At 69.7% G+C, this 110,130-nt stretch carries 116 protein-coding genes (2 of these 116 running past the window's edge); 69 read left to right on the top strand and 47 right to left on the bottom strand.

The window, feature by feature from the left end; all coding sequences use genetic code 11:
• Positions 1–752 carry the 5' portion of a DNA polymerase III subunit beta gene (gene dnaN, locus ACV7NO_RS06850; protein ID WP_463405261.1) on the bottom strand. The gene continues 364 nt to the left of window position 1, outside the view, so 752 of the gene's 1,116 nt are visible here — the first part of the coding sequence; the start codon lies at positions 750–752; its stop codon lies beyond the left edge, outside the window.
• 145 nt (positions 753–897) lie between these two features.
• The gene (locus ACV7NO_RS06845) at positions 898–1,503 is read right to left on the bottom strand and encodes an outer membrane protein (RefSeq protein WP_463405260.1); all 606 of its coding nucleotides are present in this window, start codon (positions 1,501–1,503) and stop codon (positions 898–900) included.
• A 137-nt stretch (positions 1,504–1,640) separates the two neighbouring features.
• Here ACV7NO_RS06845 and ACV7NO_RS06840 point away from each other — a divergent pair, with 137 nt between their 5' ends.
• From ACV7NO_RS06840 to rlmN, 4 genes are all read left to right on the top strand, one after another.
• The gene (locus tag ACV7NO_RS06840) at positions 1,641–2,288 is read left to right on the top strand and encodes a histidine phosphatase family protein (RefSeq protein ID WP_463405259.1); all 648 of its coding nucleotides are present in this window, start codon (positions 1,641–1,643) and stop codon (positions 2,286–2,288) included.
• Positions 2,289–2,313: 25 nt separating this feature from the next.
• Complete coding sequence (locus ACV7NO_RS06835) at positions 2,314–2,775, top strand: invasion associated locus B family protein (RefSeq protein WP_463405258.1); 462 nt, start codon at positions 2,314–2,316, stop codon at positions 2,773–2,775.
• A gap of 128 nt (positions 2,776–2,903) precedes the next feature.
• On the top strand, positions 2,904–3,626 hold the full coding sequence (locus tag ACV7NO_RS06830) for an NYN domain-containing protein (protein WP_463405257.1): 723 nt from the start codon (positions 2,904–2,906) through the stop codon (positions 3,624–3,626).
• Between the two features lie 8 nt (positions 3,627–3,634).
• Positions 3,635–4,819 (top strand): dual-specificity RNA methyltransferase RlmN, encoded by a 1,185-nt coding sequence (gene rlmN, locus ACV7NO_RS06825; RefSeq protein ID WP_463405256.1) that lies wholly within the window; start codon positions 3,635–3,637, stop codon positions 4,817–4,819.
• A gap of 14 nt (positions 4,820–4,833) precedes the next feature.
• Here rlmN and ACV7NO_RS06820 read toward each other — a convergent pair whose 3' ends face one another.
• The gene (locus tag ACV7NO_RS06820) at positions 4,834–5,181 is read right to left on the bottom strand and encodes a GIY-YIG nuclease family protein (protein WP_463407296.1); all 348 of its coding nucleotides are present in this window, start codon (positions 5,179–5,181) and stop codon (positions 4,834–4,836) included.
• Between the two features lie 216 nt (positions 5,182–5,397).
• On the opposite strand from ACV7NO_RS06820, the gene ACV7NO_RS06815 reads away from it, so the two are divergent.
• Positions 5,398–6,153 (top strand): sulfite exporter TauE/SafE family protein, encoded by a 756-nt coding sequence (locus ACV7NO_RS06815; protein ID WP_463405255.1) that lies wholly within the window; start codon positions 5,398–5,400, stop codon positions 6,151–6,153.
• 141 nt (positions 6,154–6,294) lie between these two features.
• On the opposite strand, the gene ACV7NO_RS06810 is transcribed toward ACV7NO_RS06815, so the two are convergent.
• Positions 6,295–6,912 carry a flavin reductase family protein gene (locus ACV7NO_RS06810; RefSeq protein ID WP_463405254.1) on the bottom strand — a complete coding sequence of 206 codons (618 nt, stop codon included), beginning with the start codon at positions 6,910–6,912 and terminating at the stop codon, positions 6,295–6,297.
• An 80-nt stretch (positions 6,913–6,992) separates the two neighbouring features.
• Here ACV7NO_RS06810 and ACV7NO_RS06805 point away from each other — a divergent pair, with 80 nt between their 5' ends.
• Entirely contained in the window at positions 6,993–8,222 is a 1,230-nt protein-coding gene (locus ACV7NO_RS06805) for a class I SAM-dependent methyltransferase (protein ID WP_463405253.1), read from the top strand.
• Positions 8,223–8,225: 3 nt separating this feature from the next.
• On the opposite strand, the gene ACV7NO_RS06800 is transcribed toward ACV7NO_RS06805, so the two are convergent.
• Positions 8,226–8,654 (bottom strand): EF-hand domain-containing protein, encoded by a 429-nt coding sequence (locus ACV7NO_RS06800; protein WP_463405252.1) that lies wholly within the window; start codon positions 8,652–8,654, stop codon positions 8,226–8,228.
• A 35-nt stretch (positions 8,655–8,689) separates the two neighbouring features.
• Positions 8,690–10,732, bottom strand: a complete 2,043-nt coding sequence (locus ACV7NO_RS06795) for a S46 family peptidase (RefSeq protein ID WP_463405251.1) — start codon at positions 10,730–10,732, stop codon at positions 8,690–8,692.
• Between the two features lie 125 nt (positions 10,733–10,857).
• Here ACV7NO_RS06795 and ACV7NO_RS06790 point away from each other — a divergent pair, with 125 nt between their 5' ends.
• Positions 10,858–12,075 (top strand): argininosuccinate synthase, encoded by a 1,218-nt coding sequence (locus ACV7NO_RS06790; RefSeq protein WP_463405250.1) that lies wholly within the window; start codon positions 10,858–10,860, stop codon positions 12,073–12,075.
• A 107-nt stretch (positions 12,076–12,182) separates the two neighbouring features.
• Here the strand turns inward: ACV7NO_RS06790 and ACV7NO_RS06785 are convergent, their stop codons facing one another.
• The gene (locus tag ACV7NO_RS06785; RefSeq protein WP_463405249.1) at positions 12,183–13,376 is read right to left on the bottom strand and encodes a glycosyltransferase family 2 protein; all 1,194 of its coding nucleotides are present in this window, start codon (positions 13,374–13,376) and stop codon (positions 12,183–12,185) included.
• Between the two features lie 176 nt (positions 13,377–13,552).
• On the opposite strand from ACV7NO_RS06785, the gene ACV7NO_RS06780 reads away from it, so the two are divergent.
• Together ACV7NO_RS06780 and ACV7NO_RS06775 are read left to right on the top strand one after the other, a co-directional pair.
• Positions 13,553–15,295, top strand: a complete 1,743-nt coding sequence (locus ACV7NO_RS06780; RefSeq protein ID WP_463405248.1) for a hypothetical protein — start codon at positions 13,553–13,555, stop codon at positions 15,293–15,295.
• 38 nt (positions 15,296–15,333) lie between these two features.
• Positions 15,334–16,941, top strand: coding sequence for a hypothetical protein (locus ACV7NO_RS06775; protein WP_463405247.1), 1,608 nt, complete (start codon positions 15,334–15,336; stop codon positions 16,939–16,941).
• Between the two features lie 98 nt (positions 16,942–17,039).
• Here ACV7NO_RS06775 and ACV7NO_RS06770 read toward each other — a convergent pair whose 3' ends face one another.
• From ACV7NO_RS06770 to ACV7NO_RS06740, 7 genes are read right to left on the bottom strand one after another with little or no spacing between them, the layout of a single operon-like run.
• A complete protein-coding gene (locus ACV7NO_RS06770) occupies positions 17,040–18,071 on the bottom strand; it encodes a sensor histidine kinase (protein WP_463405246.1) in 1,032 nt (343 codons plus the stop codon).
• Positions 18,071–18,514, bottom strand: coding sequence for a response regulator (locus ACV7NO_RS06765; protein ID WP_463405245.1), 444 nt, complete (start codon positions 18,512–18,514; stop codon positions 18,071–18,073). The genes ACV7NO_RS06770 and ACV7NO_RS06765 overlap by 1 nt, the downstream gene beginning before the upstream one ends.
• Entirely contained in the window at positions 18,511–20,022 is a 1,512-nt protein-coding gene (locus ACV7NO_RS06760; RefSeq protein ID WP_463405244.1) for a sensor histidine kinase, read from the bottom strand. The genes ACV7NO_RS06765 and ACV7NO_RS06760 overlap by 4 nt, the downstream gene beginning before the upstream one ends.
• A gap of 10 nt (positions 20,023–20,032) precedes the next feature.
• The gene (locus ACV7NO_RS06755) at positions 20,033–20,791 is read right to left on the bottom strand and encodes a 3'-5' exonuclease (protein ID WP_463405243.1); all 759 of its coding nucleotides are present in this window, start codon (positions 20,789–20,791) and stop codon (positions 20,033–20,035) included.
• Between the two features lie 5 nt (positions 20,792–20,796).
• On the bottom strand, positions 20,797–22,200 hold the full coding sequence (gene pgmG / locus ACV7NO_RS06750) for a phosphoglucomutase/phosphomannomutase PgmG (protein ID WP_463405242.1): 1,404 nt from the start codon (positions 22,198–22,200) through the stop codon (positions 20,797–20,799).
• A 5-nt stretch (positions 22,201–22,205) separates the two neighbouring features.
• Positions 22,206–22,460, bottom strand: a complete 255-nt coding sequence (locus ACV7NO_RS06745) for a J domain-containing protein (RefSeq protein WP_463405241.1) — start codon at positions 22,458–22,460, stop codon at positions 22,206–22,208.
• On the bottom strand, positions 22,457–23,251 hold the full coding sequence (locus tag ACV7NO_RS06740) for a division plane positioning ATPase MipZ (protein WP_463405240.1): 795 nt from the start codon (positions 23,249–23,251) through the stop codon (positions 22,457–22,459). Before ACV7NO_RS06740 ends, ACV7NO_RS06745 begins: the two co-directional genes overlap by 4 nt.
• A gap of 77 nt (positions 23,252–23,328) precedes the next feature.
• On the opposite strand from ACV7NO_RS06740, the gene panC reads away from it, so the two are divergent.
• Together panC and ACV7NO_RS06730 are read left to right on the top strand one after the other, a co-directional pair.
• Positions 23,329–24,165 (top strand): pantoate--beta-alanine ligase, encoded by an 837-nt coding sequence (gene panC, locus ACV7NO_RS06735; protein ID WP_463407295.1) that lies wholly within the window; start codon positions 23,329–23,331, stop codon positions 24,163–24,165.
• Positions 24,166–24,394: 229 nt separating this feature from the next.
• Positions 24,395–24,685 (top strand): hypothetical protein, encoded by a 291-nt coding sequence (locus ACV7NO_RS06730; RefSeq protein WP_463405239.1) that lies wholly within the window; start codon positions 24,395–24,397, stop codon positions 24,683–24,685.
• Positions 24,686–24,828: 143 nt separating this feature from the next.
• On the opposite strand, the gene topA is transcribed toward ACV7NO_RS06730, so the two are convergent.
• Positions 24,829–27,435 (bottom strand): type I DNA topoisomerase, encoded by a 2,607-nt coding sequence (gene topA, locus ACV7NO_RS06725; protein WP_463405238.1) that lies wholly within the window; start codon positions 27,433–27,435, stop codon positions 24,829–24,831.
• Between the two features lie 61 nt (positions 27,436–27,496).
• Entirely contained in the window at positions 27,497–27,859 is a 363-nt protein-coding gene (locus ACV7NO_RS06720; protein WP_463405237.1) for a hypothetical protein, read from the bottom strand.
• A gap of 40 nt (positions 27,860–27,899) precedes the next feature.
• Here ACV7NO_RS06720 and ACV7NO_RS06715 point away from each other — a divergent pair, with 40 nt between their 5' ends.
• On the top strand, positions 27,900–28,535 hold the full coding sequence (locus tag ACV7NO_RS06715) for a TMEM175 family protein (protein ID WP_463405236.1): 636 nt from the start codon (positions 27,900–27,902) through the stop codon (positions 28,533–28,535).
• On the opposite strand, the gene dprA is transcribed toward ACV7NO_RS06715, so the two are convergent.
• Both dprA and plsY read right to left on the bottom strand, forming a co-directional pair.
• Positions 28,519–29,619, bottom strand: coding sequence for a DNA-processing protein DprA (gene dprA / locus ACV7NO_RS06710; RefSeq protein ID WP_463405235.1), 1,101 nt, complete (start codon positions 29,617–29,619; stop codon positions 28,519–28,521). The two genes, ACV7NO_RS06715 and dprA, sit on opposite strands and share 17 nt — an antisense overlap.
• Positions 29,620–30,216 carry a glycerol-3-phosphate 1-O-acyltransferase PlsY gene (plsY, locus tag ACV7NO_RS06705; RefSeq protein WP_463407294.1) on the bottom strand — a complete coding sequence of 199 codons (597 nt, stop codon included), beginning with the start codon at positions 30,214–30,216 and terminating at the stop codon, positions 29,620–29,622. It abuts the gene before it with no gap.
• Between the two features lie 114 nt (positions 30,217–30,330).
• Between plsY and murI the strand changes: the two genes are divergently transcribed.
• Both murI and hemA read left to right on the top strand, forming a co-directional pair.
• Positions 30,331–31,125: a glutamate racemase gene (gene murI, locus ACV7NO_RS06700; protein ID WP_463405234.1), complete on the top strand. Its 795-nt coding sequence runs from the start codon at positions 30,331–30,333 to the stop codon at positions 31,123–31,125.
• Between the two features lie 139 nt (positions 31,126–31,264).
• Positions 31,265–32,479 carry a 5-aminolevulinate synthase gene (hemA, locus tag ACV7NO_RS06695; protein ID WP_463407293.1) on the top strand — a complete coding sequence of 405 codons (1,215 nt, stop codon included), beginning with the start codon at positions 31,265–31,267 and terminating at the stop codon, positions 32,477–32,479.
• A 16-nt stretch (positions 32,480–32,495) separates the two neighbouring features.
• Here the strand turns inward: hemA and ACV7NO_RS06690 are convergent, their stop codons facing one another.
• Both ACV7NO_RS06690 and ACV7NO_RS06685 read right to left on the bottom strand, forming a co-directional pair.
• Positions 32,496–32,972 (bottom strand): DUF3429 domain-containing protein, encoded by a 477-nt coding sequence (locus tag ACV7NO_RS06690; protein WP_463405233.1) that lies wholly within the window; start codon positions 32,970–32,972, stop codon positions 32,496–32,498.
• A 7-nt stretch (positions 32,973–32,979) separates the two neighbouring features.
• Positions 32,980–33,357, bottom strand: a complete 378-nt coding sequence (locus ACV7NO_RS06685) for a hypothetical protein (protein ID WP_463405232.1) — start codon at positions 33,355–33,357, stop codon at positions 32,980–32,982.
• Between the two features lie 151 nt (positions 33,358–33,508).
• On the opposite strand from ACV7NO_RS06685, the gene rpiB reads away from it, so the two are divergent.
• From rpiB to ACV7NO_RS06660, 5 genes are all read left to right on the top strand, one after another.
• Positions 33,509–33,949, top strand: coding sequence for a ribose 5-phosphate isomerase B (gene rpiB / locus ACV7NO_RS06680; protein ID WP_463405231.1), 441 nt, complete (start codon positions 33,509–33,511; stop codon positions 33,947–33,949).
• Positions 33,946–35,253: a serine hydroxymethyltransferase gene (gene glyA, locus ACV7NO_RS06675; protein ID WP_463405230.1), complete on the top strand. Its 1,308-nt coding sequence runs from the start codon at positions 33,946–33,948 to the stop codon at positions 35,251–35,253. Before rpiB ends, glyA begins: the two co-directional genes overlap by 4 nt.
• Positions 35,254–35,262: 9 nt before the next feature.
• Complete coding sequence (locus ACV7NO_RS06670) at positions 35,263–35,451, top strand: hypothetical protein (protein ID WP_463405229.1); 189 nt, start codon at positions 35,263–35,265, stop codon at positions 35,449–35,451.
• 1 nt (position 35,452) lies between these two features.
• Positions 35,453–35,914 (top strand): transcriptional regulator NrdR, encoded by a 462-nt coding sequence (gene nrdR, locus ACV7NO_RS06665; RefSeq protein WP_463405228.1) that lies wholly within the window; start codon positions 35,453–35,455, stop codon positions 35,912–35,914.
• Positions 35,915–35,999: 85 nt separating this feature from the next.
• Positions 36,000–37,067: a TrmH family RNA methyltransferase gene (locus tag ACV7NO_RS06660; protein ID WP_463405227.1), complete on the top strand. Its 1,068-nt coding sequence runs from the start codon at positions 36,000–36,002 to the stop codon at positions 37,065–37,067.
• 102 nt (positions 37,068–37,169) lie between these two features.
• Here ACV7NO_RS06660 and ACV7NO_RS06655 read toward each other — a convergent pair whose 3' ends face one another.
• From ACV7NO_RS06655 to argH, 5 genes are read right to left on the bottom strand one after another with little or no spacing between them, the layout of a single operon-like run.
• Positions 37,170–38,126: a CorA family divalent cation transporter gene (locus ACV7NO_RS06655; protein ID WP_463405226.1), complete on the bottom strand. Its 957-nt coding sequence runs from the start codon at positions 38,124–38,126 to the stop codon at positions 37,170–37,172.
• On the bottom strand, positions 38,123–38,986 hold the full coding sequence (locus tag ACV7NO_RS06650) for a precorrin-2 dehydrogenase/sirohydrochlorin ferrochelatase family protein (protein WP_463405225.1): 864 nt from the start codon (positions 38,984–38,986) through the stop codon (positions 38,123–38,125). Before ACV7NO_RS06650 ends, ACV7NO_RS06655 begins: the two co-directional genes overlap by 4 nt.
• Entirely contained in the window at positions 38,983–40,248 is a 1,266-nt protein-coding gene (gene lysA, locus ACV7NO_RS06645) for a diaminopimelate decarboxylase (RefSeq protein WP_463405224.1), read from the bottom strand. The genes ACV7NO_RS06650 and lysA overlap by 4 nt, the downstream gene beginning before the upstream one ends.
• 8 nt (positions 40,249–40,256) lie before the next feature.
• Entirely contained in the window at positions 40,257–40,493 is a 237-nt protein-coding gene (locus ACV7NO_RS06640; RefSeq protein ID WP_463405223.1) for a hypothetical protein, read from the bottom strand.
• Entirely contained in the window at positions 40,490–41,857 is a 1,368-nt protein-coding gene (gene argH, locus ACV7NO_RS06635) for an argininosuccinate lyase (RefSeq protein ID WP_463405222.1), read from the bottom strand. Before argH ends, ACV7NO_RS06640 begins: the two co-directional genes overlap by 4 nt.
• Positions 41,858–41,954: 97 nt before the next feature.
• Here argH and ACV7NO_RS06630 point away from each other — a divergent pair, with 97 nt between their 5' ends.
• Positions 41,955–42,479 (top strand): TlpA family protein disulfide reductase, encoded by a 525-nt coding sequence (locus tag ACV7NO_RS06630; protein WP_463405221.1) that lies wholly within the window; start codon positions 41,955–41,957, stop codon positions 42,477–42,479.
• 94 nt (positions 42,480–42,573) lie between these two features.
• On the opposite strand, the gene ACV7NO_RS06625 is transcribed toward ACV7NO_RS06630, so the two are convergent.
• The 6 genes from ACV7NO_RS06625 to ACV7NO_RS06600 form a co-directional block, all read right to left on the bottom strand.
• Positions 42,574–43,161, bottom strand: a complete 588-nt coding sequence (locus ACV7NO_RS06625; protein ID WP_463405220.1) for an NADPH-dependent FMN reductase — start codon at positions 43,159–43,161, stop codon at positions 42,574–42,576.
• 145 nt (positions 43,162–43,306) lie between these two features.
• Complete coding sequence (locus tag ACV7NO_RS06620) at positions 43,307–44,182, bottom strand: flagellin (protein ID WP_463405219.1); 876 nt, start codon at positions 44,180–44,182, stop codon at positions 43,307–43,309.
• A gap of 163 nt (positions 44,183–44,345) precedes the next feature.
• Entirely contained in the window at positions 44,346–45,146 is an 801-nt protein-coding gene (gene flgH, locus ACV7NO_RS06615) for a flagellar basal body L-ring protein FlgH (protein ID WP_463407292.1), read from the bottom strand.
• 41 nt (positions 45,147–45,187) lie between these two features.
• A complete protein-coding gene (gene flgA, locus ACV7NO_RS06610) occupies positions 45,188–45,631 on the bottom strand; it encodes a flagellar basal body P-ring formation chaperone FlgA (RefSeq protein ID WP_463405218.1) in 444 nt (147 codons plus the stop codon).
• On the bottom strand, positions 45,628–46,416 hold the full coding sequence (flgG, locus tag ACV7NO_RS06605; protein WP_463405217.1) for a flagellar basal-body rod protein FlgG: 789 nt from the start codon (positions 46,414–46,416) through the stop codon (positions 45,628–45,630). Before flgG ends, flgA begins: the two co-directional genes overlap by 4 nt.
• A 31-nt stretch (positions 46,417–46,447) precedes the next feature.
• A complete protein-coding gene (locus ACV7NO_RS06600; RefSeq protein WP_463405216.1) occupies positions 46,448–47,191 on the bottom strand; it encodes a flagellar hook-basal body complex protein in 744 nt (247 codons plus the stop codon).
• A gap of 133 nt (positions 47,192–47,324) precedes the next feature.
• Between ACV7NO_RS06600 and ACV7NO_RS06595 the strand changes: the two genes are divergently transcribed.
• From ACV7NO_RS06595 to ACV7NO_RS06575, 5 genes are read left to right on the top strand one after another with little or no spacing between them, the layout of a single operon-like run.
• A complete protein-coding gene (locus tag ACV7NO_RS06595; protein ID WP_463405215.1) occupies positions 47,325–47,897 on the top strand; it encodes a flagellar basal body-associated FliL family protein in 573 nt (190 codons plus the stop codon).
• The gene (fliM, locus tag ACV7NO_RS06590; RefSeq protein ID WP_463405214.1) at positions 47,894–48,907 is read left to right on the top strand and encodes a flagellar motor switch protein FliM; all 1,014 of its coding nucleotides are present in this window, start codon (positions 47,894–47,896) and stop codon (positions 48,905–48,907) included. The genes ACV7NO_RS06595 and fliM overlap by 4 nt, the downstream gene beginning before the upstream one ends.
• Positions 48,904–49,245, top strand: a complete 342-nt coding sequence (locus ACV7NO_RS06585) for a hypothetical protein (protein WP_463405213.1) — start codon at positions 48,904–48,906, stop codon at positions 49,243–49,245. The genes fliM and ACV7NO_RS06585 overlap by 4 nt, the downstream gene beginning before the upstream one ends.
• The gene (locus tag ACV7NO_RS06580) at positions 49,246–49,806 is read left to right on the top strand and encodes a MotE family protein (protein ID WP_463405212.1); all 561 of its coding nucleotides are present in this window, start codon (positions 49,246–49,248) and stop codon (positions 49,804–49,806) included.
• Between the two features lie 15 nt (positions 49,807–49,821).
• Positions 49,822–50,706, top strand: coding sequence for a class I SAM-dependent methyltransferase (locus tag ACV7NO_RS06575; RefSeq protein WP_463405211.1), 885 nt, complete (start codon positions 49,822–49,824; stop codon positions 50,704–50,706).
• 192 nt (positions 50,707–50,898) lie between these two features.
• Here the strand turns inward: ACV7NO_RS06575 and ACV7NO_RS06570 are convergent, their stop codons facing one another.
• Both ACV7NO_RS06570 and ACV7NO_RS06565 read right to left on the bottom strand, forming a co-directional pair.
• Positions 50,899–51,327 carry a flagellar biosynthesis protein FlgB gene (locus ACV7NO_RS06570; protein ID WP_463405210.1) on the bottom strand — a complete coding sequence of 143 codons (429 nt, stop codon included), beginning with the start codon at positions 51,325–51,327 and terminating at the stop codon, positions 50,899–50,901.
• Between the two features lie 3 nt (positions 51,328–51,330).
• Complete coding sequence (locus ACV7NO_RS06565; protein WP_463405209.1) at positions 51,331–54,051, bottom strand: hypothetical protein; 2,721 nt, start codon at positions 54,049–54,051, stop codon at positions 51,331–51,333.
• Between the two features lie 93 nt (positions 54,052–54,144).
• On the opposite strand from ACV7NO_RS06565, the gene ACV7NO_RS06560 reads away from it, so the two are divergent.
• The 8 genes from ACV7NO_RS06560 (at position 54,145) to ACV7NO_RS06525 (ending at position 64,759) form a co-directional block, all read left to right on the top strand.
• Positions 54,145–55,173, top strand: a complete 1,029-nt coding sequence (locus ACV7NO_RS06560; RefSeq protein ID WP_463405208.1) for a flagellar motor switch protein FliG — start codon at positions 54,145–54,147, stop codon at positions 55,171–55,173.
• Positions 55,174–55,321: 148 nt separating this feature from the next.
• A complete protein-coding gene (locus tag ACV7NO_RS06555) occupies positions 55,322–55,978 on the top strand; it encodes a FliH/SctL family protein (RefSeq protein ID WP_463405207.1) in 657 nt (218 codons plus the stop codon).
• A gap of 222 nt (positions 55,979–56,200) precedes the next feature.
• Positions 56,201–57,766: a flagellar basal-body MS-ring/collar protein FliF gene (fliF, locus tag ACV7NO_RS06550; RefSeq protein WP_463405206.1), complete on the top strand. Its 1,566-nt coding sequence runs from the start codon at positions 56,201–56,203 to the stop codon at positions 57,764–57,766.
• Positions 57,767–57,780: 14 nt separating this feature from the next.
• On the top strand, positions 57,781–58,140 hold the full coding sequence (fliN, locus tag ACV7NO_RS06545; protein ID WP_463405205.1) for a flagellar motor switch protein FliN: 360 nt from the start codon (positions 57,781–57,783) through the stop codon (positions 58,138–58,140).
• A gap of 2 nt (positions 58,141–58,142) precedes the next feature.
• The gene (locus ACV7NO_RS06540; protein WP_463405204.1) at positions 58,143–59,420 is read left to right on the top strand and encodes a sigma-54-dependent transcriptional regulator; all 1,278 of its coding nucleotides are present in this window, start codon (positions 58,143–58,145) and stop codon (positions 59,418–59,420) included.
• 16 nt (positions 59,421–59,436) lie between these two features.
• Entirely contained in the window at positions 59,437–61,503 is a 2,067-nt protein-coding gene (gene flhA / locus ACV7NO_RS06535; RefSeq protein ID WP_463405203.1) for a flagellar biosynthesis protein FlhA, read from the top strand.
• 64 nt (positions 61,504–61,567) lie between these two features.
• The gene (locus tag ACV7NO_RS06530) at positions 61,568–64,078 is read left to right on the top strand and encodes a flagellar hook-length control protein FliK (protein WP_463405202.1); all 2,511 of its coding nucleotides are present in this window, start codon (positions 61,568–61,570) and stop codon (positions 64,076–64,078) included.
• 12 nt (positions 64,079–64,090) lie between these two features.
• The gene (locus ACV7NO_RS06525) at positions 64,091–64,759 is read left to right on the top strand and encodes a flagellar hook assembly protein FlgD (RefSeq protein ID WP_463405201.1); all 669 of its coding nucleotides are present in this window, start codon (positions 64,091–64,093) and stop codon (positions 64,757–64,759) included.
• 106 nt (positions 64,760–64,865) lie between these two features.
• Here the strand turns inward: ACV7NO_RS06525 and fliP are convergent, their stop codons facing one another.
• The 3 genes from fliP to ACV7NO_RS06510 form a co-directional block, all read right to left on the bottom strand.
• Positions 64,866–65,621 (bottom strand): flagellar type III secretion system pore protein FliP, encoded by a 756-nt coding sequence (gene fliP / locus ACV7NO_RS06520; protein WP_463407291.1) that lies wholly within the window; start codon positions 65,619–65,621, stop codon positions 64,866–64,868.
• Between the two features lie 154 nt (positions 65,622–65,775).
• Entirely contained in the window at positions 65,776–66,138 is a 363-nt protein-coding gene (locus ACV7NO_RS06515; protein WP_463405200.1) for a FliO/MopB family protein, read from the bottom strand.
• The gene (locus ACV7NO_RS06510; RefSeq protein WP_463407290.1) at positions 66,138–66,374 is read right to left on the bottom strand and encodes a FliM/FliN family flagellar motor switch protein; all 237 of its coding nucleotides are present in this window, start codon (positions 66,372–66,374) and stop codon (positions 66,138–66,140) included. Before ACV7NO_RS06510 ends, ACV7NO_RS06515 begins: the two co-directional genes overlap by 1 nt.
• Positions 66,375–66,495: 121 nt before the next feature.
• Between ACV7NO_RS06510 and flgC the strand changes: the two genes are divergently transcribed.
• Genes flgC through flhB form a run of 5 tightly spaced genes read left to right on the top strand, consistent with a single transcriptional unit; the run spans position 66,496 to position 69,347 of the window.
• Positions 66,496–66,903, top strand: coding sequence for a flagellar basal body rod protein FlgC (flgC, locus tag ACV7NO_RS06505; protein ID WP_463405199.1), 408 nt, complete (start codon positions 66,496–66,498; stop codon positions 66,901–66,903).
• 13 nt (positions 66,904–66,916) lie between these two features.
• Positions 66,917–67,240 (top strand): flagellar hook-basal body complex protein FliE, encoded by a 324-nt coding sequence (locus ACV7NO_RS06500; protein ID WP_463405198.1) that lies wholly within the window; start codon positions 66,917–66,919, stop codon positions 67,238–67,240.
• Positions 67,240–67,509 carry a flagellar biosynthesis protein FliQ gene (gene fliQ / locus ACV7NO_RS06495; RefSeq protein WP_463405197.1) on the top strand — a complete coding sequence of 90 codons (270 nt, stop codon included), beginning with the start codon at positions 67,240–67,242 and terminating at the stop codon, positions 67,507–67,509. The genes ACV7NO_RS06500 and fliQ overlap by 1 nt, the downstream gene beginning before the upstream one ends.
• A 4-nt stretch (positions 67,510–67,513) precedes the next feature.
• Complete coding sequence (locus tag ACV7NO_RS06490) at positions 67,514–68,266, top strand: flagellar biosynthetic protein FliR (protein ID WP_463405196.1); 753 nt, start codon at positions 67,514–67,516, stop codon at positions 68,264–68,266.
• 19 nt (positions 68,267–68,285) lie between these two features.
• Positions 68,286–69,347, top strand: a complete 1,062-nt coding sequence (gene flhB / locus ACV7NO_RS06485) for a flagellar biosynthesis protein FlhB (protein WP_463405195.1) — start codon at positions 68,286–68,288, stop codon at positions 69,345–69,347.
• 137 nt (positions 69,348–69,484) lie between these two features.
• Here the strand turns inward: flhB and ACV7NO_RS06480 are convergent, their stop codons facing one another.
• A complete protein-coding gene (locus ACV7NO_RS06480) occupies positions 69,485–69,907 on the bottom strand; it encodes a flagellar assembly protein FliX (RefSeq protein ID WP_463405194.1) in 423 nt (140 codons plus the stop codon).
• Positions 69,908–69,988: 81 nt separating this feature from the next.
• Here ACV7NO_RS06480 and ACV7NO_RS06475 point away from each other — a divergent pair, with 81 nt between their 5' ends.
• The 5 genes from ACV7NO_RS06475 to ACV7NO_RS06455 all read left to right on the top strand — a co-directional run bounded on the left by ACV7NO_RS06475 (position 69,989) and on the right by ACV7NO_RS06455 (position 75,417).
• Positions 69,989–71,095 (top strand): flagellar basal body P-ring protein FlgI, encoded by a 1,107-nt coding sequence (locus ACV7NO_RS06475; RefSeq protein ID WP_463405193.1) that lies wholly within the window; start codon positions 69,989–69,991, stop codon positions 71,093–71,095.
• On the top strand, positions 71,095–71,382 hold the full coding sequence (locus ACV7NO_RS06470; RefSeq protein ID WP_463405192.1) for a rod-binding protein: 288 nt from the start codon (positions 71,095–71,097) through the stop codon (positions 71,380–71,382). The genes ACV7NO_RS06475 and ACV7NO_RS06470 overlap by 1 nt, the downstream gene beginning before the upstream one ends.
• Positions 71,372–71,794, top strand: coding sequence for a flagellar biosynthesis protein FlgN (locus ACV7NO_RS06465; protein ID WP_463405191.1), 423 nt, complete (start codon positions 71,372–71,374; stop codon positions 71,792–71,794). The genes ACV7NO_RS06470 and ACV7NO_RS06465 overlap by 11 nt, the downstream gene beginning before the upstream one ends.
• A gap of 158 nt (positions 71,795–71,952) precedes the next feature.
• Complete coding sequence (locus tag ACV7NO_RS06460; protein WP_463405190.1) at positions 71,953–73,842, top strand: methyl-accepting chemotaxis protein; 1,890 nt, start codon at positions 71,953–71,955, stop codon at positions 73,840–73,842.
• Positions 73,843–74,013: 171 nt separating this feature from the next.
• Entirely contained in the window at positions 74,014–75,417 is a 1,404-nt protein-coding gene (locus ACV7NO_RS06455) for a methyl-accepting chemotaxis protein (RefSeq protein ID WP_463405189.1), read from the top strand.
• A gap of 286 nt (positions 75,418–75,703) precedes the next feature.
• Here the strand turns inward: ACV7NO_RS06455 and ACV7NO_RS06450 are convergent, their stop codons facing one another.
• A complete protein-coding gene (locus ACV7NO_RS06450; RefSeq protein ID WP_463405188.1) occupies positions 75,704–76,054 on the bottom strand; it encodes a flagellar biosynthesis regulator FlaF in 351 nt (116 codons plus the stop codon).
• Positions 76,055–76,177: 123 nt separating this feature from the next.
• Here ACV7NO_RS06450 and ACV7NO_RS06445 point away from each other — a divergent pair, with 123 nt between their 5' ends.
• From ACV7NO_RS06445 to ACV7NO_RS06370, 16 genes are all read left to right on the top strand, one after another.
• A complete protein-coding gene (locus tag ACV7NO_RS06445; protein ID WP_463405187.1) occupies positions 76,178–78,595 on the top strand; it encodes an HAD family hydrolase in 2,418 nt (805 codons plus the stop codon).
• Entirely contained in the window at positions 78,592–79,419 is an 828-nt protein-coding gene (locus ACV7NO_RS06440) for a class I SAM-dependent methyltransferase (protein WP_463405186.1), read from the top strand. The genes ACV7NO_RS06445 and ACV7NO_RS06440 overlap by 4 nt, the downstream gene beginning before the upstream one ends.
• Before the next feature lie 85 nt (positions 79,420–79,504).
• Entirely contained in the window at positions 79,505–80,389 is an 885-nt protein-coding gene (motA, locus tag ACV7NO_RS06435; protein ID WP_463405185.1) for a flagellar motor stator protein MotA, read from the top strand.
• A complete protein-coding gene (locus ACV7NO_RS06430; RefSeq protein WP_463405184.1) occupies positions 80,364–80,681 on the top strand; it encodes an STAS domain-containing protein in 318 nt (105 codons plus the stop codon). Before motA ends, ACV7NO_RS06430 begins: the two co-directional genes overlap by 26 nt.
• Before the next feature lie 7 nt (positions 80,682–80,688).
• Positions 80,689–81,054 carry a response regulator gene (locus ACV7NO_RS06425; protein WP_463405183.1) on the top strand — a complete coding sequence of 122 codons (366 nt, stop codon included), beginning with the start codon at positions 80,689–80,691 and terminating at the stop codon, positions 81,052–81,054.
• On the top strand, positions 81,051–83,216 hold the full coding sequence (locus tag ACV7NO_RS06420; RefSeq protein ID WP_463405182.1) for a chemotaxis protein CheA: 2,166 nt from the start codon (positions 81,051–81,053) through the stop codon (positions 83,214–83,216). Before ACV7NO_RS06425 ends, ACV7NO_RS06420 begins: the two co-directional genes overlap by 4 nt.
• Positions 83,213–83,710, top strand: a complete 498-nt coding sequence (locus ACV7NO_RS06415; protein WP_463405181.1) for a chemotaxis protein CheW — start codon at positions 83,213–83,215, stop codon at positions 83,708–83,710. The genes ACV7NO_RS06420 and ACV7NO_RS06415 overlap by 4 nt, the downstream gene beginning before the upstream one ends.
• Entirely contained in the window at positions 83,707–84,591 is an 885-nt protein-coding gene (locus ACV7NO_RS06410; RefSeq protein ID WP_463405180.1) for a CheR family methyltransferase, read from the top strand. Before ACV7NO_RS06415 ends, ACV7NO_RS06410 begins: the two co-directional genes overlap by 4 nt.
• The gene (locus tag ACV7NO_RS06405; protein WP_463405179.1) at positions 84,588–85,652 is read left to right on the top strand and encodes a protein-glutamate methylesterase/protein-glutamine glutaminase; all 1,065 of its coding nucleotides are present in this window, start codon (positions 84,588–84,590) and stop codon (positions 85,650–85,652) included. Before ACV7NO_RS06410 ends, ACV7NO_RS06405 begins: the two co-directional genes overlap by 4 nt.
• A 4-nt stretch (positions 85,653–85,656) precedes the next feature.
• Positions 85,657–86,046, top strand: coding sequence for a response regulator (locus tag ACV7NO_RS06400; protein ID WP_463405178.1), 390 nt, complete (start codon positions 85,657–85,659; stop codon positions 86,044–86,046).
• Entirely contained in the window at positions 86,046–86,582 is a 537-nt protein-coding gene (locus tag ACV7NO_RS06395; RefSeq protein ID WP_463405177.1) for a chemotaxis protein CheD, read from the top strand. Before ACV7NO_RS06400 ends, ACV7NO_RS06395 begins: the two co-directional genes overlap by 1 nt.
• Positions 86,583–86,605: 23 nt before the next feature.
• A complete protein-coding gene (locus tag ACV7NO_RS06390; protein ID WP_463405176.1) occupies positions 86,606–86,905 on the top strand; it encodes a hypothetical protein in 300 nt (99 codons plus the stop codon).
• 5 nt (positions 86,906–86,910) lie between these two features.
• Positions 86,911–87,792, top strand: coding sequence for a flagellar motor protein MotB (locus ACV7NO_RS06385; RefSeq protein ID WP_463405175.1), 882 nt, complete (start codon positions 86,911–86,913; stop codon positions 87,790–87,792).
• A complete protein-coding gene (locus tag ACV7NO_RS06380; protein ID WP_463405174.1) occupies positions 87,792–88,241 on the top strand; it encodes a hypothetical protein in 450 nt (149 codons plus the stop codon). Before ACV7NO_RS06385 ends, ACV7NO_RS06380 begins: the two co-directional genes overlap by 1 nt.
• 19 nt (positions 88,242–88,260) lie before the next feature.
• Positions 88,261–88,908 carry a PilZ domain-containing protein gene (locus ACV7NO_RS06375; protein WP_463405173.1) on the top strand — a complete coding sequence of 216 codons (648 nt, stop codon included), beginning with the start codon at positions 88,261–88,263 and terminating at the stop codon, positions 88,906–88,908.
• Between the two features lie 138 nt (positions 88,909–89,046).
• Positions 89,047–89,406, top strand: a complete 360-nt coding sequence (locus ACV7NO_RS06370) for a hypothetical protein (RefSeq protein ID WP_463405172.1) — start codon at positions 89,047–89,049, stop codon at positions 89,404–89,406.
• Positions 89,407–89,415: 9 nt separating this feature from the next.
• On the opposite strand, the gene ACV7NO_RS06365 is transcribed toward ACV7NO_RS06370, so the two are convergent.
• Together ACV7NO_RS06365 and ACV7NO_RS06360 are read right to left on the bottom strand one after the other, a co-directional pair.
• The gene (locus ACV7NO_RS06365; protein ID WP_463405171.1) at positions 89,416–91,410 is read right to left on the bottom strand and encodes a putative bifunctional diguanylate cyclase/phosphodiesterase; all 1,995 of its coding nucleotides are present in this window, start codon (positions 91,408–91,410) and stop codon (positions 89,416–89,418) included.
• Positions 91,411–91,478: 68 nt separating this feature from the next.
• A complete protein-coding gene (locus ACV7NO_RS06360) occupies positions 91,479–91,901 on the bottom strand; it encodes a hypothetical protein (protein ID WP_463405170.1) in 423 nt (140 codons plus the stop codon).
• Between the two features lie 113 nt (positions 91,902–92,014).
• Here ACV7NO_RS06360 and ACV7NO_RS06355 point away from each other — a divergent pair, with 113 nt between their 5' ends.
• Both ACV7NO_RS06355 and ACV7NO_RS06350 read left to right on the top strand, forming a co-directional pair.
• Positions 92,015–92,233, top strand: coding sequence for a hypothetical protein (locus tag ACV7NO_RS06355; RefSeq protein ID WP_463405169.1), 219 nt, complete (start codon positions 92,015–92,017; stop codon positions 92,231–92,233).
• A complete protein-coding gene (locus ACV7NO_RS06350) occupies positions 92,230–94,041 on the top strand; it encodes a hypothetical protein (protein ID WP_463405168.1) in 1,812 nt (603 codons plus the stop codon). Before ACV7NO_RS06355 ends, ACV7NO_RS06350 begins: the two co-directional genes overlap by 4 nt.
• A gap of 138 nt (positions 94,042–94,179) precedes the next feature.
• On the opposite strand, the gene ACV7NO_RS06345 is transcribed toward ACV7NO_RS06350, so the two are convergent.
• The 3 genes from ACV7NO_RS06345 to ACV7NO_RS06335 are packed head-to-tail and all read right to left on the bottom strand — an operon-like array spanning position 94,180 to position 98,523.
• Entirely contained in the window at positions 94,180–95,085 is a 906-nt protein-coding gene (locus tag ACV7NO_RS06345; protein ID WP_463405167.1) for a flagellin, read from the bottom strand.
• Positions 95,086–95,100: 15 nt separating this feature from the next.
• Entirely contained in the window at positions 95,101–97,197 is a 2,097-nt protein-coding gene (gene flgK / locus ACV7NO_RS06340; protein WP_463405166.1) for a flagellar hook-associated protein FlgK, read from the bottom strand.
• A gap of 27 nt (positions 97,198–97,224) precedes the next feature.
• Positions 97,225–98,523: a flagellar hook protein FlgE gene (locus tag ACV7NO_RS06335; protein WP_463405165.1), complete on the bottom strand. Its 1,299-nt coding sequence runs from the start codon at positions 98,521–98,523 to the stop codon at positions 97,225–97,227.
• Positions 98,524–98,729: 206 nt separating this feature from the next.
• Here ACV7NO_RS06335 and ACV7NO_RS06330 point away from each other — a divergent pair, with 206 nt between their 5' ends.
• The 7 genes from ACV7NO_RS06330 (at position 98,730) to ACV7NO_RS06300 (ending at position 104,701) form a co-directional block, all read left to right on the top strand.
• Positions 98,730–99,134 (top strand): flagellar biosynthesis repressor FlbT, encoded by a 405-nt coding sequence (locus tag ACV7NO_RS06330; RefSeq protein ID WP_463405164.1) that lies wholly within the window; start codon positions 98,730–98,732, stop codon positions 99,132–99,134.
• A complete protein-coding gene (gene fliI, locus ACV7NO_RS06325; RefSeq protein WP_463407289.1) occupies positions 99,134–100,486 on the top strand; it encodes a flagellar protein export ATPase FliI in 1,353 nt (450 codons plus the stop codon). The genes ACV7NO_RS06330 and fliI overlap by 1 nt, the downstream gene beginning before the upstream one ends.
• Positions 100,483–100,947, top strand: a complete 465-nt coding sequence (locus ACV7NO_RS06320; RefSeq protein WP_463405163.1) for a flagellar export protein FliJ — start codon at positions 100,483–100,485, stop codon at positions 100,945–100,947. The genes fliI and ACV7NO_RS06320 overlap by 4 nt, the downstream gene beginning before the upstream one ends.
• A complete protein-coding gene (locus tag ACV7NO_RS06315) occupies positions 100,944–101,894 on the top strand; it encodes a peptidoglycan-binding protein (protein ID WP_463405162.1) in 951 nt (316 codons plus the stop codon). The genes ACV7NO_RS06320 and ACV7NO_RS06315 overlap by 4 nt, the downstream gene beginning before the upstream one ends.
• Positions 101,895–101,997: 103 nt before the next feature.
• Complete coding sequence (locus ACV7NO_RS06310; RefSeq protein WP_463405161.1) at positions 101,998–102,888, top strand: sigma-70 family RNA polymerase sigma factor; 891 nt, start codon at positions 101,998–102,000, stop codon at positions 102,886–102,888.
• Between the two features lie 90 nt (positions 102,889–102,978).
• Complete coding sequence (locus tag ACV7NO_RS06305; RefSeq protein ID WP_463405160.1) at positions 102,979–103,476, top strand: hypothetical protein; 498 nt, start codon at positions 102,979–102,981, stop codon at positions 103,474–103,476.
• Between the two features lie 37 nt (positions 103,477–103,513).
• Positions 103,514–104,701, top strand: a complete 1,188-nt coding sequence (locus tag ACV7NO_RS06300) for a helix-turn-helix domain-containing protein (protein WP_463405159.1) — start codon at positions 103,514–103,516, stop codon at positions 104,699–104,701.
• On the opposite strand, the gene ACV7NO_RS06295 is transcribed toward ACV7NO_RS06300, so the two are convergent.
• The 3 genes from ACV7NO_RS06295 to ACV7NO_RS06285 form a co-directional block, all read right to left on the bottom strand.
• Positions 104,690–105,337, bottom strand: coding sequence for a response regulator transcription factor (locus ACV7NO_RS06295; protein WP_463405158.1), 648 nt, complete (start codon positions 105,335–105,337; stop codon positions 104,690–104,692). The genes ACV7NO_RS06300 and ACV7NO_RS06295 overlap by 12 nt on opposite strands.
• The gene (locus ACV7NO_RS06290) at positions 105,324–106,817 is read right to left on the bottom strand and encodes a PAS domain-containing sensor histidine kinase (RefSeq protein WP_463405157.1); all 1,494 of its coding nucleotides are present in this window, start codon (positions 106,815–106,817) and stop codon (positions 105,324–105,326) included. The genes ACV7NO_RS06295 and ACV7NO_RS06290 overlap by 14 nt, the downstream gene beginning before the upstream one ends.
• A 284-nt stretch (positions 106,818–107,101) precedes the next feature.
• A complete protein-coding gene (locus ACV7NO_RS06285; RefSeq protein ID WP_463405156.1) occupies positions 107,102–108,223 on the bottom strand; it encodes an extracellular catalytic domain type 1 short-chain-length polyhydroxyalkanoate depolymerase in 1,122 nt (373 codons plus the stop codon).
• Between the two features lie 259 nt (positions 108,224–108,482).
• Between ACV7NO_RS06285 and ACV7NO_RS06280 the strand changes: the two genes are divergently transcribed.
• Positions 108,483–109,238 carry a Crp/Fnr family transcriptional regulator gene (locus ACV7NO_RS06280; protein WP_463405155.1) on the top strand — a complete coding sequence of 252 codons (756 nt, stop codon included), beginning with the start codon at positions 108,483–108,485 and terminating at the stop codon, positions 109,236–109,238.
• Here the strand turns inward: ACV7NO_RS06280 and ACV7NO_RS06275 are convergent.
• Positions 109,235–110,130, bottom strand: the 3' portion of a protein-coding gene (locus ACV7NO_RS06275) for an NAD(P)/FAD-dependent oxidoreductase (RefSeq protein ID WP_463405154.1). The gene runs 745 nt beyond the window's last position; the window shows 896 of its 1,641 coding nt (coding positions 746–1,641); its start codon lies beyond the right edge, outside the window — the gene reads right to left on this strand; it ends in the stop codon at positions 109,235–109,237. The two genes, ACV7NO_RS06280 and ACV7NO_RS06275, sit on opposite strands and share 4 nt — an antisense overlap.

Here is a 110,130-nt window from a genome sequence, read left to right as displayed (position 1 = left end):
CGCGAATAATCGGGGAAGGTGCCGTCGATCAGCTTCGACGTCAGGATCGCCTGCCCCAGGTCGAACCGGATCTTGGTCGGCGACAGCGACACGCCGACGGAGCCGTCGACCTCGTCGAGCAGCTTGCGCAGTTCCGCGATGCACTTCCGCGGCACGATCACGTCGGGCATCGCCTCCGCGCCATCGGGGCGAGGGACCGTCACGCGCGCCAGCCGGTGGCCGTCGGTCGCCGCCGCCTTCAAGACGGGTGTTCCATTGTCGTCGGCGACGTGGAGGAAGATGCCGTTGAGATAGTACCGCGTCTCCTCGGTCGAGATCGCGAACCGCGTCTTGTCGATGATCTGCTTCAAGGTTTCCGCGGGCAGCTCGAACTGAGTCGGCAGCTCGCCCTCCGCGATCACGGGGAAGTCGTCACGCGGCAGCGTGCCCAGCGAGAACTTCGCGCGCCCCGCCGCGATCGCCATCCGCCCTTCCGCTGCGGCCAGCGACACCTGCGCGCCCTCGGGAAGTTTCCGCGCGATGTCGAACAGCGTGTGCGCACTCACCGTCGTCGCTCCCGCCTGGTCGACCGCGGCGGCGACCGATTCGTTGATCTGGAGGTCGAGATCGGTCGCCATCAGCCGCAGCGCGCCGTCCGCGGTGGCCTCGATCAGCACGTTGGAAAGGATCGGAATCGTGTTCCGCCGCTCCACCACCGACTGGACATGGCTCAGCCCCTTGAGGAGCGTCGCGCGTTCGATCGTCGCCTTCATCTGGTCATCCCCCGGGCCCACCGGACTCGACCAGGGGCAACTCGTCCAAACCCTAGCCAAAAGGAAAGGGCGGGAGCAAGCGCCCCCGCCCTTCCGTTGCGGCGAAAATGGTTAAGCGGACCCTAACGGTCGCGGAGATTGGCGATCAGAACCGCACCCCGACGCCGCCCATGATCTGGTGGCGGCTCGCATCGATGTCGAACCGGTCCGAATTTCCGTAGTTCGAATAGCGATATTCGCCCTTCAGATACGTCCGCGGCCCCATGGCGTACTCGAGGCCCGCGCCGACGCGGTAGCCGTCGAGATTCTCGTGATCGGTCACGGTCGTCGTGCCGGTGCGATACTCCGCCTCGACACGCGCATTGGTGTAGCCCGCCTTGGCATAGACCATCGCGACCGGCGAGATCGCGTATCCGACCCGCGCGCCCGCATACAGGTCGCGCCCGGCGCCCACGCGCAGCCGGTCGCCCGGGACGAGCAGGTTGCGCGTGCGCGCCGCGGTGGTCGCACCCGTCGCCTCCGCCTCGACCCCGACGATCGCGCGGCCCGCCTGCACGTCGTAGCCGACTGCGCCGCCATAGGCGAAGCCGTCGCGGCCCTCGGTATCGCCGTTGCCGCCGTCGCGCAGATTGTCATACCCCGCCAGCGCCTCGACGCGCGGGCCGGTGAAGGGCGCGCGATCCTGCGCGAAAGCGGGGACGGCGGCGAGGCCCGAGGCCAGCACGGCGGCGGTGAGGACGAGATTACGCATGGGAAACTCCACTGGTTGGCCCACCCGAACGCGGATGGGATGGCGCCAATGGCCGAACGCGACGGACGTTGCATGAACCCTGGATAAACGCGGAAACCCGTTGCTTTTGCGCCACACGGGGTTGAAACGACGGCGCCATGACAACACCGGACCCCCGCGCCCGAAAGGGTCGCGATTTCATCGCGCGCCACGGCGAGACCGTCTTCAACGCCGCCCGACGGATGCAGGGCGATGCGCCGCACACGCCCTTGACCCGCGCCGGCTTCGCACAGGCCGACGAGATGGGCGCGGCGCTGCGCCGCACGCTCGGCGCGCAGCCCGATATCGCGCTCTGGTCCTCCTCCGCAGGCCGTGCGCTCCAGACGCTGGCGATCCTCACCGACCATCTGGGTCTCGACTGGCACACCGCCCGCACCGACGACCGCCTCGTCGAGATCGACATGGGAAGCTGGGGCGGCCGCTACTATGCCGATCTCGATGCGGAGGCGGGGCCGATCGTCGGCCCCGGTGGCCTCCTCAGGCCCGCTCCTGACGGGGAAACCTATGCGCAAATCGCGACGCGCGTCTCCGCCTGGCTCGCCGACACCGCGGATCACGACGGCGACCGCCTCGTCATCATGCACGGCATCTCCAGCCGGGTGCTGCGCGGCGTGATGACGGGCGCGCCGACCGACCCATCCATGGGCGCCGCCATCCTTCCCGGCCACCCGCAGGGCACCGTCACGATGATCGAACACGGCCGCGAGACGATCGTCCATCTCGGCACCGGGTTCGCGCCCGCGTGATCCTTCCCCCAATGATTCTCCCCCGGTGATTATCGCTTTGGCGCTGCTGCTCGCCGATCCGGCGCGCACCCCGCTCGGCGTCTACCAGGGCTGGGGCGCGTTCCGCGACGGTTCGCGCTGCTACGCGCTCGCCGCCCCCGTCCGCGCCGGCGCCACCGCGCGGTGGCGCGCCTTCGCCAGCGTCGCGTCGCGCTTCGGCCGAGACCGGCGCAACGCGGTGTTCGTCCGCCTCAGCACCGCGCGCGGCCTCGCCGCCCCCGTCACCCTCACGATCGGCGAGCGCCGCTTCGCGCTTTCCGCCAACGACAGCGCCGCCTGGGCTCCCGACGCCGCGACCGATCGCGCGATCGTCGCCGCGATGCGCGGCGGCCGCAGCCTCAGCGTCGAGAGCGTCACCCCCGCCGGCCGCCCCTTCGTCGACGTCTACGCCCTCCCCGGCGCCGCCACCGCGATCGACGCCGCCGCGCTGGGATGTGCGGGACGGTAATCTTGACTTTTCGGGATGATTGGACTAGTTGGCGACCATCCGTCCCCGGCAGTACGCTCTGAGGCGCCGAAAGGCAGAAATCAGCTCAGGGCCTACCCCGGGGACAAATCTTTTCTGGCGGACAAGTCATGGCCATCGCGGTTGTTATCGATGGTGCGTATTTCCTTCGCCGCTTTAAAAGCCGATATCCTTCGCTCGACTCCATGAAGCCTAAGGACGTCGCTTTCGGCACTCTATGGCTAGCCGCTGCGCATCTTGAAATATCCGAAGGCGGCGTTCTACCGGCACTCACCATCGAATCTGGTCAGGTAACGAGCATAGACATGCATTGGGCCGAACACCCAGGCCTGTACCGGATCTTCTTTTACGACTGCCCACCCCTTACAAAGCGCGTACACCTCCCGATCTCCAAGCGATCACTTGATCTTGGCCGGACGGAAACCGCCCGGTCACGTCTTGCTATACACGAGGAGTTGTTGTCCGTTCGCAAGGTCGCTCTGCGGCTTGGGCGCCTTAACGAAAAGATCGGATGGCGTGCGAAGCCTGACGCGGTCGAACGCTGGGTCGCCGATCCGATGGGTTTCGGTCCACAGGACGAGGATTTCGAAATCGACACGGTTCAAAAAGGGGTCGATATGCGGCTTGGGCTGGATGTCGCATCGATGGCGTTCAAACGTCAGGTGCGGCAACTGATTCTCGTCACATCAGACGCGGATTTCGTTCCTGCAGTCAAACTGGCTAGGCGCGAAGGTATCGACGTCGTCTTGGATCCGATGGGCGGCACACCTGCAAAAGACCTGATCGCGAATGTCGACGGGGTCCGCAATATCGCTAGAGGCACACCGCAATGACAGCCCCCATGTCCATCCCCGGGCACATCGATCCCGTGCCCGTCCCGCGCACCTTCGCGGCGCGTCCGGACGGCCGGATCGACCTGCTCGGCCTGTCGAAGCTCGACCTGCGCATGGCGCTCGAGACGTCGCAGCTGGAGCCCAAACAGGCCAAGCTGCGCGCCAAGCAACTCTTCCACTGGATCTACAACCGCGGCGTCACCGATTTCTCGCTGATGACCGACATTGCGAAGACGATGCAGCCGTGGCTCGCCAACCGCTTCGTCATCAGCCGGCCGGAGGTGATCGAGCAGCAGGTGTCGTCCGACGGCACGCGCAAATGGCTCCTGCGCAGCCCCGACGCGCAGGATTACGAGATGGTGTTCATCCCCGACGCGGATCGCGGCACCTTGTGCGTGTCGAGCCAGGTCGGCTGCACGCTCAACTGCCGCTTCTGCCACACCGGCACGATGCGCCTGGTGCGCAACCTGACGCCCGCGGAGATCGTCGGCCAGGTGATGCTCGCGCGCGATTCGCTCGGGGAATGGCCCAGCCAGCCCGAGGGACGCATGCTCACCAACATCGTGATGATGGGCATGGGCGAGCCGCTCTACAATTTCGACAATGTCCGCGACGCGCTGAAGCTGGTGATGGACGGCGACGGCCTTGCGCTGTCGAAGCGCCGCATCACGCTCTCCACCTCGGGCGTCGTCCCGATGATGGCGCGCGCGGGCGAGGAGATCGGCGTCAACCTCGCGGTGTCGCTCCACGCGGTGACCAAGGAAGTCCGCGACGAGATCGTGCCGCTCAACCGCAAATACGGGATCGAGGAACTGCTCCAGGCGTGCGCCGACTATCCCGGCGCCAACAACGCGCGCCGCATCACGTTCGAATATGTGATGCTCCGCGACAAGAACGATTCGGATGCCGAGGCGCACGAACTGGTCCGCCTCCTGAAGCACTACAACCTGCCCGCCAAGGTGAACCTGATCCCGTTCAACCCCTGGCCCGGCGCCGCCTACGACACCTCCACCCCCGAACGCGTCCGCGCCTTCTCGGAGATCGTGTTCGCCGCGGGCATCTCCGCCCCCGTCCGCACGCCGAGAGGCCGTGACATCGACGCCGCCTGCGGCCAGCTCAAGACCGCCAGCGAGAAGAAGTCGCGCGCCGAGATGGACCGCGAGGCGGAGGAGAAGATGCTGGCGCTGGGGTGAAGTGCAGACCTTCGTCACCCCGGGCTTGACCCGGGGTCCACCGCTGTTCCAGGCGCCTCTCCAAGCCGATCAAACCCCAGCCCGATCGCAAGGTCGTTCCATTCGGGGTTCTGTCCCTTGATCAGGTTCCGCTTCCACGCCCGTCGCCACCGCTTGACCTGTTTCTCCCTTGCGATCGCGACGTCCATCGTGTCCGCGACCTCGAACCAGACAAGCCGAATCACCCCATACCGGCGGGTGAAACCCCCGAAGACGCCCGACCGATGCTGATAAATCCGGGCGATCAGGTTCGACGTCACGCCGACATACAACGTCCCGTTATACCCGCTGGCGAGGATATAGACGCAAGGCTGCCGCTCGATCACCAAAGCAGCCTGCCTCGCGAAACATGCCCGAACAATCCCCTCAACGTCACCCCGGACTTGGTCCGGGGCCCACCGGTCCACAGACACACCGGTGGTTGGCATGGCGGAACGGTGGATGCCGGACCAAGTCCGGCATGACGAAAGGACATGGATGACGGCCCACCGATCCTCTCCTAGGACACCATCTCCGTTCCCACCTGCAAAGGCCCTGACTTGGACCCCACCCACATCGCGCTCGCCGCGGCGGCCGGCCTTCTCGGCGGGGCGATGAACGCGCTGGCGGGCGGCGGCACCTTCGCGACGCTGCCGGCGCTCATCGCGCTCGGGCTGCCTGCCAACATCGCCAACGCCACCTCGAACGTCGCGCTGCTGCCAGGAGCGGCGGCGAGCGCATTCTCGTTCCGCAAGGAGCTCGTGCCGCTCGGCGGCATCTCGCTGCGCGTCCTCGCCGCGATCACCTTCGTCGGCGCGCTGGCGGGCAGCGCGCTGCTCGTCGTGACGCCCACGCGCGCGTTCGATCTCATCATCCCGTGGCTGCTGCTGTTCGCGTTCGTCGTCCTCGCCTTCGGGATGCGCGCGGCGGACTGGCTCCACGCGCGCGTCACGATCGGCGCGCGCACGCTGGTCGTGGGGCAGGCGCTGCTCGGCATCTATGGCGGCTATTTCGGCGGCGGCGTCGGCTTGATGATGACCGCGACCTACGGCCTGCTCGCGCACGTCACCCCGCGCCAGATGTTCGCGCCGCGCACGTTGATGCTCGCCACTGCCAACGCCGCCGCCGCGATCGTCTTCGTCGCGTTCGCGATGGTCCGGTGGGAGGCCGCGGTGCCGATGCTGCTCGGTGGCATCGCGGGCGGCTGGCTCGGCGCGAAGGTCGGCAAGCGCCTCCCCGCCCTCGCGGTACGCGCATGGACGCTGCTCGTCACCGCCGGCACCACCGCGGTGTTCTTCGCGCGCGCCTATGGCTGACATGCTGTCCTACGTCGCGCCGCTCCGGTAGAAGGGCGCGATGGAGATCCGGCGTCCTCTCCCCATGCCCCGCACCGCCTGTCGCCCCGCCCCCGCTCGCGATGCGATTTCCACCCCGACGTGGCGGCAACTTCCGCGCGCTCAGTCGGGCCGCCGCATTAGGAACTTCGCATCCTCGGTGATCGCGAAATAATCCGCCGGCCCGCCGCCGCGCACGATCGGGACGGCCCGCGCGGTCTGGTACACCCCGTTCTCCAGCATCGCGCGATCGATATGGATCGCCACCGCCTCGCCGATCACCAGCCACTGGTCGAGTGCGCGCTTCTCCTTCGTCTCCAGCCGGACGATCTGCGTCACCTTGCATTCGAACGCGACCGGGCTCGTCGCGACCCGCGGCGGCGCGACCAAGGCGCATGGCAGCGTCTCCAGCCCCGCCAGCGCGAACTCGTCGACCTCCGCGCCGACCATCGCCGACGACGCGTTCATCGCCTCCGCCAGGTCCCGCGTCGAGAGGTTCCACACGAACTCCCCCGTCGCCTCGGCGTTGATAAGGCTGTCCTTGCGCCCCATCGACGAGAACGCGATCAGCGGGGGCGTATAGTTCAACGCGTTGAAGAAGCTGTACGGCGCCAGGTTGCGCACGCCATCGGTCGACAGCGTCGAGATCCATCCGATCGGCCGCGGCGCGACGATTGCGTTGAAGGGGTCGTGCCGCAGGCCGTGGCCGTTTGCGGGTTCGTAGAAATGCCAGTCGGTCATGCCACCCTTTCGAATTTGGTCCAACGATCCGGTGCAAAGCGGGTTGCAGTGCACAACGCTTCTTGGATACCAGCACCCACATGGCGCTGATCGATCTCTTCCTCTCCCGCGCAGTCAGGCGCGGCCGCCTGACCCTCCATCGCCCCGGCGCCCCGACGCGGACCTTCGGCACCGCGGACCCCGATTTCGCCGACGTGACGCTGCGCTTCATGGATCGCCGCGTCGCCTTCTCGATCGCGCGCAACCCCGCGCTGGGCGCCGCGGAATGCTATATGGACGGCCGGCTCGTGATCGAACAGGGCAGCGTGCGCGACATGGTCGAGCTGCTGACCGGCAACGATCCGTGGGAAGCGGCGCAGGGCAATCTGGAGCCTAGCTGGCTCGCGCGTACCGCCAACGCGCTCAAGCACCGCGTCGACCGCGTCAACATGGAGCGCCGCTCGAAGCGCAACGTCGCGCATCACTACGACCTCTCGGCACGGCTCTACGAGCTCTTCCTCGACGCCGACAAGCAATATAGCTGCGCCTATTTCACCGACCCCGCCAATCCGCTCGAACAGGCGCAGGACGACAAGCTGGCGCACATCGCCGCCAAGCTGAACCTGCGCCCCGGCATGCGCGTGCTCGACATCGGCTGCGGCTGGGGCGGGCTCGCGCTCTACCTCGAGCGGCATTTCGGCGTGGAGGTCCACGGCGTCACGCTGTCCGAGGAGCAGATCAAGATCGCGCAGGCCCGCGCCGCCGACGCCGGCGTCGCGGACCGGGTGACGTTCGAGCTGATCGACTATCGCCGCGTCACCGGGCAATACGACCGGATCGTCTCGGTCGGCATGTTCGAGCATGTCGGCACGCCGCAATACCGCACCTTCTTCCGCAAGTGCCGCGATCTGCTCGCCGACGACGGCGTGATGCTGATCCACACGATCGGGCGGATGGGGGCGCCCGGCGTCACCGACGATTTCACCGCGAAATACATCTTCCCCGGCGGCTACAACCCCGCGCTGTCGGAGATCGTCCAGGCCTATGAAGGGTTGCGCCTGTTCCCCACCGACATCGAGGTCCTGCGCCTCCACTACGCCTGGACGCTCGACGCGTGGTACACCCGCACCGTCGCCGCGAAGGACGCGATCGTCGCGCTCTACGACGAGCGATTCTACCGGATGTGGACCTATTACCTTGCCGGCGCCGCCGCCGCCTTCCGCAACGGCGGGCTCTGCAACTACCAGATCCAGCTGACCAAGGGCCGCCAGTCCGTCCCCGTCACCCGCGACTACATGCTGGAAGGCGAACGCGCGCTGCGGGGGCGCTGACGCCTACCGCCCGCCCGGCCCCGCCGGCTTCGGCCCGGCGCGCATCGCCGCACTCGCCGCCGCACGCTCTTTCGCATCGACCACGCCGTCGCGGTTCAGGTCGTACCTGTCGAAGATCGCCGCCATCGCACCCTGCGATTCGGCCATCGTCACCTTGCCGTCCTTGTTCGCGTCGGTCTGCGCGAACCACAGCCCCGCCAAGCGCCTGGCATGGACCGGATCGAGCGCCCGCGGCCCCGCCTTCATCTTCGCCATACGCGCGGTCACCTCGGGCAGCGTCAACACCTTGTCCTTGTTGGTGTCCGACGCGACGAACTCGGCGTTCAGCTTGGCGAGCGCGGACGCCCGCGTCTCCTGCGCCGACACGGCACTGGCGAGGAGCGACGCGGCGAGCGCGGCCGCGGCGAACACGGGCAGGTAGAGCATCTTCATGCACGCTCCCTGCCCGCGTCCGCCTGCACGCCAGATTAACGCGTCGCCAGTTCGCGGACCAGCGCGGCGTTCGGATACACCGTCGTCAGCGCCGCCTGCACCGCCGCGGTCGACACCACCACCGTGCGGTTGAGCACGGGATCGTACCCGAAATTGCCGCCCAGCGAGTGGATGTTGCCGTCGAACGCTGCGCCGATCACCGAACCGTCCTTCGCGATCACCGGCGATCCCGAATTGCCGCCGATGATGTCGTTGGTCGTCACGAAGTCGTACGTCGTCGCCATGTCGAGCTTGGGCTTGGCCGCCGCGAACGCCTTCGCCAGCACGAACGGCTCCTGCCCCGTCGCCCGCTCGTACAGACCTGCGAAGGTGGTCGCATAGGGCACCGGCTTGCCGCGCTCCATCCAGCCCTGGACCTTGCCATAGCTGATCCGCAGCGTGAACGTCGCATCCGGATAATTCGCCGCGCCATAGGCCGCGAACCGCGCCTGGGCGAGCTTCGCCTGCGCCGCCGTCACCGGCGCGTCGACCTGCTCGCTATACGCCGTCCGCAGTGCCCGCCCCGCCGGATCGGCCTTCAGCGCGAACCGGATCAGCGGATCGTCCGACGCCTTGATCGCCGCCATCCCGCCCTTGAACAGCGCCTCGCGCACGGCAGGATCGGCCAGCTTCGTGCCGCCTACCAGCCGCGCCGCCAGAGTCTCGGGCGAATCCTTGCCCAGTAGCGTCTTCACCTGCGGGCTGTCCGCGGTCAGATACTCACGCGTCTTCGACAGCCAGAACCCCAGCGCCTCCTGTTCCAGCCACGGATAGACCGGGGTCGCGTCGGTCAGCTGCTTCTCGACCAGCGGCAGCGCCGAGTCGGTATAGCCCGGCAGCCGCTCGCCATTGGGCTTCTCGCGCTCCGCCGCCGCACGCACCAGCGTCCGCGCATAGCTGTACAGCGACGAGAACATGCCCGCGCGCTGCTCGAGGAAATAATAGTCGAGATACAGGTTGCGCAGCGACACATCCGCCTTGGCGATGTCACTCCACGGATCACCGACCTTGCCACCCGCTTTGGCCTTCAGATCGGCTTCGCCCTGCGCCAGCGTCGCCGCGAACGAATCGTCGTCCAGTGCGCGCGCCTGGCCCCAATACACCTTGTAGCTGTTCTCCAGCCCGAACAGCGTGTCCGCCGCCTCGCGCTTGCGGTCCGCGCTCTCCTCGCTCGCGCGCGTCAGCCGCCCGCGCATCTCGGAGAACAGGGTGGTCGTCAGCGGGATCGCCACCTCGCGCTGGAACTCGATCTGGTCCTGCGTCAGCAGCCGCTGCGTCCGCCCCGGATTCCCGACGACGAACGTCGCCTCCTCCGCCTTGGGCGCGCGCGGGTTCCACGTCAGGTGCTTGGGTGTCGCGACCGGCTTGCCGTTCTCGTACGCGCGCAGGAACGACGCATCGAGCGCATAGCGCGGGAAATTGAAATTGTCCGGGTCGCCGCCGAAGAACGCCGCCGCGAACTCGGGCGCCCATACCAGCCGCACGTCGCTGTACTTGCGATACTGGTACAGCTTGTACTGCCCGCCGCCGAACAGCGTCACCACCTGGCACCGCGTCGTCGCGCGATCGGTGCAGCTCTCGCTCTCGATCGCGGCGATCGCGGCGTCGCGCGCCTTGACCAGCGCCTGTCCCGTCGCGCCGCCGATCGCTTGGCGGACCCGCGGCGTCATGTCGGTGATCGACGTCACCACCTCGGCCTGCTGGCCCGGGCATTTCAGTTCCTTAGCGCGGTCCGCCGCGTTGAAGCCGCCCGCCAGATAGTCGTTGCCCGCACTCGACAGGTCCTGCGCGCACGCCGCGACGCAGTGATGGTTCGTCAGGATCAGCCCCTCGCCCGACACGAACGAGGCCGAGCATCCGCCCGTCAGCCGCACCGCCGCCGCCTGGACGGTATCGAGCCACGCCTTGTCCGGCGCCCAGCCATAATCGCTCTTCATCTTCGCGGCGGGAAACGCATCGAACGTCCACATGCCTTCGTCGGCGAAGGCTGGGGTCGCGACCAGCATGGTCGAGGTGGCGAGTGCGGCAAGCATCTTCATATGACGGAAATCCCCTGATCTCGTTATGCGGCGGGTTCTGCTGCGATCCGCTACGCCAGGCAACCCCGCTTGCGATTCGCGAGCGCACCGACTAGCGCGCGACCCCGAAAGGATACCCCCTCCCCATGTCCGAGAAGATCGAACGCGTCGTCCTCGCTTACTCCGGCGGCCTCGACACCAGCGTGATCCTGAAGTGGCTCCAGCAGACCTACCAGTGCGAGGTCGTCACCTTCACCGCGGACCTGGGCCAGGGCGAGGAGCTCGAGCCCGCGCGCCGCAAGGCCGAGATGGCCGGCGTGAAGCCCGAGCACATCTTCATCGACGACCTGCGCGAGGAGTTCGTCCGCGACTATGTCTTCCCGATGATGCGTTCGAACGCGCTGTACGAGGGGCTGTACCTGCTCGGCACGTCGATCGCGCGCCCGCTGATCGCCAAGCGCCAGATCGAGATCGCACGTCAGGTGAATGCCGACGCGGTCAGCCACGGCGCGACCGGCAAGGGCAACGACCAGGTCCGCTTCGAACTCGGCTATTACGCGCTCGCGCCCGACATCAAGGTCATCGCGCCGTGGCGCGAGTGGGACCTGAACAGCCGCACCAAGCTCATCGAGTTCGCCGAGCAGCACCAGATCCCCATCTCGAAGGACAAGCGCGGCGAGGCCCCCTTCTCGACCGACGCGAACATGCTCCATACCTCGTCCGAGGGCCGCGTGCTCGAGGATCCGTGGGAGGAAGTGCCCGATTACGTCTACTCGCGCACCGTCAATCCCGAGGATGCGCCCGACGCGCCGCAATACATCACGATCGATTTCGAGCGCGGCGATGGCGTCGCGATCGACGGCGTCGGCATGTCGCCCGCGACGCTGCTGGAGGCGCTCAACGAGCTCGGCCGCGCGCATGGCATCGGCCGCCTCGATCTCGTCGAGAACCGCTTCGTCGGCATGAAGTCGCGCGGGATGTACGAGACGCCGGGCGGCACCATCTACCACCTCGCGCACCGCGGGATCGAGCAGATCACGCTCGATCGCGGCGCCGCGCACCTGAAGGACGAACTCGCCCCGCGCTACGCCGAGCTGCTCTACAACGGCTTCTGGTTTTCGCCCGAGCGCGAGATGCTCCAGGCCGCGATCGACCACAGCCAGGAAAAGGTGTCGGGCACCGTCCGCCTGAAACTTTACAAGGGCAATGTCTCGGTCGTCGGTCGCCGCTCGCCCAATTCGCTCTACAGCGAGAAGGTCGTGACGTTCGAGGACGATCAGGGCGCGTACGACCAGCGTGACGCGGCGGGCTTCATCAAGCTCAACGCCCTGCGCCTGCGCCTGCTCGGGCGGCGCGATCGCTGACCTGATCTCCCTCTCCCCCTCGGGGGAGAGGAGTGCCGGGTCAGCAGCACCCCGTGCTGTTCACCCGGCACTGGGCCCGCCGCGTTAGCGGTGGGAAGGGTGAGGGCCTACCGCCCCGGCTGGTCCAGCAGGCCGATGAAGAACGCCGTCACCACCGTCTGCAACCCCAGGCATCCCAGCAGCATCGCGGGAATCGTCAGGCGCATCGTCGCTGCCGGATCGAGATCCCCGAACCCCCGCGCCGCCCAGATCCCGGTCGCCGCGATCGCCCCCGCGACGCCAGCGAGCAGCATCGCGCCGCCGACGACGCACGCGCGCTCGACGGTGAACGCGTCCCTCACCCGCCGCATCGCGCCGCTCTCCGGCCACATCCCCGCGATCACCCCGTACCGCCGCGCCATGACCGCCAGCCCGACGAGCTGCGCGCCCATCAGCACCGCCATCGCGGCGAAGATCATGGTGTGCACCCCGAACTCGACCGCACCGACCCGCACGTCGCCCGGCAACAGCCCCAGCACCCCCGCCAGCCCCGCCGCCATCAGCGCGAGCCCCGGATACAGGAACAGGAACCGCGGCGCATAGATCAGCAGGAAGCGCAGGTGCCGCCACCCGTCGCGCCACGTCCGCAGGTGCGGCGGGCGCGAGCGGCCATCGGGTTGCAGCGTCGTCGGCACCTCGCGGATGTCGAGCTTCGCGATCGAGGCCTTGACGACCATCTCGCTCGCGAACTCCATCCCCGGCGCACTCAGTCCCAGCGCCAGCACCGCATCGCGCCGGAACCCGCGCAGTCCGCAGTGAAAATCCCTCACCGGCGTCGCGAAGAACGCGCGCCCCAGCGCGCTCAGCACCGGATTGCCCAGATAGCGGTGCAACACCGGCATAGCCCCGCGCGCGATCCCGCCGCGAAACCGGTTGCCCATCACGAGGTCCGCGCCGTCCCTCAGCGCCGCGACGAACACCCCCAGCGCCTCGAAGTCATAGCTGTCGTCGGCGTCCCCCATCACGACATAGCGCCCCCGCGCCGCCGCGATCCCCCCGATCAGCGCGGCGCCATAGCCACGCGCGGGCACATCGACGATCCGCGCGCCCATCGCATTGGCGATCTGCTGCGATCCGTCGGTCGATCCGTTGTCCGCGACGATCACCTCGCCCGCGACGTCCGACGCGGCGAGAAACGCGTTCGCCTTCTTGAGACACACCGCCAGCGTCTCCGCCTCGTTCAGGCACGGCATGACGATCGTCAGCTCGATCGCCGGGGCGACGGCGTGGGGGCCCGGACGATCGAGGCGAATGGGGTTCATCGGACGGTCCCTGTCTCTGCGACCCGTTCGGGCTGAGCCTGTCGAAGCCTTGCCCTTCTTCTCGACGCGAGAAAGGAAAGGCAGCCCTTCGACAAGCTCGGCGCGAACGGTGACGAGGAGTTACCTCGCCCGATCCTAAAGGAGGGTTAACCATTGCCCACTATTCCCGCGTCACGATGCGCTCTCCATCCCACGCCCGCCGCGACGCGCTGATCGCCATCGCGCTCGCCGCGCTGCTGTCGCTGTGCTGGGCGATCAACGACTGGCCGCAGCTGCGCTGGTTCACGCTGCCCGACAGCGACGACATGATGCGGCTCGCGCAGATCCGCGACTGGATCGCGGGGCAGCGCTTCGACGACTGGACGCAGTACCGCCTCGCTCCCCCCGGCGGCGCGCTGATGCACTGGTCGCGCGTCAACGATCTCGGCCCCGCCGCGATCATCCTCGCGACGCGCCCGCTGCTCGGCGAGCGCAGCGCCGAACTCGCCGCGATCCTCGCCTACCCCGCCGCGCTGTTCGCCGCATATCTCTTCCTCGCCGCCCGCCTCGCCCGCCGCATCGCCGGCCCCGCCGCCGCGCCGATCGCGCTGGTATTGGCCGCGATCGCCTACCCTGCCGACAGCCTCTTCCTTCCCGGCCGGATCGATCACCACGCGATCGAGATCGTCCTCGTCCTCGCCGCCACGCTCGCGCTCACCGCGCGTGCCTCATGGCGCAGCGGCGCGGCGGCGGGCGCCGCGATCGGCGTCGCGATGGGCGTCGGGCTCGAAGTCGCGCCCCAGGCCGCCGCGCTGATCGCCGCGGCGTTCATCCTGTGGGCCATCCGCGGCGATGCCGAGCGCATTCGACTCGCCGCGCTCGCTACCGCCCTGCTCGCGACGACGCTCGCCCTCCTCGCCCTCTTCCGCCCCGGCTACTGGAGCGCCGGCTGGTGCGACGCCTTCACGCCCGCCTCCTCCACCGCGACGCTGGCAGGAGCCGCCGTCCTAGCCGCGCTCGCGCTGGCGACGCCGCGCTTGCCGACCATCACACTCCGCGCAGCCGTCGGCGCACTGGCAGGCGGCCTCACGCTCGCTGCGATCCTTTGCGCCTACCCCGCCTGCCTCACCGGCCCCTACGGCCCGATGGACCCGTTCGTCCGCCGCGCCTTCATGGACAACGTGATCGAGGCGCGCGGGCTGTTCGCACAGGGCTCGCTCGCCCTTGCGCTCCCCGTCGCCGGGATGATGGTGGTGGCTAGCGTCGCTGCGGTCGTCCTTGCTCGCCGCGGCGCGTGGGGCCGCTGGCTCCCGATCCTCGCCACGCTCGCGATGTGCGACGCGGTGATGCTCGTCCAGGTCCGCGGCGCCTATTTCGGCAGCGCGCTCGCCGTTCCCGTCCTCGCCGCGTTGATCGTCGCCGCGCGCCGCCGCGGTACGCTCTCCACGCTCGCCGCGTGGCTCGCCAGCGCCGGCATGGTGTGGCTGATGGTGCCAATGAAGCTCGAGGCGCTGCTCGCCCCCCGCACCGCGACGATGGGCGGCATCGCGGGCGAGGCGAAGAAGGCGTGCAAGGCCGGCGACGTCTGGCACCAGCTCGATGCGTGGCCCGCCGGCCCCGTCATGGCCTCGATGGACATGGGCGCGTACGTCATCGGCGGATCGCACCACGCGTCGGTCGCGGCGGGATACCACCGCAACAACCGCGGCAACCGCGCGATGTACGATTTCTTCCTGTCCCCGCCCGATCGCGCCCGCACCATCGCGCGCGACTGGCGGGTCGCCTATGTCGCCAGCTGCCCTACCGATTTCACCGAGATCGAGGTCGCGAAACGCTACCCCGCCAGCCTCGCCGCCGCGCTTGCACAGGGCCGCCACCCGGCATGGCTCGAACCTCTCCCCTTGCGCGATACCGGCCTCGCCTTCTATCGAGTGCGGTGACGGGGGACGGGCAGCCCCGTGGCGGGGCGATTGACGACATGCAGACCGAGCGTCCGGACGCGACGGACCCACTTCACTGGTGGCAGACGCGCTGGTTCGTGATCGCCGCGATGCTGGTCGCGACGATCCCGCTGCTGTGGCCCGACATCCCCCCGCTGGTCGACCTGCCCGGGCATATGGGCCGCTGGCGCGTCCAGTTGTCGGGCGCTGAGGCGCCGTGGCTGCGCGACTGGTACGTGTTCCAGTGGGCGCTGATCGGAAATCTCGGCATCGACCTGCTGCTGGAGCCGATGGCGCCGCTGCTCGGGCTCGAACTGTCGGTGAAGCTGATCGTGATCGCGATCCCCGCGCTCACCGTCGGCGGGCTGCTGTGGATATCCCGCGAGGTGCAGGGGCGCATCCCCGCGACCGCGCTGTTCGCGCTCCCCCTCGCCTACAGCTATCCCTTCCAGTTCGGCTTCGTAAATTTCGCGCTGTCGATGGCGCTGGCGTTGCCGATGTTCGCGCTGTGGCTGCGGATGGCGCGGCTGGGGCATCTGAAACTGCGCGCGATCGTCTTCGTCCCGCTGTCGTGCGCGCTTTGGGTCTGCCACACCTTCGGCTGGGGCGTGCTCGGCGTGCTCGCCTTCTCCTCGGAGATGATCCGCCAGCACGATCTGCGCAAGGATCGCGAGGGCGGCCACTGGATCGAAAGCTGGATCCGCGCCGGGCTCGGCTGCGTCCCGCTCGCGCTGCCGATGGTGCTGATGATCGCGTGGCGCTCGGGCGACCACGTGACGGGGCAGACCGCGGACTGGTTCAACTGGCGCGCCAAGATCAACTGGCTGACGATGATCCTGCGCGACCGGTGGGAGGCGTTCGACATCGCCTCGGTCGCGGTCCTGCTGCTCGTCCTGTTCCGCGGCATCCGCGATCCCGCGATCGGCTATTCGCGGCATCTGGGGCTGTCCGCGCTGTTCCTCGTCGCGATGTACGTCGTGCTGCCGCGGATCGTGTTCGGCTCCGCCTATGCCGACATGCGGCTCGCGCCGTTCATGGTCGCGATCGCGGTGATCGCACTGCGCCCGCGAGACGGCCTGACGATGCGCGGCGCGACGACGATCGCGGTGCTCGGGCTCGCCTTCTTCCTCGTCCGCATCGGCGCCGCCACCGTCAGCTACGCGATGTTCGACCGCAGCTACGATCGCCAGCTCGCCGCGCTCGACCACGTCCCCCGCGGCGCGCGGCTGGTCACCTTCGTCGGCACCAACTGCCACAACGACTGGCTGATGTCGCGGCTGGAGCACATGCCCGCGCTCGCGCTCGAACGGCGGCTGGCCTATACCAACGACCAGTGGTCGATGGCGGGCGCGCAGCTGTTAACCACGAAATATCCCGCGCGCGGCTTCTCGCACGATCCCTCGCAGCTGGTGACGCCGTACCAGTGCGCACGCGAATGGTGGCGCCCCGTCGCGCGCAGCCTCGCGCTCTTCCCGCGCGGCGCGTTCGATTATGTCTGGCTGATCGATCCCCCGGCCTATGATCCCAAGCTGGAGGCGGGCCTGATCCCGCTCTGGCGCGACGGTCGCAGCGCGGTGTTCCGGATCGACCACGCACATCCCGGAACCCGGCTGTCGCTCAAGGACTTCCCCCCGCCGAGGTATTAGAGCGGCTTCCGTTCGTTTCGAGCGAAGGCGAGAAACGTAGCGCCCGGCCAACGTTTCTCGACTTCGCTCGAAACGAACGGATCATGGGTGCACGGGGATCATCGCACCGCCGCGCTCAACGTCGCCCGCGTCCCCGCATGCGTCGCGTCATATTCCACCGCCGATTGCAGGCTGAGCGCCATCGCGCGGATCAGCTTGGTGCCGACCCCCGTTCCCTTCGGCGCGATCTCGCCCGTCATCCCGACGCCGTCGTCCTCCACCGCGAGCAGGAAGCGTTCGTCGCCCTCGCGCACCAGCGCGACGCGCACCTCCCCGCTGCCGCCGGGATAGGCATATTTGCACGCGTTGCTCACCAGCTCGGTCACGATCACCCCCAGCGACACCGCGCGGTCGGTCGGCAACCGGATCGGATCGGCGGCGAGGCTCAGCGCGCGCGGAGACGCCTCGGTCGACCAGGTCTCGCCCAGTTCCTCGACCAGCGCGGACAGATATTCCTGCATGTCGACCGTCTCGACGTCGCCCTGCGAGTACAGCCGCCGGTGGACCTGCGCGATCGCCGCGATGCGTCGCTGCGTATCCTCCAGCGCCGCGCGTGCGGCGTCGTCGCTCAGCGCCGCAGACTGCATCCGCACCATCGCCGACACGATCTGGAGCGAGTTGGCCACGCGGTGGTTCACCTCCGCCAGCAACGCCTCCAGCCGCGCGTTCGACGCGCGCAGCCCCGCCTCCGCCTCGACGGTGGAGGCGTGCAGTTCCACCCGCCGCAGCACCCGACGGAGCGCCGCGTCGAGCAGGTCGAAGAAGTCGTCGCCGATCGCCTTGACGACATAGTCGTCCGCCCCGGCACGCAGCGCCGCGATCGCGACGCGGGCCTCCTCGCTGCCGGTGACGTAGACGACCCCCGGCGGCTCCGGCAGCACGCGCAGCCCCTCCAGCGTCGCCAGCCCGTCCATTCCCGGCATATAGTGATCGACCGCGACCAGATCGAAATGCTCCGCCACCGCCAGCGCCAGCCCCTCCGCACCGCCCGCCGCGGTCGCGACCGACCAGCCACGCCGCGTCAACGCCCGCTCGACCAGCCGTCGCAACCCGTCGTCGTCGTCGATGTAGAGGAGCCGCGCGGTGGCCATCAATCGGTCGCGTCGGGAACCTGGATCACCGACAGGAACAGCCCCAGCTGCCGGATCGCCTGCGCGAAATTCTCGTAGTTCACCGGCTTCGTGATATAAACGTTGCAGCCCAGATCGTAGCAGCGCTGGATCTCGCGCGCGTCGTCGGTGGTGGTCAGCACGACGACGGGCGTGCGCTTGACCGGGCCGTCGTCGCCCTTGATCTTCGCCAGGATGTCGGTCCCGCTCATGTCGGGCAGGTTCAGGTCGAGCAGCACCATCGCGGGTCCGTTCTTCGACGGGCCGTCGGTGGCGTCGAACAGATAGGCGAGCGCGCTCGTCCCGTCGACGAAGTGCTTGATGTCGTTCATGATCCCGGCGCGGCGGATATTCTTCTCGATCAGGCGCGCATGCCCCTCATCGTCCTCGATCATCACGATATTGACGGACTGGTGCGCATTCATCGCGGATCTTGCTCCGGTTTCAGGTCTGCGGGCAGCGTTACGCGAAATACCGCGCCGTTCCCAAGCGTCGATGTCAGCGAAATGGTCCCACCCAGTCGATAGACCAGCGCGCGCACATGTGCGAGCCCGATCCCCTCGCCGGGCTGGTCCTGCACGCCCGATCGACGAAACAGATCGAACACGCGCTCATGGTCCTTCGGGTCGATCCCGCGCCCGTTGTCGGTCACCGACAGGATCACGCGCGGACCCGTCCGCTCGCCCGACACCGCGATCCGCGCAGGTCGCCCGGGTGCGGCGTACTTCACCGCATTTTCGACGAGGTTCGACAGCACCTGCTCGATCGCCAGCCGGTCGCTGGAGAGCGCCGGCAGCGTGCCCGCGACCGCCACCTCCGCACCCTCCGCCTCCAGCCGGTGCTGGAGCGCGCCGCGGATCCCGCCGACGATCTCCGCGAGGTCCAGCGGCTCGGGCGCCAGCGTCCGCCGCCCCTGCCGCGACAGCGTCAGGATCGCGTTGATGAGCCGATCCATCTTCTGCGTCGAGGTGCGGATGAACCCGATCGCCTCGGGCAGGTCCTCGCGCGCCGCCAGCTTCGCCTCGTCGTCGAGCAGCGCGGGCGCCTCAGCCTCCGCACGATCGACCAGCGTGCGCAGCGCGCCCGTCGCCGCCTCCAGCTCCGCGGTGAATCCCATCACGTTGACCAGCGGCGAGCGCAGGTCGTGGCTGACGATATAGGCGAAGCGCTGGATCTCCTCGTTCGCGCGACTCAGGTCCGCGGTTCGCTCGCGCACCTGGTCCTCGAGCGACTCGGCAAGGTCGCGCACCGCGTCGCGCGACGCCGCGATCGCCCGCGTGCTGCGGATGCCGATCGCCAGCGCCAGCGTCGCGACGATCGCCAGCAGCACCCCCGCCCCCGTCAGCATCGCGTAGAACAGTTGCGTCGCGGTTTCCTGCCGCGCGCTGCGCAGCGCCAGCAGTGCCATCTCGTCCGCCGCCATCGCACGCAGCCGCTCGCGGATCGCGCGCGTCACGGTCACGCTCGGATCGTTGCGGAACCGCTCCAGCGCCTCGCTCCCGCGCCCGCGATCGACCAGCGCGATCGTCGCCTGCCGGAGCGGCCCCAGCCGGTCGAGCTGCGTCGCGATTCGCGCCACCCGCGCCTGCTGCCGGGCATTGTCCGCGGTCATCGTCGCGATCCGCGTCAGCCCCGGGCGAAGCTCGGCAGTGGTCCGCGCATAGGCCCCGCGAAACACCGGCTGCCCGGTCAGCAACAGCCCGCGCCGCGCGGTTTCCGATTGCTCCAGCGCGATCTGCAGGTCGCCGATCGCGGTGCGGACGTTCTGCGTGTGGATCACGCTCTGGCTGAAGGTCTGCTCCCGCTCGGTGATCCATCCGATCGCGATCGCAGCGGCCAGCAGCGCGCCGAACCCCAATGCGGTGAACGCGACCAGCACGCGCCCGACCCGCGCCTCGGGCACGACGAGACGCCGCGCGAGTCTCGCCCTCATCGCACGCGCATCACAGCAGCAGGTCCTGCGCGGTCGCGCGGCCGACATGCCCGCCGCCACGCCGCCGCGCCATCTCGGTCTCCGCGGTGAAGCGGATGTCCGGATCGCGATCGGTGATGAACTTCACGAGGCTCTCTTCCTCGATTTCGCGCCATTCCTTCCCGCGATCGGGGCCGTAGCGCACGCGCGGCAACAGCCCGGGTTCGGACGACCACTGGATCAGCTGCTCGACGCTTGCCTCGTTCAGCTGGTCGCGCAGGTGGAACGCGGTGACATACGCGTCGGGAAACGCCCGGTGCGCGGGCAGACCGCGTTCGTGGACCATCCCCTCGGGCTTGCGCCAGTAGCGCAGCACCTGGTTCGAATAGCTGGGCGAGTTCGGCCACAGCCGCAGCGCGCATTTCCACGTGCAGATCCATTTCGCACCATGTGTCAGCGCGGGCGTGCAGAACTGCTCCTCGAACGTCGCGCGGTGCGCCGCCAGCGCGATGCGGCGCGGCCACGGATCGAGGATCGGCCGCGCGACGTCGACCCACCACGGCGCGTCGGCGACGTCGACGTCGCGGATATGGTGCACCGCCTCGGTGATCGGCGGCATCGGCCGCCCCGGATTGACGAGCCGGCTACCGCCCTCGCCCTCCAGCTCCCAGCGCCCGTCCTTCTGGAGCGCGACGTCCTGCCAGCCGATCTCGCACACGCCGTGCGCGGGGGGCGGGCTGCCGGTGGTTTCCAGGTCGATGACGCGAATGATGCTGGGGGTGGGACGCATCGCACTCATGTGGGCGAGGCGACGCGCGATGTCACCCCGTACGCCGCAAGATGCGCATCGACCTCGGCGAGCAACCGCGCCAGCCCCGCCGAGTCGCGCGATTCGGCGCGCACCGTCAGCGCCGCCTCGGTGTTCGACGCGCGCAGCAGCCACCAGCCGTCCTCGGTCGTCACGCGCACACCATCGGTCCGGTCGACGTCCGCGCCGTCCAGCCGCCCTTTCACCGTTTGGGCGACCGCCTCGACCACCGCCACCTTGCGCACATCGTCCACCGCGATCCGCGTATCGGGGATCGACACGCTCGGCGGCATCGCGTCGATCAGATCGGTCAGCGAGCGGCCCGACAGGTGCACCGCGCGGATCAGCCGCACCGCCGCGTACAGCGCATCGTCGAACCCGTAATACTCATGCCCGAAGAAGATGTGCCCGCTCATCTCGCCCGCCAGCGGCGCGCCGACTTCCTTCATCCGCGCCTTCATCAGGCTGTGCCCGGTCCGCCCCATCACCGGTCGTCCGCCCAGCGCGCGAATGCGCGCGAACAGCGCGTCGCCCGCCTTCACGTCGGCGACGATCGCCGCGCCCGGCAGTTCCTTCAGCAGAGGTTCGGCCAATATGGACAGGATCTGGTCGCCCCAGATCGTCCGTCCCTTCGCGTCGACCGCGCCGATCCGGTCGCCATCGCCGTCGAAGGCCAGTCCGAAATCGAGCGTCTTCTCCGCGACGAGACGCTTCAGGTCGCGCAGGTTCGCCTCGACCGTCGGATCGGGATGATGATGGGGGAATTCGCCGTCCACCTGGGTGAAGAGCGTGTGGTGCTCACCCGGCAACAACTCGACCAGCGCCTCGACGATCGGGCCAGCCGCACCGCTGCCCGCGTCCCATCCGATGCGGTACGCGCCACCGGCATAGCCCGCCATCAGCCGCCCGACATAGGCGTCGCGGATCGCGAAGTCCTCGACCGTGCCGGTGCCGCTCTCCCAGTCGCCAGCTTCGGCCAGCACCGCCAGCGCCTGGATCGCCTCGCCATGGACCGAAATGTGCTGCGCGACCATCTTGAAGCCATTGTCGTCGCGGGGATTATGGCTGCCGGTTACCTGGATGCCGCCATCCACTTCTAGCCCATCTACTTTGAGAGTAGCCTCGGCATAATACAGCATCGGCGACGGCCCGACACCGATGCGCACGACGTCCACCCCCGATTCGACGAGCCCCGCCACCAGCGCCGCCTCGAGCATCGGCGACGCGATGCGCCCGTCACGCCCGACGACGACACGCGTGCCGCCAGCGCGCCGGATCATCGTCGCGAACGACCGTCCCAGCGCCCAGGCATCGCGCTCGAACAGCGTCCGCCCCACCGTGCCGCGAACGTCGTACTCGCGCAGGATTTCGGGTGCGAACCGGTGCCCCACGCCGCTCACGCCTTTTTCAGGAGCACATCCCGCGCGGCGTTGATCCGGCGCGTCAGGTCCGCCGAACCCCCGCGATCGGGATGGACGCCCGCGATCAGCCGCCGGTGCGCGGCGCGGATCGCATCGGCGTCCGCTCCAGCATCGACCCCCAGCACCGCGCGAGCCTCAACCTCACCGGGCAGTGATTTCGGCTTCGCCTTGGGTTTGCGCAGCAGCATCCACGCCGCCCAGACGATGATCGCGGCGACGATCCACTTCATGCGACCAGCGGCACCGCGGGCTCGGGCAGCGCCAGCCCCGCCATCATCTCGCGCAGCTCCTGCCGCGCCGCGACATGTGCCAGCCCCATCCCGCCGAAGCTCTTGGTATCGAGCATCGTCAGCCCGGCCGGGAACAGCTCGCGATAGATCACGCGCTCGCCCAGCCCCGGGATGATCCGGAACCCCACGCGCTTTGCCAGCTGGTCGAGCGCGTCGGACACGCGGCGCATGTTGCGCGCCTCGATATGCTGGAGCCGGTTGCGCAGGACGACCCAGTCGATCGTCGTTCCGTCCGCCTTCGCGCGCGCCTTGCGCGCCTCCCAGATCAGCTCCGAATAGAAGCTGGGGCGCGTCACCTTGAACGTCTCCGGGTGCACCTGCCCGATCAGATCGAAATCGACGAAGCTGTCGTTCATCGGCGTGACGAGCGTATCCGCCCGGCTCGCCGCCGCGCGGGCGATCGGGTCGTCGCGGCCCGGCGTGTCGATCACCAGATAGTCCGCGCCGCTCGCGAGCTCTGCGAACTTCGAATCGAAATCGTCCTGCGTCGATCCGTCGCCGGTCATGTGGCGCGGCACCGCCAGCGGGTCGCCGGTGCGCTTCACGGTCTCCGCGCGATTGTCGAGATAGCGGCCCATCGTCCGCTGCCGATGGTCGAGGTCGAGGCACGCCACCTCCGCGCCCTTCGCCGCGAGCGCGATCGCGACGTGGACCGCGGTGGTCGATTTGCCGGTTCCGCCCTTTTCGTTGGCGAAGACGATGACATGGGTGTTCCGGGGCCCGCTAGGCAATTTCGTCGCATCCTGTGTTGATCCGCTGCGCCCCCATCCATAGAAGCCCCGCGCTCGGAGTACGAGGGGGTATGAGCTTGCAGATCGTCCGGGACTTGAACGCCTTGCGCGAAAGCGTCGCCGCTTTTCGTGCCGAGGGGCAGCGCGTGGCGCTCGTCCCGACGATGGGCGCGCTCCACGCCGGGCACATGGCGCTGGTCGAGGCCGCACGTCGCCCGGGCACGAAGGTGGTCGCCTCCATCTTCGTCAACCCCAGGCAGTTCGGCGCGGACGAGGACCTCGCCCGCTACCCCCGCCGCGAGGCCTCCGACGCGCGGATGCTGAACGAAGCGGGCTGCGACCTGCTGTGGATGCCCCCGGTCGCGGTGATGTACCCGGCGGGCTTCGCGACCAATGTGTCGGTCTCGGGCGTCAGCGAAGGCCTCGACGGCGCCGCCCGCCCCGGCCATTTCGACGGCGTCGCGACCGTCGTCGCCAAGCTCTTCAACCAGGTCGGCGCCGACACCGCCTGCTTCGGCGAGAAGGATTTCCAGCAGCTCGCGGTCATCCGTCGCATGGTCGAAGACCTGGATATTCCGATCGAGATCGTCGGCGTCCCGACGCAGCGCGAGGACGACGGCCTCGCCCGCTCGTCGCGCAACGTCTATCTCGACGACGAGGAACGCGCGAAAGCCGTGGCGCTCCCCCGCGCGCTGGGCGTCGCGGCGCGTGCGATCGAACGCGGCGACGATGCCGGGCGTGCACTGGCGGACGCGCACGCCGCGCTCGTCGCAGCCGGGTTCGTCGTCGACTATGTCAGCCTGGTCGACGCGGAGACGCTCGCCCCCACGACCGACCCGGCCCGCCCCCGCCGCCTGCTCGCCGCCGCGAAGCTGCGCGCCACCCGCCTGATCGACAACATCGCGATCGGTTGAGCCACGCGCCCGGACGTAGCCCGCTCGTTTCGAGCGAAGTCGAGAAACGTACCGCGACGTCCGAGGCGCGCTTCTCGACTGCGCTCGAAACGACCGGGCCGGGAGGCCGGCTGGATACCCCGAGACGCGGAAAAATTCGCGCTCTCCGCGCCGTTAACCATTTCTAGACACGATCGCGCCAGAACCGCAGTCACGGGAGAAGGGTTCCCGTGACGAATGGGGGCGACATATGGGCAACAGCCTGAAGAGCGCGCGGTTCCTGGTCGAAAGCCGGTTGCGCGATGCGGCACGTGGAGACACGTTCGCCGCCTATGACCTGGGGGTCTTCTACTCGACCGACGGCGACGCCTACGACCTGATCGAGGCGCACAAATGGTTCAACCTCTCCGCGGTCGGCGGCAACGTCGCCGCGCAGGAAGCGCGCGCCGAAATCTCCGAGGACATGACCGCACGCGAGATCGCGACCGCACAGGCCGCCGCCCGCGCCTTCCTCTCCGCGACCCGCCTCCGCGCCGCCTGATTCGAGCGGCCCGGTCCGCCACCCCTACCCGTCACCCCGGCAAAAGGCCGGGGTTCACGTCGCCACCGACGCAGAGGCGCGAAAGGCAAGCGACGCACCCGCGGCACGGTGGATCCCGGCCTGCGCCGGGATGACGGAGTGGGTCAGTCGGCCGTTTTCGCCGGCGCCTTTTTCGCAGCGGTCTTTTTCGCAGGCGCCTTCTTGGCCGCCGGCTTCTTCACCGCCACCGCCTTCTCCCCCGCCGCGGCCTTCGGCGCCGCCTTCTTCTTCGCGGGCGCCTTCTTCTTCCCCTTAGCCGGTGCCATCGCCGCACGCGCATCGATCAGCTGCGCGGCCTCTTCCAGCGTCAGTGCATCCTTCTCGATCGTCTTGGGCAACGTCGCATTCGTCGTCCCGTCGGTGACGTACGCGCCGTAGCGCCCCTCCATCAGCCTGATCTCCAGCTCGGTCCGCGGATGCGCGCCCAGCACCTTGAGCGGCGCCTGGCTGCCGCGCGCCGGACGCCCGCCGCCCGCCGCCGCCTCGGCCAGCTTCACCACCGCGGCGTTCATCCCCGTCTCGAACACGTCCGCGGTCGATTGAAGGCGCGCATATTTCCCCGCATGCTGGAGATAGGGACCATAGCGCCCGATCGACGCCTTGATCTCCTCATTCGTCTCGGGATGCGTCCCGATCGTCCGTGGCAGGCTCAGCAGCTTGAGCGCCCACGCAAGGTCCAGCTCGCCCGGCAAGTCCTTGGGGATCGACGCGCGCTTCGCCTCCTTGCCGTCGCCCAGCTGGATATACGGCCCGAACCGCCCCGACTTGCGCTCCACCGGCAAACCGGTCTCGGGATCGGTGCCCAACGTCTCCGGCCCGGTATCCTCCGCCGCCTCGCCACCCGCCTGCGCGAACCGCCGCGTGTACTTGCACTCGGGATAGTTCGAGCACGCGATGAACGCGCCGAACTTGCCGCCGCGCAGCGCCAGCTTGCCCTCCCCGCAATTGGGGCACAGCCGCGGATCGGTGCCGTCACCCTTGTCGGGGAACAGATAGGGCGCGAGGAACACGTCCAGCTCCGCGGTGATCGCGGAGGGCTGCTGTTCCATCACCTCGCTGGTGCGCGGCTTGAAGTCGCGCCAGAACGCCTCGAGCACCGCCTGCCACTCGGCACGCCCGCCCGACACGTCGTCCAGCTCTTCCTCCAGCTCGGCGGTATAGTCGAACCCGACATATTTCTCGAAGAACCGCTCGAGGAACGCGGTCACCAGGCGCCCGCTCTCCTCGGCGAAGAACCGGTTCTTCTCGACGCGGACATAGGCGCGGTCCTTCAGCGTCTTGATGATCGACGCATAGGTCGACGGACGCCCGATCCCCAGCTCCTCCATCCGCTTGACCAGCGACGCCTCGGAGAAGCGCGGCGGCGGCTGGGTGAAGTGCTGTTCGGCATCGACGCTCTTCTTCGCAGGCGCATCGCCCTCGCGCATCCGCGGCAGGCGCCTGGCGTCCTCATCGGCCGAATCGTCCTGACCCTCCTCGTACAGCGCGAGGTAACCGGGGAAGAGTACCACCTGCCCGGTCGCGCGCAGCACCTGCTGCCCGGTGCCGTCCGCCAGCTCCACCGTCGTGCGCTCCATGCGCGCCGACGCCATCTGGCTCGCCAGCGCGCGCTTCCAGACGAGATCGTACAGCCGCGCGTGATCGCCCGAGCCGACCTTGTCGCGCCCGAAATCGGTCGGCCGGATCGCCTCGTGCGCTTCCTGCGCGTTCTTCGCCTTCGACGTGTACATCCGCGGCTTGTCCGGGACATAGCTCGCGTCGTAGCGGTTCGCGACCGCGAGGCGCGCCGCCGAGATCGCGCTGTGATCCATCTGGACGCCGTCGGTCCGCATATAGGTGATCGCGCCATCCTCGTAGAGCTGCTGCGCGATCCGCATCGTGTGGTCCGCGGAAAACCCCAGCTTGCGCGCGGCCTCCTGCTGCAGGGTCGAGGTCGTGAACGGCGGCGGCGGGTTGCGCGTCGCGGGCTTCGTCTCGACCGACTGGACCGAGAAGCGCCCCTCCTCGACCGCGGTCTTCGCGGCCAGCGCATCGCCCTCGTTGCCGATCGACAGGCGGTCGAGCTTCCTGCCCTGCCACTGGACCAGCCGCGCGACGAACGGAGTCCCGTCCTGCTCCAGCGCCGCGGTCACGGACCAGTATTCCTGCGGCCGGAAGACGTCGATCTCGCGCTCGCGCTGGACGATCAGCCGCAGCGCGACCGACTGGACGCGCCCCGCGGACTTGGCGCCGGGCAGCTTGCGCCACAGCACCGGCGACAGCGTGAATCCCACCAGATAGTCGAGCGCACGCCGCGCCCGGTACGCATCGATCAGGTCGTCGTCGAGCGCGCGGGGCGCCTTCATCGCGTCGGTCACCGCCTGCTTGGTGATCGCGTTGAAGGTCACCCGCTGGACGTCCTTGGGCAGCGCCTTGCGCTTGCGCAACACCTCCTGGACATGCCAGCTGATCGCCTCGCCCTCGCGATCGGGATCGGTCGCCAGGATCAGGCGGTCGGCGGTCTTCGACAGGTCGGTGATCGCCTTGAGCTGCTTGGCCTTGTCCGCGTAATTCTCCCACTCCATCGCGAAACCGTCATCGGGGTTCACCGATCCGTCCTTGGGCGGCAGGTCGCGGACATGGCCATAGCTCGCGAGGACGCGATAATCGGAGCCGAGATACTTCTCGATGGTTTTCGCCTTGGCGGGCGATTCGACGATGACGAGTTGCATAAGGGGCTAAATGGTCTCTCTTACGTGTACGCGCGAGGGTGGAGAGGTCGGCGGGGTGGCGTCAAGCTCTCGGCGTTACCCGCCATGCGACAAGGAACCCCGCACCCAGCGCCAGGTCGATCAGTCCGGCCGCCAGCGTCACGCCATCCGCCCGCCCGCCGAACCACAGCAGCAGCACCGGAACACCGAACGCCAGCTTCTCCAGCGCCGCCACCGGCATCAACATGCGATAGCGCGCCGGCGCACCACCGACGATCCAGAACGCGACCTGAAACGCCAGCGCGGTGCCGACGAATCCGTAATGGACCAGTTCGCCCGCCCCCGGCGGCGCCCGGAAATACATTGGCACCAGCGCCAGCACGCCATATGCTGCGGCGCCGCGAAACCACCAGGAAACCCATTTCGGTGTGGACAGCAACGTCATCGCACGGAATGGATGCCGCAGCGACGCCGGGGGGACAAGCGTGACGACGAAGACTGACGACATCGCGGCGCGCCAGTTGGAGCGCATGACGTTCTTTTCGGATGCGGTCTTTGCGATCGCGATGACGCTGCTGGTGATCGAGGTCCGCCTGCCGCACCTGCCGACGGTGAGCGACGGTGCGCTCGGACAGGCGCTGGCGGGGCTCCTTCCCAACTATATCGGGTTCCTCGTCAGCTTCCTCGTCCTCGGCCGGTTCTGGATGGCACACCACAATGTGATGGGCGCGCTCAAGGCCACGAGCCCCCGGCTGGTGCGCACCAACCTGATCCTCCTGCTCGCGGTGGCGTTCATGCCGTTCCCCACCGCGATCATCAGCGAATATGTCGAGCTGCGCGTTGGCATCGGCTTTTACACCGGCTGGCTCGTGGTTCTGGGCTTCGTCAACCACCGGCTGATCGTCGCCGCGTCCGATCCGGTGCTGGCGGAGGACGGCGTCGATCCGGCGCTGTTCGCACGCTATCGCCGCGCCAGCCTCATCCCGCTGCTGATCGGCGGAATCGCGTTCGTGGCCGGAATGGTCGCCCCCGCCTTCGCGCTCGTCGCGCTGGTCGTCGGCGCGCCGCTGATCTCGTGGCTGGTCTGGCGGCGGATCGAACGCGTCACCCCGACAGGCTGACCCGCCCGCCCGCGTGCCGCTCGACCCGGCCGCCCAGTTCGAGCTCGAGCAGCACCATCTGAACGATCGCGGGCGCGACGCCCGACTGGCGGATCACCTCGTCCACCGACACCGGCACCGCGCCCAGCAGCGCGGTCACCACCCGCCGCGCGGCATCGTCCGCCTCTTCCCCCGGCGGCGCGCGCCATCGATCGACCGGGCTGCGCACCGCCCGCGCGTCGATCGGGCGCACCTGTTCGAGGATATCCGCGGCGGACTGAACCAGCATCGCGCCGTCGCGGATCAGCAGGTTGCACCCCTGCGCGCGCGGATCGAGCGGGCTGCCAGGCACCGCCATCACCTCGCGCCCCGCCTCGCCCGCCAGCCTTGCGGTGATGAGCGAGCCCGACTTCGGCACCGCCTCCACCACCACCGTCCCCAGCGACACGCCTGCGATGACGCGGTTGCGATACGGGAAGTGCCGCGCGATCGGCTCGGTCCCCGGCGGATGCTCCGCGATCAGCAGGCCGCGCATCGCGATATCCTCCTGAAGCTCGGCATTCTCGCGCAAATACACCACGTCGATCCCGCCCGCGATCACCGCGACCGTCCCGCCTTCCAGCGCCCCGGCATGCGCCGCGGTATCGATCCCGCGCGCCAGCCCGGAGACGACGCTCGCCCCGCCCTGCGCCAGGTCATAGGCCAGCGTCCGCGCGAACCGGCACGCCGCCGCCGACGCGTTGCGCGCACCCACCATCGCGATGCACGGCCGCCGCAGCAATGCGAGGTCGCCACGATACGTCACCACCACCGGCGCATTCTCCAGCTCCGCCAGCAGCGGAGGATAGGCCGCATCGTCGAGGAACAGATACTGCGCGCCCGCCTTCGCGACCGCCGCCTGCTCGCGCCGGATCGTCGCCACCTCGGGGATCCGCGGCGCTGCGCCGCCCCCGCGCGACGCCAGCATCGGCAACGCCGCGAGCGCCGCCTCCGCCGAACCGAACCGCGCGATCAGCTGTCGATAGGTCACCGGGCCGACCTTGGGCGTACGGATCAACCGCAGCCGCGCGGTCGCCGGATCGCCCCCGGACTCGACACCGTCCACTCAGGCGGTCCCGGTCGTCTTGCCGCGCCCCACCCTGGGCTCGGTGCCGTCGACCAGCCGCGCGATGTTGGCGCGGTGGTTCCACAGCACGATCACCGCCAGCGCGATCAGCAGCGGCACGATATCGAACCGCCCGATCGCCGCCGCCGCGACCGGCGCCGCGACCGCCGCCGCCATCCCGGACAGCGAGGAAATCCGCATCGCCGCCAGCAGCCCCAGCCACACGACCGCATAGACCAGCCCCACCACCGGCGCGAGCGCCAGCGCGATCCCCATCAGCGTCGCGACGCCCTTGCCGCCGCGGAACTTGAGCCACACCGGGAAGCAATGCCCGACGAACGCGCCCGCCGCCGCCAGCTGCGCGTCACCCGGGAACAGCCACGCGACCAGCCACACCGCCGCCGCACCCTTGAGCAGGTCGAGCAGCAGAGTCGCCGCCGCCAGCCCCTTGCGCCCGGTGCGCAGCACGTTCGTCGCGCCGATATTGCCCGATCCGATCGTCCGCAGGTCCCCCGCACCGAACGCCCGCGTCAGGATCACCCCGAACGGGATCGAACCGAGCAGATAGCCCAGCAGCAGCGCCGCGACGGGTGGCATCCAGATGACTTCGGTCGGCACGATAGAACCCCTTATGTTCCTGTGTTAGCCGATCGCCCGGCGCGATGCCACCGACCTGTATCAAGTCGCACGCACCCGCTATGCGCCCCGACGATGACCGATACGCGACCGATCCTGTTTTTCGATTCGGGCGTCGGCGGGCTCTCGATCGCCGGACCCGCGCGCGCCGCGCTGCCGGATGCGCGGTTCGTCTACGCCGCCGATTCGGCCGGCTTCCCCTATGGCACGCGCAGCGAGGCGGAGATCGCCGCGCGCGTTCCCGCGCTGCTCGGTCGCCTCGCCGAACGCTATCGCCCGCGGCTCATCGTGATCGCGTGCAACACCGCCTCGACGATCGCACTCGGTGCGGTCCGCGCTGCGCTAGACCTGCCCGTCGTCGGCACCGTCCCCGCGATCAGGCCCGCCGCCGCGCTCAGCATCACGCGCACGATCGGCGTGCTCGGCACCGACGCGACGGTGCGGCAGGCCTATGTCACCGATCTCGCGACCCGCTTCGCCGCCGACTGCCGCGTGATCCGCCACGGCTCCGCCGCGCTTGTCGAGCTCGCCGAGGCGAAGCTGCGCGGCGAGGCGCCTCCGCCGTCCGCGTTCCGGGAAGCGATCGCGGGGCTCTTCGCGCAGCCCGGCGGCGACGCGATCGACGTCGTCGTCAACGCCTGCACCCATTTCCCGCTCGTCGCCGAAGAACTGGCGCAGGCCGCTCCCCATCCGTTGCGCTTCGTCGATGGCGGCCCCGGCATCGCCCGCCGGATCGCCCACCTGACCGAAGGGCAGGACTTCGCCCGCGGCGGCGACGACCTCGCGGTCTTCACCCGCCGCGACTCGCGCACCGATGCGCTCGCCCCCGCACTCGCCGCGCGCGGCTTCGCCCGGATCGAGGCCCTTTGAACGACCGCGTCGATCACACTGTCCCCGCAAATCCACTGGAAAAGCGCTTTCCGAGCGCGTAAGCGCATCCCCCATGAGCATCGAGGGCATCGAGGGCGCAGCCGCCCGCGGCGTGGTCACCTCTCCGGGCGTACCCGGCGTGGATTACTCCCGTGTCTTCACGCAGGCGATCGATCGCCTCCATGCCGAGGGGCGCTACCGCGTCTTCATCGACATCCTGCGCAACAAGGGTGCCTTTCCCAGCGCGCGCTGCTTCGCGGGGCACAACGGGCCGAAGCCCGTCACCGTCTGGTGTTCGAACGACTATCTCGCGATGGGCCAGCACCCCAAGGTGATCGCGGCGATGGAGGAAGCGCTGCACGACGTCGGCGCCGGCTCGGGCGGCACGCGCAACATCGGTGGCAACACGCATTACCATGTCGATCTGGAGGCCGAACTCGCCGATCTCCACGGCAAGGACGCCGCGCTGATCTTCACCTCGGGCTATGTCTCGAACGACGCCACGCTGTCGACGATCGCGAAGATCCTGCCCGGATGCGTCATCTTCTCGGACGAACTCAATCACGCGTCGATGATCGCCGGCATTCGCCATTCGGGCTGCGAGAAGCGCGTCTTCCGCCACAACGATCTTGCGCATCTCGAGGAACTGCTCGCCGCGGAGGACCCGATGGTCCCCAAGCTGATCGCGTTCGAGAGCGTCTATTCGATGGAGGGCGACGTCGCCCCGATCGCGGCGATCTGCGACCTCGCCGACACGTACAACGCGCTGACCTATCTCGACGAGGTCCACGCGGTCGGCATGTACGGCGCGCGCGGCGGCGGCATCTCGGAGGCGCACGGCGTCGCGGACCGGGTGACGATCATCGAGGGCACGCTCGGCAAGGCGTTCGGCGTGATGGGCGGCTATATCGCCACCGACCGGATGATCGTCGACGTGATCCGCAGCTATGCGCCCGGCTTCATCTTCACCACCTCGCTCTCCCCCGTCCTCGTCGCGGGCGTGCTGGCGAGCGTGCGCCACCTCAAGGGCTCCACTGCCGAGCGTGACGGGCAGCAGGCCGCCGCCGCGATGCTCAAGGCGATGATGCGCGACGCCGGCCTGCCGGTGATGATCGGCGAGACGCATATCGTGCCGCTGATGGTCGGCGATCCGGTCAAGGCCAAGAAGATCAGCGACATCCTGCTCGCCGAATACGGCGTCTACGTCCAGCCGATCAACTACCCGACCGTGCCGCGCGGCACCGAACGCCTGCGCTTCACCCCCGGCCCGGCCCACACCGAGCCGATGATGCGCGAACTGACTCAGGCGCTGGTCGAGATCTGGGACCGGCTGGAACTGCGCAAGGCCGCCTGACCACGCACGTCCAAGCCTAATTCGAATATACCAGGCTCACCGCATGCGGCGCCAGCACGCCCGCCAGGATCGTCATCGATCCGAGCCCCAGCGACAACGGCACCCTAAGGCTCATCCACCCCGCCGGCGCCATGCCGTCGCGCACCAGCTGCCGGTCGACCAGCAGCGTCAGGATCACCACCGACCCCAGCAGCACGAGCGACCACCCGCACGACAGCCCCATCACCCGCGCGATCATGGCCGCGAACCCGACCAGCGTCGGCACGACGGCGATCGCGGCCAGCCGCGGCTGCGGCGTCGTCACCCGCATCGCGAGACCCCACCACGCGCCGCCGATGAAGCTCAGGATGACGACCGCATAGCCGAATGCCAGCAGCGCGCCGAGCGCCCCGTCGATCCCGGTCGCGATGACGAGCAGGGTGAATAGCTGCGGCAGCAGTCCCGCAAACCCCAGCAGACGGGCGGCCGCGGAAATCTCCAGCTCCTCGCTCATGCCCGCGTCATCCGCGGCAATAGCCTTCGCCGGGCGCGACCGTCAGGCAGTCGCGCTTGTCGGCCAGATATTTCAGCCCGGTGGCCGCGCCGTCGGTCGGCTTCAGCGTCAGTGTCTTGCCGTCTCGATCGAATGCGATCCCGTCCGCCGTCGCGCGACCGGTCACGGACTGCTTGTGATCGAGGTCGTATTGCATTTCGAGCGCATAACCCCCCGCCGCCGGCGACACGACGAGGTACATCCCCTCGACACCGATCCACCGGCCCGAGAGATCGCGCGCCGCCGATGTGGCCGGAACCGGGGCGGGCGCGACAACGGTTTCGTTCTGCGTTGCCGGCACTGTCCCCACCGGCCCGCATGCCGCCAGCAATGCGCCCGAAGCCATCACGAAAAATCCTACTCGCCGCACGCCGATCTCCCGGATTGACCCATGTTAACCGCCAGCGCTGTCGGACGTTCCCATATCGCTGTGGCAATCGTGCCGATGCGTCGCTAAAGGCTGCGGCGTCCCGGTCATCCCGTCAGGAGCGCCCGACTTGCGCATCGCTATCGCGTCCGATCACGCCGCCGTCGACTTGAAGACCGCGCTTGCCGCGTGGCTGCGCGATTCGGGGCAAGACGTGCTCGATCTCGGCACCGACGGCACCGCGAGCGTCGATTATCCCGATTACGGCTTCAAGCTCGCCGCCGCGCTCGCGGACGGCAGCGCCGATCGCGGCATCGCGCTGTGCGGCTCCGGCATCGGCATCTCGATCGCGGCGAACCGCAACCCCGCCTGCCGCTGCGCGCTCGTGTCCGAGCCGCTCTCCGCCGCGCTCGCCCGCACCCACAACGACGCGAACGCGATCGCGATGGGCGCGCGCATCATCGGGGTCGAAATGGCCCGCGCCTGCATCACCGCGTTCCTCGACACGCCGTTCGAGGGCGGCCGCCACCAACACCGCGTCGACAAGCTAATCACGAAAGTCCCCGCATGAGCACCCAGCCCGCCACCCTCCACGACGTCCAGCCCGACGGTTTCTTCACCCGCAGTCTTGCGGACGCGGACCCCGCGATCTTCGCCGGCGTCGCGCACGAACTGGAACGCGAGCAGACCCAGATCGAGCTGATCGCCAGCGAGAACATCGTCTCGAAGGCGGTACTGGAGGCGCAGGGCAGCGTGTTCACGAACAAATATGCCGAGGGCTACCCCGGCAAGCGCTATTACCAGGGCTGCCACCCCTCCGACGAGGTCGAGACGCTCGCGATCGATCGTGCAAAGGCGATCTTCGGGTGCGGATTCGTCAACGTCCAGCCGCATTCGGGCGCACAGGCCAACGGCGCGGTGATGCTCGCGCTGGTCAAGCCGGGCGAGACGATCCTCGGCATGAGCCTCGACGCGGGCGGCCACCTAACGCACGGCGCGCGCGCCGCGATGTCGGGCAAGTGGTTCAACGCCGTCCAGTACGGCGTCGACGCCACCACGCACCTGATCGACTACGATCAGGTCGAGGCGCTCGCGATCGAACACAAGCCGAAACTCATCATCGCGGGCGGCAGCGCCTATCCGCGCGTCATCGATTTCGCGAAGTTCCGCGCGATCGCGGACAAGGTCGGCGCGTATTTCATGGTCGACATGGCGCACTTCGCGGGCATCGTCGCCGCCGGGCTCCACCCCACCCCTTTCGGCCACGCGCACGTCGTCACCACCACCACGCACAAGACGCTGCGCGGCCCGCGCGGCGGCATGATCCTGACCGACGACGAGGCGATCGCCAAGAAGATCAACTCGGCGGTCTTCCCCGGCCTTCAGGGCGGTCCCCTCATGCACGTCATCGCCGCCAAGGCGGTCGCGTTCGGCGAGGCGCTCGAGCCCGGCTACAAGAGCTACATCGCCGCGGTGGTCGAGAACGCCAAGATGCTCGCCGCCACGCTCAAGGAACGCGGCGCGGAGATCGTCTCGGGCGGCACCGACACGCATCTCGCGCTCGTCGATCTCACCCCACTCGGCATCACGGGCAAGGACGCGGACGAGGCGTTGGAGCGGGCGGGCATCACCTGCAACAAGAACGGCATCCCCAACGATCCGCTCCCCCCGGTCAAGACCAGCGGCATCCGCGTCGGCACCCCCGCCGGCACCACGCGCGGCTTCGGCACCGCGGAGTTCCGCGAGATCGGCAACATGGTCGCCGACGTTCTCGACGGCCTCGCGAAGAACGGCGAGCAGGGCGACGCGCAGATCGAGGCGAATGTCCGGGAACGAGTTCGCGCGCTGTGCGCTCGGTTCCCGATCTATTCCTGAGGAGCGACCATGTCAGACATCGATTCGAAGATCGGCGAAGTGCAAGCCAACGTGAAGGGCACCCCCGGGCTCGGCAAGAGCATGGCGAAATGGGGCGCGCTGGGCGCCGTCGTCGCGATCCCGATCCCCTTCGTCGGCCCGCTGATCGGCGCCGCCGCGGGTGCCGCCTACGCCTACAGCAAGAGGAACAAGCTCTAACGTGCGTTGCCCGTTCTGCGGCCATGAAGACAGCCAGGTCAAAGACAGCCGCCCCACCGAAGACGGGGCGGCGATCCGTCGGCGGCGCCAGTGCGAAGGCTGCGCGGCGCGCTTCACGACGTTCGAACGGATCCAGTTGCGCGACCTGACGGTCGTGAAGAGCGAGGACCGCAAGGAGCCGTTCGAACGCGACAAGCTCCTCCGCTCGATCGCGATCGCCACCCGAAAGCGCCCGATCGACCCGGTCCGCGTCGAAAAGCTCGTCAGCGGCATCCAGCGCCAGCTCGAGACGCTGGGCGAGGCGGAAATTTCGTCGAAGCGTATTGGCGAACTGGTAATGGACGGCCTGAAGGCGCTCGATTCGGTCGCCTATATCCGCTTCGCCAGCGTCTATCGCGATTTCAGCGAGGCGAAGGATTTCGAGGCGTTCGCAGGGACGGTGGAGGAAGCTGGGCGGGGGTGAATACCGTATTTTGTCTTCCCCCCACCGTTCGTCCTGAGTAGCGGCTGAGCGAAGTCGAAGACGCGTATCGAAGGACCCGCCCGCCTTGTCGTTCCACGCCTACCTCCTGCGCTGTGCCGACGGCAGCTACTATGCCGGCCACACTGACGGGCTCGAACGCCGGATCGCCCAGCACGAAATCGGCGCGATCGAAGGCTACACCAGCACCCGCCTTCCCGTTACGCTCGTCTGGTCGCAGGACTTTCCGACCCGCGCCGAGGCAATCGCCGCGGAACAGCAAATCAAGGGCTGGACCCGAGCGAAGAAGGAAGCGCTCATCGCGGGAAACTGGGACGCCGTCCGGCAACTCGCGCGCAAGTCCTTCGATATGGGTCTTCGACAAGCTCAGCCCCTACTCAGGACGAACGGGGATGAGAACGAGGCCGGCGGAAAGCGCGCGAGCCACCCCGTCATCGTCCTCGTCCGCCCCCAGCTCGCCGAGAACATCGGCAAGGCCGCGCGCGCGATGCTCAATTTCGGGCTCACCGAACTCCGCCTCGTCGCCCCGCGCGACGGCTGGCCCAATCCCGCCGCCGGCCCCGCCTCATCGGGTGCAGACGTCGTCCTGCGCGAGGCGAAGCTCTACGAGACGCTCGCGGACGCCGTCGCCGACTGCGAGCATGTCTACGCCACCACCGTCCGCAAGCGCGGCATCACCAAGCCCGTCGTCACCCCCGAGATCGCCGCACGGGAGATCCACGCCGCCCCCGGCCGCTCCGCGATCCTGTTCGGCCCCGAACGCTCGGGGCTGGAAACCGACGACGTCGCGGTCGCACGCACCATCATCACCGTGCCGATCAACCCGGAGTTCGGCAGCCTCAACCTCGCGCAGGCGGTGATCCTCGTCGCGTACGAATGGTCGAAGCACCAGTCGCTCGCCAGCCCGCCGACGGTCGACCTGCCGCTCCCCGCACCGCAATCGGAGCTGGACGGGATGATCGCGCAGCTCGACGGCATGCTCGAGCGCGCCGGCTTCTTCTTCCCGCCCGCCAAGACCGAGGCGACGAAGCGCACGCTGCGCACGCTCCTCACCAAGCCCGGCTGGTCGAGCCAGGAAGTCCGCACGATGCGCGGCGTGCTGTCGGCGTTCGCGGAGAAGAAACCGCGGGGGTAAAGCCCGAGCTCGTCACCCCAGCGAAAGCCGGGGTTTCTCTCCTCTGCGCGCAACGACCCGCTGCCCCCGATCCCGGCCTTCGCTGGGATGACAAAGCCTGCCTCAATTCCCCCGCAACCAGTGCCGCCGCACGAAATACACCACGATTCCCACCGCGATCACCGCGCACGCCCCTGCGATCGCGTCGAACGCCCAGGGCTCCTCCGCGAACGGCAGCCCCTTCACGTTCATCCCGTACAGCCCGGTCAGGAAGGTCAGCGGCAGGAACACCATCGCCGCGATCGCGATGATGAGGCTGCGCGAATCGAGCTGTTCCGCGCGCAGGTCGGTCAGCGCCTCGTGCATCAGGCTGGAGCGTTCGCGGATCGCCTCCAGTTCCTCCGCCATCCGCGCCGCGCGGTCCGCGGCGGCGCGCAGGTGCGCGCGGTCGTCGTCGCCCAGCCAGTCGCCGGGCAGTTCCGCCAGCCGTTCCAGCGCGGTCCGCTGCGGCGACAGGAAGCGGCGATAGCCGATCGCGGCGACGCGCACCCCCGTCACCGCGCGGCGATGCTCGAAGACGTGATCGGTATCCAGCGTCTGCTCGCAATCGTCGAGCCGGTCGCCCAGCGCCGCCACCTCGGGATCGAGATCGCTCGTGATCGCGGTCGCGTATTCGGTGATGAGGTCACCCGGATCCTGGATCCGCCCCTCGCCGATCGCCTTCTCCACCGCATCGGTCGCCAGCAAGTGCTTGCGCGTGACCGAGATCACCCGCCCCTTCGACGCGAAGATCCGCACCGAGGCCAACATGTCCGACGAATCGAGTTCCTCCTCGGTCCGCCCGCGCAGGTTCAGGAACGCGCCGTCCGCCATCGCCTCGCACCGCGGCCGCGTCTCGCTCGCGGTCAGCGCCTCGAGCAGATAGTCGAGCAGCGCGGCATCCTCGCGCAGCCATGCCTGCGCATGCTCCGCGGTGGTCGACAGGTGCACCCAGACGAAGTCGGCATTGCAGGTCAGCGCCTCGCGCACCCCTACCTTCTCGCCCTTGCCCCCGGTGATCCGGTATCCGAAGCCGCTCATGCCATCTCCACGAACAGGGTGAGGCCCTCCCCGGCGTGTGGGGCCACCTCACAACATTCGCGCGCGGCATCGGCACGCGCGCGATCGAGGATGGCGGGCGGAACGTCGGCGCGATGACACACGCGATCCGCGTTCGCGAGCAACCGCGCCTGTCGCAGCGTGAGGTCGTCCGGGTCTGGGGACACGAGCACAAGACGCATCACGCCAGCCTGTGCTCGTTCCCTCTCCTCCGTTCGTCCTGAGCCTGTCGAAGGGCGCTCTCCGCCTGTCTCAGTCGCCGCCTCCGCAAAGCCCGGGCCGCCCTTCGACAAGCTCAGGGCGGACGGGACGGAGGACGGATCCTGCTCCACCAGCAGATCCAGCACGCCCCCCGCGCGCATTGCCTCCGCCAAAGCCCGCCGCCGCGCTGCGCCATCCGGATACCGCGCCTTCAACGCCACCCGCGCTGTGAACAGCCCGTCCGCGACGTGCCCCAGCCCCGCCGGCAATATCGCCTCCAGCCGCTGCCGCAGCGCCGCTGCCAGCCCCGCGGACACCCCGCCCGTCCCGATCGCGACCAGCACCGGCGCCCGGTCGACGATCGCGGGCAGAGTGAAATCGCACAAGGCAGGCCGGTCGACCGCGTTGACCAGCACGCCGCGCGCCTTCAGCCGCGCCACCGCCGCCCCGGCCTCGCCCTCATCCTCGACCGCGACGATTGCCAGCGCGGCTTCGGCCTGCTCCCCGACCACCACCGCGCCCGCGCGCTCCAGCAACCGCCGCTTCGCATCCGCCGCCTCGCCCTCGCCGACGAGGATCACCGCGCGGCCCTGCAACCGGACGAACAGCGGCAGGCTGTGCAAGCGATCGGGGAGCGTCACAGCCAGTCGGGCACGCGCTCGGCCGCAGCCACCGTCTCGGGCGCGATCCGGTCCGCCACCACCGCGAAACGATCGCCGTCCACCAGCACCTCGGGCACCAGCGCGCGGCTGTTGTAGGTCGACGCCATCGTCGCGCCGTAGGCGCCCGCCGACCGCAACACCGCAAGGTCGCCGCGCGCGACCACCCCGATCTCGCGCCCCATCGCGAACGTGTCGCCGCTCTCGCACACCGGCCCGGCGATATTGGCGAGCATCGTCGCCTCGGTCGCGACGACCGGCTCGAAATCGTGCCACGCATCGTAGAGCGCCGGCCGCGCGAGGTCGTTCATCGCCGCGTCGACGATCACATAGGGGTTCACCGCCCCCGGCTTCACCCAGATCACCTTGGTCAGCAGCACGCCCGCATTCGCCGAGATCAGCCGCCCCGGCTCGAACATCAGCTCGACATCCCAGCCCCGCGTCACCTCGGCGACCATTGCGCCGTACTCCGCGCACGACGGAAAGACGTCGCCCACCCGGTACGGCACGCCGAGGCCGCCGCCCAGGTCGACATGCGTGATCGCGTGCCCCGCCCCGCGCAACTCGGCGACGAGCGCGCCCACCCGCGCATAGGCCGCACGCAGCGGCGCGAGATCCGAAAGCTGGCTCCCGATATGGATCGCCACGCCGCGCAGGTTCAGGCCGGGCAGCTTCGCCAGCCGGTCGAACATCGCAGGCGCCTGGTCGATCGCGACGCCGAACTTGTTCTCCTTCTTGCCGGTCGAGATCTTGGCGTGCGTCCCCGCATCGACGTCCGGGTTCACGCGCAACACTGCCGGCGCGCGCCGCCCCCGCGCGACCGCCAGCGCGGAGAGCACCTCGCCCTCCTCCTCCAGCTCCATGTTGAACTGGCCGATGCCGACGTCGAGCGCGTAGGACAGCTCGCCCTCGGTCTTGCCGACGCCCGAGAACACCACGTCCTTCGCCGCGATCCCGCCCGCCAGCGCGCGCGCCAGTTCGCCCCCGGAGACGACGTCGGCGCCATAGCCCTCCGCCGCCATCAGCTTCAGCACCGCAAGGTTCGGGTTCGCCTTGATCGCATAGGCGAGATGCACCTTGCCCGCTCCCGCCAGCCCGTCGCGGAAGGCGCGCGCCTGCGCACGGAACATCGCGGCGGAATAGACATAGACGGGCGTCGCGACCGTGTCGGCGATGGCAGCGAGCGCGACGTCCTCGCAATGGAGCGCGCCACCCTTGTGCGTAAACATATCGGTTCCGGTCATGGTGCCATTCATCTGGGGGGCAGGTCGAACTCGTCGGACCGACGCTGCGAGGAATTGGTCAGCACTTCGTCGCTGCGAGAAGGGCGGGCCTGTACGGACGCGCGCAGCAGGTCGTCCGGCGTAGGCGTCGCGGTCGCGCCATAGGGGGCGACCGGCAGCGTCTCGCCTTTGGCAGGCATCAGCTTGCCCGCCGATCCGCAACCCGCGAGCGCCAACGCGCTTGCCACGACCAAAAGCCGCTTCATCGCCGTTCCTCCCGCGCCGCCGAGATCGCCGCGCGCACATTGGCGGGCGCGGTGCCGCCGAAGCTCGTCCGGCTCGCCACCGACGCATCGACCGACAGCACCGAATAGACCCGCTCGTCGATCCGCGCGTCGATCGCGCGCAGCGTCGCGATCGGCAGCTGGTCGAGCTTCACGCCCGCGGCCTCCGCCGCCGCGACCGCACGGCCCGTGATATGATGCGCCTCGCGGAACGGGACCCCGCCTTCACGTACCAGCCAATCCGCCAGATCGGTCGCGGTCGCGAAGCCGCTCTCCGCCAGCCCGCGCATCCGGTCGGTCCGGAACGTCGCGCTCTCGATCATCCCCGTCATCGCCGCGATCGACAGCGCGAGCAGGTCGTGCGCCTCGAACACCGGCGGCTTGTCGTCCTGCATGTCCTTCGAATAGGCGAGCGGCAGGCCCTTCATCGTCACCATCAGGCTGACGAGGCACCCCGTGATCCGCCCGCTATGCCCACGCACCAGTTCTGCGGCATCGGGATTGCGCTTCTGCGGCATGATCGAGCTGCCCGTCGACCACTGGTCGCTCAGCGCCACGAACCCGAACGGCTGCGACGCCCACAGCACGAACTCTTCCGCCAGCCGGCTGAGGTGCAGCGAGCATTGCGCCGCCGCCATCAGGTAATCGATCGCAAAATCCCGGTCGCTCACTGCATCGAGCGAGTTGCGCGTCGGCGCATCGAACCCGAGCGCGGTCGCGGTCGCTTCACGGTCGATCGGAAACCCGGTTCCCGCCAGCGCCGCCGACCCCAGCGGGCACAGGTTCGCCCGCGCGCGATTGTCGGCGAACCGCGAGACGTCGCGCCGCGTCATCTCGAAATACGCCATCAGGTGATGCCCCAGCGTCACCGGCTGCGCGCTCTGGAGGTGCGTGAAACCCGGCATCACGCTGTCTGCATGCTCCTCCGCACGCCCCAGCAGAGCCTCCTGCAACGCCGCCAACGCCGCCAGCACCTGGTCGGTCGCATCGCGCACCCACAGCCGGAAATCGGTCGCAACCTGATCGTTCCGCGACCGCGCGGTGTGCAGCCGCCCGGCCACTGGACCGATCGCGTCGGCCAGCCGCGCCTCGGTCTGCATGTGGATGTCCTCGAGCGCCATGTCCTCGGCGACGCCGTGTTCGGCATAATGCGCCGCGACGGTCTCGAGTCCCGCCGCGATCGCCGCGCCGTCGTTAGCCGACACGATCCCCCGATCGGCGAGCATCACGACATGCGCCTTGCTGCCCGCGACGTCCTGCCTCCACATTCGCTTGTCGAAGGGAATCGAGGCGTTTATCTCGCGCATCACCGCGGCGGGTCCTTCGGCGAAGCGCCCGCCCCACATTGCATTCGAGGTGCCGTCGATGTCGTCCCGGTCGGGAATTGCCGTTCTCCTCGTCGCGGCCCTGGCGGCCGCGGGCTGCGATAGGAAATCGCCGGCTGTGGAGCAAGCGAACACGCAGTCCGCGCCCGCCACGGATGAGGTGACGGCGGACGAGGCCCCCGCCGCACCCGCCGCCGCCCCGGCCGGCAAGGTCGATCGCACCCACAAGGGCGAGCCAGCGCCAGCGCTCGCGTTCGAGGCGCCCGACGGCAAGCCGACCACGCTCGCCGCGTTCAAGGGCAAGCCCGTCCTCCTCAACCTGTGGGCGACGTGGTGCGCGCCATGCGTCAAGGAGATGCCGACGCTCGATACCGCAGCCGCCGCGCTGGGCGACCGCGTCGCGGTGCTGACGGTCGCGCAGGATCTCGACGGGCGCGACAAGGTGGCGGCATTCTTCGCGAAAGCGAAGTTCGCGCACCTCAAGCCGTGGCTCGATCCCAAGGCCGCGCTCAGCCTGTCCTATCAGGCGAACCTGCCGACCACGATCCTCTACGACGCAGGCGGCAAGGAACTCTGGCGCGTGTCTGGCGAGATGGACTGGTCCGGCCCCGAGGCGCAGGCGCTGCTCGCCGAAGCGCGCTGATTTTCTCTAGACGTCATCCCGGCGAAAGCCGGGATCTCTCTCGGCAGGCGCGCCGGCCCCGAGCCGGCGAACCGCGAGCGTGGGTGAGGCTGCTCTAATACGGCACCGCCCCCCGCGCCCGCTGCACCTTCGCCGCCTCGGCCCACCACGCCAGATCGTCCGCGAACCGCCCGAACGCGCGCTCCAGCGACTCGCCTGCCTTGCCGATCGGCTGCGCATCGGCGTCGAGCGTCGCGCCGATCGGGCCGACCGTGATCGTGCTGGAGATCACCGGCATCCCCATTTCGGGCAGGATCGCGTGCCACATACTGTTGCTCAGCGCGCCCGACAGCCGCCCCGCCGAATAGCTCGCGATCGCCGCCGGCCGCCAGAACCACTCCTCCAGGAAATGATCGGTCAGGTTCTTCAGCCCCGGCTGGATGCCCCAGTTATACTCGCCGACCACGAACAGGAACGCGTCCGCCGCGCGGATCTTCGCCGCCAGCGTCTCCATTGCGGGCGGCGCGGTGCCGGGGTCGTATTCCTTGTACATCCGGTCGAGCATCGGCAGCCCGATCGCCTTCGCGTCGATCAGCTCGGCCTCGTCCCCGCGCGCGACGAGCCGGTCGGTCAGATAGCGCGCCAGCCGGATTCCCATGCGATCCGACCGGTACGATCCATAGAGGACGAGAATGTTGGACATGCCCACATCATGCCGCGCACGATCGCGCAGGGATAGAGCCCTGGTCGCGCGCGCGAACCAAAAAAGACCGGGAGGGGCTTTCGCCTCTCCCGGCCCGATGCGGCGCCGTCACGGTTTGGGGAACGCTTCGGCGCCGCCCTTACGCTTAACGGAACAGCGAGGTGATCGTCTGCGGCGCCTGGTTGGCGATCGACAGTGCCTGCACGCCCAGCTGCTGCTTGACCTGCAGGGCCTGGAGCTTCGCGGACTCCTTGGCCAGATCCGCATCGACGAGATTGCCGATGCCTGCCTCGACGGTATCGGACAGCTTGCTCGTGAACGCCACCTGCGCGTCGATCTTGCGCGAGGCGGAACCCAGCCCGGCTACCTTGGTCGACAGCGATGCGCTGAACGTGTCCAGCGTATCCACCATCTTCGCGGCCTTCGCCGCCGTGTCGACTTCGGAGTTGGCGCCGAGTGCGCCGGTGGTCGGTCCCGTCGACGCCGTTTCCGACGCCGGCAGGTCGAGACCCAGGTTCGCCACGTTCAGCGTATCCGGGGTATAGCTGCCCGAGCTTGCCGTGCTCGAGAGCGACTGGAGCGCGCTGACCGTCCCGCCGCCGGTCTTCAACAGGTTGGTCCCGTTGAATTCCGACGAGTTGACGATCGTCGTGATCTGGTCGCGCAGCGCCTTGAAGTCGTTGTTGAAGACGGCCCGTGCCTCGGTCGTCTGACCGGAGTCCGCAGCCTGCTTCGCCAGCGTCTTCATCTGGTTGACGACGTCGGAGATCTGCTCCGCGCCGGCCACCGCGACGTCGGTGACGCTCTTCGCCCGGCTGAGCGAGGAACTCACCGCCTTGAGGCCACCCAGATCCCCGCGAAGGTCCTGGGCGATCGCATAGGTCGCCGAGTCGTCCTTGGTCGAACTCACGTTCAGGCCGGTGTTGATCCGGCTCTGGACGGTCGAAAGACCCTTTGCAGTGGCGTTGAGCGACTGGAGAGCCGCCATGGCGCCGGTATTGGTGTTGACCGAAAAGCCCATGATAGTGTCCTTCTGGATGAAAGCGGGCGCTTCTGCGCCCACGGGGCCGATCGTCGGCCCCGGCGACCGGCCGCGAACGCGACTGGTCCTGCATCATGGGAAGGAAAGCGTCGCTCCGGACGGTGCGGGCGGAATAATCGTGGCTAACCGGTCGTTTACCATCTCAGAACGGGAACAGCGCGTCATAGATCTGCTGCCCCCAGCGCGCCTGCTGCGCCTGCGTCAGCTGGCCGCGCCCGCCATAGCTGATCCGCGCCTCCGCGATCTGCGTATGGCGGATCGAATTGTCGCGCGCGATGTCCTGCGGGCGGACAATCCCGGTCACGATCAGCTCGCGCAGCTCGTAGTTGACGCGGATCTCCTGCCGCCCCCGGATCACCAGATTGCCGTTGGGCAGCAGGCCGGTGACGATCGCGGACATCGTCATGTTGATCGTCTCGCTGCGGCTGATCGTGCCGCTGCCCGCGTAGTTGGACTTGGTGTCCGCCGCCGCCAGCTTCGTCGGGTCGACGCTCTTGGGCAGCAGCTTCTCCAACCCCAGCAGCGCGGAGACGCCCGCGCTTTCCGATCCGCCGCGCGTCCGCGCGGTCGAATTGCCGAGATCCGCCTTGTCCGCGACATTGATCTTCACCGTCAGGATGTCGCCCGTCCGCGCTGCGCGCTGGTCGCCCAGGAACGCGCCCGCGCCCGCCCGGAACAGCGAGGCGGTGGGCGGCGTCGCCGCACGCGGGGGCGGCGGGGTCGCGATGTCGGCGGGGTTCGCGGGCGCGCCGCCCTGCCGGTACGCGGCGCCCGATCGCCCGATGGAGTCCTCCACCCAGGGCGCATCGCTCGAATCGACCGCGCTCATCGGCGGCGCCTTGCCGACCTGCTTCAGCCGGCCGACCGCGCCGCACCCGGACAACAGCACCGCCGACGACAGCAGCGCGAAGAGGGGACCCCGCTTCACCAGATGATCCTTCATGGCCCTGTTCCTCATGGCCCTGTTCCTCATGGCCCTGTTCCTCAAGGCATCGCCAGGCGCACCGCGCCCGATCCTTCGACGACCGCATCGAACGTGCGGTTGGTGGCGGTCGCGACGACGCGGACCAGGTCGCCGCGCCCGCCCGATGCCAGCGCGCGCCCACCGGTCGCGATCAGCAGCCCCTGCGCGCGCAGGTTGATCGTCACCGGCTCGCCCCGCCGCACCAGCCGCGGGGTGACGAGGTCGCCCGCGCGCACCACCGCGCCCGCGGGCATCGCGCGCACCGTCTCGCGCCCCGCCGCGGTCGCGATCGGCAACGCGCCCAGCGCCGCGCCGGGCACGCGCGGCTGCGCCTCGAAATCCGCCGCCGACAGCACCTCGCCGCGCTCGACCGCGCGGACCAGCACCGGCACGGGAACGGGCCCGGTCGGCGCCGCGACCGCGGGCGTCGCCAGCAGCATCGCAAGGACCAGACGCGCGATCATCGCAGCTGGCTCGACGTCGCGAGCATCTCGTCCGCGGTCTTCACCACGCGGCTGTTCATCTCGTACGCGCGCTGCGCGGTGATGAGCGCGGTGATCTCGGACACCGGGTTGACGTTCGACGCCTCGACGAAGCCCTGCATCGTCGTCCCGAACCCCGGATCCCCGGGCGAGGCGAGGTTCGCCGCGCCCGACGCCGACGTCTCGACCAGGACGTTGCCGCCCTTCGCCTCCAGCCCCGCCTCGTTGATGAAGGTCGCCAGCTGGAGCTGCCCCACCGTCTGCAAGTCGGTCTGGCCCGCCAGCTTCACCTGCACCTGCCCGGTCTTGGAGATCGCGACGTCGACCGCCTCGGGCGGGATCGTGATCCCCGGTTCGACCGCGAAGCCGTCCGCGGTCACCAGTTCGCCCTGGTCGGACAGCTGGAACGATCCGTCGCGGGTATAGCCGGTCTCGCCGCCGGGCAGCGTCACCTGGAAGTAGCCTCGCCCCTGGATCGCCAGGTCGTAGCGGTTGCCCGTCTGGTTCGGCGCCCCCTGCTCGGTGATGCGATACACCCCGCCGGTCTTCACGCCCGCGCCGATCTGGATGCCGGTCGGCACCTTGGCCGCGTCGCCGCCGCCCGCCGCGGAGCCCGCGCGCGTCTCCTGCTGGTACAGCAGGTCCTGGAACGCGGCGCGCTGGCGCTTGAACCCCGTCGTGTTCATGTTCGCGATATTGTTCGAGATGACGTCGACATTGGTCTGCTGTGCCAGCATCCCGGTGCCGGCGATGGAAAGCGTGCGCATCGCATCGGTCCTTTCGTGAAGTGAGTGGAAGTCAGCCCAGCTTGCCCAGCCGGTCGATCGCGCGGCGGCGCATGTCCTCGATGTCCTGCGAGATCTTCATGCTCGACTGGTAGGCGCGCAGGATGTCGACCATCGCGGTCGTCTCGACGATCGGCTCGACGTTCGACGCCTCGATGCCGCCGGTCTTGAGCTTCGTCTCCGCGGCGGACAGTTCGCGCCCGCCGGTCGCGGTCATCATCCCGTCGCCGCGCGGCGTCACCATGCGCTCGTCGTCGAACACCGTCACCGCCAGCCGCCCGAGCGGGCCGTCGCGCCCGGAGACGGTGCCGTCCGCCGCGATCGTCAGCGCGTCGAGCTGGTCGGGCGAGACGACGATCGCCTGCCCCCCCTCGCCGAGCAGCTTGAGCCCGCCGGCATTGGTCAGCTCGCCATTCTCGTTGACCTTGACGAAGCCCGCGCGGGTATAGGCGGTGCCGCCGCCCGGCGCCTCGACCGAGAGATAGCCCGGTCCGTCGATCATCACGTCGAGCGGGTTGCCGGTCGACTGGAAGCTGCCCTGCGCGGTGTCGTGCATCGCGCCCTGGTCCAGCACGAACGCGGTGTTGCGCGCGGCCTCGACCGGCGCGGCGTCGGCGCGCTCCACATAGTCGTGGAACACCGGCCGCTCGCGCTTGAAGCCCGCGGTGCTCATGTTCGCCATGTTGTTCGCCGCCACGTCGAGCTTGCGACGCAGCGCCTGTTCCTGGCTGAGCAGTACATAGGAGGAGATGTCCATCGTCTCGCGTCCGGTCCAAAATTTCCGCGTTGCGCGGGTCGACCGGGCAATTTTTGCCGACCGACGTTCCTATAATAGGATCAAGCGGCGCCGGTCGGACGGCACCGCGAACGCAAATGACGGGAACGCGAACGTGTCGAGCGACAAGGACGAGACCCCAAAGGACGACGCTGCGAAGCCGGCCGCGAAGAAGGGAAAGAAGAAGCTCGCCATCATCGGCGCAGCCGCCGCGGTCGTGCTGCTCGGCGGTGGCGGGGGCGCATACATGATGCTCGGCGGCAAGGCGGAAGCAGAGGCGGAGGCCCCCGCGGGCGAACACGGCGCGGCCAAGCCCGATGCCAAGGCCGCCGGCGAGGCCAAGGGCGGCGAGCACGGCGGCGGCGAGGAAGGCGGCGAAGGCGCGCCCAAGCCGTTCGACGTCCCGCCGATGCTCGTCAACCTGCGCTCCTCCGACGGCGCGCCGCACTTCCTGAAGATCCATGTCGTGCTGATGCCCGGCGACGGCACCACCGAGGAGACGCTAAAGGAGAAGCTGCCGATCCTCCTCGACACCTACCAGCCCTTCCTGCGCGAACTGCGACCGGAGGACCTGTCGGGCTCCGCCGCGGTGTTCCGCATCAAGGAGGAGCTGCTCGTCCGCGCGCACGACGCGCTCGGCGACGGCGTCGTCAAGGAGGTCCTGGTCCAGGACCTGATCCAGCAATGAGCGACGACTTCGACGATTTCGCGCTGCCCGAGCCGCCGAGCGCCACGCTGCCCGGCGGCGCGCTCGACCAGGCCGGGATCGATGCGCTGTTCGGTGACGTCGGCGGTCCCGCGCGCCCGCGCGTCGGATTGAAGGCGGTCATCGAATCCGACGTCATCAGCTACGAGCGGCTGCCGATGCTGGAGGTCGTGTACGACCGCATGGTCCGCACCTTCGCCACCTCGATGCGCAACCTCACGTCGGACGCGATCGACGTCAGCATCGAGGAAGTCACCTCGATCCGCTTCGGCGACTTCATGAACCGTCTCACGCTCCCTGCGATGATCGGCGTGTTCGAGGTCGAGGAATGGCACAATTACGGGCTCGTCACCGTTGAATCCGCGCTGATCTACGCGGTGGTCGATGCGCTGCTCGGCGGGCGGCGCAGCAGCACCCGCACGCTGATCGACGGCCGCGCGTTCACCGGGATCGAGACCGGGCTCGTCTCGCGGATGATCGTCCTCGCGCTCCAGGATCTCGGCACCGCGCTCCAGCCGATCGCGCAGGCGACGATGGCGCTCGACCGGATCGAGACCAGCCCGCGCTTCGCCTCGATCGCGGGCGCGACCAACATCTGCGCGGTCGCGACGTTGCGCGTCGACATGGACGGGCGCGGCGGCTGCTTCAGCGTGCTGCTGCCCTACGCCACGATCGAGCCGGTCCGCTATCTGCTCGCGCAACGCTTCATGGGCGAGAAGCAGGGGCCGGAAAACCTCTGGGGCGCGCACATGGCCGCCGAGATCCGCCGGACCGAGGTGACCGCGGACGTCGTGCTGGGTGAGACGGGGCTGTCGCTCGGCGATGCGCGCTCACTCGTCGTCGGGCGCACGATCCCGTTCGGCCGCCGTCCCGACGCGCCGGTCGAGATCCATGTCGGCGGCGTGCCGCTGGCGCGCGCGCATATCGGCCAACGCGGCGGCAACGTCGCGGTGCGGCTGATCGGCGACGTCGCGCGCGGGCCGCTCGCATGACCTTCGCCACGCTCGCCAACCTCGTCACGATCGTGCTGTGCGCCGCCGTCCTCGTCCAGAGCGTGCGGATGATGCGGTCGCTGAAGGCGGTACGCCGCGAGTCGTTCGCCGAAGTGGCGGCGGTCGTCGACCGCTCGACCGCGGAGGCGCGCATCGTCCTGTCGGAGCTCAAGACCGCGCTCGCCGATTGCGCGAACGGCCGCCGCACCGTCGCCGACGCGCGCGCGCTGGTCGACGAGCTGACGGTGATGATCGGGATCGCCAACGCCTCGGCCGATCACATGGCCGATGCCGCCAACGCCGCGCGCCGCGCCGCGTCCGCCGGGGAGTATCGCTAGATGGCCGGCAAGATCTCGCTGCTGCTGCTGATGGCCGGTGCCGCGGGCACCGCGCTCGTCGGCAACGCGATGGGCCTCGCCGCCGCGGAGCCCGGCCCCGCCGCCGCGCCGAAGACCCGGCTTGGCGTCGCGATTTCCGACGATCTCGGCGCGCGCGACCAGGCCGCGGTGAAGCGCGCCCGCGCGCTCGACCTGCGCGAACAGGCGATGCGCGCCGCCGAAACGCGGATGAAGGCCGAGGCGCAGGCGCGCGCCGCCGAAGCCGCCGCGCCCCCCGCCTCCGCCGGCCCGGGCACGCCCGGCGGCGGCACCGGCGTGACCGATCAATATGACGACCTCGCGCGCATCTATCAGGCGATGAAGCCCGCCGCCGCCGCGCTGGTGATGGAGCAGCTCGATCTCGACGTGCAGATGCGCGTCGCGCAGAAAATGCGCGAACGCTCCACCGCCATGATCCTCGGCGCGATGTCCCCGAAGGGCGCCGCCGCGCTGACGATGGCGATGGCGCGCCGCCAGGCGGCGGCGCTGCCGCGCGCGCCTGCCCCTGCGAAGCCGCGCTGATTCCTGTCGCGGCCTATGCCGCGCCGCCTGAACCGGAGACGATCCCTCATGACCGACGCCCCTTTTCCCGGCACCTTTATCTTCCCCGACTCCAACCTCGAAGCAGACGCCGATCCCGCCGCGACGCTCGGCATTCCGATCTACAGCGGCCATCAGGCGATGCACGAGGTCACGTCCTATCGCGGCCTCAACCGCATCTTCGACGAAGTCGTCGATGGCGTTCTCAAGGTCGATGTGCCGTACGAGGATCAATGTTCGATCCGTTATTACTACGACCTCGTGGAGACGCTGCGCAACGCCGGCGGCGAATATGATCGCGTGGTCGAGGTGGGGTGCTTTATGGGCGGCTCCGCAGCGATCATCGCAGGATGCGCGGAGCGCTTCGACTTCGATTTCGATATCATCGACATCTCGCGCGAATGCCTGCTGTTCACCTACGAACGCATCCGTCGATCATTTCCAGACGCTGCGGGACGTGTGCGACTGTTCCATGGAAGCCTGCCCCAGTATGTGCAGGCGTCGCTCGCCGCACGGACGGGCGGACGCATGCTGGTCCATCACGACGGCGCCCATGATTTCACGCAGGTGACGAAAGACCTCTCGGCGCTGTCGTTCCTGGGCTATCGGTGCCACAGCATCGTCATCCAGGACACGCACCTGCGCGGCACGATCGAGCATTGCAACTTCGTCGACATGGCGGTGTACGCGGTCTTCGGAACCGAGGTGGCCTACACCCCGATCGGCGCGGTCTATACCGACGCGCAACCGACGCTGCTCGAACCCAACATCTATCAGGGCAACTATTTCGTGGCGGGCGTACCGGAGGGAATCGTGATACCGATCGCCGCCAACCGCTTCCATTATCCGCATCCGTCAATGCGGCTTGAAGCCTTCGTATAGGGGCACAGGTGGCGCGCCGGTCGAGCCCGATCCGGTTCGACCGTTGCCCTCCGAACCATGCCTTTTCCCGCGTACGGAAGGGAAACGATCCTGCTGCCGATGGCCGTGGGAGGCCGAAGAGGGCGTTCCGCCGCGAGACAGCCCGGCATCAGAGCGACTCTGGAAATTCCCTTCGATCCGGTGCGCCGGCCCTTACCCCCCGCCCTTCCCCAGCGCGGTCTTCAACAACCCCTGCTGCTTGCGGTACAGGTTGGTCATCGCCGCGAAGTCGGCCTGGATCTGGCCCATCTTCAGCAGCTGGTCTTCCAGCGTCACGTTGTTGCCGTCGGGCTTCGTCTCGGCGGTGTCGGCGTCGAGGATCACTCCGCCGCCCGACGGTGCGCGCGCGCCCAGCGCCGCCATGCCCGCGGTCAGCGTCACCTGCGGCCGCGCGATCCGTGTTGCCCCGCCGCCCACGCCCTGCGCCGCCAGCAGCGCGCCGAAATCGGGTGCCACCACCTCGCGCGCCTTGAAGCCCGCGGTCTCCGAATTGGCGATGTTCTGCGCGATCACCCGCTGGCGTTCGGCCAGATGGTGCATCTGCCGGGTGATCCCGGCCAGGATCGGTGGCACGTCGCTCATCGCTCAAAACCCCGTCGATGTGGTCGACAGGCGCGTCAGCGCCGCCTGGTAATTGGCCATCTGCGCGTTTGCGATCGCGGTCGAGCCGCCGGTCTTTCCGGACTTGCCCGACGTATCCGCCAGCGCCGCCTTGGTATCGTCCCAGTAGAGCGACCGGTAGGCGGACTGCCCGTACGAGATCGCCTGCTTGATCCGCCCCAGCGCCAGCGTCGCCGCATCCTTGGTGTCGAGCTGCAGCGCCTCGGTCAGGTCCAGCCCGAAGCTGCCCCCGGGGCGAACTTTCGGCGCGTCGGCGGCGAGCTTCTCCGGCGTTGCGATGCTGCGCGCCTCCAGCCCCAGCTTGGCGAGCGCGTCGCGCCCCGCCCCGCCGGCGACGAAGGTGATCGTGTTCCCCGGCTTGGCATCGATCCGCAGAGTCCGTCCACCGTCCTTCAGCGGGTTGGTGACGTTCGCCGCCTGCGTGCCCAGCAACGTGCGGATCCGCGCGGTCAGCGTCGTCAGCGTATCGTTCTCCGCGATCGTCACCTTGCGCAGCGCGCCGCCGTTGAGGCGGATCGCGAACCCGTCGCCCGCGCGCAGGCTCGTCTGCGCCTCCAGCGTCGTCGAATCGGTCGGCGTCAGCGTGCCGCGGTGGAGCCCCAGCGCGCCCAGCACGCTGTCACCCCCCGCCACCGCCGCCACGCGCACCGGATCCGACGTCGCGTCGACCGTGCCGTACTGGCGGACCTGCTCGATCGCGCCGCCCGCCGCGTCGACGCGCGCGACGAACGCGTCGGTCGTCCCGGTCTTCTTCTCGCCCAGCGTGCCGGAGGTGCGCCCGCCGACATACAGGTCCGCGCCCAGGAACGCGACGCTGTCCGCCTGATCGGTGCCGGCCGAGGCCAGATACGTCACCGACGCGCCCGCCAGCCCGGCGTCGACGCGCGCGACGAACCCGTCGCGTCCGCCACCCCGCGCGTTGGTCGCGCCCGCCAGATCGCCGTCGGTCGCGCCCGCGATCGCGATCCGCCCGTCGGCCGCCACCGCGATCGCGCGCGCATCCGCGACGCCCAGGTCGAGCGTCGCGAGGTCGCTCCCGATCGCCGCCGCGTCGATCCGCCGCAGCACCGCGTGCCCGCGTTCCCCGGTCAGCGCGAGCAGCGCGCCATCGCCGGCGATCGCCAGTGCCGCGACGCCGTCGCTGCCGCCGCTGTCGATCGTCCGCCGCTCGACCAGCTTTCCCGTCGCATCGAACCGCGCGAGCACCGCGTCGCCGCCGCCGGTCGATGCCGTGCCGCCGACATGGATCGCGCCATCCGCGCCGACCGCGATCGCGGTCGCGCGCTCGGCGCCGACCTGCCGCACCACCGTCGAGAATGTCTCGTTCCCCATCGTATCGAACTTCGCGACCAGCATGTCGCCGTCGCTCGATACCCCGTCGAAGCTGCCCGAGACGCTGCCCGCGACGACGATGCCACCATCGGGGGCGATCGTCACCGCGGAGCCCTGCGCCGATCCTGCCGCGCCCAGCGCGCGCTGCCACACGATCGCGCCCTCGCTGTCGATCTTGGTCAGGATCAGGTCTTCGCCCGCGCCGCCCTCCGCCCCGTTCGCGCCCAGCGCGCCCGCAGTGGTGCCGACGACATAGCCGAAGCCGTCGCGATCGGTGACGATGGCGTTCGCCAGCGTCGCCGCGTTCGCGGTCGTCACCGGCTTCACCTTGCTGTCGCTCTTGTCCGCGTCCGCCGCGATGACGAGCCGCTCGGACGCGAGCCTGTCGACCGCCGCGATCGTGCCGAGCGTGCCGCGCTCCATCGCGCCCGCCGGATCGTCGAACCGCGACAGCCGCGTCGTCACCGCCGCCTTGCCGTCCGCGACGCCATTCGCGACCATCAGCGCGTCCGCACCGCCGACCTGGTCGATCGATACGCTCTCATAGCCCGCACGCTTCAGCGACAGGCCCCATTTGTCCCCGGTCTTCACCGGCTCGAACTTCACCGATCCCCAGCGCGGCACCGGTTGCCCGTTCGAGCCCGGCGTCGTCACCCCCGCGATCGCCGCGTTCAGCGCATCGGCCACACCGTCGAGAGTCGGGGGCTGTGGCGCCTGCGACAGGTCGACGGCGACGGTGTCGGTCACGCCGCCGGGCGACGACAGCGTCACCTTCAGCGTCTCGCTGCCCGTCATCCCCGCCAGCGCACCGTCGCGCGCCGCGATCACGCCCTTGCCCGCGATCGTCGGCGCGGTCAGCGTCGAGGGTGCGTCGACCGCGACCGTCTGCGCGCTGCGCGACGACTTGGCGAACGACAGGTCCACCTTGTCCGACGGCGCGGAGGCCAGATAGGTCTTCAGGTCCGCCAGCCCGCGCGCGAAGCTCTTCTGCAGCGTCGCCCGGTCCGCGCTGCTCGTCGTCGCCTTCGCCGCGCTTTCCGCCAGCACGCGCAGCCGGTCGAGCGCCTTGTAGGTCGTGAACGTCGTCTGCACGTCCTCGGGCAGCGCCAGCGTCGCGGCATCGGCCCTGTCCACGACCGATTTCAGCGCCTTCACCGCGCTCGCCTGCGCCGACAGCGGCTGGGTCGAGGCGGTCGCCTTCCACGGTGGGGTCGTGTCCGGGGTGGTGAACGCGGCTTTGGCACGCCGCTGCGCCCGCGTCTCGATGGCGGTCGACGCGGTGATCGACGAGGCCGTCGTCATGGTGCCGCTCAGCAGGCTGAGTCCGGCGAGGCTGTTCGCGAGATCGGTCATCGCTTCCTTTGCCGCGGCCGTCCGGGATCGTCCGCTCGTCCCTATAATAGGACGAACGCACCCACCGCGGTCGCACACCGAACCGGAGCCACCATGTCCACCCTGATCGTCGAGCCTGCGGAGATGAAGCGCTACAGCGGGCCGGAGCGCGCCGCGGCGCTGATGCTCGTCCTCGGCAAGGAACATGGCGCGCCGATCTGGGAACAGCTCCAGCCCGACGAGGTGAAGGACCTGTCCGCCGCGATCGCCACGCTCGGCCGCGTCCCCTCGGTCGTCGCGGAGCACCTGCTCCTCAGCTTCACCGGCGACATTTCGGGGATGAATTCGCTTCAGGGCTCTTTCGAGAGCGCGGAACGGCTGCTCGACGGCATCCTTCCCGACGCGCGCGTCAAGGAGATCATGGAGGAGATTCGCGGCCCCGCCGGCCGGACGATGTGGGACAAGCTGTCCAACGTCAGCGAGGCGGTGCTCGCCGGCTATCTCAAGAACGAATATCCGCAGACCGTCGCGGTGATCCTGTCGAAGCTCAAGCCCGATCACGCCGCACGCGTGCTGGGCCAGTTGCCCAACGACGTCGCAATCGACGTGATCCAGCGGATGCTGAAGATGGAAACGGTCCAGAAGGACGTCCTCCTCCAGGTCGAGCAGACGCTGCGCAGCGAGTTCATGAGCAACCTGTCGCGCGCGCAGAAGCGCGATCCGCACGAATCGATGGCGGAAGTGTTCAACGCGATGGACCGCTCGACCGAGGAGTCGATGCTCAACGCGCTCGACGAGAACCTCCCCGAATCCGCCGAGCGGATCCGCGCGCTGATGTTCACCTTCGAGGATCTGGGCGGGCTGATGCCATCCGCGATCGGCGTGATCGTGCGCCAGGCGGACAAGCGCCAGCTCGCGCTCGCGTTGAAGGGCGCGCCGCAGAACATCGTCCAGCTCTTCGTCGGCTCGCTCACCGAACGCGCGGGCAAGCTGCTGCGCGAGGACATGGCCTCGATGGGTCCCGTCCGCGCGCGCGATTGCGAGGAGGCGCAGAACGCGCTCGTCCGCCTCGCCAAGCAGCTCGGGGATTCGGGCGAGATCGTCCTCGTCGATCCCAAGAGCGACGATGCGATGATTATCTGACGCAGGATGAGCGCGGTCGACCCACACCCTGCCCGTCCGTTTCGAGCGCAATCGAGAAACGCCGCTTAACGGTCGGGACAGGTTCCTCGACTGCGCTCGAAACGAAAGGGGGAAAGCGCCCCCGTCCCGATGCCTCGAAAGGCCGACGATGCACGCCGATCTCCGCCACCGCCGCTTCGCCTTCGATCGAGTGTTCGAGGCGCCCTCCCCCTTGGCCGACATGCTCGACACCGGCGACCTGCGGCTGCGCGTCGCCGCGCTCGAAGCGGATCTCGCGGTGCTCCGGCAGGATGCGGAGGCGGTCGCCGCGCGCGCGCACGATCAGGGGTTCGAAGCCGGCCTGGCGCAGGCGCGCGAGGAACATGGCGCCGCGCTGCTGTCGGTCGCCGATGCGATCCACGCGACGATCGAGGGCGTCGAGGCGCAACTGGACGACATCGCCGACGAGGCGACGCGCGACGCAGCCCAGGTCGCGCACGCCGCCGCCGAGATGCTCGCCGCGCGCGCGCTGGTCGAGACCCCGCTCGCCGCGATCGACGAGGCGATCGGCCGCGCGTTGCGCCAGGTCGCGCGCGGGCAGGAGATCCACGTCGCGGTCGCCCCCGCGCTCGTCGCCGATCTCGAGGCGCTGGTCGCGATCCGCCAGGCCGGCGACCGACGCCGCCTCGCGATCCTCGTCGCCCCCGACGCGACGATCGCGCCCGGCGACGCACATATCGACTGGGACCGCGGCGGCGTGATCCTCGACGCCACCGCCCGCGCCGCCACGGTCCGCGAGGCGCTGGCCCCGATGCTGGGCGGCTGACAGGATCGCATTTTGGCGTGAGCGATGTGTCGGATCTTTCACGTCACCCCGGACTTGATCCGGGGTGAAGACGTATCTCGGGGCTTTCTCATCGCGCGACCATGAATAGCGATTCGCGCCGCGGGCCCCGGCAACATTTTCCCACCCGGCAGAAACTGCCGCCCCAACCCCCTCCTATAATGATCCCGACGACGGCACCGGCCGCATCGCATGGGGTATCGCTTGGAGCAGCTTCGCACAGTCCTGGGCCAACTCGGCAAGCAGCGCCTGCTGATGATGGGCGGTGTCGCTGCGGCGTTGCTCGCGGTTCTGGCGATGGTCGCGCTGCGTGGCGGCGAGGACACCAGCATGGGGTTCCTCTTCACCGATCTCGATCCCGCAGCGGCACAGACGATCACCGAGAAGCTGAAAAGCCAGAACGTCCCCTTCCAGCTCTCTGCCGACGGCACCTCCGTCATGGCGCCGCAGAGCCGCCTCGCCGAACTGCGCATGGGCCTTGCCGGCGAGAAGCTGGGCGGCAAGATCGGCTATGACGTGCTCGACGAGGAGGAGCCGTTCGGCGTCTCCGCCAGCCGCGCCAAGATGAACGAGACGCGCGCGATCGAGGGCGAACTCGCGCGATCGATCTCCACGCTGCAATCCGTCTCCAGCGCGCGCGTCCACATCGTCATGCCCGATCGGGCGATGTTCGCGACCGAGGCGACGAAGGCGACCGCGGCGGTCACCGTCAAGACCAAGGGCCGCCTGCCCGCCGAATCGGTCGAGGCGATCCGCTCGCTCGTCGCCTCCTCGGTCCCGTCGCTGACACCCGAGGCGGTGTCGGTGGTCGACCAGACCGGCGCGCTGCTCGCCCGCGCGGGCGATCCCGCCGCCATGGGCGGCGGCGGCGCGGACGAGCGGCAGGCGCAGGTCGAGGACAAGTTGCGCGACCAGGTCGAGGCGCTGCTCTCCCCGATCGTCGGGCAGGGCAAGGTCCGCGCCGAGGTGTCCGCCGATATCGACCGCGACCAGACGCAGGAGGACTCGGAGATCTACGATCCCGACAAGCAGGTGATCGCGCATCAGGTGACCGTCGGCACCAAGGAACAGTCGAGCGACACCCAGCCCGCCTCCACCGGCGCGAGCGTCGCGACCCAGCTACCCGAGGCGCAGGCCGCCCCCGCCACCCCGGGCCCGACCAGCACCAAGGCGCATGACGAAACGTCGGAGGACGTCACCTACGAGAACAGCAAGACGCACAGCACCGTCCTGCGCGGCCCCGGCAAGATCAAGCGGCTGACCGTCGCGGTGATGGTCGACGGCGGCGCGAAGGGGTTGCCCGCCGCGCAGATCCAGCGGCTCCAGCGCCTCGTCGAGAACGCGGTCGGCATCGACACCGCGCGCGGCGACAGCGTCGTGATCGAGAGCATGGCGTTCGCCGCGGACGATACGCTCAAGGACGACGCGCCGGGCCTGCTCTCGAAGCTGCCCGTCGATCAGATGCTCAGCTTCGCCAAGCTGCTGCTTATCGCCGGCGTCGGCCTGGTCGCGCTCCGGATGATCCGCCCGAAACCCGCAGCGGACCAGCGCGAGGCGGGCGAGACGTTGCTCACCCCGCATGGCGCCGAACCGCCGCTGCTCGACGCGGCCGCGCAACTCGCGCTGTCGGGCGCCGCGCTCAGCGACGGCATCTCGCTCACCCAGGTCGATGGCCAGATCCGCGCCGATGCGCTGCAACGCGTGGGCGAAGTCGTGAAGACCAGCCCCGGCGAGGCCGCCGCCGTCATCCGCCAGTGGATGAACCCGTGACCCCCTCCCCCAGCATGACGGACACCCCGATGACGCCGACCGATGCACTCGACGCCGACACCGCGGGCTACCTCGCCGATTTCGAGGGCACCGCGCCGCCGCTTTTGCCTGAACCGATGGGCCTCGAGCCCGCCGATCCGCTTCAGGCGGTATACGACGTGCCGGTACAGGTCCGTGCGGTGCTGGGGCGCGCGCGGATGCCGATCGGCGAGCTGCTGCGGCTCAAGGCCGGGATGGTGATGGAGCTCGATCGCCGCGTCGGCGAGGCCGTCGACATCTTCGTCAACGATCGCCTGATCGCGCGCGGCGAGGTCGTGCTGATCGACGACGCGCTGGGCGTGACACTCACCGAAATCGTCCAGGCGGAGCGTTGAGCATGGGGCCTGCGGGGATCCGCCTGCTGCTCGTCGGCGATGCGTGCGCGGTGCTGCGCCGTGCCGCGGGGATCGCGCAGGCGGCGGGCGCCGACGTCTCGATCGCGCCCACCGCCGACGAGGCGCTCGCGACGCTGCGTGGTGAAAGCGTCGCGCTGGTGATGATCGACGTGCTGGCGGACGTGCCCGCGTTCATGGCGCGGCTGCGCGTGGAGCGGTTCGCGGTCCCCGTCCTCGCCTGCGGAATCGACGCGCCCGCCGCACTCGCGGTCGCCGCGATCCGTGCGGGCGCGCGCGACTATGTCCCGCTGCCCCCCGAGGCCGCGCTGATCGCCGCCGCGCTCGCCACCGCCGCCGCACCGCGCACGGTCGATCCGGTCGGCACCGATCCCGCCTTCGTCGCCGCGCTCGACTACGCGCACGGCCTCGCGCAGGGGCGCGTCGCGATCCTGCTGGCAGGCGAGCCGGGCACCGGCAAGGCGCTGTTCGCGCACGCCATCCACGCCGCCTCGCGCCGCACCGGCACGATGCAGGCCGTCGAATGCGCGGGCGTCGCGCCCGAGATCGTCGAGGCCGAACTGTTCGGCAGCGCTTCCGGCGGCGAACTGCCCCGCACCGGCAAGCTCGCGCGCGCCGCGGGCGGCACGCTGTTCGTCCGCGACGTCGATCGCCTCGCCCCCACCGCGCAGGCCCGGCTCGTCAGGGCGATCACCCCCGACATCCGACTGGTCGCCGCGAGCAGCGTCGATCTCGACCAGCGCGCCCGCGACGGCCTGTTCCGCGCGGATCTGCTCGCCCGCATCGCCGGCGCGCGCATCGTGCTGCCCCCGCTGCGCGCCCGCGCCGGCGACGTGGCGGCGCTGGCGACGCATTTCGCCACCCGCGCCGCGCGCGCGGAGGCGCTGCCCGATCGCCCGCTGCGCCCCGACGCGCTGCGTTTGCTGACCGCGCACGACTGGCCCGGCAATTTGCGCGAGCTGGAGGACGTGATCGCGCGCGCCACCGTCATCGCGACCGGCGCCACCATCGGTCCCGACGATCTCGTCCTGGTCGACGGCACCCGCCTCGCCCGGCGCGCCGCCGCCACCGAAGCGCGCGTCGACGCGCTCGTCGGCCGCACCGTCGAGGATGTCGAGCGCGCGCTGATCCTCCGCACGCTGGAGACGTGCCGCGGCAACCGCACCTCCGCGTCGGGCATCCTCGGCATCTCGGTCAGGACGATGCGCAACAAGCTGAAGACCTTCGTCGAGGCCGGCATCGCCGTCGCCCCGGCCGCCTGAGCGAGCACGCACGCCCATGAAAGCCTTTCTCGACCGCTTCGGCGCCAACCGCGACATGGCGCTCGCGCTCGGCGTCGTCGCGATCATCGGAATGCTCATCCTGCCGATGCCCGGCTGGATGCTCGATCTGGGCCTCGCGCTCTCGATCACGATCTCGGTCATGATCCTGATGACCGCCTTGTTCATCGACAAGCCGCTCCAGCTCTCCGCCTTCCCGACGATCCTGCTGATCTCGACGATGCTGCGGCTCGGGCTCAACCTCGCCTCCACCCGGCTGATCCTCGGCCACGGGCACGAGGGCGCGCATGCCGCGGGCGGGGTGATCGCGGCGTTCGGCGAGTTCCTGATCGGCGGCGACACCGTCATCGGGCTGACGATCTTCGCGATCCTGATCGTCATCAACTTCGTCGTCATCACCAAGGGTGCGGGGCGCATCGCGGAGGTCGCGGCGCGGTTCAGCCTCGATTCGATGCCCGGCAAGCAGATGGCGATCGACGCCGATCTCAACGCCGGCACGATCACCGAGCCGCAGGCGCGCGAACGCCGGGCCGAGGTGGAAGCCGAAAGCGGCTTCTACGGATCGATGGACGGCGCGTCGAAGTTCGTGAAGGGCGACGCGGTCGCGGCCCTGCTCATCACCGCGATCAACGTGTTCGTCGGGCTCATCATGGGCGTGTTCGTCCACGGCGTGCCCCTGGCGGAGGCATTCCATACCTACACGCTGCTGACGGTCGGCGACGGCCTCGTCAGCCAGATCCCCGCGCTGATCGTCTCCACCGCCGCAGGGCTTCTCGTCACCAAGGGCGGCGCGACCGGCAAGACCGGCGCCGCGCTGGGCGAGCAGCTGGGCCGCTATCCCAAGGCGTTCGGGATGGTGTCCGCGATGATGGGCGCGCTCGCGCTGATCCCGGGCCTGCCGTTCCTGCCCTTCGCGATCTTCGCGGGCGCGACCGGCTGGGCCGCGTGGAAGCTCGACAAGGACGTGAAGACCCGCGCGACGCAGGTCCGCGCCGACGAAGTCGCCGCCGAGATGGCGCAGCCCGTCGTGGAGGAACCGATCAGCCGCACGCTCGCGATCGACGCGATCCGGATCGAGATCGGCTACGCGCTGCTGCCGATGATAAACGACGCGTCGGCCGAGCCCCGGCTCGACGACCAGGTCCGCGCGCTGCGGCGGCAGATGGCGGTCGACTACGGCTTCGTCCTGCCCTCGGTCCGCATCATCGACAATCTCGCGCTGAAACCCAACGAATATGTCGTCCATATCAAGGAGACCGAGGCGGCACGCGGCGAGATCCGGCTCGACCGACTGCTCGTCATCAACCCCGAACAGGCCGCGACGCTGCCGGGCGAGGAAACGCGCGAGCCCGTCTTCGGCCTGCCCGCCTTGTGGATCGACCGCGAGCTGCGCGACGAGGCGGGGATGCGCGGGCTGACCGTCGTCGATTGCGGCACGATCATCACCACCCACCTGACCGAGCTGGTCAAGGACAACGTCGCCGACCTGCTGAGCTATGCCGAGACGCAGAAACTGCTCGAGGAGGTCCATGCCGACGCCGCCAAGCTGGTCGCGGACATCGTCCCCGCCCGGATCAGCATCTCGGGCATCCAGCGCATCCTCCAGAACCTGCTCGCCGAGGGCATCTCGATCCGCGACATTCCGACGATCCTCGAGGGCATCGCCGAATCCGCACCGCTGACGCAGAACGTCACGCAGATGACCGAGCATGTCCGCGGCCGGCTCGCGCGCCAGATCTCGGCGCAGCAGACCCGCGACGGCGCGATCCCGATCGTCACGCTGTCGGCGGAGTGGGACGAGGCGTTCGCGGAAAGCCTGGTCGGGCATGGCGACGATCGCCAGCTGTCGATGGCGCCCTCCAGGCTCCAGGCGTTTCTCGCCTCGGTCCGCGACACGTTCGAGCGGCTGGCGGCCGAGGGCGAGATGCCGTGCCTGCTCACCAACCCCACGCTGCGCCCCTTCGTCCGCTCGATCATCGAGCGCGTCCGCCCCTCGACCGTCGTGCTCTCGCAGAACGAGGTCCACGCCCGCGCGCGCATCCGTTCGCTCGGAACGATCGGTTGACGCTCCGCTTGCCCTATAATGCGAGTCCGGCGCCCGTGCCGGCGCCGCTGCGAAACGGACACCGATGATCCCCTCGACCGCCACGTCCCTCTTCGCGCTGCTCCCGGCGTCGCCGCTCGTCCCGGCGACGGGCGAGACGAACGCCGGGTTCGCGGACGCGCTCGGCGGGCTCCTGCCGCCCGCGGCGACGACCGACGGCGCGACGCTCCCGGTTCCGGTGGCGGGTGCGGGCGTGGCCCTTTCACCCCGCGCGCTCGGCGTGACGCTGGCGACGTCATGGCCGATGTCGGGCCTGTCGGCGCCGGCTTCCAACGCGATCCCGCCTGCCTCCCCTGGCATCATCGTCACCGATCCGATCGCGCCGCTCCGTCTGGAGCCGCAGTCGATCGCTGCCGATACCAACAAGTCCGCGGCCCGGCCCGCCATGATGGCGCGCACCGCATCGTCCGCCACGGCAGGATCCGCACGGCCGGACGCGGATGCAGGTCCACCGTCCCCGCCCGTACCGCTCGCGAGCCTCACGCGGGATCCGATCGACGCCTTGCCCCACCCCATCACAGCCGGCGCGTCGCTGCACCAGGTCTTTGCAAGCGGACAGCCTGCCACCGCCGTGCCCGGCTTCCCGACCGCATCGTTCCGTCCGGCACAAGCCGTGGAACGCAATTCCATGCCCCCCGGCGCAGCATCGATCGACATCGCCTCCGTCGAACCGCGTCTTCTTCCTGCGGGAGACAGCCCGACGTCAGACCTGTCCGCCCCCGCGCCCGCGACGTCATATGGGCCGCCGCCGGGTCGGCGCGGGTCGGCGCGCGCCGACCCGGCGTCGATCGACGTAGCTCTCGTCGCACCCCCGCTCCTGCCCGCTGGCGACATCCCGGCTCCCGGCATGCGCGAGCGCTCGCAAGAGGCGTCGATGCCGGATGCCACGCCTTCGAACCCGGGCACCACGCCGCCGGGGATGGCAGATCAAAGCCGAGCGGGGCCGGGCCCGCACATCGCGCGCGCCCAGCCGATCGCCGTCCCGCCCCGGATCATGCCACCGACGACGACGCTGATGTCGAGCGTAGGCACGGCTCCCCCCGCCGCGACAGAGTCCGCATCGGTAGACGCTGCCAGTGCGCAGATGGACGCAACCGTCACCCCGCGTGTCGCGATGAACGAACCTCGCGCGGTATCCACCCCGCACGACCGGTCGGCGATGCCGGCCACCCCGGTCAGCACCCCGCCCCGGATCGCGCCGACGGCGTCGGCGTCCGTCCCGGCCGACACCGTCGAGGCGACGCCGCCACGTCGTGCGCAGGTCGCGCGGACCGGTCGGGACATTGCCCCACATAGGATTGCGGATGACGATCGTCCCGCGCCGACGCCGCAGGCCGACCCGGCATATCTGCCGAGCGCGATCCCCGTGCCACGCGATGCCGCGGTCCAGCGGCCGGGCGAGGCCGATCGCGCGCCGATGCCCGAACCGCTCGCCGGTCGATCCGTCGGGCCCCCACCCCCCGCAGCCGATCCGCAGACCGATGCCCCCGCCCCCTTCGACGGCCTCCCGCGACCCGGCATGACCGCTCCGGCGCCAGCCGTGCCCGCCCCGAACCATGCCGCGCCCGCCCCCGCGCAGCCGACAGGACCGCGCGCGCCGGCGACCCGCGGCGATACGGCACCGACATCGCCGGTCGCGAATCCCGTTGCGCCCGCGCAATCCGTGACGTCCTCCACCTCGTCGCGTCTACGGGTGGCCAGGTCTCCCCGACCCGTCACCGGCGACTCCGCCGCCGCAAGCCAGGTCGCCCCGCGGATCGAAACGACGACATCGCCCGCGATCATGCCGACCGACGTCGCCCTGCCCCGGTCGCCGAATGCACCCACCCCGCGGACTGCACCCATCCCTTCGTCGGACCCGGGACCGAACGCAATCATCGCACCGGCACACGATGCCGGTTCGACGCCAGACCGCGCCCCCCCCCCAGTCCCCGACACCCCATCCGCGATCGCCGCGCCGAAAGGCGTCTCGGATACCTACCCGACTCCGCCGGATCCGGTCCTGCAAACGACCGATCCGCTCGCGACACAGCGTTCCGCCATCGCCGCTCCGGACCGCGTCGCACCGCCACCTGCCGCCGCCGTCGCCGTCGCATCGCCGACGATCCCGGTTCATTCCGGCACGCTCGGCCATGACACCGGCGTTGCGATCGCGCGGCACATGCTCGCGGGCGGTGGCGAGGCGCTGACGATCCGGCTCGATCCCAAGGATTTCGGCCGGGTCGAGGTGAACCTCTCGTTCGACGACGCGGGTACGCTGCGCGCGGTCGTGGCGGCGGATGTCCCCGCCTCGCTCGACCTGCTCCGCCGCGACGCGCCCGAACTGACGCGCGCGCTGTCGGACGCAGGCCTGCGCGCCGACGCCGCGACGCTGCGCTTCGACACCCGCGGCGACGGGAACAGCCAGTCCGGCCAGCGCCAGCCGCACCCGCAGCCGTCCCGCTATCCCGTCGCCGCCCCCATCGAGGACGCGGCGCCCGACACCCCCGCCTGGCGTCCGCTCGCGACGCGCGGGCGCATCGATCTCATGGCCTGAAGGAGCCTTCGCATGACCACCGTCACCGACACAACCGCGACCGCCGCGGCGACCACCACCGCGGTCGCCGCCTCAAAGATCACCACCGATTTCAACATGTTCCTGAAACTGCTCACCACCCAGATGCAGAACCAGGATCCGCTGAAGCCGATGGATTCGACGGAGTACACGCAACAGCTCGCGCAGTTCTCGCAAGTCGAACAGACCGTCCAGCAGACCGGGACGCTGAAAGACATCCTGTCGCGGCTGACCACGCAGGATCTGTCGCAGGCCGCGGGTCTGATCGGCCGCGAGGGTACGTTCGACACCGCCGCGTCGGGCCTCACCGACGCGACTCCCGCGCAGTGGCAGTTCGGCCCGACCGGCACCGCGTCCTCGGTCACCGCAACGATCACCGACGCCGCCGGCCGCGTCGTCGCGACGAAGGCGATCGATCCTTCCGCCACCGGCGGGCGCTTCGCCTGGGACGGCACCCGGGCGGACGGATCGAAGGCGACCGCGGGCGCCTACACGCTGGCGATCGCGGCGAAGGACGCGGCGGACGCCGACATCGACGTGACGGTCAACGGCGTCGGCACGATCAAAGCGGTGACGGGCAGCGCCAGCACCACCACGCTGACCGTCAACGGCGTCGCGATCGACAAGACGAAGCTGATAGGGGTGGCGAATATCGACGGGTAGGTCGGCCGAACGACGTCATCCCAGCGAAAGCTGGGATCGCCCTCGGCACGCGCATCGCTTCAACCGCACGAAACCCCGGCTTTCGTCAGGGTGACGCACGGAGTCGTCACGTCCCGAAGCTCTTGACGAGCGACCCCGCGACCAGCGCCCAGCCGTCGACCAGCACGAAGAAAATAATCTTGCACGGCAGCGATATCGTCGGCGGCGGCAGCATCATCATGCCCATCGCCATCAGCACCGCCGCCACCGCCAGGTCGATGACCAGGAACGGCAGCAGCAGGAGGAAGCCGATCTCGAACGCGCGGCGCAGTTCGGAGATCATGAAGGCGGGCATCAGCGTCGCCAGCTTCGTCTGCGCGCGCGGCACCGACGGCGTCTTCGCAAGGCCGTTGAACAGCCTCAGGTCGTCGTCGCGCACCTGCCCCAGCATGAACTTGCGGAACGGCTCGGCGGTGCGCTCGAATGCGACGGCCTCGGTCACCTGTCCGGCGGAATAGGGCTTCACCCCTTGCGTCCACGCCGCGTCGAACGTTGGCGCCATCACGAAGAACGACAGGAACAGCGCCAGGCTGATGATGACCGGATTGGGCGGCACCCCCTGCGCGCCCAGCCCGCTGCGCAGCAGCGACAGCGCGACGACGATCCGGGTGAACGACGTCACCGTCATCAGGATGCCGGGCGCGAGGCTCAGCACCGTCAGCATCAGGACCAGCTGGATCGCCCGCCCCGACAGCGTCGTCGCCCCCAGCGTCGCGAGCGTGCCCGTAGCGGCCCCCGCCACCGACGGTGCGGCCGGCGCGGCGGCGTTGGCGACCGCGGCGTGCGCGATACCGGGCATGAGGATCAGCACCAGCGTCAGCATCAGCGCCGCCACGACCGGGATCATGCGGCCAAGGCGATCCTCCCGCCCCCCGTTCGCTTCGAGCGTAGTCGAGAAGCGTCGCGCCCGGATCGCGTTTCTCGACTTCGCTCGAAACGAACGGAAGGGGGGCGTCACGAGGACGCGGCAGGTCGGATCACGCCGCATACCATTCCCCCTCGAGCTGCGGGCACAGCACCATCTCGCGCATCGCGATCCGGGCGTCCTCCGCATCGGCCTCTTCCTCCGCGCGCAGGATCCGGGTCTCGAGCACGGTCGCCCGCTCGGGGGTCAGCACGAACAGATGCTCGCGATCGTCGCGGCGCAGCAGCACGACCGAGCGGCGCTGGTCGATCTGCACCCGCTCGACGAGCTCCACCCGCCGCCGCCCGCGCGCCGTCGCCGCAACGCGCCCGGGCAGCGCGATGTCATAGCGACGGACGATCCACAGCGCGGTGGCGAGTACGCCGAGCACGATGCCCAGCCCGCCCAGCGTGCGCAGCAGCGCGATCATGTCCATCAGTGCCCCTCCCGCCGGACGACTTCGGTCACCTCGATCGACATATGCTCGTCCGCGACGAGCACGCGGCCCTTCGCGACGAGCTTGCCGTTGACGTAGACGAGCGTCGGATCGTCGTGCCCGGTGTCGAGCGCGATCATCGCGCCGCGCCCCATGCGCAGGATCTGGCGGATCGGGAGCCTCGCCGATCCCAGGACGATCGACAGGTCGATGGTGATGTCTTCCACGGCGGACATGATGCGCAGCGCTCCTTCGAGGCTCATCATAGGAAAGAGTTGCCGGGTCCCGACCGGGGGCGGCAATTTTTGCCTATCATTGCTGGGACGGGTGCCGCGGTGGCGCCCCGGGAGACCGGTGATGGACCTGATCGACTCGGTCCGCGTCTCGGCGAGCGGGCTTCGCGCGCAGTCGCTGAGGATGCGGATCATCGCGGAGAACCTGGCGAACGCGGACTCCGTCGCGAAGACCCCCGGCGGCGATCCCTATCGCCGTCGCGTCGCCAGTTTCGGCGCGGAGGTGGACCGGGCGACCGGCACCACCGGCGTCAAGGTGCGCGGGATCGAGAGCGACAAGGGCGCCTTCACGCGCAGCTACCAGCCGGGCAGCCCGGCGGCGGACGCGAACGGCTATGTCCTCACCCCCAACGTCAACCCGCTGATCGAGGCCGCCGACATGAAGGCCGCACAGCGCTCCTACGAAGCCAATCTCAGCGCGATCGAGGCCGCCAAGGGCCTGACGATGCGCACCGTAGACCTCCTGAAGTAAGGACACGCAACCCATGTCGATCGGATCGCTCGATGCGGCCAACGCCTATGGCCGCGCCATCTCCATCGGCCGGGGGCTCGCGGGCACCCCGGCGAAACTCCCCTCGCCGGCCGGCGCCGCGGGCGGGTTCGGCAGCATGGTCCAGTCGATGGTCGGCGATGCCGCCACCTCGATGCGCACCGCGGAGGCCGCCAGCGCGAAGCAGGTGGCGGGCAAGGGCGACCTGATCGATGTCGTCACCGCGATGGGCGCGGCGGAAACCGCGCTCGATACCGTCGTCGCGGTGCGCGACCGGATGGTCAGCGCCTATTCCGACATCATGCGCATGCAGATCTGATGACTCCGCAAGACGTCATCCTCCTCACCCGCGCCGCGCTGATGGTGGTGCTGACGGTCTGCGGACCGCTGCTGCTCACCTCGCTCGTGGTCGGCATCGCGGTCAGCCTGTTCCAGGCGCTGACGCAGATCCAGGAACAGACGCTCACCTTCGTGCCGAAACTCGCCGCGATGGGCGTCGTGCTGCTGCTGACGCTGCCGATGATGGGGCATGCGCTGGGCGACTTCACCGCGCTGCTGAGCGACCGCATCGTCCATCGCTCGACCTGACGCGATGGAGACGCTCCCGGTCGAGGCGACCGCCTTCCTGCTGATGTTCGCACGCGTCGGCGCGGTGCTGATGGTGCTGCCCGTGTTCTCGGAGGATGCGATCCCCGGACGCATCCGGCTGATGATCGCGCTGGCGATGACCGCGGGGCTGTGGGGTCTGCTCTCGCCCGCGGTGCTCCCGGCCGCGCGCGACGCCGCCGCGCTGCCCTTCCATCTCGTCGCGGAAACCGTCACGGGCCTCGCGCTCGGCGCGCTGGTGCGGATCATGTTCCTCGCGATGGCGACCGCGGGGTCGATCGTCTCGCTCCAGATCGGGCTCACCTCCGCGCTCGTCGCCGATCCCTCGCAGGGCGGACAGGCGACCGTCGTGTCGAAGCTGGTCGGCACCGCCGCCGCCGTCATGTGCATGGCGCTGCTCGTCCACCACCAGTGGATCGGCGCGATCGTGCGCTCCTACGCCGCCTTCCCGGTCGGCGGGTTGCCGCCGGCGGGCGATTTCGCGACGCTCGCGATCGCCACCGCGGGGCGGTCGCTGTCGCTCGCGGTGTCGCTGGCCGCGCCGATGATCGTCTACGGCATCGTCTTCAACGTCGCGCTCGGCCTGTCCGCACGGCTCGCGCCGGCGGTGCAGGTCTTCTTCGTCGCGCAGCCGCTCGGCATCGTCTTCGGGCTGGGGCTCACCGCCGCGATGGCGGGCGCGATGCTCACGCTGTTCGCGGACCGCATGGTCGCGTGGGCCGCGGCGATCTGGAGCTAGATCGGTGGCGAACCCCTAGATGGCGGACAAGGACCAGAAGACCTTCGCCCCCACGCAGAAGCGCATCGACGATGCGCGGCGCAAGGGCGACGTGCCGAGCGCGCCCGAGATGCGCCACGCCGCCGCATTCGGCGGGCTGCTGGTCGTCATCGGCGCGACCGGGATCCACGCTTTTGCGCGGCTCGGCACGATGCTCGTCCGGCTATGGGGCGACGCGCAGGATTTCACACTCGCCCCCGACGGCGCGCAGGCGATCGCGAGCGGACTGATCGGCGAGCTCGGCCTGATCTTCGCGCCGCTGTTCGCGTCGCTCGTCGCCTTCGCGCTGCTCGGGGGCCTGGTGCAGGGCCGCCCTTCGGTCGTCTGGTCGCGCGTCGCGCCCAAATGGAGCAAGCTCTCGCCGGTCGGCGGCATGAAGCGGCTGTTCGGCAAGCGCGCCTTCGTCGAGTTCGCCAAGACGCTCGCCAAGCTCGCGGTCGTCGTCGGCGTCGCGGCGTGGGTGCTGTGGCCGCACGCGACCGCGCTCGACACGCTGGTCGGTGCCGATCCCGCGATGGTCGGCAAGGCGGCGGGCGGGCTGGTCGTGCTGCTCGTCAAGGCGGTGGCGGTGCCCGTCGTCGCGATCGCCGCCGCCGACTATATCTACCAGCGCCACAGCTGGACCGCGAAGATGAAGATGTCGCTCCAGGAAGTGAAGGACGAGCACAAGGACAGCGAGGGCGATCCCAAGATCAAGGGCAAGATCCGCCAGATTGCGATGCAGCGCTCGCGCCGCCGGATGATGGCCGCGGTGCCCGAGGCGAGCGTCGTCATCACCAATCCGACGCACTATGCCGTCGCGCTCAAATACGATCACGGCCGGATGGGCGCGCCGGTGGTGGTCGCCAAGGGCGTCGACGCGGTCGCGCTGAAGATCCGCGAGATCGCGACCGCGGCGGGCGTGCCGATCGTCGAGAACCGCCCGCTCGCCCGCGCGCTCCACGCCGCGGTCGAGATCGACCACGCGATCCCGACCGAGCATTTCGCGGCGGTCGCCGAGGTTATCGGCTACGTCCTCCGGCTGGCGAAGAAGGGGCGGTAGCGCAGGCCGCTGACAGTACCCCGGCGCAGGCCGGGGCCCAGCCCCACCAAGACATGCGCGGCAGCGCATTCGGCGCGTTGCGCCGAGACTGGACCCCGGCCTACGCCGGGGTATGGCATCGTGCGATATCGCGGCCCTCAAGCCGACACGTCGTACCGCGCCAGCTCCACCCGCACCCGCAGTTCGATCTCGCGCGCGATCGGCCCGAGCACCGGATCCTCGGGGACCGCGAATCCCTCGACCCACGCGCGCATCTCGGCGATGTCGCCCGGCGACACACGCCCCGCCGCCATGGCATCGCGCAGCCGTTCCAGCAGCGTCAGCCCCCTGTCCGCCTGCACCGCGTCGCGCCGCCGCCGCTCCGCCACCGGATCGACCGCGGCGAGCGCCACCAGCATCTGCACCGATGTCGCGACGGAGGGCGTCGCGGCGACCTGAGCCGGGGCCGCCACCGCGCCCGTCTCGCCCTCGGCGCGGAAGCCCGCTGCGTTTCCCGCGACATCGGCCAGCACGCTCGCCAGCGTCTGGCGCAGCATCGGCACGCCGCCGTCGATCCGCATAAAATCGCCCTCCCGTCCGGGGTTGGGGCGTCTTCTATCCTATAACGACAGCATCGTCCAACACGAGGGGATCGCTCGTCCATGTCTCGAATCCGGCTTTTCCTCGCGTCGATCGCGGTACTGGCGTCCACCGCCACCGCGGCACAGGCGGGACAGCGCGTGAAGGACATCGTCGATGTCGAGAACGTCCGCACCAACCAGCTCGTCGGCTACGGGCTCGTCGTCGGCCTCGCCGGCACCGGGGACCGCACGCGCAATTCGCCGTTCACCGAGGAGTCGCTCCAGGCGATGCTCGAGCGGATGGGCGTCAACGTCCGCGACGTCCAGATGAAGCCCGCCAACGTCGCCGCGGTCTCGGTCACCGCGACGATGCCCGCCTTCGCGCGCGCCGGCTCGACGATCGACGTCCAGGTCTCCGCGCTGGGCGATTCGACCAGCCTCCAGGGCGGCATGCTGCTGGTATCGTCGTTGCGTGCGCTCGATGGCGAGATCTACGCCGTCGCGCAGGGGCCGGTCGCGGTTTCCGGCTTCAAGGCGCAGGGCGCGGGCGCCAGCGTCAGCCGCGGCGTCGCCACCTCGGCGCGGATCGCGGGCGGCGCGATCGTCGAGCGCGAGGTGCCGTTCGTGCTCCGCTCCGCGACCAGCCTCAAGCTCGCGCTCAAGAACCCCGATTTCGCCACCGCGCGCCACATCGCCGCCGCGATCAACGCGCGCTTCGCGGGCACCGCCAGCGTGATGGATCCCGGCACCGTCCGCATCGCCCCCGGCACCGGCTTTTCGGGCGACGTCGTCGACCTGCTCGGCGAGATCGAGACGCTGCCCGTCGACGTCGATCAGCCCGCCAGGATCGTCATCAACGAAGCCTCCGGAACCGTGGTGATGGGCGCCGACGTACGCGTCAGCCCGGTCGCGATCGCGCAGGGGGGCCTGACGATCAGCGTCAGCGAGGCCCCCGTCGCCTCGCAACCCGCGCCCTTCTCCCAGGGGCAGACCGCGATCCTGCCGCGCACCAGCCTGAAGGTCGACGACGGCGGCGGCGCCTCGCTCGCGATGGTGGGCGACGGCGCCTCGCTCAAGTCGCTGGTCGGCGGGCTCAACACGCTGGGCGTCTCCCCGCGCGATCTCATCACGATCCTCCAGGCGGTCAAGCGCGCGGGCGCGCTCCAGGCCGAGATCGAGGTGCAGTGATGGCGATCGCCCCTCTATCCCCGTCCGTCGCGCCCGCCGCGCCCGATCCCGCGAAGAAGACCGCGCAGGCGTTCGAGGCGACCTTCGTCGGCCAGATGACGAAGCTGATGATGGAAACCGCGCAGGTCTCGGGCGATTTCGGCGGGGGCCACGGCGAGGAGATGTTCCGCGGCGTGCTCGCCGAACAGCTCGGCACGCAGATCGTGCGTGCCGGCGGCATCGGCCTCGCCCCGCGCGTCCTCGACGAGATCATCCGCTTGCAGGGAGGCGCGCGCGATGTCGCTTGAATTCATCGACGCGGTCGTCTCGCTCGGCCGCGTGATCGACGAGGAGAACGACCGGCTGACGATGCCGGTCCACCATCCCGACCTGCCCGAGCTCGTCGTCGCCAAGGTCCGCCTGGTCGGGATGATCGAGGCGGAGGCGGCGCGGCTCGATCGCGTTGCGCCCGGCTGGGCCGCCGCGCTGCCGCCGGAGGAGCGCGCGACGCTGGCGGAGGCGACCGGCGTGCTGGTCCGCCGGCTGGAGGTCAACGCGCGCCTGCTCGAGCGCCGCATCGCGCTGTGCGACGAACTGATCGGCGCGGTGCTCGGCGAGGCGCAACGGCTCAGCGGCGCGCGCAGTGCCGTCTACGGCGTGCAGGGCACGCTCAAGGCGACGCGGATGGCGTCGCCCGTCTCGATCAACAGCCGGCTCTGACGGCGACAGCACGCATCGTGGATAACGAAAATTACAAATTCGCTACCGAAAATACTTTGCCGTCCTATACTTATGACTGAGCAGAGGTGTGATCCGTTTCCTGGACCTGACACGCTCATTTCAAAATACCGTCAACTCTCAGGCAATGGAACACAAATATGAAACTGCTCGATAACATGAAGGTATCAATAAAGATCGTATCGTTGCTCCTCATCCTCGGCATGGTGACCGTGTTTATCGCATGGAAGGGCTCCGATGCTATCAAGGAGGTCAATCATACCTATTCGGGGCTCGTGACGACCGACCTGCCGAACACGACCCGTCTGGCCCGCGCCAATGCGCGCATGGGCTCGTTGGTCTATGCCGGCTATCGTACGATCGCCTATCCCGGCGCCTCCAGCGAGGCAAAGGATGCCTCGAAGGCCATCGATGAGAAATATCGCTCCGCCGTCGAATTGTTCGATCAGATGAAGAAGGAGGAGCCGTCCTTTACCCCGAAGGTCAACGAGATCGCGCGCGATGCTGCGGCAATCTATGGACTGGTGAGAGAGGGCGGCAACCTGGGACTCCAGGACAAGAAGGTCGAGGCCACGCGTATCCTTGGACAGGGCGATCCCTTGTCGATCAAGTTCAGCGACAGCATCAAGACGTTGACCGACGCCCGCATGGCAGAAGCCGCAAAGACGTCGCAATCTCTGACCGATGGTGCGAACTCCACGTCGCTGACGATGCTGGTGCTCGGGCTGGTCGGCGTGATCGGCGGCGTCGGTCTGGCGATGATCGTGACGCGCGTCGGGATCACGGGGCCGCTCGGTCGCCTGCAGACCCAGATGCGAGAGATCGCCGCGGGCGACTATGCCAAGGATGTCGAGGGAACCGAGCGTGGCGACGAAGTCGGCGCAATGGCGAAGGCCGTGCGCGTGTTCCGGGAGAACGGCATCGCCAAGGATGCCGCGGACAAGGCGAAGGCCCGCGCGGATGCCGAGCAGAAGCTGGTCGTCGACACCGTCGCAAAGCACCTGTCCGAATTGTCGGAAGGCGACCTGACGTCCGCGATCAACGCCGACTTCCCCGGTGAGTATGCCGCGCTGAAGGCGAACTTCAACGAAGCGCTGGCCAAGCTGCGCGATCTGATCGGCTCGGTCGCCGAAAGCGCCGCGACGATCCGCACCGGATCGGGCGAGATCGCACAGGCTTCCGAGGACCTGGCGCGCCGGACCGAGAGCAACGCCGCCTCGCTCGAGGAGACCGCCGCATCGGTCACGCAGATGGACGGCCGTCTTCGCGCCAGCGCCGGCGCTGCTGCACGCACCGTCGAGCGTGCCGACCAGGCGATCGCCACCGTCGGTGGTGGCCGTGCGGTCGCCGACGAGGCGGTCCAGGCGATGGGCCGCGTCTCCGAAAGCGCCAAGGGCATCGACAGCGTCATCGAGGGCCTCGACAAGATCGCGTTCCAGACGCGCGTGCTCGCGATGAACGCCGCAGTCGAGGCCGGGCGTGCGGGCGATGCGGGCCGTGGCTTCGCGGTCGTCGCCGATCTCGTCTCCGCGCTTGCGATGCGTGCCGAGGAAGAGGCCAAGCGCGCCCGCGACCAGCTGACCGTGACCCAGACCGACATCGTCACCGCAGTCGACGCCGTCACCAAGGTCGACGGGGCGCTCGCCGATATCTCGGGCGACGTCGGGCAGGTCCACGAGTTGCTCGCGACGATGGCCGCGGACAACCAGGCGCAGTCCGCCGCGATCACGCAGATCTCGGCCGCGATCGGCAGCATGGACCAGGCGACGCAGCAGAACGCCGCGATGGTCGAGGAAACCTCGGCCGCCGCGCGCAACCTGGCGGGCGAGGTCACCGGCCTTGCGGATCAGGCCGCACGGTTCAATACTGGCGGCGGCGCGCCTAGCCGTCCTGACCGCATCGCGAAACCGGCGGCGTCGCCGGCCGGCGCATCCGGTGCCGACGCATGGAGCTACGCCTCGCCGGTCAAGCCACTGCCTGCCGCCGCGGTCAGCGCGCTGGTGCGCAGCGACGACTGGAACGCCTTCTGATCTGACGCCCGCCCGGGCGGGTATGCGCGGTCCGCCGCGCATGCCCGCCCGGGCGGCACCCGTTCATAGCGCTGTTTTCCTTACAACAGGCTTCCCGCCGAACTGCCGATTCCAGCGCTTCCTATAATTGTTTTCGTCCACATTGGATTTCATCAACATTGGAGACGCGAAATGAAGTGGTTTACCGAAGTCGCACCGATACGTTTGAAGACGCTCGTCGCCTTCGGGACTATGACCGGCCTCGTCGCGACCGCCGCGCTGACCCAGGCGATCGGCACCATGCTCGGCGGACCGCTGCTCGGGCTGGGCATCAGCGCCGTCATCGTCGCGGTCGCCGCGCTGCTCGGCCTCAGGATGCGTGAGGCGATCGCAGGACCCTATGTCACCACCGTCGTGCGCATGGAAGCGCTGGCCGCGGGCGACACCGACAGCGAGATCAAGTTCGTCGACTATGCCGACTGCGTCGGCCGGATGACGAAGGCGATGTTCGCGTTCCGCGAGAACATCGTCGCCGAGCGCAAGAGCGCGGAGGCGCAGGCGATGATCGTCGAGACGATGAACCGCCACCTGTCGCGGTTGTCCGAAGGTGACCTGACCGCGATGATCCAGGCCGAATTCCCCGGCGAGTATGTCGCGCTGAAGGCGAACTTCAACGACGCGCTCGACAATCTGCGCGGCCTCATCAGCTCGGTCGCCGAAAGCGCTGCCGCGATCCGCACCGGATCGGGCGAGATCGCACAGGCCTCCGAGGATCTGGCCCGCCGGACCGAGAGCAACGCCGCCTCGCTCGAGGAGACCGCGGCCTCGATCACCCAGATGGACGGCCGCCTGCGTGCCAGCGCCGGCGCCGCGACCCGCACCGTCGAGCGCGCCGACCAGGCGATCGCCACCGTCGGTGGTGGCCGCGCGGTCGCCGACGAGGCGGTCCAGGCGATGGGCCGCGTCTCCGAAAGCGCCAAGGGCATCGACTCGGTGATCGAGGGGCTCGACAAGATCGCGTTCCAGACGCGCGTGCTCGCGATGAACGCCGCAGTCGAGGCCGGACGTGCGGGCGATGCGGGCCGTGGCTTCGCGGTCGTCGCCGATCTCGTCTCCGCGCTCGCGATGCGCGCCGAGGAAGAGGCCAAGCGCGCCCGCGACCAGCTGACCGTGACGCAAACCGACATCGTCACCGCGGTCGAGGCGGTGCAGAAGGTCGACGCCGCGCTGTCGAACATCTCGGGCGACGTCGGACAGGTCCACGAGCTGCTCGCGACGATGGCCGCGGACAACCAGGCGCAATCCGCCGCGATCACGCAGGTATCCGCCGCGATCGGCAGCATGGACCAGTCGACCCAGCAGAACGCCGCGATGGTCGAACAGACCTCCGCCGCAGCGCGCAACCTGGCGGGCGAGGTCACCGGCCTCGCGGACCAGGCCGCGAAGTTCAACACCGGCGCCACCACCCGCCCCGCTGCACGCGCGACGCCGCGGATCGAGGCGCGCGGCTACAAATCGCCGGTCAAGCCGCTGCCCGCAGCTGCGATTCCCGTGCTGGTCCGCGCGGGCGCCGACGACGACTGGAACGCCTTCTGACCAAGGCTGCGGGGCGGTCCGCCGCCCCGCGACCCAACGTCGATGGCGCGCGCGACCCCCGCGGGTCTCGCGCGCCATCGACGTTCGGAGGCCAAGCTCCCAACCAACACCACCGTCACCCCGGACTTGATCCGGGGTCCCGCTTTTTCCCTGCCGCCGGGGTGACGTGATAAGCCAGGTGGGGATCCATCCCAAAAACACACCGCCCTTCCCTCCGCACGCGAAAAGGCCCGCCGCCCCATATCCGGGGCGGCGGGCCTTTTCGCGCGACCGGAACGCGGGCCGGTCAGTTCCGAGATTCGAGCCCCTCGATGATCGAGCGGTTCACCTCGATCAGCGCGTCGATCTCGTCGCGCCCCGCAGCGACGTCGCTGGTGTAGCGATCGACCCACATCCCCAGCGACACGATCGACGCGCGCAGCGCATCGGGCAGGCGGTTACCGCGCGCGGCACACGCGGAGGCGAACGCGGTCCACACCTCGCGGTTGCGGAACAGCACCGGGGTCAGCGGCACGCCGCTCAGCCCCGCATCGCGTGCGGCGATCATCTCGCCGGTAATCTGCCGCATCAGGCGGCATTCGGTGGCGCGCGGATCCTCCACGAGGGTCCGGGCGCGATGGTACGCGGTCAGCGACATCGCAGATTCCTTAGACATGGATCGCCCTATCTTAGGACGGCCTCGCGGCCGCCGGGCGTGCGCGCGTCCTATAAGATGGCCATGTCCCGCCACGGGACTCCCCCGCGCTGGAGCGGCCCTTCGATGCCCGACACGATCCTGCCTTCCGATCTTCCCCGCGCGCTCGATCGCGCGCCCCGCACTCGCCTGCTGTCGCTCGACTGTTTCGACACGCTGCTGTGGCGCGACACGCATGCGCCCGCGGACCTGTTCGCGCTGCTCGACGGCATCACCCCCGAACAGCGGATCCGCGGCGAGGTCGCGGCGCGCAAGGCGCGGCTGCTCGCGGGCCATGCGACGGGCGAGGTGACGCTGCACGAGATCTATGCCGCGATGCTGCCAGCCGTCGATGCGACAGTGCGCGAAGCCTATGTCGCCTACGAACTCGCGGTCGAGGCCGCGCACTGCCACGCCTTCGCCCCCACCGTCGCGCTGATCCGCGCCGCCAAGGCGCGCGGCCTGCGCGTCGTCATCGTCAGCGACACCTATCTGGAGCACGACCAGCTCGCCGCGCTGATCCGCGCCGCCGCGGGCGATGCGGTCGCCGACATGATCGACGCGATCGTCTGTTCGTCCGAGCATCGCCGATCGAAGGGCGAAGGCCTGTTCGCAGACATGCTCGCCGAAATGCGCGTGGCCGCAAGCCAGGTCCTCCATATCGGCGACAACCCGCGCGCCGACCTCGCCGCGGCCAAGCGCTACGGCGTCCGCGCGCTCCACCTCGTCCAGTTCGGCGACGCGGCCGTCCAGCGGCTCCGGCTCGAGGCCGCGGCGGGCGCGATGCTGTTCGCGGGCGGCCCGGCGTTCCAGCCGCACCGCGCCGCGCTCGCGATCGGCGAGCCCGCGATCGCGGACCCGGCCGAAGCGCTCGGCTTCGCCGTGCTCGGACCCATCCTCGCGCCCTTCGCACGCTGGCTGGCGGACGAGACGCAGGCGCTCGCGGCGATGCGCGGCGGGCGTGTCCACCCGCTGTTCCTGATGCGCGACGGCTTCCTCCCCGCCCGCGTCTTCGCCGAGGTCGCGCCCGGGCACACGTCCGCGGACGTCGAGATCAGCCGCTTCGCCGCGGTCGCCGCCAGCCTGACCGACGCCGCCGCGATCGACCGCTTCGTCCAGCGCGAGATCGGCGAGGGATCGGGCATGACCTTCCTGCGCCAGCTGCTCCTGACCGACGCGGAAGCCGCCGCGCTCCTCGCCGAAACCGCGACCGCCGCCGATCCCGCCCTCGCGCTCGCCGACGCGGTCCGCACCCCGGCGCAGGTCGAACGGATCGTGGCGCGCGGGCGCGCCTATGCCGACCGGCTCGTCGCGTACCTGCGCACGGTGGTCGACCCCGCCCCCGACGATACGCTGATGCTGGTCGATCTCGGCTACAACGGCACCGTCCAGACGCATGTCGCAGCCCTGCTGGAGGCGCGCTTCAGCGTGTCGGTGGCGGGCCGCTACCTGATCCTGTCGGAGGACCTGCCCGGTGCGCTCGATAAGCGCGGGATGCTCGATGCGCGTACGCTCGATCCCCCCGCGCTCGCCGCGCTGCTCGGCACCGTCGCGGTCGTCGAGCAGCTCTGCACCGTCTCGCAGGGGTCGGTCGTCGATTATGCCGATGCCGTGCCCGTCCGTTCCGCTGCCGGGATCAAGGGCGCGCAGTCCGCGATCCGCGACCGGATCCAGCGCGGCTGCCTCGCCTTCGCGCGCGGCGTCGGCGCCGCCACCGTCCGCGTCGCCGATCCGCGCCGCGACGAGACCGCACGGCGCGGCGCGGCGGCGGCGCTCGCGCGCTTCCTGTTCCTTCCCCTCCCCACCGAACTCGCGCAGATCGCGACGTTCGCGCACGACGCGAACCTCGGCACCGACGACACCGTCGCGCTGTTCGACGCGGATGCCGCCACGCGCGGGCTGCGCGAGCGCGGGCTGTTCTATCTCAAGGGCGCGAAGCGGATGTTCCTGCCCGCCGAGCTGCGCGGCCAGGGCCTGCCGACCAGCCTCGCCTTGCTCGCGCAGCGTCGCTTCGCGCTCGACCTGAACTACGCCGACTTCTGCGACGCCTCGATCGCGCTACCGGTGCTGGTCGCCGATGGCGCGACCGCCTTCGCCGATACCATCGCCGCGACCCCGACGCATGACGGCTATCACGTCGCCGCGATCCCGGTCGCGGACGGGCGCTACACCGTCGGGCTTCAGTTCGGCCAGCTCTACGACTGGGTCCAGATCGAGTCCGCGCAGTTCGTGCCGGTCGCCGCCTTCTGCGCAGGCGACGCCGTCACCGATCGGGTCGCCCGCGCCGCGCGGCCCTCGTGCGAGGGGCTCACCCAGGTCGCGCCGCATCTGTTCCAGTGCCACGGCGCGGACGCGTTCCTGATGGTGCCCCCGCCCGCCCCCGATCCCGCGATGGCGGGCGTGCCGATGATGCTCACCGTCGTCTTCCGCCCGATCGCCGCGCGCGAGCCCGCGAACGACGCGCCCCCCGCACCCGCCACCGCCCTGTCGGAGCTGACCGCATGACGCTGCTGATCCATTCGATGGCGGAGTTCGCGGAACTGATCCTGCCCTGCCTCACCCACGCCGGCGCGCGCGAAATCGTCGAGATCGGCGCGGAGCATGGCGGCATGTCGACCGTGCTGGCGGGCCACGCCGCCGGCGTGGGGGGACGGCTGACCAGCATCGATCCGACTCCGCGCCCCGCCTTCACGGACTGGGTCGCTGCCAATCCGCATGTCCGCCACGTCGCGCAGCCCAGCCTTGAGGCGATGCCGACGCTCGCCGGTGTCGACGCCTGGGTGATCGACGGCGACCACAACTACTTCACGGTATTCCACGAACTGGCGCTCGTGGGCGAACTGTCGCGCCGCGACGGCAAGCCGATGCTCGCCTTCCTCCACGACGTCGCCTGGCCGTGCGCGCGCCGCGACATGTATTATGCGCCGGAGCGAATCCCGCCCGAGTGGCGCCAGCCCTACAGCCACGACGCCGGCGTCACGCTCGACGACGACGGCGCGACGATCGGCCGCGGGTTCCGCGGCGAGGGGCATTTCGCGTTCGCGCTCGCCGCCGGCGGCCCGCGCAACGGCGTGCTCACCGCGATCGAGGATTTTCTCGAGGCTCGCCGCGCGGTGGGCGAGGCGCTCGCCTTCGCCTATATCCCCGCGGTGTTCGGCCTCGGCGTGATCTTCGCGGCCGATGAGCCGTGGAGCGCGGACGTCGCGGCACTGCTCCACCCACTCCACGACAACGCCGTCCTCGCACGCGTCGAGGAGAACCGCCTGCGCAACTACCTCGCGGTGATCGACCTGCAGGACTGCGCCGCAGCGGGCGGCCGGCGTCATTAACCGCCCGCTCCCGACCGCGCCCCGCCACCGCATCCTATAAGACGATAACCATCTTCCTCCCATCGAAAGGCATCGGTCGACCATCATGCTGAACGCCGTCGGCTTCATCATCATCCTGGGATGCGTCTTCGGCAGCTTCATCATGGGCGGCGGGAAGATGGACATCATCATGCACGCGCTGCCGCACGAGCTGATGGCGATCGGGGGCGCCGCGATCGGCGCGTTCGTCGTCTCCAACTCGATGCCGACGGTCAAGCTGGCGGGCAAGGGACTGGTCCGCGCGTTCAAGAGCCCGCGGTGGAAGGACAGCGACTATCGCGACCTCCTCGCGCTGCTGTTCCAGCTGCTGTCCACCTTCAAGAAGGGCGGCGCCACCGCGATCGAACCGCATCTGGACGCGCCCAAGGAGAGCCCGATCTTCTCGCGCTACCCCCGGCTGCTCGCGGACCATCACCTCAGCGATTTCATCTGCGACTATCTGCGCATGATGACGATGAGCTTCGAGGATCCGCACCAGATCGCCGAGGCGATGGACAACGATATCGAGAAGCACCACCACGAGGAGCTCGCGCCGCAGCACGCGCTCCAGCAGATGGCGGACGGATTGCCCGCGATCGGCATCGTCGCCGCGGTGCTCGGCGTCATCAAGACGATGGGCTCGATCGACCAGCCGACCGAAGTGCTCGGCGCGATGATCGGCGGCGCGCTGGTCGGCACGTTCATGGGCGTGCTGCTCGCCTACTGCCTGGTCGGCCCGCTCGCCGCCAAGCTGAACGAGACGATCGACCTCGATTCCAAGCCCTTCATGATCGTGAAGACCGCGATCGTCGCCCATGCCCAGGGCATGGCGACCCAGGTCGCGATCGAGATCGCCCGGCGCATCACCCCGTCGTCCAAGGCGCCGTCCTTCCAGCAACTCGAGACCGCACTCGAAGAGGCCAAAAATGATCTCAACGCCCTCCCCGCCTGACGCCGTCCAGGACCGTACGGTCCGGCTGCCCGCGCACTGCTCCACCGTCACAGCGGAGGACATTCGCGTCCGCCTCGTCCTCGCCGCCGATTTCGACGGCGCGATGGAGGTCGACGCCTCCGCGGTCGAAAGCGTCGGCCAGGCGGTGCTCCAGCTGCTCGTCGCGGCACGGCGCGAGGCCGACGCCACCGGCCACCGCTTCGCCATCCTCGATCCCAGCGCGGCGTTCGTCGAACGCGTCGCCGGCTGCCGTCTCGCCGACCCGCTCGGCCTAGAATTCGCGAAAGGCTGACATCCCCATGAGCAAGACCATCCTTACCGTCGACGATTCCGCCAGCATGCGCATGCTGCTGAAGGCGTCGCTGACCGCACAGGGCTTCACGATCGAGGCCGCCAACGACGGCCGCCACGGGCTGGAGCGCATGGCCGAGGTCAAGCCCGACCTCCTCATCACCGACATCAACATGCCCGAGATGGACGGCTTCGAGCTGATCGAGGCGGTGCGCGCGCGGCCCGAGTTCAAGGGCGTGCCGATCCTCGTCCTCTCCACCGAATTCTCCGACGAGAAGAAGGCGCGTGCGCGCACTGCGGGTGCCACCGGCTGGATCACCAAGCCGTTCGACGCCGCCAAGCTGGGGACGGCGATCCGCCGGGTCTGCCCGTGAGCGACGAACTCGACGAGATCCAGGCCATCTTCTTCGAAGAATGCGCCGAGGGGCTGGCGACCGCGGAAAGCGGGCTGTCGGCGATGAACGCGGGCGACGTGTCGCCCGGTACGATCGCGGGCGTGTTCCGCGCGGTGCACTCGATCAAGGGCGGCGCGGGCGCGTTCGGGCACGCCGCGCTCACCGCCTTCTCGCACCGGTTCGAGAACCTGCTGGACGAGGTCCGCGCGGGCCGCATCGCGCCGACGCCGGGCGTCACCCGCGTGATGCTCACCGCGTTCGACATCCTGTCGGATCACGTCGCCGCCGCGGTCGGCACCCGTGCGACCCCGGACGACGACGCCGCGCTCGCCGCGCTGCAGAAGGTGCTCGACGACGGCGGCTGCGACGATGCGCCCGCGCCTCTCGCGGTCTTGGCGGACCCCGATCCGTTCGGGTTCGAGCCGGTCGTCGCCGAAGTCGAGCCGCTCGATCCGTTCGGCTTCGAACCTGTCGCGGTCGCGGTCGAGGATCTGGCTCCGGCAACGGCTGCGGACTGGCACGTCACGTTCGCGCCCTGCGACGCCGCGCTCGCCAATGGCGGCGAGCCGCTGCTGATCGTGCGCGAGCTCGAACTGCTTGGCGGCCGCGTCGTCGCGGTCGATTGCACGCGGCTTCCGGCGCTGCGTGACCTCGATCCCGACCACAGCTATTTCGGCTGGACGATCGGCGTCCCCGGCGACGTCGAGGAATCCGCGATCGCGGAATGCTTCGACTTCGTCGCGCCCACCTCGATCGTCGAGATCGCGCGCGACGAGGGCATCGCGCCGGTCGTCGCCGATCCGGTCGTCGCCGCCACGCCCGTCGCCGCGCCGGTATCCGCCCCCGCTGCAACCAGCGTGCCCGCGATCGCAGCGCCGCCCGCCGCCGCCGCCGTCGCCGTCGCCGTCGCGGAGGATCGCCTCGACGCGCCCCGCGCGGTCGATCCGGCGCAGCAGACGATCCGCGTCGATCTGACCAAGCTCGACATGCTGCTCAACCTCGTGGGCGAACTCGTCATCCGCGGCTCGATCCTGGCCGACCGGCTGAGCCCCAAGGACCAGGAACGCGTCGAGCTGCCCCAGCTCTCGCGCCTGACGCGCGAGATCCAGGACACGGTGATGTCGCTGCGCGCGCAGCCGATCAAGCAGGCGTTCAGCCGCGTCCCCCGGATGCTGCGCGACCTGTCGGTGGAAACGGGCAAGCAGGTGATCCTCGAGACCACCGGCGAGACGACCGAGGTCGACAAGGGCGTGATCGAGAAAATCGGTGATCCGCTGACCCACATGATCCGCAACGCCGTCGACCACGGCATCGAAAGCCCCGAGCGCCGCCTCGCCGCCGGCAAGCCCGCAGAGGGCACGATCCGCCTGTCCGCCGAGCAGAAGGGCGCGCGCATCTTCGTTCGCGTCGCCGACGACGGCGCCGGGATCGACCGCCCGCGCGTCCTCGCCAAGGCGATCGAGAAGGGCATCGTCGCCGCCGACGCGGTGCTGACCAACGAGGACATCGACCAGCTGATCTGCGCGCCGGGCTTCTCCACCGCGGAGACGATCTCGAACATCTCGGGGAGAGGCGTCGGCATGGACGTCGTCCGCTCCAACGTCGAGGCGCTCGGCGGCCGGGTCGAGATCGCATCGATCCCCGGCAAGGGCACGACCTTCACGATGGTCCTGCCGCTGACGCTCGCGATCCTGGAGGGGATGATCGTCCGCCTCGCCGGCCAGCGCTTCGTCCTGCCGCTCGCCAACGTGGTCGAGACGGTCCAGCCCGAACCGGGCCAGGTCCGCCCGACGACGACGACGGGGGAGGTCATCGAACTGCGCGGCAACTACCTGCCCGTCCGCCGGCTGACGCGCACCTTCGGCTTCGCCGACAATGACGCGCAGTCGCCCGAGGACTCGCTCGTCATCATCGTCGAGAGCGAATCCGCAGGGCATGTCGGCCTGATGGTCGACACGATCGACGACCGTCGCGAAGTGGTCATCAAGAGCCTCGACCAGAACCTGCATCCGATCCGGGGCCTGGGCGGCGCGACCATCCTGGGCGATGGCTCGATCGCGCTGATCCTCGATATCGAGGCGCTCGTCGGCCCCACCGCCACCTCCACCAACCGCTATCCCGTGAAAGGCCTCGCAGCATGACCACCGCCGACAAAATCGACGAGCGCAAGATCGTCACCTTCTCGCTGGGCGAGCAGATCTTCGGGATCGACATGCGCGCGCTGATCGAGATCCGCGAATGGGACGAGCCCACCCCGCTCCCCGGCGTGCCCGACTATATCAAGGGCGTGACGAACCTGCGCGGCACCGTGGTGCCCGTCGTCGGCCTCGCCCAGCGGCTGGGCTGGCCCGCCAGCCAGATCCACGCGCGGTCGTGCATCCTGGTCGTCAACATCGGCGGCAAGCAGGCCGGCTTCCTCGTCGACGAGGTCGCGGACATCGTCCTCATCAAGGACAGCGAGATCCGCCCCGCGCCCGACATCGAGATCGGCGAGCCCAACGTCATCGCCGGCCTCGTCAAGACGCAGACGCGCGCCGCGGAAGGGGCCGCACAGGCGGACGGCGAGGGCATCATGGTGCTCCTCCTCGATCTCGAGGCGCTGGGCATCACCCGCACGCTGGATCTCGCCGCGTGAGCGATGCCGCCGCCCTGTCCAGGTCGGGCGACGCGACGTCGGGCGGTCCGCCGCTCGGCGCCGCCGAGTTCGCCGCGATCGCCGCGATCATGCAGAGCGACGCGCGGATCCACCTGACCGACATCAAGAAGACACTGGTCCACGGCCGGCTCTCGCGCCGGCTCCGCCAGCACGGGCTCGCCTCGTTCCGGGATTATATCCGCCTGGTCCAGACCGATCGGGTCGAGCGCGCCGCGATGGTCGTCGCGCTGACGACGAACCACACCCATTTCTTCCGCGAGAACCACCACTTCGAGCATTTCACCGCCAATGTCGTGCCTGCGCTGAAGGGCGTGGTGCGCCAGCGCCCGGTGCGGATCTGGTCCGCCGGCTGCTCGAGCGGCGAGGAGGTCTACACGATCGCGATGTGCCTGCTCGGGCGCGACCGCGCGGCGGGCGCGTGGCTGCGCGGCGCGGACCTGAAGCTGCTGGCGAGCGACCTGTCGCCGCCGGTGGTCGAGAGCGTGCGCCGCGCGACCTATCCCGAGCAGACCGTCGCCGCGATTCCTGCGGACTATCGCCGCGCCTGGGTCGCCCCGTCCGCCTCGGCCCCCGGGGAGTTCACGATCGCCGCCGAAGCGCGTGCGCTGGTGACCGCGCACGTCCTGAACCTGTTCGGCGAATGGCCGATGCGCCAGCGCTACGACGCGATCTTCTGCCGCAACGTCATGATCTATTTCGACGACGCCGCGAAGGAAGAGCTCGAGCAGCGTCTCGTCGACCTGCTGCTGCCCGGCGGCCATCTGTACATCGGCCATTCCGAACGCCTGATCGGCCCCGCCGCACGCGTGATGACCGGGTGCGGACAGACCATCTACCGCAAGGAGGGCGCATCCGCATGACTCCGGTACGCACGCTCATCGTCGACGACAGCGCCTCGATCCGCGCCGTCCTCGCGCGCATCCTGTCCGCCGATCCCGAGATCGAGGTCGTCGGCCAGGCGCCCGAGCCCAATGTCGCGCGCGAGATGATAAAGGCGCTGAAGCCCGATGTCCTGACGCTCGACATCGAGATGCCGGGGATGGACGGGCTGTCCTTCCTCGAAAAGATCATGCGGCTGCGGCCGATGCCCGTCGTCATGTGCTCGACACTGACGGCGCGCGGCGCGGACGTGACGATCGAGGCCCTGCGCCTCGGCGCGGTCGACTATATCGCCAAGCCCTCCGGCAATGCGGAGGATCTCGCGCGCGACGCCGCGCTGCTGCGCGCGAAGGTGAAGGCCGCGGGCCGCTCGTCGGTGCGCGCCAGCGCTGGCGCGCGCCCGGTCGCCGCGGTGTCCGCCAGCGCGGTCCGCGACGACGCGATCATCGTCATCGGGGCGTCGACCGGCGGGGTGGAGGCGCTGTTCTCGCTGCTGTCGGCGCTGCCCGCGGATTGCCCGCCGGTGCTGATCGTCCAGCACATGCCCGGCACCTTCACCGCCAGCTTCGCCGCGCGCCTCGACGGCGTCTGCCGGGTCAAGGTGAAGGAAGCGACGCACGGCGCGCCGATCGCGCGCGGCACCGTCTACATCGCTCCCGGTGGCGGGCAGCACATGGAACTCGTCGGCAGTGCGCGCAGCGGCTCGATCCGGCTGTTCGAGGGCGATCTGGAGACGGGCCACCGCCCCTCGGTCGACATCCTGTTCCGCTCGGTCGCGCGGCTCGGCAAGGCCGCGGTCGGCGTCATCATGACGGGCATGGGCGCGGATGGTGCCGAAGGCCTGCTAGCGATGCGCCGCGCCGGCGCGCGCACCTTCGGCCAGTCGCAGGACAGCTGCGTGATCTACGGCATGCCGCGCGCTGCGATGACGGCCGGCGCGGTCGAACGCGAAGTCGGCCTCGCCGCGCTGCCCCAGGCGATCCTGGGCGCCTGCGGCGCCCAGCCCGCCGTCGCAAAAATCCCAGAGAATATGAGGACCTGACGCGATGCCCGCTGCCTCCCAGATCAAGGTGATGGTCGTCGACGACCAGGCCAGCATGCGCGCGATGATCCGTCGTTCGCTGCAGGACCTGGGCTTCAAGGACGTGCGCGACAAGGGTTGCGCGCGCGAGGCGTTCGAGGCCGTCCGCAACGACCGGGTGCACCTGATCGTCTCCGACTACAACATGCCCGACATGGACGGGATCGAGCTGCTCCAGGCGGTCCGCGAGGATCCGGTGATCGGCAAGACCGTCTTCATCATGCTCACCGGCTCGTCCGATCGCGAGGTCGTCCAGAAAGCGGCGGCGCTGGGCGTCAACAACTATCTCGTGAAACCCTTCGCGCCCGCCGCGCTGAAGGAAAAGATCGAGCGCGTGTTCGGGGCGCTGTCCTGATGGCGCCCGCCCCTCGCCGGATCAACATCGTCCAGGGCGAACACCTCGCCACGTCCGAGCCCGACGTCGTCATCTCGACGCTGCTCGGATCGTGCATCGCGGTGTGCCTGTACGATCAGGTCGCGCGCGTCGGCGGCATGAACCATTTCCTGCTCGGCCGGCCGGAAGCGGGGCAGCAGGTCGATCCCCATCAGATGCAGCGCTACGGCGTCCACGCGATGGAGTTGCTCATCAATGCGATGATGCAGCGCGGAGCGGCGCGGTCGCGGTTGCGCGCGCACATCTATGGCGGCGCCACGATCGTCGCGGAACTGGGGCGGATCGGCGACGCCAACGCCGCCTTCGCTCGCCGCTTCGTCGCGGACGAGGGCATCGCGATCGGCCATGTCGATACCGGCGGCGCACGCGCGCGCAAGGTCGAGTTCCTGCCCCACGAGGGCAAGGCACGCTCGATCGCGGTGGCGCAGATGGTGCCCGTCGTGGTGCCGCCACGCCGCCCCGTGCTCGTCGACGACGGCGAACTCGAACTCTTCTGACCTCTCGCTTGCGGACATATCCCATGGCCTTTTCCGATCCCCGGCATCTCGTCGGCCCCTTGCAGACCGCGATCGCGCAGGAACTGCGCCACGTCGGCACGCTGATCGAACAGCTCGCCGAGGCGCTGATCGGCGACGAGGATTTCGCGACCCGCCATATCGAGCGACTTCAGGTGTTCGACCTGATCGTCCAGTGCGCGCACGAAAGCGCGTCGGTGCTCGATCGCCTGTCGGATGGCGCCAGCGCACGCGACGCGATCGCCCCCGTCCGGCTGGGCATGATCCAGCAGCGGCTCCACGCCGCGCTCGACGCGCAGGGCTGACCCCGATGGCCTCCGCCCCCGGCGCGAACGCCAAGCGCCCGATCGTCATCCGCAAGATAAAGAAGGTCGCGGGCGGGCATCACGGCGGGGCGTGGAAGGTGGCCTATGCCGATTTCGTCACCGCGATGATGGCGTTCTTCATGCTGCTCTGGCTGATTTCGAACCCCGACAAGCAGCGGCTGAAAGGCTTGGCGGAGTATTTCTCGCCCCCCAGCGCCAGCGCGATGTCGCAATCCGACGAATCTTCGGCTTCGGCCAGCGGCGTCGGCGGGATGCCGGGATCGGGCGGCTATGGCCGCCGCGCGCAGGCGGAGACGACCAAGGATCCCTCGGGCCGCCCCGGCGCGGTCTCGCGCGGGCCGGGCGCCGCGCGCGGGGGGACCGCCGCGATTCCCGACGCGTCGCTGCGCGTGCTGGCGCAGGAGATGAAGGTCGCGATCGACACGCTGCCGCGCGACGAGAAGGGCAACCGCGCGATGCGCGTCGAGGAGGATCGCGAGGGGCTGCGCATCAGCCTGATGGACAGTGCCGCGCGGTCGATGTTCGCCAGCGGCACCGCCACCCTTACCCCGTTCGCGCGCGAGACGCTCGCCCGCGTGGCGGCGAAGCTCGCGCGGTCGGAGTCGCAGATCGCGATCGAAGGCCATACCGACGGCACCGATCCGGGCGATGCGGGCTGGCGGCTGTCGGGCGAGCGCGCGATGGCCGCGCGCTCCGCGATGGTCGCCGCCGGCCTGTCGCCCGCACGATTCGCGGAAGTCGTCGCGCTCTCGAATACCCGCCCGGTCTACCCGGATCAGCCCGATCGTCCCGAGAACCGCCGCATCACGATCGTCGCGAAGGGCTCCGCGCCCGCGCTGCCCACCGATGCGAGCTTCGCCTTCTGATGGGCATTCTCGGCAAGCTCGTGCCCGTCGCGGTGCTGCTCGCGGGCGTCGGTGTCGGCGGGGGGGCCGCGGTCGCCACGCTGCGCATCGTCGGTCCGCCCGCCCCGGCCAAGGCCGACCCGCACGAGGCGTCGGGGCCGACCAGCTTCGTTCCGGTTCCCAAGATCCTCGCGCCCCTGGTCCTCGCCGATGGCGGGCTGTCGGGCTACGTCACCTTCGACGTCGAGCTGGAAGTCGCCGCCGACGACGCCGCGACGGTCACGCAGAAGGTGCCACTGCTGCTCCACGCGATCAACATGCGCACCTATCGCACCCCCCTCGCCGCCGGTCCCGAAGGCCAATTGCCCGACATCGCCCGCCTCCGCGCCGTCGTCGGTGCCGCTGCGCCCGAAGCGTTCGGTCCCGGCGTCGTCAAGCGCGTCGCGGTCACGCGCGCCGAACCATCCTGATTCCGGGGAAACGATCATCATGGCCCTTACCACCGCCCTGCGTCCGACCGAGGCATACGCCGCGACGACCGTCGACACCCCGGTCTGGACCGAACGCGGCGCGCGCGTCACGACGATCCTGTTCGTCGGCCGTCTCGTCGATGCGCACGCCGATCATCTATGCCGCATACGCAACGTCTCCGAAGGCGGCATGATGCTCGAGTGCGACGCCGATCTCCCGATCGGCACGCCGGTCCAGATCGAGGTGCGCTACGGCATCGTCGTCGAGGCGGAAGTGATGTGGGTCGACGGTCTGCGCCTGGGCGTCCGGGCGGCGGTCCCGATCGACGTGCGCCACTTGCTCGAAGCGCGACCACGCCGCGGCAGCCACGTCCCGCGGTCGCCGCGCCTCGGCAGCGCCGCCGCCGCCCAGGTCACATGGCGCGGCATCGCGCGGGCCGCGATCGTCCTCGACATCTCGCAGGCGGGGTGCCGGATCGCGATCGCCGACTGTCCCGAAATCGACCAGCCGGTGCGCATCGCGATCCCCGGACTGCCGGCCCGCTTCGCGGTACAGCGCTGGGTCCGCGACGGACAGGCGGGGTTCGTCTTCGTGGAACCCTATCATTTCGACGCCCTGTCGAAGTGGCAGCGGGATTATCGCCGCCGGTTCGCCCTCGCCGGATGAGCCGGCCATCCATCGGTGAAGCGCCCAAACCGGATATGTGTTAATATTCGGTTCACGTACGCATTCTCCCGTATTGCCGGAATCGGCGCTATGCCCGTAAATCGCTGGACAATAACGCGGCGGGGGCCTGCGACGACGATGACCGGTTCCGACTACGCAATTACCCTTCGCCTGAAGGTCGCCGACGCCGGGCTGCTGTGGGATGCCGCCGCCGCCCGCGCGGCCGCGGTCGGCGGGATGGATACGGGCGAGATCGTCGATACGATCGGCCCGCGCGAGGATCCCAACGTCGCCGACTGCCTTTCGATGCTCATCGATCCGTCTGCCATCGCGGGATGCCGCCCCCTCGGCTGGGACTGCGCGCTCGTGCCTTCTCGCCTTTGCGCCGATGCGCCACGGGCGATCCTGCCCGTCCGTTCCACGCTATCGCGGCTCACCAAATGCCGGCCGGCTAGCCCTGCACTACCCCCACCACCTTTGCGGCCGGCTGCGGTCTGATCCGCACGATCAGCGGTTGACGACCAGCATCGGCACGGGCCTCGCCCTTGGCAGGTCGCCATCCTCCAGCGGCCGGTTCGCCAGCCAGTCGTGTAGGTCCGCCATCGGCATCGGGCGCGCGAACAGATAACCCTGCGCAAAACGAAAGCCGAACTGGCGGATCCGCAACAGTTGCTCCGACGTCTCGATCCCCTCGATCACGCAATCGATCTCGAGGTTGCGGCACAGGTCGGCGATCGCGGCGACAATCTTGCGGCCGGACGGCTCGTCCAGCCCCGACGCGAAGCTGCCATCGACCTTGACGCGGTCCAGCGCCAGCCGCCGCAGGTGGGTCAGGCTGGAAAAGCCGGTGCCGAAATCGTCGAGCGCCACCTGGCACCCCAGCGCACGCAGCCGCCCGATCGTCGCCGCCGCCTCGTCGAAGTCGCGCATCACCGCGGTCTCCGTGATCTCGATGACGACGCGGCGCGGATCGGCGCCGCTCGCCTCGATCTGCGCGATCAGCGCAGCAGTGGTCGCCGGCGTCACGATGTCGATCGCGGAAAAGTTGAACGACAGATAGATGCCGTCGGGCAACGCCTCCACCTGCGCGAGCGCCTTTCCGAACAGAGCCAGGCTGATCGCGCCGATCAGGCCCAGAGACTCCGCGGCAGGGATGAACTGCGCGGGCTGGACGACGCCCAGCACCGGGCTGGTCCACCGCGCCAGCGCCTCGACCCCGACGGTACGCAGCGTGTGCGTATCGACGATCGGCTGGAAATGCAGGTCCATCTCCGCACCGAAGTCCGCAGTCTGGAGCGCGGCATCGAGCACCTGCGCCGACCGGATGCGCTGTTCGTGTTCGGCGGAAAAGACGGTGCACCGGCCGCTGCGCCGGCTCTTGGCATTGTACAGCGCATAGTCTGCCCGGTCGAAGATCTCGCGTGCGCTCCGCCCTGCGTCGGGAAACAGCGCGATGCCGCAGGAACAGCCAACCGAGATGCGGACGTCGTCGATCAGGTAGGGCTCGCTGACGATCGCGCACAACGTCGCGCCGGTCGCGGCGGGGTCGCCCTCGCCGGCCGGGTCGCAATATGGCAGGACGATCCCGAACTCGTCGCCGCCAAGACGCGCGATCAGCAGACCGTCGCCCGCCGCCGCCGCCAGCCGTTCGCCGAGCATCGCCAGCAGCCGGTCGCCGATCAGGTGCCCATAGATGTCGTTGACCGGCTTGAACCGGTCGAGATCGAGCAGACCCACCGCGAACGGCTCGCCGGTCAGGCTGCGCTCGGCCGCGAGCGCATCGAGCTGCGCCAGGAAATAGCGCCGGTTGGGCAGCGCGGTCAGCGAATCGAGATTGGCAAGCTGTGCGTTCTCCGCGCTCAGCCGCGCCGCCTCGCGCTCGTTGGCCAGCCGCACGGTCCGCGTGAGGACCAGCTGATCGAAATTGCGCCCCTCGCGCCGCATCACATGCGCTGCGAACCCGACGGTGGCGGCGATGCCCGGCGCCAGCACAAGGAGCGAGGCCGGATCGCATGCGAGATGATGCCCGACGCCGCCAGCGATCAGGATCGTCGCCAGCACCAGCACCACCTGCGGCACCCCGATCAGGCACACGCCGCACGCCATCGCGGCCAGTGCGACCATCAGTTCCGCCTTGTCGTCCCCGGCACTGCCGGCGGCGTGCAACAGCAACACGATGGCGACCTGCGCGCTTGCGGCGAGTGCGGCCAGCGCGATCAGCCGCCGCATCCGGCGGATCGCCATCTCGGCGTCGTAGATCAGCGGCCTCGCTCGCCGACGCGCCCCACGGACGGTCATCCCCAGCGCGACCGCGACGACCGCCATCGCGACGGCGACGGACGCGCGGGCCCCGACCGTGCCCGCGATGGCGACGATATGGATTGCCAGGATCCAGCCGAGCAGCGGGAGATCGCGGCGCACCTGCCCGTACCGTGCCACCGCAAGGTCGTCCGGCATGTCGGAAAGGCTGAGCCAGCGCAGGAACATCGTCGATCGGGACATCGGCCTCTTTCGCCACATGCCCTCTTTATAGGACGGTCGAGCGCGCGCAGGCCGCGCCGGTCCTGCGTTCAGATCCGGACGGCGGACACCTCGACCAGCAGGACCCCCGAAACCGCATGGTCGCGCGCGCCGATCGCGGCGGTCATCTCGTGCGACAGCCGCCCGGCGTCGACCGCGACCCAGGGCGACGCCCGCAGCCGGGCGAACTCGCCCGCCGCCGCCAGCGCCGCCTCGCGCAGCGCGGGCATCTCCGCCTCGATCGCCTTGGCCCCCGCCGCGTCGCCCGCGCGCAGCGTCAGCTTCATCCGCAACCGCCCGGTCGCGCGATCGCCCTCGACGATCGGAACGTCCAGCATCGTCATCGGGATCAGGTGGACGCCGTCCGCCCCGCCCTCCCCGCCCGACGCGGACGCAGTGCCCGCCGGCACGACGGCGCACAGCGGCGCGGCGCACAGCAGGGCGATCGTCTGGAGCAGTCGGGATCGGGTCATCGGGGTTCCTGTGATGGCCGCACATGCTGATCGTCGCCGAAAAGCGCGTCCGGTCCGTCTCTTGTAGGACGGCCATTCCTATAATTGGGTGAAAGCGAACGGTAAACGAAACGATGAGCCAAGATCAGAAGCCAGCCCGCGTCCGGGTGCTCGATGCCGGCGCCGCCGCGCCGGGCCGTCGGCGCGACGATACGCCCGCGACCGTGATCGACGGCAAGTCCGTCGGTGCGGTGCCGCGCCGGGGCCTCGGTATCGTCGGCGCGCTCGCCTTCCTGGTCGGCACCGCGATCGGCGGCGCGGGAATCGCATGGCTGGGCGTCGGGCTGCCATGATCGCGATATGGCTGCTCGCCTCCGCCGCCGCCGGCCCGACGCAGCACGCACCCGCCGCTGCCCCCGCCGCTGCCCACGCCGCCCCCCACGTCGCCGCCGCGCAGCCCCCCACCACGCTGCCGCATGCGGCGCTTCCCGGCTTCGCCGCCGCGCTCGCCGAACGTCCGCTGGCGAGCGGCCCCGCCGCCTGGCCCGCCATCGCCCGCGATACCGCATGGCAGGCGCTCGCTCGCGCCACCCCCGCGACGCGGCAGGGCGCACGCTGGGATCTGGCGATCGGTGCGATCGCGCAAGGCCGCGGCGCGGATGCGATCGGCGTCTTCGCGGTCATGCTCGCCGATGATCCCGATCTCGCACTCGTTCCCGCATGGCGCCGCGCCAGCGGGGTCGCCTTCGCGCAGGCCGGGCATGTCGACGAGGCGCTGGAGGCGCTCGCCGACGATATGCTCGCCGACGACGCCGAGGCCTGCCTGTGGCGAATGCGCACGCTGGCCGACACCGGCCGCGCCGCCGACGCCGTCCACCAGAACCACTGCGCGCTGCCCGCACTCAACCAGCGATCCGCATCCGCGCGCGCGCCGTTCGTGCTGGCGGGCGCAGGCGCCGCGATCGCGATCAGCCTTGCCGCCCCGGCGATGACGTGGCTCCATCATCTTCCCGATGCGGATCCCGCCGCCAACCTTCTCCGCGGCAAGGCGCTGACCCTTCTCGGCGAGGCGCAGGCCGCTCGGCTGCGGTTCGATCGCGTCGCGCTCAGCGGCACGCGCGAACAGCGCGCCGACGCCGCGCTCGCCACGATCGAGGGCGAGCTGGACCGACACGCCATCACCCCCGCCGCCGCCGCGAAACGGCTCGATCCGCTGCTCTTCACGTGGCGCGGGGACGCGATCGAGGAACGCGCGCTGAGCCTCGCGGTTCGCGCCGCGACCGATGCGCACGACAGCGTCCGCCTGCTCGCCGCGGGCGCCGCGCTGTTCCGCTACGGCGCGCCGCGCGCGGACACCGCCACGCTCCTCGGGACGCTGCGCACCACGCTGGCGACCGCGCTCGCCCCCGGCTCGCCGCTCGACATCGCGACCGCCGCGGGGCTGTTCTGGGACTATCGCGATATCGCGCCCGCCGGCGTCGAGGGCAACCGCCTCGCCGAACGGCTGGTCGATCGGCTCCAGGCCGCGGGACTGTACCAGCGCGCCGCGGATCTGCTCCAGCACCGGCTCGATACCGATGCGCAGGATGTCGAGCAGGGCCCGCTGTCGGTCCGCGTCGCCAGCCTGCGCATCCTCGCGGGCAAGCCCGACGACGCGATCCGCATGCTGCGCGCGACCGATGCAGTGCCCTATCCGCCCGCGATGCGCGCCGAACGGCTGCGCGTCGAGGCGGTGGCGCTTCACCTCACCGGCCGCCGCGCCGAAGCGCTCGCGGCGCTGGGCGACGTGCCCGATGGCGCGGCGCTCGGCGCCGAGCTCTACTGGCGCGCACACGACTGGACGCACCTCGCCGCCGCCAACGCGCCGATGCTGCCCAAGGGCGTACTGGGCCAGGTCGGGCAGGCGGTGGTGCTGCGCCAGGCGATCGCGCTCGCTATGATTGGCCGCGACGCCGATCTTGCGCGGTTGCGCACGCGCTACGCCGCGGCGTTCGCGCCCCTCGCCAGCAACGGCGTGTTCACGATGCTGACCGGTCACCCCGGCGCGATCGACGCCGCCACCTTCGGCAAGGCGATGGCCGCACTCCCCTCCGCCAGCCCCGCGGGCACGTTCGCGGACCTGCTCGACGGCGGCGCCGCCGCGATGACGCCGGCGGGGTAGGAAGGCTCGGCCACTCTCGGTCCGTTCGTATCCCCCCACCGTTCGCACTGAGCCTGTCGAAGTGCGGTCCTTCTTTCGACGCTGGCAAGGACAGTGCTTCGACAAGCTCAGCACGAACGAAGGCAGGGTCGGGGCCCCTCACTTCATGTAATTGACCAGACTCAACTGCGTCAGCTGCGAGAACACCGAGTAGCTCGCCTTCAGCACCGTCTGCTGCTGCGCCAGATCGACCGCAATCTGCCCGTAATCCGCGTCCTCGGTGCGCGAGATCGAGTCCTCGAGCAGCGTCTTGCGCGCGTCGGCGCGCGTGGCCATCGTCTCGGCCTGCGCCTGCAATCGCCCGTTTTCGGCGTTGACCGCGCGGACGCCGGGCAGGGCGGCGTCGATCTGCGCCATCGCGGTCTTCAGCGCACCGGCCTGCGCGGCGGTCGGCGTCGCGCCGATCGTCCCCGCCTCCGCCAGCGTGCGGAACGCCGCGAGCAGCCCCGATCCCAGCGTCTTCGCGGTCACGCCATAGGTCAGGTCGACGCTCTCGCCGACGCGCGCGGCGGCACGGACATCGTCGTTGGCGAACGCGGTCGCGTCGGTCGCGCCCGCCGTTTCCGCCAGCGTCGTCGGCAGGAACGGCGCGCCGGGCTGCGCGCCCGCGAACAGCGGATCGCTGCCGTCGGTCGCGTTCAGCGCGGCGCGGACCTGCCCGAACGCGCCCTCGATCGCCTCCTGCAACCCGCCGGTCTGCCCGGTCCCGATCGCGGTCAGCACCGACTGGCGCAGCGTCGCGGCGGACGATTCGATCTGGCCGATATTGGCGTCGTACAGCGACAGCGTCGTCCCCAGCCGCGTCGCGGAGGCCGCATGGGCTTCCTGCGCCGCGACCAGCGAGCGCGACGACAGCGCGCGCAGCGCATCGCTGCCAAGGCCGGCATAATCCTGCGCCTTCTTCCCGCTGTCGAGCTGGCGCTGCGTATCGGCGAGCGCGGCCTGCGCACGCTGCATCCCTGCGGCGACGGTGCGCTGCAGCGGAACGGTGGCGACGCGGATCATGCGGAGGCTCCCATGCTATCGGACCATCCCGAGCAGCGTGTCGTACATCTCGGTCGCGGTCGTCATCACGCGCGCGGCGGCCGAATAGCTGTTCTGGAGCACCACCATCTGCGACAGTTCCTCGTCGATGCTGACGCCCGAATAATTGTCGCGCCGCGCGATCGCATCGTCGCGCCGCGCCGACGTTTCGGTCGCGGTCGTCGCCGCGCGCGCGGCGTTGGTTCCCGCCGCACCCAGCGTCGTGGCGGCGAACCGCCCCACCGTCGTCACGCCGCCCGCGCCCAGGTCGATCGTGCTGGAGAAGGCGTCGACATAGCCCGTCGCGGCACTGCGATCGTTGACGCCCAGCGCCTTCTTGCCCACCGCGACGTCCTGCAACGTCGCCAGTGGCAGCTTGCCCGGATCGGCGACGATATCGCGCCGGACCTCTGCGGTCTCCAGCGCGCGCGCGTCGCTGCGCAGCCCCGTGATCTCGGCGAACCCCCGCCCCGTGCCGGCCCGGTCGGTACTGTCCGACAGCACTGAAAGAGTCGCCCCCGCATCCGCGGCCGAGGACGTGAACGCCACGCGGCCGCTGTCGCTCATCGCGAAGTTGCCGTAGCGGGCGATCGGGCTGGCGTTCAGCGCGGTGACCAGATCGCCGAACGTGCTGCCCGTCGCCCCCGGCAACGCATAGCGCGCGACCATCCGCCCGCTCGCGTCGCGCAGCGCGAACTCGGTCGACTGCCCCGCCGCAAAGCCGTGCGCATCGGACGCGCTGAACCCCGACGGCGCCAGCATCGCGGTGTCGCTGCCGACCATGTCGTTCAGCCCGAAATACTGCGAGAACCCGACGCCCGCGCGCGCGCTCGGCGCGGCGGCGTCCTGCGCCACCACCACGCCGGTGCCCGCCGCGCTCGCCGCGATCGTCAGCTTGCCGTTCGCGAACGACGCGGTCGCCGCACTCCCCAGCCCCGTATTGATCGCCGCGACCGCATCGTCGACGCTCGCGCCCGCGCCCAACGCGGAGAAGTCGACGCGCGCCTTCGTCAGCAGCGTCCCGTCGCTCTTCGTCACCGCGAACGTCGCCGCGCCGGTGAAGCCCAGCCGGTCCGCCCCGGTCAGCGCGGTCGCGCGCCCGGCGAGCGTCGCGGGCGGCGGCACCGCGGTGGCCGCGTTCGATGCCGCGTTCAGCGTCTGCGCCAGCCCGGAAAACAGCGTGTTGAGCTGCACCGAAAATGCCGGGAGCTGTCGGTCGCGCAGGTCGATCAGGCCGCCCAGCTTTCCCCCGATGCCCCCCGAATCGACCGTTTCGCCGGTCGCGACGCCCGCCGATCCGTCGTCGCCGACCAGACGGACCTCGATCGGCGGATAGGTCGGCTGCGCGGATCCTGCGCCCGATGCGGGATAGGACAGCTGGCGCAGCCGCCGGTCGACCAGCTGGATGCCTGCGGTCGTGTCGATCGTCACGCGCCCGTCGGGCTGTTCGCGCGCGACGACGCCCATCAGCCCGCTCAATTCCTCGATCGCCGTCGTCCGCTGATCCGCCGATCCGCTGACCGACAGCCCCGCGCCCGCCGCCTTGGAGATCGTCTCGTTCAGGTCGTGGATCGTGCGCAGCAGCGTGTTGACGCGCCCGACGGTGCTGCCCACTTCGCCCTCGACGTCGGAGCGGAGCCCCTCGACATCGCTCGCGACGCTGCGGATCGAGGCGATCGCATCGGTGACGTTCGCGACGAACACCGCGTTGGTCTGCGTGCTGCCCGCCGCCCCGGTCATCGCGGTGGCGGACTTGGCGATGGCGTCGAGCCGCGCGGGCAACCCCGCTTCCGCCCCCGGGGCGCCGAGCAGCGACTGGAGCCGGCCGAGATAGGTCGACTCCGCCTCCGCCCGGCCCGCGGTGCCGGCGCGCACATAGACGGCGCCTTCCAGGAACTTGTCGGCGACGCGCGTCGGTTCGCCGACGCTGACGCCGACGACGCGCCCCTCGATCACGTCGGTGGTCTGCGCGATCTTCTGGCGCGCATAGCCCGGCGTGTTGACGTTCGCGATATTGGTCGAGACCGTGCGGATCCCGGCCTGCGCCGCGCCCAGCCCCGACAGGGCCGACGACAGGATCTCGCTAAGCGACACGCCTCATGCTCCCATCCACCACAGGCGTCACCGCTTGAGGTTGCTGACTTCCTGCAACATCTCGTCCACCGTCGTGATGATCTTCGACGACGCGCTGTACGCGCGCTGGAAGCGGATCATGTTGGTGAACTCCTGCGCCAGGTCCGAGGTCGAGGCTTCAAGCGAATTGCTCTTGATCTTGCCCGAATTGAGCCCGCCCGGCGGGTTGATCGAATAGCTGCCCGACACCTCCGACGGGATGAAGCCGTTGCCCGAGGTGCGCGTCAGCCCGTCCGGGTTGGGCACCGTCGCCAGCGGCAGCTGGAATACCCTGCGCAGCGTTCCGTCGTCGAACAGCGCGCTGACGACACCGGTGTCGGACACCGAGATCGTCGCGTTGCCGACGACCCCGCCGTCCACCGCCTGCGACACCACCGTCGATGCGCTGCCCGACTGGGTGAACCCGTCGAGCGCGCCGTTGGTGCCGAACTGAAGGGCGATCGGCTTGGCGGCGGCGCCGTTGGTCCAGGCGGGGGTGATCGTGCCGAACATTGCCGGGTCGCTGCCGGCCAGATCGAGGCTGCCGTCGCCGTTGAACTTGATCGTCCCGCTCGCCAGCAGGCCGTTCGCCTGGGTCACGTCGCCGGCGGGCGTCGCGTAGATCTCGCCCTTCCACTCGTTCGCACCGGTCTTGATGACGCCCAGCGTCACGCGGTGCGCGCTGCCCTGCCCGTCATAGATGTCGACGGTGCGCTGGAAATCGGGGGTGACGGTGCCCGTCGCCAGATTGCCCGCGGCATAGGCGCCGGTGTGGGTCGCGGTGGTGTTCTGGAAATTGGCGCGGATCTGGATCTTGGTCGTCGGCGTCGCGGTGCCGGCCAGGTCGCTGATCCTGACCGGCTCCAGCGCGGAGACGGTGCCGGTGTTATTGTACTTGCCGTCCGCGTCCAGGCGCCAGCCCTGAAGGTACAGCCCCGCACTGTTGCGCAGGAAGCCGTTCTTGTCGGGGCTGAACGATCCCGCGCGCGTCAGGTTGACGGCCGCGTCCTTGCCGCTGCCGGTCCGCGTGACGAAGAACCCCTCGCCCTGGATGCCCAGGTCGGTCGCGCTCGACGAGGTGCCGAGCAGCCCTTGTTTCGAGATCAGCGTCTTGGCCACCGAGGTGACCCCGCCCGCCTGGTACGCGACCGAGGTGCGGCCGTCGCCGACCAGCGTCGAGAACTGGTTGTCCACCGCCTTGTAGCCGACGGTGTTGATGTTGGTGATGTTGTCGGCGACGCCGGCCATCGCCGCGGATTCGGCGGACAGGCCGGTGACGCCGGAAAACAGCGCGGAATAAAGGCTCATTCGAACGGACTCCCTCGATCGGGCGGGCTTGCTGGCTTTCGTTATAGGGGACGGCCTCCCGCTCCGGTCGCGACCGGCCAGAAATACCAGGCAGAAATGTCGCCCCCTGCCATCGGACGCGGCAAAAATTGCCGGGGCGCGCGCCGCCGCCGCGTTAACCCATCCTATAACGCTCCCACCAGTTTTGTAGATGGAGCGGACCCCCGATGACCCTGCGGATATCCCTGCGCGACGGCGAGAAGATGATCGTGAACGGCGCCGTCCTGCGCGCGAACGGCCGCGCGGACCTCGTCGTCGAGAACCGCGTCTCGATCCTGCGCGGTCGCGAGGTGATGTCCCCGCACGAGGCGACCACGCCCGCGCGCCGGCTCTACCTCGCCTGCATGATGGCCTATGTCGACGAGGCGGGCCGGGTCCAGCATCAGGACCGCGTCGTCGCGCTGCTCGGCGACCTGATGGAGGCGTTCGAGAGCGACGCCGCCAAGCGCGCCTGCATGGAATTCGCGCGCTGCGCCGCACTCGGCGACTATTACCGCGCGCTGGTCGCCTGCCGCGCGATCATCGATCTGGAAACCGCCGCGCTCGCGCGCCTCGCGGGGGAGGCCGCATGATGCGCGCGTCGAAGCTGTTCAGCGCCGCCGCCGCCTCGCTGCGCGAAATGCCGTACGAGGAACGCTACGGCACCGTCGTCGCCGCGCGCGGCGCGCTGATCGAGGTCGGCGGGCTCGGCAGCGCCGCGCAGATCGGCGCCCGCATGCGCATCGCCACCCCGTCGGGCACGCTGGAGGCGGAGATCACCGGGCTTGACGACGGTGTCGCGCAGTGCCTGCCGTTCAGCGATCCGCAGGGGATCGCCGCGGGCGCGCGCGCGGTCGTCGCTGCCGGGCAGTTCACGATCCGTCCCAGCCATGGCTGGCTCGGCCGCATGGTCGACGGGCTCGGCCGCCCGGTCGACGGCCGTGGCGCGCTGCCCTCGGGCCTCGTCGCGCGCCCGATCCGCGCCACCCCGCCCCCCGCCGCCGCGCGCACCCGCGTCGGTGGCAAGGTCGAGACCGGGGTCCGCGCGCTCGATGTGTTCGCGCCGCTGTGCGAGGGCCAGCGCCTCGGCCTGTTCGCGGGCTCGGGCGTCGGCAAGTCGGTGCTGATGTCGATGCTCGCGCGGTGGACGAAGTGCGACGTCGCGGTGATCGGGCTGATCGGCGAGCGCGGCCGCGAGGTGCAGGAATTCGTCGAGGACGATCTGGGCATCGAGGGGCTGGCACGCAGCGTCGTCGTCGTCGCCACCTCGGACGAGCCCGCGCTGATGCGTCGCCAGGCCGCCTGGACGACGATGGCGGTGGCGGAGCATTTCCGCGACCAGGGCCTCAACGTCCTGTGCCTGATGGATTCGGTCACCCGCTTCGCGATGGCGCAGCGCGAGATCGGGCTCGCCTCGGGCGAGCCGCCCGCGACCAAGGGCTATCCCCCCACCGTCTTCGCCGAGCTGCCGCGGCTGCTCGAGCGCGCCGGCCCCGGCACCGCGGGACAGGGCTCGATCACCGGGCTGTTCACCGTCCTCGTCGACGGCGACGACCATAACGAGCCCGTCGCCGATGCGGTGCGCGGGATCCTCGACGGCCATGTCGTCATCACCCGCAAGATCGCCGAGCGCGGCCGCTATCCCGCGATCGACGTGCTCAAGTCCGTCTCGCGCACGCTGCCCCACTGCCACGGCAGCGAGGAGAACAGCGTCCGCCTCGCCGCGCGGCGCGTGCTGTCGACCTATGGCGACATGGAGGAGATGGTCCGGCTGGGCGCCTACAAGCCCGGCTCCAGCGCCGAGGTCGACGAGGCGATCCGCCTCGCCCCGCATATCGAGGCGTTGCTGACGCAGGGCAAGCAGGACCGCGGCTATTCCGCCGCCACCTTCGACACGCTGTCCGCGATGCTCGAGGCCCCGGCCGTCCCGGCAGGCGTCGTATGACCCCGTTCGACACCGCGCTGCGCATCGCCGAGCGCCAGCTCGACCAGGTCCGCGCCGCGATCGGCCTCGCGCTCGACGAGCTTCAGCGGATCGAGGCCGCGCATATCGAGATCGAGGCGGCGATGCTGCGCGAATGCGCGCTCGCCGCCGGCGATCCGCGGCTGACGACGGAGCGCTATTTCGTCCGCACCCGCGAACGCCGCACGACGTTGGGCGCGGACCGCGTCGCCGCGCAGGCGCAGATCGAGGCGCTGCGCCGCCGTGCGGTCGAATGCTATGGCTCGCGCGCCGCGATCGAGACCGCCGCCGCGCGCCACCGCGAGGACGCGCAGCGCGCGCTCGATGCCGCCGAACAGGCCGCGATCGACGACATGATCGGCGCGCGCCGCATCCGCGTCCGGCGCAATCCCGCGCGCGGCACCCCGGTCCGGCATCCCGGGCTGTTCGGCCCTGCGGCATGATCGACCGCGCCTCGCTTCAGTCGCTGACGCCGCCGGTGCGCGCGGCGATGCTCTATGGCGAGGCGAAGTCGGCGAGCGCGAGCGCATTGTGGCACGCCGCGCTGGGGCACGAGGATAGCGACGTGACGATCGGCGGCGTCGCCATCCGCGCGCCCGCCATGCCCGACGGCGACCTGCTACAGACTCTGCTCGCGCTGACGACCGAGCCGACCGCCGCGCCGGCCGAGCCCGCGCCGTCACGCGCGATCGAGCGCCACCGCGCGCGCGGTGGCGCGGTCGAAGCCTCCGCGCGCGTCGCCGGGCTCGGCGCCAACGCGCGCTACGCCCCCGTGCTCGACGCAGCAGCCGTGCGCACCGGCATCCCCGCCCCCGCGCTCGCCGCGATCGTCGATGCGGAGGCAGGCAAGACGCGCGACGGCGCATGGCAGGTCCATTCGCGCAACCCGCGATCGAGCGCGGCGGGGCTCGGCCAGTTTCTCAGCCGCACGTGGGAGGGGCTGGCGGAAACGCGCGGCACCTGGCTCCACGACACCGCACGCGACGCCGGCTGGCTCGACGCGAAAGGCCAGGTGACCGCCGCCGCGCGCCCCGCGCTGCTCGCGCTGCGCTATCGCCCCGACGCCGCGATCGAGGGGATCGCCGACTTCGCGAAGCGCAACCTCGCCGGCCTCGAACGCGCCGGTGTCTCCGCGGACGGCGAAGTCGGCGCGACCGCGCGGCTCGCCTATCTCGGGCATCATCTCGGGCTGGGAGACGCGGTGCGCTTCCTGCGCGACGGCGGGCTCGACGATTCGCGCGCACGCCGCCTCCTCACCGCGCAGGTCGGCGCAAGCGGCAGCGATACGCGGATCGCGCGCACCGGCGACGCATCGGCAGCGCACCGCGACTGGCTGCTCTCCTATCTCGATCGCAAGGTCCAGCCCGCGCGCTACATGGCGAATGCGTAATTATAGGATCGTTTTAGGAATATACCGGATATTAACCATTGAGCCCCATTTTGGCGATGTCGGGAGTGAGCAACACTCCCACAGGGTTTGGGGAAATCCGATCATGTCCAAGGTTACCGCAGCGCTCGAAACCGCCGTCGCCATCGTCATCGCGAACACCCCCGCGGAAGGCGAAACGCAGACGAACCGCCAGCGCGTCACCGCCGATCGCGCCTTCGCCGGCATCCTGAAGCTGATCGCGCCGCGCATCCGCCACTTCGTCCGCCAGTACGGCCTCGTCGCGCACTGGGACGATGCAGAGCAGGTCTGCGCGATCGGCGTCCACCGCGCGATCCAGGGCTATGATCCCGCCAAGGCGCAGTTCACCACCTTCGTTAACTGGCAGCTGCGCGGCGAGCTCCAGGGCCTGCGCTACCGCCTGATGACCGATCAGCGCCCCGGTGCGAAGAAGGTCTCGGCCACCACCATCTCGCTCCATGCCCCGGTGGCCGGCGGCGACGGCGACGAGATGACGCTGGAAGCGACGATCGTCGACGAGGACGCCCTGTCGCGGACCGAGGCCGCCGCCTCGAACCACATGGCCGGCGCCACGCGCGCCCGGCTGATCGAGGACTATGTCGATCACCTGCGCACCGTCGGGATCGAGCAGCTCAAGCGCCGCGCCCGCGAGCGCGCGGTGCCGGAGCGCAGCGCCGCCGGCACGCCGCGGCTGCGTGCCGCGCTCTACCCCATCGACGACGCGGATCGCGCGCAGCTCGAGGAAAAGATCGCGCTCCACCGCGAGGCGATCGAGCGCCGCCTGTCCGAGGATGTCGAGGCAACCGCCCCGCGCATCTCCGACGCCACCGAGGACGCGATCCGCGAGCGCACGCGTCAGATCGCCAAGCGCGCCGCGGCCACGATCGCGGACCTCTCGCAGCGCGGCACCCGCTTCGCGCCCGCGCACGTCAGCCTGCCGCGCAAGCCCCGTGCGAAGATCCGCACCGTCGCCTGATCGGCATACTCTTAACCGAAATGCGCACCGGCGCGCCGTCCGGGCCGAAAACCTTCCTAGAATGCCATAACCATTGGGAAGGGTTTGGCGATGATCTCGAACGATGTGCTTGTGCCCACGCGGTGGCGGTTCGAGACGATGGGGGCTTTCGCTCTGCCCGCCAGCGACGTCGCCACGCTCGCGGACGGCCTGCTCGCCTGCCTCGATGCTCCGCTGCTGACGATCGCGCTGGCGAAGACCCGCCTCCTCCCGGCGCTCGCCTGGGATGACCGGCTCGCGCCGTGCCGTCGACGCACCGCACGGCTTTACACTGCCCCGGTCCTGGCGTCCGCGCTGGGCGCGCTCCACGCGGCGACCGCCGCACTCGCGCACCGGCTCGACACGCTCATCCCGCACGAATCGCCGCGCTGCATCGTCACCGACGGCGTCGGTGTCGCGCTGGTCGATTCCGCCCCCGGCACGGATGCCGGCTGGCTCCTCGCCGCCGCGGCCCCGGGCGGTGCAAGCATTCTGAAGCCGTTCGCGGGCCACAGCCTTTGGGCATTGCTGCGAAACGAGGCAGATGCACGCCAGACCGGACGGGATTGATTTTGAAAGCGGCATAACGCTGGGCTAGGCAGCGTCAGTGGACCGTGCCTCAGATTCTCGCCGACTGATCCCCGCCCTCGCACGCCGCGCCAGGGGGCGCCGCGCGCTCACGCCCGCAGTGCCGTCGACCGGCGATGGCCGTGCGATCGCGATCGACCGGTATCGCGGCGTCGTCTTCCCCAATCGCGTCCGCGAACAGCGCCTCCGCCACGCGCAGCCGACGCTGCTCGCCTTTGCCACCGCAATCCCCGACATTCCCTATATCCGGCTCTCGAAGATCGAGCGCGGGGAGGTGTTCGCGCGCGCCGACGAACTCGCGCGGATCGCCGCCGCGCTGGGCATCGCGCCCGCCGATCTGCTGATCGACGTCGATGCAGGCGATTTCGACATCGCCGACTGGTTCGCGCCGTTCGCCGATGGCGTGATCCTCGACGACGACGAGGAAGCGCGGATGGCGGTGCTGCTTGCAGCCGCGACGCGCGCGCTGCGCCACGACAACGACCGGCTGTCCGCGCCGATGATCGACGCGGACTATGGCATTCCTCCCGTCATCCTGTCGCGGATCGAGAATGCGCATAAGGGCCTGTCGCGCTGGAACGCGGCGACGATGGCCGCGATCGTCCGGCTGTTCGGGCTGTCGGACGAAGCCGCGCTGCGCGATCATCTCGAAACGCTCCACGCACAAGGCCGGCTCGACGATTTCCGCGAGGGGATCATGGATGCCCGCGCGCGCCACGAGCGCACGCGCCGACGAATCGCGGTCCTGCGCACCGAACTGGCCAGCGACCTGCCACGCCGCGTCCCGCCGCCCGTCGCGCGGCAGGTGCCCGACACCGGTGCGGCGTCCGAAGCCGAAACCGATCGCCGGTTCGCCCCCGTCTACGGGGTCGCGCTCGGCGACGGATTGCTGGCGATGACGCCGATCGGCACGCGCGTCGAGGTGCCGGCGATCGCGGGTCCGCGCGCGTTCGGGGTGCGGATGTGCCGGGCCACGCTCGGCGGCGGGCTGCCGGGGCAGTCGACGCTGATCGCGGATCCCGATCGCTCGCCGCAGGCGGGCGGGCTTGCGCTGGTGCGCGACGGGGCCGGGCATCGCATCGTCGCGGTGATCGCGGATCGGGATGGCGCGATGCACGGCTTCAGCACCACGCCGGCGCGCGAGATCGTGCTCGATACGCTCCCCCCGGCGGACATCGCCGCGATCGTCGCCGCGCTATATCTCTGATTGCGGTGCCGCCGCCGTCACGTCGCCCATCCCCGCGGAGAACGCGATCCGCAGCGCCTGCGACAGCGATCGTGCCGCCAGCTTGGTCATGATGTTCGCGCGGTGGATCTCGACGGTGCGCGGCGAGATCGCCAGATCGATCGCAATTCCCTTGTTCGACAGCCCGCGCGACAACCCCTCCAGCACATCCTGTTCGCGATCGGTCAGGCACGCCAGCGCAGCCCGTGCGGTTTCGATCGACCGCAGATGGCGACGCGAATCCGTCAGCCGCACGAACGCGGCCTCGATCGCGGCGATCAGCACGGCCTTTTCCACCGGCTTCTCCAGGAAGTCGACCGCGCCCGCGCGCATCGCGCGGATCGCTGCGTTGATGTCGCCATGCCCGGTCAGGATGACGACCGGCATCAGCGGCGCACGGATCTGAAGCGCGCCCTGCACCTCCAGCCCGTCGAGCCCGGCCATCCGCAGGTCGAGCAGCACGCAACCGGGCCGCAGGCGGTCGATCGCCTCGAGGAATACCGATCCCGATCCCCACACCTCGACCGAATATCCCGCCACGGTCAGCAGAAACGCGGTGGAGGCGCGAACCGAATCGTCGTCGTCGACAACGTGCACGTGGCGGTCAATCGCCCCCATATCGCACCTCCAGCAACGGGACCGTGAAGTGGATGGCGGCCCCCGTCGCGTCGCTATCCGCCCATATCCGGCAGCCATGCGCCTCCAGGATGGTGCGGCAGATCGACAGCCCGACCCCCATGCCGCCCGCCTTGTCGCTCGTGAACGCGTCGAACAGCGACACCACCATGTCCGGCGCGATGCCCGGGCCGGTGTCCGCGACCGTGACGCACATCGTCATGGCCCGTCGCCACGTCCGGATCGACAGCACGCGACGCGGCGACGATGCCATCGCGTCCGCGGCATTGCGGATCAGGTTGAGCAGCACCTGCTGGATCTGGATCCGCTCGATCAGCACGGGCGGCATGCCCTGCGCCAGGTCGAGCCGGGTCGCGATACCGTGCTCGCGCAGGATGCCCCCCGCCATCGCGTGCGTCTCGTGGATCAGCGCAACCAGGTCGCAGGGCTGCTTGTCGACCTCGCCGCGTGCGACGAAGCTGCGAAGTTGGCGGACGATCTCGCCCGCACGCAAAGCCTCGTCGACCGCGCGACGGAGCGCGTCGCGCACCATCTCGCGGTCACCGCCCGCCGCCAGCAGGTCCCGCGCGGCCTCCGCATAGTTCACCACCGCGGTGATCGGCTGGTTGAGTTCGTGCGCTAGCGTCGATCCCATCGCGCCGAGCGCACTGACGCGCGCGACATAGAACAGTTCGTTCTGCAAATTCTCGAGCCGCGCCTCGGTAACCTCGCGCTCGCTCAGGTCGCGCATGAAGGCGGTGAAGCCGTGTACGGTATCGCCCTGCATCTCGCCCAGCGCCAGCTCGAAGGGGAATCGGGTGCCGTCCGACCGCACCCCGATCATCCGCCGCCCACCCGTCGGCGTGCCGGCGTCGCCGTCCGGCAGGAACGCCTCGCCCTCCGCCACCAGCAGCGCGGGCGCCGCGCGGCCGATCACGTCGGCCTCCGCATGGCCGAACAGCCGCTCCGCGGTCTTGCTGAACGACACGATGCGAAGCTCGTCGTCGAGTACCGCGATCGCCTCCGGCACCGTCGCCAGGATCGAGGCCAGCTGCATCTCGCGTCGTGCCAGCGCGGTTTCCGCCGCGCGCTGCTGGGTGATGTCGCGCACCACCTTGCCGAACCCGTGGAGCTCGCCCGACGGCGTATAGAGCGCCGTGATCGTGACGTTGGCCAGGAACCGCGACCCGTCCTTGCGGACCCGCCAGCTCTCTTCCTCGATCTTGCCCAGCCTCTTCGCGCGCGCCAGTTCGCTGGCCGGCTTGCCCGCAGCGACATGCTCGGGAAGATAGAACACATCGGCGGACCGCCCGACGATCTCCGCCTCGTCCCATCCCTTTATGCGTTCGGCCCCGCGATTCCAGATCGCGACCCGCCCCGCGGGATCGAGCATGTAGATCGCATAGTTGGTGGCGCCGTCGATCAGCAGGCTCAGGGCGTCGTTCGCCTGTCGCGCGACATGCTGGTCGGTCTTACCGGGCATGCATCCTGTCACCCATGGTCATAAGTCATACCTGCCCCGAAACGATCGTCAAACACGATTCGCTACTACATCGGAACCGGCCCTTTCGCCTGAAACCCCTTCCGAAAGATTGCGGACGATATCCTCGCGATACCGGGGCCTTCCGGCTGCAATTCTATAAAGAGGGCGAAAAGGCTCGTACATATCTTGACTCGAACCGAGGACGCGTTTGCCGCCTCGCTTCTAAACGGATTCTGCCGAAGGACAAAGCCGGAAGGCACCCGGGGCGTCCGGGATCCGCCGGGTCAGCGCATCAGCCCTGCCGCACGCAGCGCATCCTCGATGATCCCGACTGCGGCACCCGCCGGTCCGGCGCGGCCAGCGGTCGTGCGGCTCCTGGCGTCGTCCGGGGTCTGGCGGGACGGTGCGGTCGCGGTATCCTGATCGGTCGTCGGTGCCCCATTCGCCCCTGCATCGAGCAGGCCCCAGAATCTCGCGATATGGCGCGTCGACGAGATCCCGGCCTCCAGCATGTGCGGTCCTGCCTGTCCGCAGGCATCGTCGCCCGATGTCGCCAGCGGCGTGCCATGCCCCAGCCCGGTGATCGCGTAATGCTCGATCACGACACGCCCGCTCGCGTCGCGCCATTCTGTGCGCGGATAGCCGTCGACGGGGGCCGTCGCGATGGCCTCGCCGGCGCCGTGGAGCGGGCGCCACTGCGCGACGATCGCGGCGACGTTCGACGCGTCGACGGTCCTGTCCGCGGTGCCGTGCCAGATCGAGATTCGCGGCCACGGCCCGCGATGCGCCGATGCGGATTCGACCAGTCCCGCAAGCGCCGCACCCTGCCCGCCACCATGCCCGCGCATCCGGTCCAGCGCCTGCGACACCGACGTCGCGGTGCCGTGGGGCAGGCCCGCGATGATCGCGCCGCCCGCGAACAGTTCGGGAAAGGTTGCCAGCATCGTCGACGCCATCGCCCCCCCTGCCGACAGTCCGGTCACGAAGATCCGTCCGCGATCGATCCTGTGGGCCCGCACCACTGCCTCGATCATCGCCCGAATCGACGCCGCCTCGCCCCCACCACGTCGTGTGTCCTCGGGTGCGAACCAGTTGAAGCACAGATTGGGATTGTTCGCGCGCTGCTGTTCGGGGAACAGCACCGCGAACCCCTGTCGGTCCGCCAGGTCGCTCCAGCCTGCGCCCCGATCATAGCCCGCCGCGGTCTGCGTGCAGCCATGCAGCACCACCACCAGCGGCGCGTCGGGCGCAAGATCGGCGGGACTATGGATCCAGCCACGCAGCGCGCCGGGGTTCTCGCCGAACGCAGGCAGTTCGGCCAGCCTGCCTTGCCCGTCGTCCGAACGGACGGTGTTGGCAGGCATCAGCGCGCTGAGGCGAAACAGGGTATCGGACAGCCGTCGCATGACCAGATTTCCGCGAGACATTGGGACGGACGGCATCACGAACGACTGTCCCGGTCGCGCAACGCTGCAGTGCAGCATAGATAACCGCCACGGCGTCGGGTACAAGGGCAAGCGACGCAACGCGCACGTCTCGGATCGGCGCATGGCGACCGTCCGCCGCGGCAACCAACGCATCCCGCGACCACGAACCGTGCTTCATGCGCGACGAACCGGGTGTTGCGCGGTCAACCTCCATCCATTCGCAATCGTAGCTTCGCTCATGAAACCCGATCTCAACGACTGTCCGGCCACGTTCGACACCGCGATCGCGCCTGGTGCGATCCTCGCGCGCAAGCTCGGTCGGTACGGCGCGCTCGACGCCACCGCCCGCGCGGCGATCGATCGCGCGCTGGAACGCACGCTGACACGCCTGCCGGCAAAAACGACGATCGCGGACCAGGCCACGTCGACAAACGAGATCCACCTGCTCGTCACCGGCTGGGCCTGCCGCTCCGTCGCGAGCGGTGACGGACGCCGCCGGATCATCGCACTGTATCTGCCGGGCGACCTGTGCGACTTCGACGCGTTGCTGATGCCCCGTCTCGATCAGTCGGTCGTGACGGTCGGCGCGGCCCGTGTCGCTGCGATCGACCGCGATCGGCTCGAGGTGCTGATGCGCGATCATCCCGCCGTCGCGCGGGCGCTGTGGCGCGATCTGGCCGACACCGTCGCGGTCCAGCGCGCCTGGACGGTCAATGTGGGTCATCGCTCCGCCCGGCGCCGGCTGGCGCACCTGCTGTGCGAATTGCACGCTCGGCTGTCGCGCGTCGGACTGGTGGAGGACGGCGCGTGCGAGCTGCCGCTCACCCAGTCGCATCTCGGCGACGCCTGCGCGATGACCGCGATCCATACCAACCGGGCGCTGCAGGAGATGCGTCGCGACGCGCTGCTGTCGCTCGAGGACGGCTGCCTGCGGATCCACGACTGGGATCGCATGGCCGCGCTCGCCGGGTTCGACCCGGCATATCTGGGCTAGGCGCGCGCCGCCTTGTCCTGCGCGACCAGCGCCAGCGCGACCGCCTCCGCCACCTTGATCCCGTCGACCGCGGCGGAGAGGATTCCGCCAGCATAGCCCGCGCCCTCGCCCGCCGGATACAGCCCCGTGGTGTTGACGCTCTCGAACGTATCGCCGCGCGTGATCCGTACCGGCGACGAGGTCCGCGTCTCCACCCCGGTCATCACCGCGTCGGGATGGTCGTATCCCGGGATCTCTCGCCCGAACGCGACCAGCGCCTCACGCATCGCGGTCACCGCGAAGTCGGGCAGGCAGTCCGCCAGGTCGGTCAGGTGGACGCCGGGACGATAGGACGGGATCACGCTGCCCAGCTTCGTCGACGCTCGCCCCGCCAGGAAATCGCCCAGCCTTTGCGCGGGCGCCTTGTAGTCGCCGCCGCCCACCTCGTACGCGCGCGTCTCCCAGTGGCGCTGGAGCGCGATCCCAGCCAGCGGATCGCCCGGATAGTCGCGCGCGGGATCGATACCCACGACGATTCCCGAATTGGCGTTGCGCTCGTTGCGCGAATACTGGCTCATCCCGTTGGTCGCGACCCGCCCCGGCTCCGACGTCGCCGCGACGACGGTGCCGCCGGGACACATGCAGAAGCTGTAGACGGTGCGCCCGTTCGCGCAGTGGTGCGACAGGCTGTACGCCGCCGCGCCCAGATCGGGATGCCCCGCGCACGGACCGAACCGCGCGTCGTCGATCCACGATTGCGGATGCTCGATCCTCACCCCGATCGAGAAGGGCTTGGCCTCCAGATGCACGCCGCGTTCGTGCAGCCGGTGGAACGTGTCGCGTGCGCTGTGCCCCAGCGCGAGCACCACCGGCCCCGTCTCGATCGCCTCACCTGTCTGGAGCGTCAGCCCGC

Source organism: Sphingomonas sp. Ell38C01 (assembly GCF_055231975.1).
The sequence above is the reverse complement of the archived record's forward strand: the minus strand, read 5'-3'. Positions and strand labels throughout refer to the sequence as shown.

Coding starts and splice junctions, on each gene's coding strand:
- ACV7NO_RS06845 (WP_463405260.1), bottom strand. CDS start 1,503: ATGCGTAATCTCGTCCTCACCGCCGCCGTGCTGGCCTCGGGCCTCGCC.
- ACV7NO_RS06840 (WP_463405259.1), top strand. CDS start 1,641: ATGACAACACCGGACCCCCGCGCCCGAAAGGGTCGCGATTTCATCGCG.
- ACV7NO_RS06830 (WP_463405257.1), top strand. CDS start 2,904: ATGGCCATCGCGGTTGTTATCGATGGTGCGTATTTCCTTCGCCGCTTT.
- rlmN (WP_463405256.1), top strand. CDS start 3,635: ATGTCCATCCCCGGGCACATCGATCCCGTGCCCGTCCCGCGCACCTTC.
- ACV7NO_RS06810 (WP_463405254.1), bottom strand. CDS start 6,912: ATGACCGACTGGCATTTCTACGAACCCGCAAACGGCCACGGCCTGCGG.
- ACV7NO_RS06805 (WP_463405253.1), top strand. CDS start 6,993: ATGGCGCTGATCGATCTCTTCCTCTCCCGCGCAGTCAGGCGCGGCCGC.
- ACV7NO_RS06800 (WP_463405252.1), bottom strand. CDS start 8,654: ATGAAGATGCTCTACCTGCCCGTGTTCGCCGCGGCCGCGCTCGCCGCG.
- ACV7NO_RS06795 (WP_463405251.1), bottom strand. CDS start 10,732: ATGAAGATGCTTGCCGCACTCGCCACCTCGACCATGCTGGTCGCGACC.
- ACV7NO_RS06790 (WP_463405250.1), top strand. CDS start 10,858: ATGTCCGAGAAGATCGAACGCGTCGTCCTCGCTTACTCCGGCGGCCTC.
- ACV7NO_RS06785 (WP_463405249.1), bottom strand. CDS start 13,376: ATGAACCCCATTCGCCTCGATCGTCCGGGCCCCCACGCCGTCGCCCCG.
- ACV7NO_RS06780 (WP_463405248.1), top strand. CDS start 13,553: ATGCGCTCTCCATCCCACGCCCGCCGCGACGCGCTGATCGCCATCGCG.
- ACV7NO_RS06775 (WP_463405247.1), top strand. CDS start 15,334: ATGCAGACCGAGCGTCCGGACGCGACGGACCCACTTCACTGGTGGCAG.
- ACV7NO_RS06770 (WP_463405246.1), bottom strand. CDS start 18,071: ATGGCCACCGCGCGGCTCCTCTACATCGACGACGACGACGGGTTGCGA.
- ACV7NO_RS06765 (WP_463405245.1), bottom strand. CDS start 18,514: ATGAATGCGCACCAGTCCGTCAATATCGTGATGATCGAGGACGATGAG.
- ACV7NO_RS06760 (WP_463405244.1), bottom strand. CDS start 20,022: ATGAGGGCGAGACTCGCGCGGCGTCTCGTCGTGCCCGAGGCGCGGGTC.
- ACV7NO_RS06755 (WP_463405243.1), bottom strand. CDS start 20,791: ATGCGTCCCACCCCCAGCATCATTCGCGTCATCGACCTGGAAACCACC.
- ACV7NO_RS06745 (WP_463405241.1), bottom strand. CDS start 22,460: ATGAAGTGGATCGTCGCCGCGATCATCGTCTGGGCGGCGTGGATGCTG.
- ACV7NO_RS06730 (WP_463405239.1), top strand. CDS start 24,395: ATGGGCAACAGCCTGAAGAGCGCGCGGTTCCTGGTCGAAAGCCGGTTG.
- topA (WP_463405238.1), bottom strand. CDS start 27,435: ATGCAACTCGTCATCGTCGAATCGCCCGCCAAGGCGAAAACCATCGAG.
- ACV7NO_RS06720 (WP_463405237.1), bottom strand. CDS start 27,859: ATGACGTTGCTGTCCACACCGAAATGGGTTTCCTGGTGGTTTCGCGGC.
- plsY (WP_463407294.1), bottom strand. CDS start 30,216: ATGCCACCCGTCGCGGCGCTGCTGCTGGGCTATCTGCTCGGTTCGATC.
- murI (WP_463405234.1), top strand. CDS start 30,331: ATGACCGATACGCGACCGATCCTGTTTTTCGATTCGGGCGTCGGCGGG.
- ACV7NO_RS06690 (WP_463405233.1), bottom strand. CDS start 32,972: ATGAGCGAGGAGCTGGAGATTTCCGCGGCCGCCCGTCTGCTGGGGTTT.
- ACV7NO_RS06685 (WP_463405232.1), bottom strand. CDS start 33,357: ATGGCTTCGGGCGCATTGCTGGCGGCATGCGGGCCGGTGGGGACAGTG.
- glyA (WP_463405230.1), top strand. CDS start 33,946: ATGAGCACCCAGCCCGCCACCCTCCACGACGTCCAGCCCGACGGTTTC.
- ACV7NO_RS06670 (WP_463405229.1), top strand. CDS start 35,263: ATGTCAGACATCGATTCGAAGATCGGCGAAGTGCAAGCCAACGTGAAG.
- ACV7NO_RS06655 (WP_463405226.1), bottom strand. CDS start 38,126: ATGAGCGGCTTCGGATACCGGATCACCGGGGGCAAGGGCGAGAAGGTA.
- lysA (WP_463405224.1), bottom strand. CDS start 40,248: ATGACCGGAACCGATATGTTTACGCACAAGGGTGGCGCGCTCCATTGC.
- ACV7NO_RS06640 (WP_463405223.1), bottom strand. CDS start 40,493: ATGAAGCGGCTTTTGGTCGTGGCAAGCGCGTTGGCGCTCGCGGGTTGC.
- argH (WP_463405222.1), bottom strand. CDS start 41,857: ATGTGGGGCGGGCGCTTCGCCGAAGGACCCGCCGCGGTGATGCGCGAG.
- ACV7NO_RS06625 (WP_463405220.1), bottom strand. CDS start 43,161: ATGTCCAACATTCTCGTCCTCTATGGATCGTACCGGTCGGATCGCATG.
- ACV7NO_RS06620 (WP_463405219.1), bottom strand. CDS start 44,182: ATGGGCTTTTCGGTCAACACCAATACCGGCGCCATGGCGGCTCTCCAG.
- flgH (WP_463407292.1), bottom strand. CDS start 45,146: ATGAAGGATCATCTGGTGAAGCGGGGTCCCCTCTTCGCGCTGCTGTCG.
- flgA (WP_463405218.1), bottom strand. CDS start 45,631: ATGATCGCGCGTCTGGTCCTTGCGATGCTGCTGGCGACGCCCGCGGTC.
- flgG (WP_463405217.1), bottom strand. CDS start 46,416: ATGCGCACGCTTTCCATCGCCGGCACCGGGATGCTGGCACAGCAGACC.
- ACV7NO_RS06600 (WP_463405216.1), bottom strand. CDS start 47,191: ATGGACATCTCCTCCTATGTACTGCTCAGCCAGGAACAGGCGCTGCGT.
- fliM (WP_463405214.1), top strand. CDS start 47,894: ATGAGCGACGACTTCGACGATTTCGCGCTGCCCGAGCCGCCGAGCGCC.
- ACV7NO_RS06585 (WP_463405213.1), top strand. CDS start 48,904: ATGACCTTCGCCACGCTCGCCAACCTCGTCACGATCGTGCTGTGCGCC.
- ACV7NO_RS06580 (WP_463405212.1), top strand. CDS start 49,246: ATGGCCGGCAAGATCTCGCTGCTGCTGCTGATGGCCGGTGCCGCGGGC.
- ACV7NO_RS06575 (WP_463405211.1), top strand. CDS start 49,822: ATGCCGCGCCGCCTGAACCGGAGACGATCCCTCATGACCGACGCCCCT.
- ACV7NO_RS06570 (WP_463405210.1), bottom strand. CDS start 51,327: ATGAGCGACGTGCCACCGATCCTGGCCGGGATCACCCGGCAGATGCAC.
- ACV7NO_RS06565 (WP_463405209.1), bottom strand. CDS start 54,051: ATGACCGATCTCGCGAACAGCCTCGCCGGACTCAGCCTGCTGAGCGGC.
- ACV7NO_RS06560 (WP_463405208.1), top strand. CDS start 54,145: ATGTCCACCCTGATCGTCGAGCCTGCGGAGATGAAGCGCTACAGCGGG.
- ACV7NO_RS06555 (WP_463405207.1), top strand. CDS start 55,322: ATGCACGCCGATCTCCGCCACCGCCGCTTCGCCTTCGATCGAGTGTTC.
- fliN (WP_463405205.1), top strand. CDS start 57,781: ATGACGGACACCCCGATGACGCCGACCGATGCACTCGACGCCGACACC.
- ACV7NO_RS06540 (WP_463405204.1), top strand. CDS start 58,143: ATGGGGCCTGCGGGGATCCGCCTGCTGCTCGTCGGCGATGCGTGCGCG.
- flhA (WP_463405203.1), top strand. CDS start 59,437: ATGAAAGCCTTTCTCGACCGCTTCGGCGCCAACCGCGACATGGCGCTC.
- ACV7NO_RS06530 (WP_463405202.1), top strand. CDS start 61,568: ATGATCCCCTCGACCGCCACGTCCCTCTTCGCGCTGCTCCCGGCGTCG.
- ACV7NO_RS06525 (WP_463405201.1), top strand. CDS start 64,091: ATGACCACCGTCACCGACACAACCGCGACCGCCGCGGCGACCACCACC.
- fliP (WP_463407291.1), bottom strand. CDS start 65,621: ATGCTGACGCTGGTGCTGATCCTCATGCCCGGTATCGCGCACGCCGCG.
- ACV7NO_RS06515 (WP_463405200.1), bottom strand. CDS start 66,138: ATGGACATGATCGCGCTGCTGCGCACGCTGGGCGGGCTGGGCATCGTG.
- ACV7NO_RS06510 (WP_463407290.1), bottom strand. CDS start 66,374: ATGTCCGCCGTGGAAGACATCACCATCGACCTGTCGATCGTCCTGGGA.
- flgC (WP_463405199.1), top strand. CDS start 66,496: ATGGACCTGATCGACTCGGTCCGCGTCTCGGCGAGCGGGCTTCGCGCG.
- ACV7NO_RS06500 (WP_463405198.1), top strand. CDS start 66,917: ATGTCGATCGGATCGCTCGATGCGGCCAACGCCTATGGCCGCGCCATC.
- fliQ (WP_463405197.1), top strand. CDS start 67,240: ATGACTCCGCAAGACGTCATCCTCCTCACCCGCGCCGCGCTGATGGTG.
- ACV7NO_RS06490 (WP_463405196.1), top strand. CDS start 67,514: ATGGAGACGCTCCCGGTCGAGGCGACCGCCTTCCTGCTGATGTTCGCA.
- flhB (WP_463405195.1), top strand. CDS start 68,286: ATGGCGGACAAGGACCAGAAGACCTTCGCCCCCACGCAGAAGCGCATC.
- ACV7NO_RS06480 (WP_463405194.1), bottom strand. CDS start 69,907: ATGCGGATCGACGGCGGCGTGCCGATGCTGCGCCAGACGCTGGCGAGC.
- ACV7NO_RS06475 (WP_463405193.1), top strand. CDS start 69,989: ATGTCTCGAATCCGGCTTTTCCTCGCGTCGATCGCGGTACTGGCGTCC.
- ACV7NO_RS06470 (WP_463405192.1), top strand. CDS start 71,095: ATGGCGATCGCCCCTCTATCCCCGTCCGTCGCGCCCGCCGCGCCCGAT.
- ACV7NO_RS06465 (WP_463405191.1), top strand. CDS start 71,372: ATGTCGCTTGAATTCATCGACGCGGTCGTCTCGCTCGGCCGCGTGATC.
- ACV7NO_RS06460 (WP_463405190.1), top strand. CDS start 71,953: ATGAAACTGCTCGATAACATGAAGGTATCAATAAAGATCGTATCGTTG.
- ACV7NO_RS06455 (WP_463405189.1), top strand. CDS start 74,014: ATGAAGTGGTTTACCGAAGTCGCACCGATACGTTTGAAGACGCTCGTC.
- ACV7NO_RS06450 (WP_463405188.1), bottom strand. CDS start 76,054: ATGTCGCTGACCGCGTACCATCGCGCCCGGACCCTCGTGGAGGATCCG.
- ACV7NO_RS06445 (WP_463405187.1), top strand. CDS start 76,178: ATGCCCGACACGATCCTGCCTTCCGATCTTCCCCGCGCGCTCGATCGC.
- ACV7NO_RS06440 (WP_463405186.1), top strand. CDS start 78,592: ATGACGCTGCTGATCCATTCGATGGCGGAGTTCGCGGAACTGATCCTG.
- motA (WP_463405185.1), top strand. CDS start 79,505: ATGCTGAACGCCGTCGGCTTCATCATCATCCTGGGATGCGTCTTCGGC.
- ACV7NO_RS06430 (WP_463405184.1), top strand. CDS start 80,364: ATGATCTCAACGCCCTCCCCGCCTGACGCCGTCCAGGACCGTACGGTC.
- ACV7NO_RS06425 (WP_463405183.1), top strand. CDS start 80,689: ATGAGCAAGACCATCCTTACCGTCGACGATTCCGCCAGCATGCGCATG.
- ACV7NO_RS06415 (WP_463405181.1), top strand. CDS start 83,213: ATGACCACCGCCGACAAAATCGACGAGCGCAAGATCGTCACCTTCTCG.
- ACV7NO_RS06405 (WP_463405179.1), top strand. CDS start 84,588: ATGACTCCGGTACGCACGCTCATCGTCGACGACAGCGCCTCGATCCGC.
- ACV7NO_RS06400 (WP_463405178.1), top strand. CDS start 85,657: ATGCCCGCTGCCTCCCAGATCAAGGTGATGGTCGTCGACGACCAGGCC.
- ACV7NO_RS06395 (WP_463405177.1), top strand. CDS start 86,046: ATGGCGCCCGCCCCTCGCCGGATCAACATCGTCCAGGGCGAACACCTC.
- ACV7NO_RS06390 (WP_463405176.1), top strand. CDS start 86,606: ATGGCCTTTTCCGATCCCCGGCATCTCGTCGGCCCCTTGCAGACCGCG.
- ACV7NO_RS06385 (WP_463405175.1), top strand. CDS start 86,911: ATGGCCTCCGCCCCCGGCGCGAACGCCAAGCGCCCGATCGTCATCCGC.
- ACV7NO_RS06380 (WP_463405174.1), top strand. CDS start 87,792: ATGGGCATTCTCGGCAAGCTCGTGCCCGTCGCGGTGCTGCTCGCGGGC.
- ACV7NO_RS06375 (WP_463405173.1), top strand. CDS start 88,261: ATGGCCCTTACCACCGCCCTGCGTCCGACCGAGGCATACGCCGCGACG.
- ACV7NO_RS06370 (WP_463405172.1), top strand. CDS start 89,047: ATGACCGGTTCCGACTACGCAATTACCCTTCGCCTGAAGGTCGCCGAC.
- ACV7NO_RS06365 (WP_463405171.1), bottom strand. CDS start 91,410: ATGTCCCGATCGACGATGTTCCTGCGCTGGCTCAGCCTTTCCGACATG.
- ACV7NO_RS06360 (WP_463405170.1), bottom strand. CDS start 91,901: ATGACCCGATCCCGACTGCTCCAGACGATCGCCCTGCTGTGCGCCGCG.
- ACV7NO_RS06355 (WP_463405169.1), top strand. CDS start 92,015: ATGAGCCAAGATCAGAAGCCAGCCCGCGTCCGGGTGCTCGATGCCGGC.
- ACV7NO_RS06350 (WP_463405168.1), top strand. CDS start 92,230: ATGATCGCGATATGGCTGCTCGCCTCCGCCGCCGCCGGCCCGACGCAG.
- ACV7NO_RS06345 (WP_463405167.1), bottom strand. CDS start 95,085: ATGATCCGCGTCGCCACCGTTCCGCTGCAGCGCACCGTCGCCGCAGGG.
- ACV7NO_RS06335 (WP_463405165.1), bottom strand. CDS start 98,523: ATGAGCCTTTATTCCGCGCTGTTTTCCGGCGTCACCGGCCTGTCCGCC.
- ACV7NO_RS06330 (WP_463405164.1), top strand. CDS start 98,730: ATGACCCTGCGGATATCCCTGCGCGACGGCGAGAAGATGATCGTGAAC.
- fliI (WP_463407289.1), top strand. CDS start 99,134: ATGCGCGCGTCGAAGCTGTTCAGCGCCGCCGCCGCCTCGCTGCGCGAA.
- ACV7NO_RS06320 (WP_463405163.1), top strand. CDS start 100,483: ATGACCCCGTTCGACACCGCGCTGCGCATCGCCGAGCGCCAGCTCGAC.
- ACV7NO_RS06315 (WP_463405162.1), top strand. CDS start 100,944: ATGATCGACCGCGCCTCGCTTCAGTCGCTGACGCCGCCGGTGCGCGCG.
- ACV7NO_RS06310 (WP_463405161.1), top strand. CDS start 101,998: ATGTCCAAGGTTACCGCAGCGCTCGAAACCGCCGTCGCCATCGTCATC.
- ACV7NO_RS06305 (WP_463405160.1), top strand. CDS start 102,979: ATGATCTCGAACGATGTGCTTGTGCCCACGCGGTGGCGGTTCGAGACG.
- ACV7NO_RS06295 (WP_463405158.1), bottom strand. CDS start 105,337: ATGGGGGCGATTGACCGCCACGTGCACGTTGTCGACGACGACGATTCG.
- ACV7NO_RS06290 (WP_463405157.1), bottom strand. CDS start 106,817: ATGCCCGGTAAGACCGACCAGCATGTCGCGCGACAGGCGAACGACGCC.
- ACV7NO_RS06285 (WP_463405156.1), bottom strand. CDS start 108,223: ATGCGACGGCTGTCCGATACCCTGTTTCGCCTCAGCGCGCTGATGCCT.
- ACV7NO_RS06280 (WP_463405155.1), top strand. CDS start 108,483: ATGAAACCCGATCTCAACGACTGTCCGGCCACGTTCGACACCGCGATC.